The sequence below is a fragment of the Pseudomonas sp. IT-P260 genome, from assembly GCF_949768395.1.
In the GTDB taxonomy this organism is placed as follows: domain Bacteria; phylum Pseudomonadota; class Gammaproteobacteria; order Pseudomonadales; family Pseudomonadaceae; genus Aquipseudomonas; species Aquipseudomonas parakoreensis.
On the sequence record NZ_CATKPO010000033.1, the window covers coordinates 454,880 to 566,679 of the forward strand.

87 protein-coding genes, 1 tRNA gene, 2 pseudogenes and 2 riboswitches are annotated in these 111,800 nt (G+C 60.4%); of the genes and pseudogenes, 41 read left to right on the forward strand and 49 right to left on the reverse strand.

Annotated elements, in window-relative coordinates; genetic code table 11:
• The first annotated feature begins 136 nt into the window (after positions 1 to 136).
• The gene (locus tag ACM6HV_RS16020; protein WP_414904705.1) at positions 137 to 1,204 is read left to right on the forward strand and encodes a 3-deoxy-7-phosphoheptulonate synthase; all 1,068 of its coding nucleotides are present in this window, start codon (positions 137 to 139) and stop codon (positions 1,202 to 1,204) included.
• 69 nt (positions 1,205 to 1,273) lie between these two features.
• Here the strand turns inward: ACM6HV_RS16020 and ACM6HV_RS16025 are convergent, their stop codons facing one another.
• Positions 1,274 to 2,452 carry a hypothetical protein gene (locus tag ACM6HV_RS16025; protein WP_414904706.1) on the reverse strand — a complete coding sequence of 393 codons (1,179 nt, stop codon included), beginning with the start codon at positions 2,450 to 2,452 and terminating at the stop codon, positions 1,274 to 1,276.
• A 338-nt stretch (positions 2,453 to 2,790) separates the two neighbouring features.
• Between ACM6HV_RS16025 and ACM6HV_RS16030 the strand changes: the two genes are divergently transcribed.
• The 10 genes from ACM6HV_RS16030 to ACM6HV_RS16075 all read left to right on the forward strand — a co-directional run bounded on the left by ACM6HV_RS16030 (position 2,791) and on the right by ACM6HV_RS16075 (position 15,873).
• Complete coding sequence (locus ACM6HV_RS16030; RefSeq protein WP_414904707.1) at positions 2,791 to 3,660, forward strand: esterase/lipase family protein; 870 nt, start codon at positions 2,791 to 2,793, stop codon at positions 3,658 to 3,660.
• Between the two features lie 96 nt (positions 3,661 to 3,756).
• Positions 3,757 to 4,038 (forward strand): peptidylprolyl isomerase, encoded by a 282-nt coding sequence (locus ACM6HV_RS16035; protein ID WP_007912303.1) that lies wholly within the window; start codon positions 3,757 to 3,759, stop codon positions 4,036 to 4,038.
• Between the two features lie 135 nt (positions 4,039 to 4,173).
• A complete protein-coding gene (locus ACM6HV_RS16040) occupies positions 4,174 to 6,042 on the forward strand; it encodes an extracellular solute-binding protein (protein WP_414904708.1) in 1,869 nt (622 codons plus the stop codon).
• Positions 6,042 to 7,103, forward strand: coding sequence for a microcin C ABC transporter permease YejB (locus ACM6HV_RS16045; RefSeq protein WP_131671746.1), 1,062 nt, complete (start codon positions 6,042 to 6,044; stop codon positions 7,101 to 7,103). Before ACM6HV_RS16040 ends, ACM6HV_RS16045 begins: the two co-directional genes overlap by 1 nt.
• The gene (locus tag ACM6HV_RS16050; RefSeq protein WP_414904709.1) at positions 7,103 to 8,125 is read left to right on the forward strand and encodes an ABC transporter permease; all 1,023 of its coding nucleotides are present in this window, start codon (positions 7,103 to 7,105) and stop codon (positions 8,123 to 8,125) included. The genes ACM6HV_RS16045 and ACM6HV_RS16050 overlap by 1 nt, the downstream gene beginning before the upstream one ends.
• Positions 8,126 to 8,134: 9 nt before the next feature.
• Positions 8,135 to 9,709 (forward strand): ABC transporter ATP-binding protein, encoded by a 1,575-nt coding sequence (locus ACM6HV_RS16055; RefSeq protein ID WP_414904710.1) that lies wholly within the window; start codon positions 8,135 to 8,137, stop codon positions 9,707 to 9,709.
• A 169-nt stretch (positions 9,710 to 9,878) separates the two neighbouring features.
• The gene (locus tag ACM6HV_RS16060; RefSeq protein WP_414904711.1) at positions 9,879 to 11,294 is read left to right on the forward strand and encodes a sigma-54 interaction domain-containing protein; all 1,416 of its coding nucleotides are present in this window, start codon (positions 9,879 to 9,881) and stop codon (positions 11,292 to 11,294) included.
• 283 nt (positions 11,295 to 11,577) lie between these two features.
• Positions 11,578 to 12,969, forward strand: coding sequence for a GntP family permease (locus ACM6HV_RS16065; protein WP_414904712.1), 1,392 nt, complete (start codon positions 11,578 to 11,580; stop codon positions 12,967 to 12,969).
• 7 nt (positions 12,970 to 12,976) lie between these two features.
• Positions 12,977 to 13,750, forward strand: a complete 774-nt coding sequence (gene hbdH / locus ACM6HV_RS16070) for a 3-hydroxybutyrate dehydrogenase (RefSeq protein WP_047294787.1) — start codon at positions 12,977 to 12,979, stop codon at positions 13,748 to 13,750.
• Positions 13,751 to 13,917: 167 nt separating this feature from the next.
• On the forward strand, positions 13,918 to 15,873 hold the full coding sequence (locus ACM6HV_RS16075; protein ID WP_414904713.1) for an acetoacetate--CoA ligase: 1,956 nt from the start codon (positions 13,918 to 13,920) through the stop codon (positions 15,871 to 15,873).
• Positions 15,874 to 15,895: 22 nt separating this feature from the next.
• Here ACM6HV_RS16075 and ACM6HV_RS16080 read toward each other — a convergent pair whose 3' ends face one another.
• Complete coding sequence (locus ACM6HV_RS16080) at positions 15,896 to 17,008, reverse strand: PilT/PilU family type 4a pilus ATPase (protein WP_145598539.1); 1,113 nt, start codon at positions 17,006 to 17,008, stop codon at positions 15,896 to 15,898.
• 133 nt (positions 17,009 to 17,141) lie between these two features.
• Here ACM6HV_RS16080 and ACM6HV_RS16085 point away from each other — a divergent pair, with 133 nt between their 5' ends.
• A complete protein-coding gene (locus ACM6HV_RS16085; protein ID WP_414904714.1) occupies positions 17,142 to 19,691 on the forward strand; it encodes a PAS domain-containing protein in 2,550 nt (849 codons plus the stop codon).
• Between the two features lie 39 nt (positions 19,692 to 19,730).
• The gene (locus ACM6HV_RS16090; RefSeq protein ID WP_003225447.1) at positions 19,731 to 20,006 is read left to right on the forward strand and encodes a peptidylprolyl isomerase; all 276 of its coding nucleotides are present in this window, start codon (positions 19,731 to 19,733) and stop codon (positions 20,004 to 20,006) included.
• 117 nt (positions 20,007 to 20,123) lie between these two features.
• Here the strand turns inward: ACM6HV_RS16090 and ACM6HV_RS16095 are convergent, their stop codons facing one another.
• From ACM6HV_RS16095 to ACM6HV_RS16140, 10 genes are all read right to left on the reverse strand, one after another.
• Positions 20,124 to 21,059 (reverse strand): sugar kinase, encoded by a 936-nt coding sequence (locus ACM6HV_RS16095; protein ID WP_414904715.1) that lies wholly within the window; start codon positions 21,057 to 21,059, stop codon positions 20,124 to 20,126.
• Between the two features lie 129 nt (positions 21,060 to 21,188).
• A complete protein-coding gene (locus tag ACM6HV_RS16100) occupies positions 21,189 to 22,403 on the reverse strand; it encodes an amino acid deaminase (RefSeq protein WP_414904716.1) in 1,215 nt (404 codons plus the stop codon).
• Between the two features lie 39 nt (positions 22,404 to 22,442).
• Positions 22,443 to 23,207 carry an IclR family transcriptional regulator gene (locus ACM6HV_RS16105; RefSeq protein WP_047294799.1) on the reverse strand — a complete coding sequence of 255 codons (765 nt, stop codon included), beginning with the start codon at positions 23,205 to 23,207 and terminating at the stop codon, positions 22,443 to 22,445.
• Between the two features lie 146 nt (positions 23,208 to 23,353).
• Positions 23,354 to 23,743 (reverse strand): RidA family protein, encoded by a 390-nt coding sequence (locus ACM6HV_RS16110; RefSeq protein WP_003225452.1) that lies wholly within the window; start codon positions 23,741 to 23,743, stop codon positions 23,354 to 23,356.
• Between the two features lie 29 nt (positions 23,744 to 23,772).
• On the reverse strand, positions 23,773 to 24,570 hold the full coding sequence (locus tag ACM6HV_RS16115) for an amino acid ABC transporter ATP-binding protein (protein ID WP_041064592.1): 798 nt from the start codon (positions 24,568 to 24,570) through the stop codon (positions 23,773 to 23,775).
• A complete protein-coding gene (locus ACM6HV_RS16120) occupies positions 24,567 to 25,229 on the reverse strand; it encodes an amino acid ABC transporter permease (protein WP_041064595.1) in 663 nt (220 codons plus the stop codon). The genes ACM6HV_RS16115 and ACM6HV_RS16120 overlap by 4 nt, the downstream gene beginning before the upstream one ends.
• Positions 25,230 to 25,238: 9 nt before the next feature.
• Entirely contained in the window at positions 25,239 to 25,901 is a 663-nt protein-coding gene (locus ACM6HV_RS16125) for an amino acid ABC transporter permease (protein ID WP_003225455.1), read from the reverse strand.
• 51 nt (positions 25,902 to 25,952) lie between these two features.
• Entirely contained in the window at positions 25,953 to 26,801 is an 849-nt protein-coding gene (locus tag ACM6HV_RS16130) for a transporter substrate-binding domain-containing protein (protein WP_041064599.1), read from the reverse strand.
• Positions 26,802 to 27,089: 288 nt separating this feature from the next.
• A complete protein-coding gene (locus ACM6HV_RS16135; protein WP_414904717.1) occupies positions 27,090 to 27,371 on the reverse strand; it encodes a type II toxin-antitoxin system RelE family toxin in 282 nt (93 codons plus the stop codon).
• Positions 27,361 to 27,609: a type II toxin-antitoxin system Phd/YefM family antitoxin gene (locus ACM6HV_RS16140; protein WP_003225462.1), complete on the reverse strand. Its 249-nt coding sequence runs from the start codon at positions 27,607 to 27,609 to the stop codon at positions 27,361 to 27,363. The genes ACM6HV_RS16135 and ACM6HV_RS16140 overlap by 11 nt, the downstream gene beginning before the upstream one ends.
• Positions 27,610 to 27,885: 276 nt before the next feature.
• On the opposite strand from ACM6HV_RS16140, the gene ACM6HV_RS16145 reads away from it, so the two are divergent.
• Positions 27,886 to 28,314: a thioredoxin family protein gene (locus tag ACM6HV_RS16145; RefSeq protein WP_414904718.1), complete on the forward strand. Its 429-nt coding sequence runs from the start codon at positions 27,886 to 27,888 to the stop codon at positions 28,312 to 28,314.
• 166 nt (positions 28,315 to 28,480) lie between these two features.
• Here the strand turns inward: ACM6HV_RS16145 and ACM6HV_RS16150 are convergent, their stop codons facing one another.
• The 6 genes from ACM6HV_RS16150 to cobW all read right to left on the reverse strand — a co-directional run bounded on the left by ACM6HV_RS16150 (position 28,481) and on the right by cobW (position 38,967).
• Positions 28,481 to 30,040 carry a TerC family protein gene (locus ACM6HV_RS16150; protein ID WP_145598447.1) on the reverse strand — a complete coding sequence of 520 codons (1,560 nt, stop codon included), beginning with the start codon at positions 30,038 to 30,040 and terminating at the stop codon, positions 28,481 to 28,483.
• 379 nt (positions 30,041 to 30,419) lie between these two features.
• Complete coding sequence (locus ACM6HV_RS16155) at positions 30,420 to 32,066, reverse strand: phospholipase D-like domain-containing protein (RefSeq protein ID WP_414904719.1); 1,647 nt, start codon at positions 32,064 to 32,066, stop codon at positions 30,420 to 30,422.
• A gap of 156 nt (positions 32,067 to 32,222) precedes the next feature.
• The gene (locus ACM6HV_RS16160) at positions 32,223 to 32,954 is read right to left on the reverse strand and encodes a vWA domain-containing protein (RefSeq protein ID WP_414904720.1); all 732 of its coding nucleotides are present in this window, start codon (positions 32,952 to 32,954) and stop codon (positions 32,223 to 32,225) included.
• Positions 32,882 to 33,880 carry an ATP-binding protein gene (locus tag ACM6HV_RS16165; protein WP_414904721.1) on the reverse strand — a complete coding sequence of 333 codons (999 nt, stop codon included), beginning with the start codon at positions 33,878 to 33,880 and terminating at the stop codon, positions 32,882 to 32,884. The genes ACM6HV_RS16160 and ACM6HV_RS16165 overlap by 73 nt, the downstream gene beginning before the upstream one ends.
• Positions 33,881 to 34,044: 164 nt before the next feature.
• Positions 34,045 to 37,893: a cobaltochelatase subunit CobN gene (gene cobN, locus ACM6HV_RS16170; protein ID WP_414904722.1), complete on the reverse strand. Its 3,849-nt coding sequence runs from the start codon at positions 37,891 to 37,893 to the stop codon at positions 34,045 to 34,047.
• Between the two features lie 3 nt (positions 37,894 to 37,896).
• On the reverse strand, positions 37,897 to 38,967 hold the full coding sequence (gene cobW, locus ACM6HV_RS16175; RefSeq protein WP_414904723.1) for a cobalamin biosynthesis protein CobW: 1,071 nt from the start codon (positions 38,965 to 38,967) through the stop codon (positions 37,897 to 37,899).
• A gap of 97 nt (positions 38,968 to 39,064) precedes the next feature.
• A riboswitch (cobalamin riboswitch) is annotated at positions 39,065 to 39,278 on the reverse strand.
• A gap of 846 nt (positions 39,279 to 40,124) precedes the next feature.
• A riboswitch (cobalamin riboswitch) is annotated at positions 40,125 to 40,346 on the forward strand.
• 122 nt (positions 40,347 to 40,468) lie between these two features.
• Here cobW and ACM6HV_RS16180 point away from each other — a divergent pair.
• The 4 genes from ACM6HV_RS16180 to cobM all read left to right on the forward strand — a co-directional run bounded on the left by ACM6HV_RS16180 (position 40,469) and on the right by cobM (position 42,614).
• The gene (locus tag ACM6HV_RS16180) at positions 40,469 to 40,666 is read left to right on the forward strand and encodes a CbtB domain-containing protein (protein WP_182401431.1); all 198 of its coding nucleotides are present in this window, start codon (positions 40,469 to 40,471) and stop codon (positions 40,664 to 40,666) included.
• Positions 40,667 to 40,677: 11 nt separating this feature from the next.
• Complete coding sequence (locus ACM6HV_RS16185) at positions 40,678 to 41,376, forward strand: CbtA family protein (RefSeq protein ID WP_414904724.1); 699 nt, start codon at positions 40,678 to 40,680, stop codon at positions 41,374 to 41,376.
• On the forward strand, positions 41,373 to 41,786 hold the full coding sequence (locus tag ACM6HV_RS16190; protein ID WP_041072679.1) for a cobalamin biosynthesis protein: 414 nt from the start codon (positions 41,373 to 41,375) through the stop codon (positions 41,784 to 41,786). The genes ACM6HV_RS16185 and ACM6HV_RS16190 overlap by 4 nt, the downstream gene beginning before the upstream one ends.
• Before the next feature lie 81 nt (positions 41,787 to 41,867).
• Positions 41,868 to 42,614 (forward strand): precorrin-4 C(11)-methyltransferase, encoded by a 747-nt coding sequence (cobM, locus tag ACM6HV_RS16195; protein WP_414904725.1) that lies wholly within the window; start codon positions 41,868 to 41,870, stop codon positions 42,612 to 42,614.
• 187 nt (positions 42,615 to 42,801) lie between these two features.
• Here the strand turns inward: cobM and nfuA are convergent, their stop codons facing one another.
• The 3 genes from nfuA to ACM6HV_RS16210 all read right to left on the reverse strand — a co-directional run bounded on the left by nfuA (position 42,802) and on the right by ACM6HV_RS16210 (position 46,945).
• Positions 42,802 to 43,386: a Fe-S biogenesis protein NfuA gene (gene nfuA / locus ACM6HV_RS16200; RefSeq protein WP_003225494.1), complete on the reverse strand. Its 585-nt coding sequence runs from the start codon at positions 43,384 to 43,386 to the stop codon at positions 42,802 to 42,804.
• A gap of 57 nt (positions 43,387 to 43,443) precedes the next feature.
• Positions 43,444 to 44,469, reverse strand: coding sequence for an acyltransferase family protein (locus ACM6HV_RS16205; protein WP_414904726.1), 1,026 nt, complete (start codon positions 44,467 to 44,469; stop codon positions 43,444 to 43,446).
• 181 nt (positions 44,470 to 44,650) lie between these two features.
• Positions 44,651 to 46,945, reverse strand: coding sequence for a fatty acid cis/trans isomerase (locus ACM6HV_RS16210; protein ID WP_414904727.1), 2,295 nt, complete (start codon positions 46,943 to 46,945; stop codon positions 44,651 to 44,653).
• Between ACM6HV_RS16210 and ACM6HV_RS16215 the strand changes: the two genes are divergently transcribed.
• Positions 46,845 to 47,096, forward strand: a complete 252-nt coding sequence (locus tag ACM6HV_RS16215) for a hypothetical protein (RefSeq protein WP_414904769.1) — start codon at positions 46,845 to 46,847, stop codon at positions 47,094 to 47,096. The two genes, ACM6HV_RS16210 and ACM6HV_RS16215, sit on opposite strands and share 101 nt — an antisense overlap.
• Positions 47,097 to 47,101: 5 nt before the next feature.
• Positions 47,102 to 50,812 carry a methionine synthase gene (metH, locus tag ACM6HV_RS16220; protein WP_414904728.1) on the forward strand — a complete coding sequence of 1,237 codons (3,711 nt, stop codon included), beginning with the start codon at positions 47,102 to 47,104 and terminating at the stop codon, positions 50,810 to 50,812.
• Positions 50,813 to 50,863: 51 nt separating this feature from the next.
• Here the strand turns inward: metH and ACM6HV_RS16225 are convergent, their stop codons facing one another.
• A complete protein-coding gene (locus ACM6HV_RS16225) occupies positions 50,864 to 57,880 on the reverse strand; it encodes an NEL-type E3 ubiquitin ligase domain-containing protein (protein WP_414904729.1) in 7,017 nt (2,338 codons plus the stop codon).
• 178 nt (positions 57,881 to 58,058) lie between these two features.
• Here ACM6HV_RS16225 and ACM6HV_RS16230 point away from each other — a divergent pair, with 178 nt between their 5' ends.
• Positions 58,059 to 58,277: a DUF2970 domain-containing protein gene (locus ACM6HV_RS16230; RefSeq protein ID WP_145598435.1), complete on the forward strand. Its 219-nt coding sequence runs from the start codon at positions 58,059 to 58,061 to the stop codon at positions 58,275 to 58,277.
• A gap of 6 nt (positions 58,278 to 58,283) precedes the next feature.
• Here ACM6HV_RS16230 and ACM6HV_RS16235 read toward each other — a convergent pair whose 3' ends face one another.
• A complete protein-coding gene (locus tag ACM6HV_RS16235) occupies positions 58,284 to 59,357 on the reverse strand; it encodes an ABC transporter substrate-binding protein (protein WP_145598434.1) in 1,074 nt (357 codons plus the stop codon).
• A 524-nt stretch (positions 59,358 to 59,881) separates the two neighbouring features.
• Here ACM6HV_RS16235 and ACM6HV_RS16240 point away from each other — a divergent pair.
• Positions 59,882 to 61,540 (forward strand): nitrite/sulfite reductase, encoded by a 1,659-nt coding sequence (locus ACM6HV_RS16240; RefSeq protein ID WP_222019166.1) that lies wholly within the window; start codon positions 59,882 to 59,884, stop codon positions 61,538 to 61,540.
• Entirely contained in the window at positions 61,524 to 62,018 is a 495-nt protein-coding gene (locus tag ACM6HV_RS16245) for a DUF934 domain-containing protein (protein ID WP_041072696.1), read from the forward strand. Before ACM6HV_RS16240 ends, ACM6HV_RS16245 begins: the two co-directional genes overlap by 17 nt.
• Positions 62,019 to 62,106: 88 nt before the next feature.
• On the opposite strand, the gene ACM6HV_RS16250 is transcribed toward ACM6HV_RS16245, so the two are convergent.
• Both ACM6HV_RS16250 and sohB read right to left on the reverse strand, forming a co-directional pair.
• The gene (locus ACM6HV_RS16250; protein ID WP_414904730.1) at positions 62,107 to 66,942 is read right to left on the reverse strand and encodes an NEL-type E3 ubiquitin ligase domain-containing protein; all 4,836 of its coding nucleotides are present in this window, start codon (positions 66,940 to 66,942) and stop codon (positions 62,107 to 62,109) included.
• Between the two features lie 183 nt (positions 66,943 to 67,125).
• Positions 67,126 to 68,157, reverse strand: a complete 1,032-nt coding sequence (gene sohB, locus ACM6HV_RS16255; RefSeq protein ID WP_041072698.1) for a protease SohB — start codon at positions 68,155 to 68,157, stop codon at positions 67,126 to 67,128.
• A 206-nt stretch (positions 68,158 to 68,363) separates the two neighbouring features.
• On the opposite strand from sohB, the gene ACM6HV_RS16260 reads away from it, so the two are divergent.
• Positions 68,364 to 69,074 (forward strand): histidine phosphatase family protein, encoded by a 711-nt coding sequence (locus tag ACM6HV_RS16260; RefSeq protein WP_145598431.1) that lies wholly within the window; start codon positions 68,364 to 68,366, stop codon positions 69,072 to 69,074.
• 49 nt (positions 69,075 to 69,123) lie between these two features.
• Complete coding sequence (locus ACM6HV_RS16265; protein ID WP_414904731.1) at positions 69,124 to 69,441, forward strand: SCP2 sterol-binding domain-containing protein; 318 nt, start codon at positions 69,124 to 69,126, stop codon at positions 69,439 to 69,441.
• Between the two features lie 57 nt (positions 69,442 to 69,498).
• Here the strand turns inward: ACM6HV_RS16265 and ACM6HV_RS16270 are convergent, their stop codons facing one another.
• The 13 genes from ACM6HV_RS16270 to ACM6HV_RS16330 form a co-directional block, all read right to left on the reverse strand.
• Positions 69,499 to 70,089 (reverse strand): hypothetical protein, encoded by a 591-nt coding sequence (locus tag ACM6HV_RS16270; protein ID WP_131671723.1) that lies wholly within the window; start codon positions 70,087 to 70,089, stop codon positions 69,499 to 69,501.
• Positions 70,086 to 71,138 carry a hypothetical protein gene (locus tag ACM6HV_RS16275; protein ID WP_414904732.1) on the reverse strand — a complete coding sequence of 351 codons (1,053 nt, stop codon included), beginning with the start codon at positions 71,136 to 71,138 and terminating at the stop codon, positions 70,086 to 70,088. Before ACM6HV_RS16275 ends, ACM6HV_RS16270 begins: the two co-directional genes overlap by 4 nt.
• Before the next feature lie 12 nt (positions 71,139 to 71,150).
• Positions 71,151 to 71,588 carry a PAAR domain-containing protein gene (locus ACM6HV_RS16280; RefSeq protein ID WP_414904733.1) on the reverse strand — a complete coding sequence of 146 codons (438 nt, stop codon included), beginning with the start codon at positions 71,586 to 71,588 and terminating at the stop codon, positions 71,151 to 71,153.
• 132 nt (positions 71,589 to 71,720) lie between these two features.
• Complete coding sequence (locus ACM6HV_RS16285) at positions 71,721 to 73,340, reverse strand: ABC transporter ATP-binding protein (RefSeq protein ID WP_414904734.1); 1,620 nt, start codon at positions 73,338 to 73,340, stop codon at positions 71,721 to 71,723.
• A 1-nt stretch (position 73,341) separates the two neighbouring features.
• Positions 73,342 to 74,364 carry an ABC transporter permease gene (locus ACM6HV_RS16290; RefSeq protein WP_414904735.1) on the reverse strand — a complete coding sequence of 341 codons (1,023 nt, stop codon included), beginning with the start codon at positions 74,362 to 74,364 and terminating at the stop codon, positions 73,342 to 73,344.
• Complete coding sequence (locus ACM6HV_RS16295) at positions 74,364 to 75,428, reverse strand: microcin C ABC transporter permease YejB (RefSeq protein WP_414904736.1); 1,065 nt, start codon at positions 75,426 to 75,428, stop codon at positions 74,364 to 74,366. Before ACM6HV_RS16295 ends, ACM6HV_RS16290 begins: the two co-directional genes overlap by 1 nt.
• Positions 75,415 to 77,265: an extracellular solute-binding protein gene (locus tag ACM6HV_RS16300; RefSeq protein ID WP_414904737.1), complete on the reverse strand. Its 1,851-nt coding sequence runs from the start codon at positions 77,263 to 77,265 to the stop codon at positions 75,415 to 75,417. Before ACM6HV_RS16300 ends, ACM6HV_RS16295 begins: the two co-directional genes overlap by 14 nt.
• 225 nt (positions 77,266 to 77,490) lie before the next feature.
• On the reverse strand, positions 77,491 to 80,133 hold the full coding sequence (locus ACM6HV_RS16305; protein WP_414904738.1) for a TonB-dependent receptor: 2,643 nt from the start codon (positions 80,131 to 80,133) through the stop codon (positions 77,491 to 77,493).
• 116 nt (positions 80,134 to 80,249) lie between these two features.
• Positions 80,250 to 80,753, reverse strand: coding sequence for an RES family NAD+ phosphorylase (locus tag ACM6HV_RS16310; protein WP_027613695.1), 504 nt, complete (start codon positions 80,751 to 80,753; stop codon positions 80,250 to 80,252).
• On the reverse strand, positions 80,750 to 81,226 hold the full coding sequence (locus tag ACM6HV_RS16315) for an antitoxin Xre/MbcA/ParS toxin-binding domain-containing protein (RefSeq protein WP_414904739.1): 477 nt from the start codon (positions 81,224 to 81,226) through the stop codon (positions 80,750 to 80,752). The genes ACM6HV_RS16310 and ACM6HV_RS16315 overlap by 4 nt, the downstream gene beginning before the upstream one ends.
• 269 nt (positions 81,227 to 81,495) lie before the next feature.
• Positions 81,496 to 84,417, reverse strand: a complete 2,922-nt coding sequence (locus tag ACM6HV_RS16320) for a TonB-dependent receptor domain-containing protein (RefSeq protein ID WP_414904740.1) — start codon at positions 84,415 to 84,417, stop codon at positions 81,496 to 81,498.
• A gap of 189 nt (positions 84,418 to 84,606) precedes the next feature.
• Positions 84,607 to 85,569 (reverse strand): FecR domain-containing protein, encoded by a 963-nt coding sequence (locus ACM6HV_RS16325; protein ID WP_414904741.1) that lies wholly within the window; start codon positions 85,567 to 85,569, stop codon positions 84,607 to 84,609.
• The gene (locus ACM6HV_RS16330) at positions 85,566 to 86,075 is read right to left on the reverse strand and encodes a sigma-70 family RNA polymerase sigma factor (RefSeq protein ID WP_145598421.1); all 510 of its coding nucleotides are present in this window, start codon (positions 86,073 to 86,075) and stop codon (positions 85,566 to 85,568) included. The genes ACM6HV_RS16325 and ACM6HV_RS16330 overlap by 4 nt, the downstream gene beginning before the upstream one ends.
• Before the next feature lie 295 nt (positions 86,076 to 86,370).
• Between ACM6HV_RS16330 and ACM6HV_RS16335 the strand changes: the two genes are divergently transcribed.
• The 4 genes from ACM6HV_RS16335 to ACM6HV_RS16350 all read left to right on the forward strand — a co-directional run bounded on the left by ACM6HV_RS16335 (position 86,371) and on the right by ACM6HV_RS16350 (position 91,545).
• A complete protein-coding gene (locus ACM6HV_RS16335; protein ID WP_414904742.1) occupies positions 86,371 to 88,089 on the forward strand; it encodes a hydrogenase maturation protein in 1,719 nt (572 codons plus the stop codon).
• A 267-nt stretch (positions 88,090 to 88,356) separates the two neighbouring features.
• Positions 88,357 to 89,220: a LysR family transcriptional regulator gene (locus ACM6HV_RS16340; protein WP_041072725.1), complete on the forward strand. Its 864-nt coding sequence runs from the start codon at positions 88,357 to 88,359 to the stop codon at positions 89,218 to 89,220.
• A gap of 112 nt (positions 89,221 to 89,332) precedes the next feature.
• On the forward strand, positions 89,333 to 90,478 hold the full coding sequence (locus ACM6HV_RS16345) for a sterol desaturase/SRPBCC family protein (protein WP_414904743.1): 1,146 nt from the start codon (positions 89,333 to 89,335) through the stop codon (positions 90,476 to 90,478).
• Complete coding sequence (locus tag ACM6HV_RS16350; protein WP_145598418.1) at positions 90,475 to 91,545, forward strand: SMP-30/gluconolactonase/LRE family protein; 1,071 nt, start codon at positions 90,475 to 90,477, stop codon at positions 91,543 to 91,545. Before ACM6HV_RS16345 ends, ACM6HV_RS16350 begins: the two co-directional genes overlap by 4 nt.
• Positions 91,546 to 91,610: 65 nt before the next feature.
• Here ACM6HV_RS16350 and ACM6HV_RS16355 read toward each other — a convergent pair whose 3' ends face one another.
• The 4 genes and pseudogenes from ACM6HV_RS16355 to mug all read right to left on the reverse strand — a co-directional run bounded on the left by ACM6HV_RS16355 (position 91,611) and on the right by mug (position 93,028).
• Entirely contained in the window at positions 91,611 to 91,991 is a 381-nt protein-coding gene (locus ACM6HV_RS16355) for a RidA family protein (RefSeq protein WP_025113298.1), read from the reverse strand.
• Between the two features lie 172 nt (positions 91,992 to 92,163).
• Positions 92,164 to 92,238: transfer RNA gene (locus tag ACM6HV_RS16360), tRNA-Gln, on the reverse strand.
• Between the two features lie 138 nt (positions 92,239 to 92,376).
• Positions 92,377 to 92,523 (reverse strand): annotated as a pseudogene (locus tag ACM6HV_RS16365) (DUF1801 domain-containing protein); the annotation flags it as partial.
• The gene (gene mug / locus ACM6HV_RS16370; RefSeq protein WP_414904744.1) at positions 92,459 to 93,028 is read right to left on the reverse strand and encodes a G/U mismatch-specific DNA glycosylase; all 570 of its coding nucleotides are present in this window, start codon (positions 93,026 to 93,028) and stop codon (positions 92,459 to 92,461) included. The pseudogene ACM6HV_RS16365 and the gene mug, both read right to left, overlap by 65 nt.
• An 87-nt stretch (positions 93,029 to 93,115) precedes the next feature.
• Between mug and ACM6HV_RS16375 the strand changes: the two genes are divergently transcribed.
• A complete protein-coding gene (locus ACM6HV_RS16375; protein WP_414904745.1) occupies positions 93,116 to 94,060 on the forward strand; it encodes a LysR substrate-binding domain-containing protein in 945 nt (314 codons plus the stop codon).
• A gap of 44 nt (positions 94,061 to 94,104) precedes the next feature.
• On the opposite strand, the gene ACM6HV_RS16380 is transcribed toward ACM6HV_RS16375, so the two are convergent.
• A complete protein-coding gene (locus ACM6HV_RS16380; RefSeq protein WP_145598416.1) occupies positions 94,105 to 94,356 on the reverse strand; it encodes a DUF2790 domain-containing protein in 252 nt (83 codons plus the stop codon).
• A 771-nt stretch (positions 94,357 to 95,127) separates the two neighbouring features.
• Between ACM6HV_RS16380 and ACM6HV_RS16385 the strand changes: the two genes are divergently transcribed.
• From ACM6HV_RS16385 to ACM6HV_RS16410, 6 genes are all read left to right on the forward strand, one after another.
• Complete coding sequence (locus ACM6HV_RS16385) at positions 95,128 to 95,490, forward strand: DUF6124 family protein (protein ID WP_414904746.1); 363 nt, start codon at positions 95,128 to 95,130, stop codon at positions 95,488 to 95,490.
• A 45-nt stretch (positions 95,491 to 95,535) separates the two neighbouring features.
• On the forward strand, positions 95,536 to 95,910 hold the full coding sequence (locus tag ACM6HV_RS16390; RefSeq protein WP_414904747.1) for a hypothetical protein: 375 nt from the start codon (positions 95,536 to 95,538) through the stop codon (positions 95,908 to 95,910).
• A gap of 349 nt (positions 95,911 to 96,259) precedes the next feature.
• A complete protein-coding gene (locus tag ACM6HV_RS16395) occupies positions 96,260 to 96,757 on the forward strand; it encodes a PAAR domain-containing protein (RefSeq protein WP_414904748.1) in 498 nt (165 codons plus the stop codon).
• A gap of 3 nt (positions 96,758 to 96,760) precedes the next feature.
• Complete coding sequence (locus ACM6HV_RS16400) at positions 96,761 to 97,495, forward strand: alpha/beta hydrolase (RefSeq protein WP_145598412.1); 735 nt, start codon at positions 96,761 to 96,763, stop codon at positions 97,493 to 97,495.
• Positions 97,492 to 98,013 carry a hypothetical protein gene (locus ACM6HV_RS16405; RefSeq protein WP_414904749.1) on the forward strand — a complete coding sequence of 174 codons (522 nt, stop codon included), beginning with the start codon at positions 97,492 to 97,494 and terminating at the stop codon, positions 98,011 to 98,013. Before ACM6HV_RS16400 ends, ACM6HV_RS16405 begins: the two co-directional genes overlap by 4 nt.
• A gap of 180 nt (positions 98,014 to 98,193) precedes the next feature.
• Positions 98,194 to 99,174 carry an AraC family transcriptional regulator gene (locus ACM6HV_RS16410; protein ID WP_414904750.1) on the forward strand — a complete coding sequence of 327 codons (981 nt, stop codon included), beginning with the start codon at positions 98,194 to 98,196 and terminating at the stop codon, positions 99,172 to 99,174.
• 177 nt (positions 99,175 to 99,351) lie between these two features.
• On the opposite strand, the gene ACM6HV_RS16415 is transcribed toward ACM6HV_RS16410, so the two are convergent.
• The 3 genes from ACM6HV_RS16415 to ACM6HV_RS16425 form a co-directional block, all read right to left on the reverse strand.
• Positions 99,352 to 101,271: a tyrosine-protein phosphatase gene (locus ACM6HV_RS16415; RefSeq protein ID WP_414904751.1), complete on the reverse strand. Its 1,920-nt coding sequence runs from the start codon at positions 101,269 to 101,271 to the stop codon at positions 99,352 to 99,354.
• Positions 101,272 to 101,508: 237 nt separating this feature from the next.
• Positions 101,509 to 102,432, reverse strand: coding sequence for an NADP-dependent oxidoreductase (locus ACM6HV_RS16420; protein WP_414904752.1), 924 nt, complete (start codon positions 102,430 to 102,432; stop codon positions 101,509 to 101,511).
• A gap of 36 nt (positions 102,433 to 102,468) precedes the next feature.
• The gene (locus tag ACM6HV_RS16425) at positions 102,469 to 102,906 is read right to left on the reverse strand and encodes a DoxX family protein (RefSeq protein ID WP_414904753.1); all 438 of its coding nucleotides are present in this window, start codon (positions 102,904 to 102,906) and stop codon (positions 102,469 to 102,471) included.
• A gap of 178 nt (positions 102,907 to 103,084) precedes the next feature.
• On the opposite strand from ACM6HV_RS16425, the gene ACM6HV_RS16430 reads away from it, so the two are divergent.
• Complete coding sequence (locus ACM6HV_RS16430; RefSeq protein WP_414904754.1) at positions 103,085 to 103,993, forward strand: LysR family transcriptional regulator; 909 nt, start codon at positions 103,085 to 103,087, stop codon at positions 103,991 to 103,993.
• 57 nt (positions 103,994 to 104,050) lie between these two features.
• On the opposite strand, the pseudogene ACM6HV_RS16435 reads toward ACM6HV_RS16430, so the two are convergent.
• Positions 104,051 to 104,266: pseudogene (locus tag ACM6HV_RS16435) on the reverse strand (ATP-binding protein); the annotation flags it as partial.
• 157 nt (positions 104,267 to 104,423) lie between these two features.
• Between ACM6HV_RS16435 and ACM6HV_RS16440 the strand changes: the two are divergent.
• On the forward strand, positions 104,424 to 104,705 hold the full coding sequence (locus ACM6HV_RS16440; protein ID WP_239776530.1) for a hypothetical protein: 282 nt from the start codon (positions 104,424 to 104,426) through the stop codon (positions 104,703 to 104,705).
• Positions 104,706 to 104,849: 144 nt separating this feature from the next.
• On the opposite strand, the gene ACM6HV_RS16445 is transcribed toward ACM6HV_RS16440, so the two are convergent.
• Positions 104,850 to 105,290, reverse strand: a complete 441-nt coding sequence (locus ACM6HV_RS16445; RefSeq protein WP_145598404.1) for a hypothetical protein — start codon at positions 105,288 to 105,290, stop codon at positions 104,850 to 104,852.
• A gap of 142 nt (positions 105,291 to 105,432) precedes the next feature.
• Positions 105,433 to 107,637, reverse strand: a complete 2,205-nt coding sequence (locus tag ACM6HV_RS16450; protein WP_414904755.1) for an OsmC domain/YcaO domain-containing protein — start codon at positions 107,635 to 107,637, stop codon at positions 105,433 to 105,435.
• A 230-nt stretch (positions 107,638 to 107,867) separates the two neighbouring features.
• Here ACM6HV_RS16450 and proP point away from each other — a divergent pair, with 230 nt between their 5' ends.
• The 3 genes from proP (at position 107,868) to ACM6HV_RS16465 (ending at position 111,786) form a co-directional block, all read left to right on the forward strand.
• Entirely contained in the window at positions 107,868 to 109,370 is a 1,503-nt protein-coding gene (gene proP / locus ACM6HV_RS16455; protein ID WP_041071723.1) for a glycine betaine/L-proline transporter ProP, read from the forward strand.
• Between the two features lie 136 nt (positions 109,371 to 109,506).
• A complete protein-coding gene (locus ACM6HV_RS16460) occupies positions 109,507 to 110,769 on the forward strand; it encodes an MFS transporter (RefSeq protein ID WP_414904756.1) in 1,263 nt (420 codons plus the stop codon).
• A gap of 90 nt (positions 110,770 to 110,859) precedes the next feature.
• Positions 110,860 to 111,786 (forward strand): alpha/beta hydrolase, encoded by a 927-nt coding sequence (locus ACM6HV_RS16465; protein WP_414904768.1) that lies wholly within the window; start codon positions 110,860 to 110,862, stop codon positions 111,784 to 111,786.
• Positions 111,787 to 111,800 lie beyond the last annotated feature (14 nt).

The following is a 111,800-nucleotide window of genomic DNA, read 5'->3' on the forward strand; positions in this document are numbered from 1 at the left end:
CGGGACAGCCTGCCGCCTCCGATCGGTCACCCACAGGTGGCAAGCACACACACGCAGCCAATACGGCCAATTGTCGAACACCCCAGTAGGGCCGAGTGAGCGGGAAGCACCCGCCGCCAGCCCAGGAATCCTGAATATGAACTCGTCTGTTTCTGCTCTGCCACTGTCCACCCTCGATTCTGCCAACGAAGCGCTGACCCTGCGCCTGCCCAGCGCGTTGCAACTCAAACAGCAATTGCCTCTGAGCAATGCCCTCGCCCAGCAAGTCGCAGCCCACCGCCAGGCGGTCCGCGCGATTCTCAATGGCGAAGACCATCGCCTGCTGGTGGTCGTCGGCCCTTGCTCAATTCATGACCCGCGCTCCGCACTCGAATACGCCGAAAAGCTTTCCCGTCTCGCACATCAAGTCAGCGACGAGATGCTGCTGGTGATGCGCGCCTACGTCGAAAAACCACGCACCACCGTCGGCTGGAAAGGTCTGGCCTACGACCCGCACCTGGATGGCAGCGACGACATGGCTGCCGGCCTGACCCTGTCGCGCGAATTGATGATCGAGATGATCCGCCTGGGCTTGCCTGTCGCTACCGAACTCCTGCAGCCCATGGCTGCCGGTTACTTCGACGACCTGCTCAGCTGGGTTGCCATCGGTGCACGCACCACCGAATCGCAGATCCACCGAGAAATGGCCAGTGGTCTGAACATGCCCGTCGGCTTCAAGAACGGCACTGACGGCGGCGTCGCTGTAGCCGTCGATGCCATGCGCTCAGCAGCTCACCCACATCGACACTTTGGTGTCGACAGCCAGGGGCACCCGGCGATCATTCAGACCCCGGGCAACCCTGACACACACATGGTGCTGCGTGGTGGCCATCACGGCCCGAACTACGATCACGAAAGCATTGCCCGGGTCCGCGCTGACTTGAAACGCCTGAAGATTCCGGGGCGGATCATGGTTGACTGCAGTCACGCCAACAGCGGCAAGGATCCTCTGCGCCAGCCCGAGGTGTTCAATGCGGTGCTCGAACAACGTCTGCAGGGGGATCGTTCCTTGATAGGGATGATGATTGAGTCCCACCTGTTCGAAGGCTGCCAGCCTCTAGGCCCCGCCCTGCGTTACGGCGTGTCGGTGACCGATGGTTGCCTTGGGTTCAGTGCGACAGAGCTGTTGCTGTCGAGCGCAGCCAAACGTCTTCGAGCCTGTTAATCGGAACAGCCTTTGCGGGATTGTCAAAATCCCGCAAAGGCTGAATCATCGTTCAGCGTTCCCCACAGGTTATGCCCGCACACGGATACGGGTTACCTCGGAGGCCTGGCTGACATCGTCCAACCGTTCCACCGAATACGACACCTGCACCACAGTTTCCCGATGCTCTCGCCAGAAACGGTAAGGCACGATGAATATCACGGGCTGGCCTGCGGTTTCCCGGGTGATATCCCGATCATCGCGATGACTGAAATACTCACCATCACATTTCAAGTAAACCAGCTCCCCCTCCTCAGCCTGGGCATTGTCGATCACTACGGTAATGCCATCCTCGGCATCCACTACCTCCAGCTCGCCGTCTTGCGCCTCCAGTACCTGCGGAGCTGCGAGATCACCTCGCATCAATGGTGCGATCAGAACGCGCAGGTTTGCAGACTGCCTTACCTGAGCCGAGCCTGACTCCACCCGGTAGCTGACGCTCACCTCGTGCATGCGATGTGGGGCGATGCAATGCGCGGGTATCCAGAAAGACAGCGCTTCGCCCAAAGCAAACTGTTCCACGAGCAATACATCATTGATGACCGGCAGTCCTTCATCACCTTGCCAGGACAGGATGACCCGGTCCCCGACAGCCATCCTGGCGTAAGGTCGCACGGTCACGCCAGTCCCTTGCGGAACACGGTCCGGATCAAGCGTCCCACCCACCGTCTCTTCAAGGATTGGCGCCAGCAGATCGGGTTCCGGATCGCCCACATCCAGCTGCAAGCGCCTGGATGACAGCGGCTCCGGCAGCGCGACGCTGTACAGCGTCCAGAAAACCTCCAGTGAGCCACGCTCCAGCGCTGCTATGTGCAATCCCTTCACGACAAAGACAAGTTCCTGCCCCACCTGGCCTTCACTGACCGTGCGAGTGATTTCGTGGATGTAGGACAAACCTTCGTCATCCAGCCCTTGCCAGTGCAGCACAAGTTTATCGCCGCACACCATGTTCGGGTAAGGCGCAACCCTGACGAATGCGTGGCTCAGTGAGGGATCAAGCATTCCACCCTCCATAACCTCGAGCTTCGGCGCAGGCAGCCACGAGACTGGAGCGGGTTCCGGTGCAGACGCAGGTCGATAGCAGAACTCGAAGTTCTCGCCGTCCACCTTCAAACTCAGAAGACCGCGTCCACCGGAGTCATCCGCTACGGGAGATGTATTTGACGCGGTCGCCACAGAGGCGTCGCCATTGACTTGGTATATAGACATTCGTAGCTCCATTCCTTGGATAAAACGCCGCCATGAAGGCAACGTCGAACGAACTCCATTGAACACCATCCAGCATTCGCCAGAAGTCAGCACAATGCCTCCCATCAGCGGGGTAAATGCACCGCACGACGTAGGCATACGAAGCAGAATCGAGCGATACCGCTCAAAAGATTGCCAGATGTTCCGACTACCCCCTCAAGCAGAAGCGAATATTCGTACCGATTTTAGTCCAGTTTCCTTTCTAGACCGAGGAGCTTTCAGACATCGCCGACCCGCAGGCCTGTTTTAAAGTGACACGCACCAACCACTGACAAGCATCTGCGGAAAGAGGCAGGAACATGCAACGGAATGCGACAACCCGCTACCCCATCCTTTTGGTCCATGGCCTGTTCGGGTTCGACCGTATCGGCTATTTCGAGCTTTTTTATGATGTCAAGCAAGCGTTGAGGGAAGCAGGCGGCCAAGTGTTTGTGCCGCAGCTGTCTGCGACCCATGACAACGAAGTACGCGGCCAGCAATTGATGTTCCAGATCGAAAGCGTTCTGCGAGGAACCGGAGCCGGCAAGGTCAACCTGATCGGGCATAGCCAGGGCGCGCTGGCGTGCCGTTACGCCGCTGCGCTGGCGCCGGAGAAAGTCGCCTCGGTCACGTCGGTAAGTGGCCCCAATCACGGTTCGGAACTGGCTGACGCCTTACGCCTGGCCCTGATACCGGGTGGCCTGCCAGAGCAGGTGGCAGAGCACGCTGCAACACAGTTTGCCCGCTTCCTCTCGCTGCTCAGCGGGCAACCGGGCCTGCCGCAGAACGCTGTCGCCGCACTCAATGCCCTGACGACCGCAGGTGTTGGGCAATTCAACAGAAAATATCCGCAAGGTCTGCCTTCCAGTTGGGGCGGCCAGGGGGCGGAGCGGGTCAATGACGTTCACTATTATTCCTGGAGCGGCACGCTGCAGGACAACTTATTGCAGGCACTTGATCCGGCGCATACCGTCTGTCGGGGATTATCAGAGCATTTTGTCGCAGAGGCCGAACAAAACGATGGCTTCGTGGGACGCTACAGTTCCCATCTGGGCCGGGTCATCCGATCCGACTATCCTTTCAGCCACCTTGGCAGTCTGCGCTGCCCCGACGGAGTGAAAAAAACCGGCCTGGATCCCGTCGCTCTCTATGTCGAGCACGCTGCACGCTTGCGAGCTGCGCACCTGTAAACGTGCGCCAATGCACCGAGCGGAACTTTGCCGAGAAATCGCTTACTGATTCCGGTAGGCTCCACACTTTACTGAAATAGATTGGAGAATTTCCCCATGGCTAAAGCCACTGCCCGCCACATCCTGGTTTCCAGCGAAGACAAGTGCAACGAACTCAAGGCCCAGATCGAAGGCGGTGCTGATTTCGCCGAAGTCGCCAAGGCCAACTCCACCTGCCCGTCCAGCCGTCAGGGCGGCGACCTGGGTTCGTTCGGTCCTGGCCAGATGGTCAAGGAATTCGACACCGTGGTGTTCAGCGCGCCGATCAACGTCGTGCAAGGCCCGGTGAAGACCCAGTTCGGTTATCACTTGCTCGAAGTCACCAGCCGCCAGGACTGATCCGTCGCCTGATTGCTGCCCCAACGGCCCGCCTTCTGGTGGGCCGTTGTGTTTTGGTTACAGGTTACGGCTGGCGACTGACGCGCCGCTCGCGTACAAATTGCGCTTATCGATCACCCGGCTTTAAGGCTGACAATGCGACTGGCTTTCCCTTCTCTGCTGTTCACTGCCGTGGCCCTGTTGTTGGGCGCCGCCGGTGTGGACGCCACTCCGCAACACGCGTTGACCGTCTATGGCGAACCGGCCAAATACCCGGCCGGTTTCAGCTACTTCGACTACACCAACCCGCAGGCGCCCAAGGGCGGCACCATGCGCCGCTCGGCGATAGAGATCGGGCATTTCGATCACATCCTGCCTTATATCGATAAGGGCATCGGCGTCACCCAGATTGACGGCATGCTCTATTCGCCGCTGGCCCAGCGTTCGATGGACGAGCCTTACACCGTCTATGGCCTGGTGGCACAAAAAATGGAACGCGCGGAGGACGGCCTGTCCCTGCGCTTCTTCATCAACCCCCAGGCGCGTTTCGCCGACGGCAAGCCGATCACAGCCGAAGACGTGCGCTACACCTATGACTTGCTGATGACCCAGGGCAGCCTGCGCTATCGCACGCAGTTCGCCGATGTCAAAGGTGTCGAAGTGGAAGCGCCGCTGACCGTGCGTTTCGACTTCAAGAGCAACGAGAACCGCACTTTGCCGCTGGACATCGCCACCCTGCCGGTGTTTCCCGAGCATTGGTGGAAAACCCGCGACTTCGCCAGTGGCGGCGGCTATGAACCGCCGCTGGGCAGCGGCCCGTATCGAGTCGGCAAGGTCGACTCCGGGCGCAGCATCACATTCGAGCGCAACCCCGACTGGTGGGGCAAGGACCTGCCGGTCAGTCGCGGCCTGTACAACTTCGATCACTTCAGCATCGAGTATTTCGGCGACACCGATGTCGCACGCCAGGTGCTGCGCGGCGGCGCCTATGATTACAACCGCGAGTTTTCCGCCACCGGCTATTCGATCGGTTACGACAGCCCGGCGCTGAGTGACGGCCGATTGCAGAAGGCCCACCTGGCCACCGAGGCCCCGCAATCGGCGCAGGGCTTCGTGTTCAACCTGCAGAAACCGATGTTCCAGGATCGTCGGGTGCGCCAGGCACTGGCGATGCTCTGGGATTTCGAGTGGAGCAACCGGCAGATGATGCGCAACATGTACATCCGCCAGCAGAGCTATTTCTCCAACACCGCCCTGGCCGCCCGCGAGCTGCCAGATGCGGCGGAGCTGAAAATCCTTGAGCCGCTGCGCGGGCAGGTTCCCGACGAAGTCTTCACCCAGGTTTTCGAAGCGCCAAAAACCGATGGTAGCGGCTTGATCCGCGATAAACAGTTGCAGGCTCTGGAGTTGCTCGAACAGTCAGGCTGGAAACCCGATGGCGACCAACTGGTCAACGCCGAGGGCGAACCGCTGAGTTTCACTTTTCTGGTCAGCCAGAACGGCATGGATCGCCTGCTGCTGCCTTACAAACGCACGCTGAAACAGATCGGCATCGACCTGAATATCCGCCGCATCGACTCCTCGCAATACGTCAATCGCCTGATGAGCCGCGACTACGACATGATCGTCACCGGCTACCCGGTCAGCACAGCTCCGGGGGGCGAGTTGCTCAACTACTTCGGCTCGATTTCGGCCAACGACCCCGGCGCCAATAACTACATGGTGCTGAAGAATCCCGCGGTCGACACCTTGATCAACGGCCTGATCCGCGCCTCGACCCAGAGTGACATGCTGCACTACGCCCACGCGCTGGATCGGGTGTTGCAATGGAACTACTACTGGATTCCCAACTATTACCCGCCGGGCACCTCCACCGTCTGGTGGAATCGGTTCGGCATGCCGGCAACACAAGCGAGCAATGACGAAGCCATCGAGAGCTGGTGGGAAATCAGCAGCACGCCGCTGACCAACCAGCAGATGACCGCCGAAAAAATCGGTCGTGGCAGACCCGGAGGACCGCACTGATGTGGGCTTACATTCTGCGGCGCCTGCTGCTGATCATTCCAACCTTGGTGATCATCCTGCTGGTGAATTTCGTGATCATCCAGGCGGCACCCGGCGGCCCGGTCGAACAGGCCATCGCCCATCTGCAAGGGATCGGCGGTGCGAGTGTCGGCGGCAGTGCCAGCGAGACCATGAGCAGCACTTCGCGTGCCAGCCGTGGCCTCGACCCGCAGCTGATCAAGGACATCGAAAAACAGTACGGTTTCGACAAGCCGGCGCATGAACGCCTGTGGCTGATGCTGAAGAACTACGCGCAGCTGGACTTCGGCAAAAGCTTTTTCCGCGGCGCCACCGTCACCGATCTGATTCTGGAAAAAATGCCGGTGACCATTTCCCTCGGCCTGTGGGCGACGCTGATCACCTATCTGGTGTCGATCCCGCTGGGCATTCGCAAGGCCGTGCATCACGGCAGCCACTTCGATATCTGGAGCAGCACCGCGATCATCATCGGCTATGCGATGCCGGCGTTTCTGTTTGCGATGTTTCTGATCGTGGTGTTTGCCGGCGGCACCTCGCTGAACTGGTTTCCGGTGCGCGGGCTGGTTTCGGACAACTTCGAATCGCTGTCGACCCTGGGCAAGATTGCCGATTACTTCTGGCACCTGGTGTTGCCGGTGACGGCGCTGGTGATCGGCGGTTTCGCCACGCTGACGATCCTCACCAAGAATTCGTTCCTCAATGAAATCACCCGCCAGTATGTGGTCACCGCCCGCGCCAAAGGCCTGAGCGAGCGCCGCGTGCTCTACGGTCACGTGTTTCGCAACGCGATGCTGCTGGTGGTCTCGGGGATTCCGCAGGCGTTCATCAGTGTGTTCTTTGCCGGTTCACTGTTGATCGAAGTGATCTTCTCCCTCGACGGCCTCGGCCGCATGAGTTACGAAGCGGCGGTTTCTCGCGACTATCCGGTGGTGTTCGGCTCGCTGTTCATCTTCACCCTGTTCGGCCTCCTGATAAAACTGATCGGCGACTTGTGCTACACCCTGGTCGACCCACGTATCGACTTCGCCGCGAGGAACGCCTGATGTTCAAGTTCTCGCCTCTGGGCCGTCGCCGTTTCGCGCGATTCAAGAAAAACCGCCGTGGCTGGTGGTCGTTGTGGCTGTTTATCGGACTGTTCGTGATGACGCTGGGCGGTGAACTGATCGCCAACGACAAACCACTGGTGGTGAGCTACCAGAACCAGCTCTACTTCCCGGTCTTCAAGCGCTACACCGAACAGGAGTTTGGCGGGCAACTGCCGTTCCAGGCCGATTACCGCAGCGACTATGTGCAGAACCTGATCCGCAAGGACGGTGGCTGGCTGCTGTTTCCGCCGATTCCGTTCAGCGACGACACGCCCAATTACGACCTCAACCAACCGGCACCGAGCCCACCCTCGAAGGTCAACTGGTTGGGCACTGACGATCAGGCGCGCGACGTGTTGGCGCGGGTGATTTTCGGCGCCCGGGTGTCGATCCTGTTTGCCTTGATGCTGACCGCCATCAGTGCACTGATCGGGATTGCCGCCGGCGCCCTGCAAGGCTATTACGGCGGCTGGGTCGATTTGCTCGGGCAACGCCTGCTGGAAGTCTGGACCGGGTTACCGGTGTTGTATCTGCTGATCATCCTGTCGGGTTTCGTCGAGCCGAATTTCTGGTGGCTGCTGGGGATCATGGCGCTGTTTTCCTGGCTGGCGCTGGTGGATGTGGTGCGCGCCGAGTTCCTGCGCGGGCGTAATCTGGAATACGTCAAAGCCGCTCGCGCCTTGGGCCTGAGCGACCGCAAGGTGATTTTCCGGCACATCCTGCCGAATGCGATGAACGCGACGCTGAGTTACCTGCCGTTCATTCTGACCGGAGCGATTTCCACCCTTACCGCCCTCGACTTCCTCGGTTTCGGCATGCCCGCCGGCAGTGCCTCGCTGGGCGAGCTGATTGGCCAGGGCAAACAGAACCTGCAAGCGCCGTGGCTCGGGCTGACGGCGTTTTTCACCCTGGCGCTGATTCTTTCTTTACTGGTGTTCATCGGCGAAGCGTTACGCGACGCGTTCGACCCTCGATCCTGAAGTGTGACCATGACTGATAACCTGATCGAAATCCGTGACCTCAATGTCGCCTTCCATGGCCAGCCGGCGGTGCGCAACCTGTGCCTGGACATCCGTCCAGGTGAATGTCTGGCGCTGGTCGGGGAGTCGGGTTCGGGCAAGTCGGTGACCGCACATTCGATTCTGCAATTGCTCCCCGAAAGTGATGCGCAAACCACAGGCAGCATTCGCTATCGCGGCCAGGAACTGCTCGGTGCCGATCCGAAGGTGCTGCGGGAACTACGCGGCAACCGCATCGCAATGATCTTCCAGGAACCGATGACCTCGCTCAACCCGCTGCACACCATTGAAAAGCAGATCGGCGAAACGCTGCTGGTGCATCGCGGCCTGGGCGGTAAAGCGGCGCAACAACGCATTTTGGAACTGCTGGAACTGGTCGGCATTCAGAAGCCCGAAGAGCGCCTCAAAGCCTATCCGCATCAGCTGTCCGGTGGTCAGCGGCAACGAGTGATGATCGCCATGGCCCTGGCCTGCGAGCCGGAACTGCTGATTGCCGACGAGCCAACCACGGCACTGGATGTGACGGTGCAGCGCAAGATCCTGCTGCTGCTCAAATCCTTGCAACAACGTCTGGGCATGTCGCTGCTGCTGATCAGCCACGACCTGAATCTGGTGCGCAGCATCGCGCAACGGGTGTGCGTGATGAAGGCGGGTGAAATCGTCGAGCAGGCACCGTGCGAAACCCTGTTTACCGAGCCAAAGCATCCTTACAGCTGTGTGTTGCTCAACGCCGAACCGGAAGGCGAAGCCCTGCCCCGGGACGAGCGCGAGAACGTGCTGGAAGTCGATGATCTGCGGGTTGAGTTCGTCGTCGGTGGCGGGCTGTTCCAGCGTAAGCAATACCTGCGTGCAGTGGACGGCATCAGCCTGAATATCCAGCGCGGCAAGACCCTGGGCATTGTCGGCGAATCCGGTTCGGGTAAATCGACCCTGGGCCAGGCGATTCTGCGGCTGCTCGATTCCGAGGGCAGCATTCGCTTTCAGGGCACCGCCCTGGATGGCCTCGATCAGAAGCAATTACGGCCGTGGCGCCGGCAGATGCAGGTGGTGTTTCAGGACCCGTTCGGCAGCCTCAGCCCACGGATGTCGGTGGCGCAAATCATCAGCGAAGGGCTGGAGGTGCATTGTCAGTCCAGCGCCGAAGAGTGCGATGCTCAGGTGATCCGCGTGCTCAAGGAAGTTGGCCTCGACCCGGAAAGCCGTCACCGCTACCCGCACGAGTTTTCCGGCGGTCAGCGCCAGCGCATCGCCATCGCCCGGGCGCTGGTGCTGAAACCGGCGCTGATCCTGCTCGACGAGCCGACCTCGGCCCTCGATCGTACCGTGCAGAAACAAGTGGTCGCCCTGCTCCGCGACCTTCAGGAAAAACACGGCCTGACCTACCTGTTCATCAGCCACGACCTGGCGGTGGTGCGGGCGCTGGCGCATGACATGATCGTGATCAAGGACGGCAAAGTGGTTGAGCGCGGTGCCAGCCATGATGTGTTCGACTCACCGCAGCATCCTTACACCAAAGAGCTGTTGGCGGCGGCGCATCCGGGGTAGGCATAATCGGCGCTTGCCTTGATACCGAGTCGCGGCCTTTGCGAGCAAGCCCGCTCCCAAAGGGATTCGGGTTGTACCCAAATATGGGGTACCCCAGAGAAACCTGTGGGAGCTGGCTTGCCAGCGAAGAGGCCCGAACAGACAACCCAAACTCTGGATCCGCCAACCCATGAACACCACCGAAAGCCTCAAGGACTACCAACGCGTGCGCACGCTGGCGATCCGCTCGCTGTTCGAGATCATCGAGCAGTCCAGCGAGGGCACGGTGATTGTCGATCGCGATGCCAACATCGTCTGGATGAACGAGCGCTATGCCCGGCGTTTTGGGCTGGAGTCGGCAAAAAAAGCCATCGGCAAACCTTGCGAAAGCGTGATCCCCGGCAGCCTGCTGCGTGAAGTGGTGCGTACCGGCCGCCCCATTCTGCTGGACATGCAGGACACGCCAAAAGAGCCGTTGGTGGTCATGCGCCTGCCGATCCACGACGACGTCGGCGCGGTGATTGGCGCTATCGGTTTTGCCCTGTTCGATGAGTTGCGCACGCTGTCGCCGATGCTCAAGCGCTACCTGAGCATGCAGGAAGAGCTGGCCTCGACCCGCTCGCTGCTACGGGCCCGGCAGACCAAATACAACTTCGCCCATTTCATCGGCACCAGCAGCGCCAGCCTCGACGTCAAACGCCGCGCCCGCCGCAGTGCCAGCGCCGAATCCCCAGTGTTGCTGCTCGGTGAGACCGGCACCGGCAAGGAGTTGCTGGCTCAAGCGATTCACAGCGCTTCGCCCCGGGCGCACAAGGCGTTCGTCAGCATCAACAGCGCGGCGATTCCCGAAGCGCTGCTGGAAGCCGAGTTCTTCGGCACTGCGCCCGGTGCGTTTACCGGCGCCGACCGCAAGGGTCGTACCGGCAAATTGCAGATCGCTCAGGGCGGTACGCTGTTTCTCGATGAGATCGGCGACATGCCGTTGCCGCTGCAGAGCAAACTGCTGCGGGTGCTGCAGGAAAAGGAGTTCGAGCCGGTTGGCTCCAACGACGTGATCCAGAGCGATGTGCGAGTGATCGCAGCGACGTCGACCGATCTGCAAGCGGCGATCAAGCGCGGTGAGTTCCGCGCCGACCTGTATTACCGCCTCAACGTGCTGCCCATCCATGTTCCGCCGCTGCGCGAACGTCTCGATGACTTGCCGGCGCTCAGCGAAGCGATCCTTGAAGAGTTGCGCAGCCAGCATGAGCTGAGCCGTACAGCGCTGGAGTTGCTTGGACAACATGCGTGGCCGGGCAACATCCGCGAGTTGCGCAACGTGCTGGAACGCGCAGCGCTGCTCAGCGATGACCTGGTCCTCACCGATGAGGATATCCGCGCGGCCATTGGCACCTTTACCCCGGTGGAGCGCCCATCGGTGCCGACGCTGGAGCCGTTGGCGGAAGAGAGTTTTGCCCAGGCGCGGCAGCGGTTTGACCGGCAACTGATCCAGTCGGCGCTCGCGCAATGTGCGGGCAAGGTGCCGGAGGCGGCGGCTCGGCTGGGGTTGGGGCGGTCGACGTTGTACAAAAAGATGTTGGCTTTGGGCATCGCAGAGTCTCAATAAAGAGATGCAGTCTCGCTAGCGAGACATTCACTTCAAGATCAAAAGATCGCAGCCTTCGGCAGCTCCTACGGGGTTGATACGGAAATCCCATGCAGGAGCTGCCGAAGGCTGCGATCTTTTCGCCTCTAAAAAGTCTCACTATCGAGACATCGCCTCGAATAGCTGATCGAAAAACTCTATAAAAACCTTATATTTCAACAAGTTGAATATCTGGCACAGATCTCGCTAACGCCTCTCCTGCACCCGCAACACCCACAAAAATAACAATCCCTGGAGACACTCCATGAGTGTGATCATTGCCTTGGCAGCCCTTGCGCTGCTGATGCTCGCCGCCTACCGTGGCTACAGCGTCATCCTCTTCGCCCCGATTGCCGCCCTCGGCGCTGTCCTGCTCACCGATCCTTCCGCCGTCGCCCCTGCCTTCACCGGGGTGTTCATGGAGAAAATGGTCGGCTTCATCAAACTGTACTTCCCGGTATTCCTGCTTGGCGCCGTGTTCGGCAAGTTGATCGAGTTGTCGGGGTTCTCCCGTTCGATCGTGGCCGCAGCGATCCGCTTGCTCGGCACCCGTCAGGCGATGCTGGTGATCGTGCTGGTCTGCGCCTTGCTCACTTACGGCGGCGTGTCGTTGTTCGTGGTGGTGTTTGCGGTGTATCCGTTTGCCGCGGAAATGTTCCGCCAGAGCAACATCCCCAAGCGCCTGATCCCGGCGACCATCGCCCTTGGCGCGTTCTCGTTCACCATGGACGCCCTGCCCGGTACGCCGCAGATTCAGAACATCATTCCCAGCACCTTCTTCAACACCACCGCATGGGCCGCGCCGTGGCTGGGAGTGATCGGCACGATTTTCGTGTTCTGCGCCGGCATGCTGTTCCTGCAGCGCCAACGCAACAAGGCCCAGCGCGCCGGTGAAGGCTATGGCACCGAACTGCGTAACGAACCGGAAACCGCCGAAGACCTGAAACTGCCGAACCCATGGATCGCCCTGTCGCCGCTGCTGGCGGTGGGCATCATGAACCTGCTGTTCACCCAGTGGATTCCGCAGTGGTACGGCAAAACCCACAGCCTCGCGCTGCCCGGCATGGCCACGCCGGTAACCACGGAAATCGCCAAGCTCACCGCAATCTGGGCGGTGCAGGCGGCATTGCTGATAGGCATCCTGATGGTACTGGTGTTCGGCTTCAAGGCGATCCGCAGCAAACTCGCCGAAGGCAGCAAAAGTGCGGTCAGCGGCGCATTGCTGGCGGCGATGAACACCGCCTCGGAATACGGTTTCGGTGCGGTAATCGCCTCGTTGCCGGGCTTTCTGGTGCTGGCCGACTGGCTCAAGCAAATCCCCAATCCACTGGTCAACGAAGCCATCACCGTGACCCTGTTGGCGGGTATCACCGGTTCGGCGTCGGGTGGCATGAGCATTGCGCTGGCGGCGATGTCCGAGCAGTTCATCGGCGCGGCGCACGCGGCGAACATTCCGCTGGAAGTGCTGCACCGCGTGGCCGCGATGGCCAGCGGCGGCATGGACACCCTGCCGCATAACGGCGCGGTGATCACCTTGCTGGCAGTCACTGGCCTGACCCACCGCGAAGCCTATAAAGACATTTTCTGTATTACGCTGATCAAGACCCTGGCGGTCTTCGTAGTGATCGGTACTTTCTACGCCACTGGCATTGTGTGAGGTATTCATGACGACTCTTTCGGGCAAGACCGCACTGGTTACCGGTTCCACCAGCGGCATCGGTCTGGGCATCGCCCTGAGCCTGGCCAAGGCCGGCGCCAACCTGATTCTCAACGGCTTCGGTGATGCGTCGAGCGTGATCGCTGAGGTCGGCCAGTTCGGCGGCAAGGTCGGTCACCACCCGGCGGATGTCAGCGATCCGGCGCAGATTGCCGACATGATCGCTTACGCCGAACGCGAATTCGGCGGCGTCGACATTCTGGTCAACAACGCCGGGATTCAGCATGTGGCGGCCGTGGAGGAGTTTCCGGTGGAGCGCTGGGATTCGATCATCGCGATCAACCTGTCCTCGGTGTTTCACAGCACCCGCCTGAGTCTGCCGGGCATGCGCGCCAAGGGTTGGGGGCGGATCGTCAACATTGCCTCGGTACACGGTCAGGTGGGTTCGACCGGTAAGGCTGCGTATGTGGCGGCCAAGCATGGGGTAATCGGTTTGACCAAAGTGGTTGGCCTCGAGACAGCCACCAGCAACGTCACCTGCAACGCGATCTGCCCCGGCTGGGTGTTGACGCCGCTGGTGCAGAAACAGATCGATGATCGCGCCGCCAAAGGCGTTGATCCGCAGCAGGCGCAGCATGATTTACTGGCGGAGAAGCAGCCGTCGCTGGAGTTCGTCACACCGCAGCATCTGGGGGAACTGGTGTTGTTTCTGTGCAGCGAGGCTGGCAGCCAGGTGCGGGGGGCGGCGTGGAATATTGATGGGGGGTGGTTGGCGCAGTAAACGACGCAAGCCGCCTGTGGCGAGGGAGCTTGCTCCCGCTGGGTGGCGAAGCCGCCCCCGAGAATTTACGACTGCTGCGCAGCCGATCGGGAGCAAGCTCCCTCGCCACAGAATTAAGTGCTGCACGCTGACCTGTGTGCTTGAACAATAAAACAAGAGGCAAACCAATGTCCGACCTCCTATGGCAACCCGATGCCAAGCGTATCGCCCAATCGCGCATGGATCAGTTCCGCCGCGATATCAATCAGCGTCATGGCCTGGCGCTGAGCAGCTACACCGACCTGCACCGCTGGAGCGTGGATCAGCGCGAAGCGTTCTGGCAGGCGATCGTCGACTTCTTCGATATCCGCTTTCACACCCAACCCGACGCCGTCCTGCGTGAAGGCGCGCAAATGCCCAGTGCCGAATGGTTTCCCGGCGCGACCCTGAACTTTGCCGAACACCTGTTGCGCCGTCGTGACGATGCAGTTGCGGTGATCGCCGTGGCGGAAAACGGTCAGCGCGAACAACTGACCTGGGCCGAACTGGCCGAGCACGTCGCCGGTTTTCAGGCCAGCCTGCAAGCCGCCGGTGTCGGCCTCGGCGACCGCGTGGCCGCGTGCATGCCCAACACCTGGCAGACCCTGGTGGCGATGCTCGCGACCACCAGCCTCGGGGCGATCTGGTCGTGCTCGTCACCGGACTTCGGCACCCACGGCGTGATCGACCGCTTCGGCCAGATCGAACCCAAAGTGTTGATCACTTGCGCCGGCTACCGTTACGCCGGCAAAGACATTGATCAAACCACCAAGGTCAACGAAATCCTCGCGCAACTGCCATCGCTGCAGCAGTTGATCATCGTGCCCTACGCTCGCGCGCAGGCCCGTGCCGAGGATTTCCACACCCATGCCAACGTGACGTTGTGGGACGATTTCTATCAACCCGGCGGCGAACCGCGGTTTGTCCCGGTGCCGTTCAATCATCCGTTGTACGTGCTGTATTCCAGCGGCACCACCGGCGTCCCCAAATGCATCGTGCACAGCACCGGCGGCGTGCTGTTGCAGCATGCCAAGGAGCATGGCCTGCACGTCGATCTCGGCCCCGGTGACCGCTTGTTCTACTACACCACCTGCGGCTGGATGATGTGGAACTGGCTGGTCTCGGCCCTCGCGGTCGGCAGCGCGGTGGTGTTGTATGACGGCTCGCCGTTTCACCCCGGCCATGAGCGACTGCTGGATCTGATCGACGATGAGCGCATCAGCGTGTTCGGCACCAGCCCCAAGTTTCTCGCGACACTGGAAAGCAGCGGCATCAAGCCTGCACACAGCCATGATCTGAGCAGTCTCAAAACGCTGCTCTGCACCGGCTCCGCGCTGTCGCCGCAAAGCTACGATTTCGTCTACCGCGACTTCAAGCGCGATGTGTGCCTGGCGTCGATGTCCGGCGGCACCGATGTGGTCTCGTGCTTCGTCAACGGCAACCCGCTGTCGGCGGTGCGCCGCGGCGAAATCATGGGCAAGAGCCTGGGCATGGCGGTTGAAGTGTGGAACGACGCCGGCGTTGCCGTGATTGGAGAAAAAGGTGAGCTGGTCTGCACCCGGCACTTCCCGGCCATGCCCGTCGGCCTGTGGCACGACCCTGACGGCGAAAAGCTGCGCAAATCCTATTTCAGCCTGTTCCCCGGCGTCTGGGCCCAGGGCGATTACGCCGAACAATTGCCCCACGGCGGGATGCTGATCCACGGCCGCTCCGACGCCGTGCTCAACCCCGGCGGCGTGCGCATTGGTACGGCGGAAATCTATCGTCAGGTCGAGAAAGTCCCGCAGGTGCTCGACTGCGTGGCGATCGGGCAGCAATGGCAGGACGATGTGCGCGTGGTGCTGTTTGTGCGTGTGCAGGAGGGCGTGACGCTGGATGACGCCCTGCAACAGCAGATCCGCCAGGTGATCCGCGCCAACACCACACCGCGCCATGTGCCGGCGAAGATCGTTGCTGTGAGCGATATTCCGCGCACCATCAGTGGCAAAGTGGTCGAACTTGCGGTGCGCAATGTGGTGCATGGCGAACCGGTGAAGAACACTGATGCGCTGGCCAATCCTGAAGCGCTGGAGCAGTTTCGCAATCGCCCGGAGCTGTCGGACTAAACGCTCCCACAGGGGTGAGGTGTTAATCCATCAAGCCCCAATCGCCTGATGATGAAGGCGCGGGCGCCGGGCCCGCTTCGGCATGCAGTTTCAAACGCAGGCGCAGATTGTTTTGTGAATCGGCATGCTTGAGCGCTTCGTCCTCATTGATCACGCCCTCCACCACCAGCCCGTACAGCGCCGCGTCGAAGGTCTGCATGCCGACCTCGCCGGACTTCTCCATGATGCCCTTGAGTTCGCCCAGCTCGTTGCGGCGGATCAGGTCGGCAATGGTCGGCGTGCCGAGCATCACCTCGACCGCCGCGCGGCGCTGACCGTCCAATGTGCGCACCAGCCGTTGCGAGACGAACGCCTTGAGATTGTTGCCCAGCGCATGCAGCAACTGCGGGCGGCGCTCTTCGGGGAACAGATTGACGATGCGGTCCAGCGCCTGATTGGCGTTGTGCGCATGCAGCGTCGACAGCACCAGGTGCCCGGTATCGGCGAACGTCAGCGCATGTTCCATGGTTTCGCGGTCACGGATTTCACCGATCAGCACCACGTCCGGGGCCTGGCGCAGGGTGTTTTTCAGCGCCGCATGGAAACTGCGGGTATCGACGCCGACTTCGCGTTGATTGATGATCGAGCGCTTGTGTCGATGGATATACTCCACCGGGTCTTCAATGGTGATGATGTGCCCGCTGCTGTGGCGATTGCGATGGTCGATCAGTGCGGCCAGCGAGGTCGACTTGCCGGAGTCGGTGGCGCCAACGAACAGGATCAGCCCTTGTTTGAGCATCACCGTATCCAGCAGCACCGGCGGCAGTTTGAGGTCTTCGAAGCGCGGGATATCGAGTTTGACGTTGCGGATCACGATTGACACATCGTTGCGTTGCTTGAAGATGTTCAGGCGAAAACGTCCGACACCGGTGCGGGAAATTGCCAGGTTCATTTCCAGTTCCCGATCGAACTCACGCCGCTGCTCGGCGTCCATCAGGGAGTTGGCGATGGCCTCGACCTCACCGGGTTTGAATGGCCGCTCGCTGAACGGCGTCAGCACGCCATCGATACGCGCACTGGGTGGCGCTCCCGTGGACAGAAACAGATCCGAGCCGTGCTGGCTCGACAGACGGAGCAACAGTGCATCGATTTCCATGGCAATAAGCACCCGCGAAGCATTCAATGAACAGAAATGACCCGCTGTCGTGACGTAACGGGTCATACAGCGTCTACCGCAAGTGCAAGAATAGTAGATGCCAACGCACTGACCGACGCTCAGGATAGATGTGATGAACGCAGCACCCACCCCCGATGACGCCCAAGCCCTGATCGCCCGTATCGACTGGGCCCGCACTCCGCTGGGCGCCGCCGGCACCTGGCCGCAAAGCCTGCGCACCGCGGTGGATATAGTGATTCACTCGCCGATGCCGATGCTGCTGTTGTGGGGGCCGCAGCTCACGCAGATCTACAACAATGGCTTTGCGATGCTCGCCGGCAGCAAGCATCCGCACGCTTTCGGACAGCCGGCGCACCTTATATGGCCAGAACTTCAGGACTTTACCGACCCGATTTATCGAGCCGTCCTACAAGGCCAGGTGCGCACCTACAGCGAACGGCGATTTACCCTGCAACGCGAAGGCAAGGAGTCCGACTTCTGGCTGGACCTGACTTACAGCCCCATCCGCGATGAAGATGCGCAAGTGGCCGGAATTCTGGTCACGGCCATCGAAACCAACGAGCGCCGGCGCATTGCCCTTGAACTGCAACGTCGTTCCGAAGAAAGCCTCAAGGCCCAGCGCGACACCGAGGAGCGCCTGCAACTGGCGCTGGCCGCTACCGATGCCGTCGGCACCTGGGACTGGGACATCGGTGAAGACCGCTTCATCGCCGATGCCCACTTCGCCCAACTGCACGGCATCGATCCGGCCCACGCCAGTCAGCTGCCGATCAGCGATTACCTGCAAGGGGTGCACCCCGAAGACCGCGCGTTGATCGCCCGCAGCATCAAGCATTGCATCACCCACGGTACCGAATACGCCGAGGAATACAGGCTACTCAAAGCCGATGGCGAACTGCGCTGGGTGTTTGCCCGTGGCCGCTGTTACAAGGATCACCACGGGCGACCCGTGCGTTTCCTCGGCGCCGCGCTGGACCTGACCGAGCGCAAGCACACCGAGCAGGCGCTGCGTCAGAGCCAGACCGAATTGCAGCTGATCATCAACGCGATGCCGATCCTCATCAGTTACGTCGACCACGAAGAGCGCTTCCGCTTGAACAACGCCGCGTATCTGGACTGGTACGGCCTCACGCCTCAGGAATTGTATGGCCGCACCATTCGTGAAGTGATCGGCGAAGAAGCCTACTTCCTGCGCGCGCCGTACATCGCCGAGGCGCTGGCCGGGCGTCCCTGCTCGTTCAGCCTGTACACCCCGCACCGCGACGGCAGCAGCCGTCATGCGCTGATGAATTACCTGCCGCGCCACGGCGCCGATGGCTCAGTCAACGGTTTCTATATTTTCGTGATCGACGAAAGTGAACGGAAAAAGACCGAAGAAGCGCTGCGCAACCTCAATGAAACCCTTGAGGAACGGGTCAGCGCCCGCACCGAACAACTGGCCCAGGCCAATCAGCGCCTGCAGAACGAGATGTTTGAACGCGAGCGCGCCGAAGACGCGTTGCGCCATGCGCAGAAAATGGAAGCGGTCGGCCAGCTCACCGGCGGTATCGCCCACGACTTCAACAACATGCTCACCGGGATCATCGGCAGCCTCGACCTGATGCAACGCTACATCGCCGACGGTCGCGCCGAGGAAATCGGCCGTTTCACCGAAGCGGCGGTGTCGTCGGCCAACCGTGCAGCCGCCCTGACCCATCGCCTGCTGGCGTTCTCCCGTCGGCAGTCGCTGGATCGCAAGACCCTCAACGTCAACGAACTGATTCATTCGCTGGAAGATTTGATCCGCCGCACCAAGGGTGACCCGATCGAACTCACGCTGCGCCTGGCCGACGATGTGTGGCCGATCAGCACCGACGTCAGCCAACTGGAAAACGCCCTGCTCAACCTGGTGATCAATGCCCGCGACGCCATGCCCGACGGTGGCGAGTTACTGATCGAAACCGCCAACGTCTACCTCGACGGCAACGACATCACCACCCTTGAACCGGTCAAGGCCGGCGACTACCTGATGCTGGCGGTCAGCGACAACGGCACCGGCATGACGCCGTCGGTGCGCGCCAAGGCGTTCGATCCGTTCTTCACCACCAAACCGATCGGCCAGGGCACCGGGCTGGGGCTGTCGATGATCTATGGTTTCGCCCAGCAGTCGGGCGGCCATGTCAGCCTCGACAGTCTGCCGAACCAGGGCACCTGTGTGCGCCTGTACTTGCCGCGCCTGAACCTGCTGGAGCCCGAACGGCCAGTCGTGGAAACCCTCAGTGCAGCCCCGACGGCCACTTGCGGCGAAACCGTGGTCGTGGTCGAAGATGACCCGGCGGTGCGCATGCTGGTGCTCGACCTGCTCAAGGAGCTGGGTTACCTCGCCCACGAAGCGGCCGACGCCAGCGCCGCCCTGCCGCTACTGGAATCGGAGTTGCGTGTGGATCTGCTGGTGACCGACGTCGGCCTGCCGGGGATGAACGGCCGGCAACTGGCGGAAATCGCCCGCCAGCACCGCCCGGGACTGAAGGTGCTGTTCATGACCGGTTATGCACAGAAAGCTGCGGAGCGTCAGGGTTTTCTCGAGGACGGCATGGACATGGTGGCCAAGCCGTTTTCGATTGAAGTGCTGGCGAACAAGATCCGCGAGATGATCAACCAAACGCCGTCACTTGAGGCATAATCCCGCGCCCCGCCGTCACCCCGTTACAGGTATCGCACGATGAAAGCCCAAGCCCGCCACATTCTGGTGAAAACCGCCGAAGAGGCCGAACAGCTCAAACAACGCATTGCCAAGGGCGAAGCGTTTGATGTGCTGGCGAAGAAATACTCGACCTGCCCGTCCGGCAAGCGCGGCGGCGATCTGGGTGAAGTGCGGCCGGGCCAGATGGTCGGCGCGATTGATGCGGTGATCTTCAAGAAACCGTTGCGCACGGTGCACGGACCGATCAAGAGCAAGTTCGGCTATCACCTGGTGCAGGTGTTTTTCCGCGATTGACCTGATTGCCCTGTTTCCCTGTTTCCCTGTAGGAGCTGCCGAAGGCTGCGATCTTTTGATCTTAAAAAAGCAAAATCAAAAGATCGCAGCCTTCGGCAGCTCCTACAGGGATAGTTGTCAGTCCTTAGAGATTAACGCTCCCGGGAACTGGATGACCCGACTCGCCAGTAAATGCCCAGCCTGCGCCGCTTCCACCGGACTGCCACCCAGCAAACGCCTGGCCAGATACGCCGCACTGAACGAATCCCCCGCCGCCGTCGTGTCCACCACCTTCTCGACCTTCTGCGCCGGTACTTCAAACACCTCGCCATCACAACGAATCAGACACGCCTCGGCGCCACGTTTGAGCACCACTTCCGGCGTGCCGATCTGTGCGTAAGCCTCGAACACCGCATCGCAGTCGGAAAAATGGAACAGTGCCTGCTCGTCATCGACGGTCAGCAATGCCAGATCGACATGCGGCAACACACTGCGATAGGCCGCCCGCGCCTCTTCCTGTGACGCCCACAAACGTGGCCGATAGTTGTTGTCGAAGACGATCCGCGCATCGCGCTGCCGGGCTTCGATCAGGGTCTGGATCAAACGCTCACGGCCCTTGGCACCAAGCACCGCGAGGGTGATACCGCTGAAATACAGCACGTCGTAATCCGGCAGCGCTGCAAGAATCGGCTCCGCCGCCGGAGTGGTAAAGCAATCGCGCACCGCCGCCTCATTGCGCCAGTAGAGGAAACGTCGCTCGCCGTTGGCGTCGGTCTGAATGCAGTACAGGCCCGGCAAACGACCGGGCAGACGCTGCACCATGTCCAGGCCAATGCCTTCATCGGCCCAGCTCTGGCACATTGCATCGCTGAAGCTGTCGTCGCCCAGCGCGGTGACGTAATCGACCTGGGCGTTGTCGCCGAGGGCGCGGGACAGGTACACCGCCGTGTTCAACGTATCGCCGCCGAAGCTTTGCTGCAGGCTGCCATCGGCGCGGTGCTGGAGTTCGATCATGCATTCGCCGATCAGAGCGATGCGCGGGGTGTTCGGGCCCAGGGGGCTGAGGGTGGTCATTTTGTGCTGTCTCTGGATTCGCGGATGTCTGGACTGGCGCCTTCGCGAGCAGGCTCGCTCCCACAATTTGGAATGCGTTCCCCTGTGGGAGCGAGCCTGCTCGCGAATGGCGCGACTCGGTCTCAAGCCTTAGAAACAAGTCTCCATGTTCTCGACCACCGCCAACTGCTCATCCACCAGCAACCCCACCCGCCACTTGTCGAAGGTCAGACACGGGTGCGAGGTGCCGAAGGAAATGATATCGCCGACCCGCAACTCAACCCCCGGCGCCACGCTCATGAACGCATGCTGGTCCATCACCGCCGTCACCTTGCACGCGCCGACATCGTCGCCGACCGCCGGCACAACGCCGGCCTTGTAACGCAGCAACGGCACCGGCAAACCGGCATCGAATGCCACGTCGCGCTTGCCGAGGGCGATCACCGCAAAACCCGGTTCCGGCAGCGATTGCACGTGGGCCCAGACTTCCAGCGCCGGACGCAGGCCTTCGTGCAGATCGCTGCGACGATCCAGCACGCAGCATTGCGCTTCCTTGTAGATACCGTGGTCATGCGCCACGTAACTGCCCGGGCGCAGCACGCTGAGGAAGCGTCCGCCCGCATTTTGCGTTTCAAACGACTCGGCGATCAGGTCGTACCACGCCGAACCCGAGGCAGTGATGATCGGTTTGGCAATGGCAAACGCGCCGCTGTCCTGCAACTGCACCGCCAGGCGCACCAGTGACGCAGCAAATTCGCGAATGCCGCTGACCGCGTGATCGCCGTGAATCACCCCTTCGTAACCTTCGATGCCGGTCAGGGCCAGCGCCGGTTGCGCGTTGATCGCCTGGGCCAGTTCGATGACTTCCTGCTCGCTGCGGCAACCGCAACGGCCACCGACCACGCCGTACTCGATCATCACGTTCAACTTCACGCCGCGCGAAGCGAAGTAGGCGCCCAGATCGGCGACGTTGTCCGGGTGATCGACCATGCAGTAGAAATCGAAATCCGGGTCTGCCAGCAGATCGGCAATCAGCGCCATGTTCGGCGTGCCGACCAGTTGGTTGGCCATCAACACCCGCCGCACGCCGTGGGCATACGCGGCGCGGGTCTGGGTGGCGCTGGCGAGGGTGATGCCCCACGCGCCGGCGTCGAGCTGACGCTGGAACAGTGCCGGGGTCATGCTGGTTTTGCCGTGGGGCGCGAGTTCGGCGCCGCTGTCGCTGACGAACGTCTGCATCCAGCGAATGTTGTGCTCCAGCGCCTCGCGGTGCAGCACCAGCGCCGGCAGGCTGACGTCACGCACAAGGTGCGCGCCAATGGCAGCGGCGCCCTTTTCCACAGCGGTATTGATGGCAGTCGTCATGCTTGAACTCCTCACTGTCGCGGCCGCAGGCAGCCGCGGTTATTCGTTGATACGCCGGGCGAGGCTGTTGGCGCTCTCGATCAGCACCCGGCGATAGTCGTCGTAATTGTTTTTCGCATCGGCCCGTGGGGCGACGATGCACAGGGTGCAGATGGCCACGCCACTGGGGTCTTTGACCGGCGCAGCGAAGCAATGGGTGAAGGTGTCGGCCACGCTGTCGAAGGAGAAGAAACCGTCGATCCCGGCCTGACGAATTTCCGCCAGAAAGCGCTCCAGCGGCAGTCGTTCGCCGTCGGGCAGGATGTAGTCGTCTTCGTCGATCAGGTCGATGATCTGCTGGTCGCTCAAATGCGCCAGCAGCAGGCGTCCGGATGCAGTCCACGGGATCGGCGCGTTTTCGCCGATGTCGGACGAAATGCGGAAATGCCGCTCGCCCTCCTTCATCAGTGCCACCGTGTATTTGCGCCCGTTGAGCAGGCACATCTGCGCGGTTTCCCGGGTCTGGCTGACGATGTCCTGCAAGGCATGATCGGCCTCGCGACTGAGGTCGAAATGGCGCAGGTGCGCCTGCCCGAGGAAGTACAACTGACGACCGAGATAGACGTGCCCGTCCTTGCCCACCGGCTCCAGAATCCGTCGCTCCAGCAGCGACGCCACCAGTTCGTAAACCGTGGATTTCGGGCTGCCGATACCGTTGGCGATGTCATTCGGACGCAGCGGCTGGCCGATCTCCTTGAGGAAATCGAGGATATCGAACGCCCGGTCCAGACCACGGGCCCGGCGTTTGATGGTGTCTTCGGTCATGTCAGTGGTTCCCAATGAAAGTGCCGGGAGTTTACCGAGAGTACGGCGGCGACCGTTAGGCCGCTTTCGCGAGCGGGCTCGCTCCCACAGGGGATTGCATTTCAAATGTGGGAGCGAGCCTGCTCGCGAAGAATTCAGCACAGATTTCAGGGTTTCTTCTTGTACGCGATGCAATCGATCTCGACCTTGCAATCGACCATCATGCTCGCCTGCACGCAAGCCCGCGCCGGGGCGTGTTCAGGTTTGAAGTACTCGCCGAAAACCTTGTTGAAACTGCTGAAATCCCGGGGATCGTCCAGCCACACCCCGGCCCGCACCACATCCTCCAGGCCATAACCGGCCTCTTCGAGAATCGCGATCAGGTTTTTCATGGTCTGGTGGGTCTGCTCGACGATGCCGCCAACGATGATCTCGCCGTCCACTGCCGGCACCTGGCCGGACACGTGCAGCCAGCCGTCCGCTTCAACGGCGCGCGCGAAGGGACGTGGCTGACCGCCAGCGGCGGTGCTGCCGGTGCCGTATCGAGTAATGCTCATGGGTATTTCTCCTGTTTACTAAGCAAAAATTAGAACCGCGTGCTCTTGAGAAACTCAGCCAGACGCGGCGATTGCGGGCGTTCGAACAGCTCCTTGGGCGGCCCTTGCTCTTCGATCCGCCCCTGATTCATGAAAACGATCTTGTCCGAGACCTCGAAGGCGAAACGCATTTCGTGGGTCACCAGCAGCATGGTCATGCCGTCTTCGGCCAGGCCCTTGATCACGTTCAGCACTTCACCGACCAGCTCCGGGTCAAGGGCCGAGGTGACTTCGTCGAACAGCATCAGGCTCGGGTTCATCGCAATCGCCCGGGCAATCGCCACGCGCTGTTGCTGACCGCCGGACAACTGCCCGGGAAAGTGATTGCGCCGCTCCAGCAGGCCGACCCGCTCCAGCCATTTCTCGGCCAGCGCGACGGCTTGGTCCTTGTGCATCTTCTTCACCTTGAGCAGACCGAGGGTGACGTTCTGCAAGGCTGTCAGATGCGGGAACAGATTGAATTGCTGAAAGGCCATGCCGGTCATGGCGCGATGGCGGGCAATGACTTTTTCGGCGTGACGCACACGTTTACCGCCGACCTCGTCATAGCCGATGGACTCGCCGTCGAGCAGGATCTGCCCGCCCTGGAACTCTTCGAGCATGTTCACGCAGCGCAGCAAGGTGGTCTTGCCCGAACCGCTGGAGCCGATCAGCGTCACGACGTTGCCGCGCTGCATGCTCAGGTCGACGCCTTTGAGCACTTCGACCGCACCGTACTGCTTGTGCAGGCCACGGATATCCAGCAGTGGCTGGCCATTTGAAACGTTGGAAACTTGAGCTTGAGTCATGGCAGGGCCACCCGCTTTTCAATGTGCCGGCCGAGTAATTCGATGCCGTAGTTGATGACGAAGAACAGAAAACCGGCGAACAGGTAGAACTCCAGAGTCATGAAGGTCCGGGCGATGATCTGTTGGGTGCTGAGCAGCAGTTCGGCGACGCCGATCACCGAGAGCAAGGTCGAAGCCTTGACGATTTCGGTGGACGAGTTGACCCAGGTCGGCAGGATCTGCCGCAGCGCTTGTGGCAGCAACACATAACCGAGGGACTGATAGAACGTCAGGCCAATCGCCTTGCTCGCTTCCATCTGCCCACGCGGCAAGGCCTGCAAGGCACCGCGCACGATCTCGGCAACGTGCGAGCCGCAAAACAGCGTGAGGCCCAGCGCACCGGCCTGAAACGCGCTGATCTGCCAACCGAGCGCCGGCGCCATGTAGAAGCAGGCCAGCACCAACACAAACACCGGCGTACCGCGAATCAGGTCAACGTAAAAACGAAACGGCGCGCGCATCCAGAACTTGCCGTAAGTCAGCACCAGACCGGCGACGACGCCGAGCAGCGTGCCAAACAGAATCGCCAGCGCCGACACCTGCACACTGGTCAGAAACCCTTGCAACAAGGTCTCGCGAGCGACCCACAACTCATGCAACCAACTGGGGGATTCGTACATCGCAGCCTCCTATCGGCGGATTGCCAGACGCTGCTCGAGGTAACGCAGCAGCATGGCAATGAGGTAACAGGCCGCGACATACAACGCCGTGGTCACCAGCCAGGTTTCGATCACCCGGTAGCTTTCGACGTTGATCTTGCGCGCGTAATAGGTCAGCTCCGGTACCGCAATTGCGGCGGCCAGCGAGGTGTCCTTGAACAGCGAAATGAAGTTGTTCGACAGCGCCGGCAACACGTTGCGCAGCATGACCGGCACGGTCACGTAAGCCTTGACCTGCCACTCACCGAGACCGATTGCCAGCCCCGCTTCGCGCTGGCCTTTGGGGATGCTCAGCAAACCGCCACGGAACACTTCGGTCAGATAGGCACCGGCATACAGCGACAACGTGATGATGAACGACGGAATCTTGTCCAGACGGATCCCCAGGCTCGGCAAGGCAAAGTAGATCAACAGAATCAACACCAGAATCGGTGTATTACGCACCACCGTGACGTACACCGAGGCCAGCACCCGCAAGGCGCGATGCTTCGAGAGCAAGGCAAACGCCATCAGCAGGCCGATCACGCAGCCGATGGCGATCGACACCAGCGCCAGTTCAAGACCCAGACCGAGCCCCGCCAGCAAGGTGTCGAAATCGCGCCACACGGCAGCAAAGTTCAACTGATAGTTCATGGTCAGCAGTACCTTGAGCGGGGCGATTTGTATCGCCCCACTCTCACGGGATCATTTGAATTCGACAGGGAAACCGATCGCCGGTGACGGCAGGTCGACACCGAACCATTGCTTGAACGAGGCGGCGTAAGTCGGGAACTCAACGCCGGTCATGGCTTCATGCAGGGTGGTGTTGACGAAGTTCAGCCAATCCTGATCGCCGCGCTTGACCGCGCAGGCGTAGGTCTGCGGACTCCAGGCATAAGTCGGGCTGCGGTAGCGGCCAGGGTTCTGCACCATCAGGTATTTGACCGACGACTGATCGGTAGCCGCGGCATCGGCGCGGCCGGAGTTCACCGCCTGATACATCAGATCAACGCTGTCGTACTGATCGACCTTGGCCTTGGGCAGCGCCTGGTGCACCAGTTCTTCGGCATAGACGTTTTGCAGCACGGCCACCGTGACGCTGTCACCGGCAGCCTGCAGGTCTTCGATTTCCTTGTACTTGCTGTTGGCCGGCAGCAGCAGGCCGACGCCTTCGCGGTAGTACGGCAAAGTGAACGCCACTTGCTGCGCACGGCTGGCGGTGACGGTGATGAACTGGCAGCTCATGTCGACCTTGTCGGTCAGCAGATTGGGAATCCGCGCATCGGACGACTGCACGACGAACTCGACCTTGTTCGGGTCATTGAACAAACCCTTGGCCACCATCCTGGCGATGTCGATATCAAAGCCCTGCAACTTGCCGTCCGCACCCTGAAAGTGCCACGGCGCATTGGTGCTGCCGGTGCCGACAATCAGCTTGCCCCGGGCCAGAACACTGTCGAGTTTGCTGTCGGCTGCCTGGGCCATGCCCATGGCAGCGGACGAAGCCGCAAGAACAAAAACACACGCTTTGAACAACGAAGGACGGCGATGCATGGCAAGCACTCCAGGATGATGTTTATTCCGCTATACCGGAACTAGGTTTGTTACTGCGGAATAGACAGCAGAAAGTGTGCCACAGGAATCAAAGGGAATCTGCAGTGAGTTGAAATGTTTTTGGAATCAACAGGATGCGGAAAATGCGAGGAGTGGTGTTACATGAAGGTACTGATGGGCTGCGCTACTTTAGGCTACAAATCGCGAGTAGCTGGTTCCCAGATGGGAGCATCGACGACTATTTCGGTGCAAATGTGTTTGGCGTTTGAACGCGCCCTCTCTCCCTAGCTATCGGCTAGCGGCTTTGTCGTAAACCTCTCCCCGCTCTCTTCTCCCTACCGCAATCACGGTAACAACCAAAACCTCGTTCTTTACGCGATAGACCAGCCTGTATCCAGCACTGCGAAGCTTGATTTTGTAAGCGTTTCCCAACCCTCGAAGTCGATCGGCAGGAACGTGAGGGTTGACCAGACGTGTAGCGAGCTTTCTTTTGAACTGATCCTGAAGTGCTGAATCAAGCTTTTTCCATTCCCTCCACGCTTTCTCGGAAAACTCCAGCTCATAGGTCATCTATAGAGACCTTGATGGTAGGGTCGTTTTCTCGCTCCTTGCATAGTGCGATCAGTTCCAGGTCCTCAAGACGATTCATCATCGCCTCATACTCCTTCGCGGGCACACAATAAAACGCCGGCTCATTTCGATTGAGGATTGCAACAGACTGGCCGCCACCGGCGGCCACGGTACCCATGGGATTTCTTTTCAATTCAGAAATACTCGCAACGATATTGGAAAGAACTACGTGAGTCATGATGGTGCTCCTTGGAGTGCTGTTAATGGTGCTTAAAATAGCACTCCAAGACGGCTTCGACGTCTATCGTTTATTCCCACCTTCTCTTTTATTGAGTGAAAAAAGTATCACGTCCCGACATTCCACATTTCCGGGTTTCGTGTCAGGACGGTCCTCCATAAAAGTGGGAAAAATCTCGCGACTCCACGGGCCACCTGTAATTTCTGACAGTAGACCGGTTCTGCACCCTCCTTTAACGTCATTGAACCTTCGAGGTCGTTGAAAAAGGAGTTTTCAATGAGTTCTGCCAATACCATTTCCAATCTGGCTCCGGTCTACCGCAAAGCCCTGAAAACCTGGCGCCCGGTGATCCTGTATTTCGCCAATGAGCACTGCCCCGCCTGCGAGTTCGCCGGGCCGATTTTTCGTCAGATTGCCGAGCCGTACCGGCATCGCGCCAATATCTACATGCTTAACACCCGTGAGTCGCCGCGCCATCCGTTGGTCACCGGCACGCCGACGGTGCTGTTCTACAAGAACGGCAAGTTGCTGAAGAAGCTCAAGGGGATTGGCACGGAGGAAACTCTGGCGGCAGACTTTGCCCGGCATATTGGCAGGACCAGGGCACCGGTGGTGCAGCAGAAACCACGGCATGACCTGCCGTGGTTGTGCCGCACATTGAGCAGGCTCTGCACAATCACGCGTGCGCATCGGCGGGTGATTTGAGGCAGTGCATTTCCCGTAATCGTTACGGCGTCTGACACATCGCTTTCGCGGGCAAGCCCGCTCCCACAGGGGTCAACGTTGTTCACACATTTCGTGTACGACGCGTGCACTGTGGGAGCGGGCTTGCCCGCGAAGGGGCCGGCACCGTCAGCGCAAGGCTGCTGCCTTACGCAGAATCGCGCACCAGCAACACCTGCGTCACCCGTCGTTCCTCAACGGCTTTGACGGTCATTTGCCAGCCTGCGTACTGCAGCCGATCGCCGATCATCGGCAAGCGATCCAGCAGGCTCATCACCAGTCCGGCCAGGGTCTGATAGTCCTCGGTCGGTTCGGCGCCGAACCCGGTGCGCTGGCGAACACGCGTCAGATTCAATGCGCCGCTGACGACAAACCCGCCCTGCTCTTCGATCACGTCCGGGCCTTCGATTTCGCTGGCATCGGGCAGTTCGCCGGCAATCGATTCGAGGATGTCGGTCATGGTCAGCACGCCGACGAAGTCGCCGAACTCGTTGACCACAAAAGCAATGTGGGTCGACGCTGCGCGCATCTGCTCCAGCGCATTGAGGATCGAATAGCTGTCGAGCAGATTGATGGTCTTGCGTGCCAGATGTTCCAGGTTCGGCTCAATGCCGCTCAGGTACTCCTTGAGCAGTTCCTTCTTGTGCACGAAGCCCAACGGTTCATCCACGGCACCGTTGCGGATCAGCGGCAGACGCGAATAGGACGAGTGCATCAGTTTTGTCCGAATCGTTTCGGCGTCGTCAGCCAGGTCGATGGTGTCGACGTCGGCACGCACGGTCATCAGGTTGCGAATCGGGCGTTCGGCCAGTTGCAGCACACCACTGATCATCACCCGCTCGCGACGGTCGAACAGTTCTGCACTCGGGGTTTCGCCGTCGTCCAGCAGATCGGAGATTTCCTCGCCGACCTCCTCCACTTCCAGCTTGCGCCCACCCAGCAGACGCATCACCGCATGGGCCGTGCGCTCACGTAGGGGGCGCAGGCCTTGCATCGAGCGTTTGCGGCGGGCCCGGGCGATCTGGTTGAACACCTCGATCAGGATCGAGAAGCCGATGGCCGCATACAGATAGCCTTTCGGGATGTGGAAGCCCAGGCCTTCGGCCGTCAGGGCGAAACCGATCATCATCAGAAAGCCCAAACACAGCATGATCACCGTCGGGTGCGCATTGACGAAGCGGGTCAGCGGCTTGCTCGCAACGATCATCAAACCGATGGAAATGATCACCGCGATCATCATCACCGCCAGTTCATCGACCATGCCCACGGCGGTAATGACCGCGTCCAGCGAGAACACCGCATCGAGCACCACGATCTGCGCCACGATCGGCCAGAACAATGCGTAAGCGGCGTTGGTCGAGCGCTGGCCGACATGCCCTTCGAGCCGTTCGTGCAACTCCATCGTCGCCTTGAACAGCAGGAACACACCACCGAACAGCATGATCAGGTCACGGCCGGAGAAGCTCTTGTCGAACACCTCGAACAACGGCTGCGTGAGGGTGACCAGCCAGGAAATGCTCGCCAACAGGCCCAGGCGCATGATCAGCGCCAACGACAGGCCGATGATCCGCGCACGATCACGCTGATGCGGCGGCAGTTTGTCCGCCAGAATCGCGATGAACACCAGGTTGTCGATACCCAGCACCAGCTCCAGCACGATCAAAGTCAACAAGCCTAACCAGGCCGTGGGATCCGCTAACCATTCCATAAAATGTCTCGATCTCTCTTCAGTGAATTCAGGCTGCCGGGCACGGCAAAGTGCAACGCGAAGGCTCTGAGGCCGCGTTGTCAACGATAGTCGGGAGGCGGAAAACCGGATGCTGCGAGTGCGTCAAGACCGCGCCATGGCGCGAGGAGAAGGTACGACTGGGAGGCTCCAAGAGGGTGTTCATGCAAATCCTGAATGAAAAATGGCCTTGGAGCGTACAGGCTCAAGGCACATTTTCTACAGCGGCAAATCATTTCAAAATCTGTATCAACGACCACTGCCCCCCTGTAGGAGCTGCCGCAGGCTGCGATCTTTTGATCTTGACCTTAAAAAACAAAGTCAAAAGATCGCAGCCTTCGGCAGCTCCTACAGTTGGCTGTCATCGTCCTGCAAAGCGCAACCGCGACAACTGCCGCAAATCCCCCTCCACGTAGTAATCGTGGGTCCAGCTGTCATCCACCGCCAACGGACTCACGTGCTTCAGCTCAAGTTTTTTAGCGAAATAGCGAAAGCGGTAATGCTCATAGAACCGCAGCAATTCCAGGCCATAGCGGTCCGCCAGATCGGTATCGCCACGGATGATCAGATAGTTTTCGTCGTTGCCGTTACTGGCCGAAGTGCTGAGGTTGTGGCTGCCGCTGATAATCGTCGGCCTGTCGCTGGTGAAGTCGACGACCACCGCTTTGGTGTGCACCAGCAGGTTGCCCTTCTGACCTTTCATGTTTTCTTTCAGCCAGCCTTCCAGCCCGGTGTTAAGCAACGCTGTGGCGGCGAATTCGGCGCTGCGATCGGCGTGAAATCCGGTGATGCGGCTGGCGGTGTTCTGCAGACCGTAACGCAGAATGTCGTCATGGGGCTGACCAAGCAGCGCGTTGAGAATCGCGTCCGGCAAGGTGAATGCCGTGACAAACAGCACATCCTTTTTCGCCGCTTCGATGATCTCGACGAACTCGCGTAAGTCGGCACCACCGCTGCGTGGTGAGAACCCGGCGAACAGCGTTTGCGCAGGATCCATCGGGTTGTGTTCGGTGATCCAGTTGCGTGTGGCTGCGACATCAGCAGGGTTGGCCCAGACCTCATCGAACGTTTGCAGATAGGCAGTGGCAATCGTCACATCGTCGAGCGTATGCACCACATTGGCCTGGCGATACACGCCATTGGCGGTGAAATTGGTGCTGCCGCACAGCACCGCCTGCGGTTGACGCTGACCGACGCCATCGACTCGGCTGAGGACGATGAATTTGTCGTGGAAAATGTTGTGAGTGACCCGGCCACGCTTGTTCGACGCTGGTAATTGGGCAAGGTTCGCTTCATTCAGGGTCGTATCGGGATCATCAGGCTGGGCGTGGTACAGCACGCGCACTTGCACCCCTCGCGCGAACGCCGCGTTTACGGCATCGATGATCGCCTGCAACTGATACTCGTAGATCGCAATGTCCAACGCCCACTGCGCGTCCACAGCCCGCTCGATGAAGCTCAGCAATCGCTCCAGCAGCCCGTTCTCCAGCCACAGGCGCGCCGCGTCGGGCCAGGCTTCGATGGGCAGGTTCTTGTTGGCGCTGATCTGTGCGTCGAGGTCGGGAAATTTGCGCTGAAACGCCTGACTGGCAGCCACGGCGCGATTGAAGATCACGCTCTGATTGGCCGGGTGGCCGTCGTCACTGGTGATGCTCAGCTCCAGCGATTCGCCCAGTAGCGGCGCGTCCGCCGTGCCGTAGGCCAGATGCACGCGATAGTGCAGGGTCGTGCCCGGGTTGATGGCGTAATCGGCCCAGCGGAATTTTTGCAGCGGTGCCTTATCGCTGGGCGTGGCGTGATACTGGGGAAAAGTGTGAGCCTTGCCGGGAAACGTCAGGCTGTTGAACAGGAACAACCACGGTTTGTCGCCCTGTTGCTTTTCGATGGCAAACCCGAGCAAGCCTTTGCGTCGGGGTTCGGACAGGTCCATGGCGAGCAGCACGCCGTTGGTGCCGGCGTAGGCTTTGACGCGAAAATCGTCCTGAGGATTGGCGACCAGTACCCGCATGATTCACTCCTTGTGATTGGGCTGGGTGGAGCATAGAGCAGCGCTGCGGTTTTTGGTGATCCCGCATGGTCCGAGGCGATACCTTCGCGAGCAGGCTCGCTCCCACAGAGCAAGCGGTGTTCACCAACCTTGCTCGCGAAGAGGCCCGCTCAGACTTCACACATCATCGATATGCCGATATTCCGCATTCAGCACCGCCGCCAATTCCCGCGCCCGCGCCAGACGGATCGGCCCCCGCTCGATGTCGATCAGCAACCCCGGACACTCCAGCGGCAGCAGCGGCGGCAAGGTTTTCAAACGTCCGTCCGTGACCAGCAACAAGCGTTGCTGCTCGGCCGGAAAACGCTTTTGTCGCTGCATCAGCCATTGCTGCGCCTGCGTCAACGCCGCCACCAATGGCGTGCCGCCGCCCGCGCCCAGTGTCTCCAGCCAGGTGCGCAAGCCACTTGAAGCCTTCAATCCTTGCACCTGCCATTGCGGCGCGCTGCCACTGGCGGTCAGCAGTGCCAGTCGTGCCCGTTGTCTGTAAGCGTCATCAAACAATTGCGCGAGCAAACCCTTGGCATCGCTCAGTGCCTGATGCCGACGCGTCGAAGCCGACGCATCGACGATCACCAGCCATAACTCATGGGGAGCACGCGTGCGCAGCTGGAACTGCAAGTCCTCACGGGTTTGCGGCCGGCCGTTGAGCAGCGTCCCCGGCCAGTTCACCAGACCGCTACGCGCAGCGTGGCGCTTACCCTGGCGTCCGTGGTCGAGTCGTCCGGCGCGGGGTCTGGCATTCGCCCCCGCGTCGGATCGGGGACGAATGCCGGCTACTTTTTTGGCCAGCTCGGCACTTCGCGGCGTGCGCCAGTCGTCAGCGCCGGAGCAGGCATGTCGCCCCACTGCCCCTGCCCCTCGCTTGGTTCGGCCTGGGTGCTGGTCTGGTTCTGCGCAGGTGGTTGAAGGCTGGGCGAAGTGGACTCACGACGGCGATGACGCAGGGCGAATTCCGCTACCGCATCGATGTCTTGCTCGGCAATGGCTTCGGCACCGCGCCATGCCGCGTGGGCTCGGGCCGCACGCAGCCAGACCAGATCGGCCCGCAAGCCATCGACACCCGCCGCAAAGCAGCGCTCGGTGATGCTTGCCAAAGACTCGTCATCCAGCGCAATGCTCGCCAACAGGCTGCGCGCCTGTTCGCAGCGTTCGCGAAGCGCCTGTTGCTGTGCTTCCCACTGCGCGCAGAACGCCTGCGGGTCGTTGTCGAAATCCAGTCGGCGGCGGATAATCTGCCCGCGTTCGGTCGGCGCGGTGTGGCCGCTGAGGGCGACGTTCAGGCCAAAACGGTCCAACAACTGCGGGCGCAATTCGCCCTCTTCCGGGTTCATTGTGCCGATCAACACAAACCGTGCCGAATGCCGATGCGAGATGCCATCACGCTCGACCAGGTTGGTGCCGCTGGCCGCCACATCCAGCAGCAGATCCACCAGATGATCGGGCAACAGATTCACTTCATCGACGTACAGCACACCGCCGTCGGCCTTGGCCAGCACGCCGGGAGAAAACTGCGCCCGCCCTTCAGTCAGTGCCGCGTCGAGATCAAGGGTGCCAACCAGACGCTCTTCAGTGGCGCCCAGTGGCAAGGTGACGAACTGACCGCTGGCCAGCAGATCGGCGAGGCCACGGGCCAGAGTCGACTTGGCCATTCCGCGTGGGCCTTCGATCAGCACGCCACCGATTTTCGGGTCGATGGCCGTGAGGTACAGCGCAAGTTTCAAGTCATCGGCGCCGACCACGGCGGAGAGCGGGAAATGCGGGATGTCGGTCATCTTCAATACTCGGTCATGGTCGGTGATCTTTCGAAAATCGTTGGGAGCCACGTTGATCCCTGTGGGAGCGAGCCTGCTCGCGAAAGCGGTGTGCCAGCTACAAAAATACTGTCTGACACGACGCCTTCGCGAGCAGGCTTGCTCCCACAGAGTGAGGCGGTTTGTCAGGTGTCTTCTTCTATATCCAGCAGCAGGTTTTCCAGTGCTTCTTTATACACGCCCGGTTCCTGCCACATCCCACGTTGTTGCGCTTCCAGCATGCGTTCAGTCATGTCGCGCAGGGCATGCGGATTGTGTTCACGAACAAAATCGCGGGTTGCCGGGTCGAGCAAATAGGCATCGGCCAGCAACGCATACTGATGATCGTCGATCAGTTGCGTGGTGGCGTCGAAGGCGAACAGGTTATCGACCGTCGCCGCCAGTTCAAACGCGCCTTTATAGCCGTGACGTTTGACCCCGTCGATCCACTTCGGATTGGCCGCCCGCGAGCGGATCACCCGATTGAGCTCTTCTTTCAGGGTGCGGATTTTCGGTAGATCCGGCTGGCTGTGATCGCCGTGATAACTCGCCGCCGCTTCCCCGCGCAGGGTTTCCACCGCCGCGAGCATGCCGCCCTGAAACTGGTAATAGTCGTTGGAATCGAGCAAGTCGTGCTCGCGATTGTCCTGGTTCTGCAACACCGCCTGCACCTGGCTCAGGCGCTGGACGAACTGTTCGCGCGCAGCGGTGCCCTCATCCGCCCCACCATAAGCGTAAGCGCCCCAGTTCAGGTAGACCTCGGCCAGATCCTCGCGACTCTGCCACAGGCGACCGTCGATGGCTCCCTGCACGCCTGCGCCATAGGCACCGGGTTTGGCGCCGAAGATCCGCCAGCCGGCCTGACGCCGCGCCGCGTCGGCATCCAGCCCCGATTGCAACAGCGCCTCGCGCTCGGCACGCACCTTCGCCGCCAGCGGGTTGAGGTCATCCGGTTCGTCCAGCGCCGCCACCGCTTGCACGGCAGCGTCGAACAGACGAATCAGGTTGGCAAAAGCATCGCGGAAAAAACCCGAGACCCGCAGCGTGACGTCGACCCGTGGCCGGTCGAGCAGGCTCAGCGGCAGGATCTCGAAATCATCGACGCGCTGACTGCCGGTGGCCCACACCGGGCGCACGCCCATCAGCGCCATGGCCTGGGCGATGTCGTCGCCGCCAGTGCGCATGGTCGCGGTGCCCCACACGGACAGGCCGAGCTGACGCAAGTGATCGCCGTGATCCTGCAAATGCCGCTCGAGAATCAACGTGGCGGACTGGAAGCCGATGCGCCACGCGGTGGTGGTCGGCAGGTTGCGCACGTCCACCGAGTAGAAGTTGCGCCCGGTGGGCAGCACGTCGAGACGGCCACGGCTGGGCGCGCCACTTGGGCCGGCGGGGACGAAGCGGCCGTAGAGGGCGTCGAGCAGACCGCGCATTTCGGCGGGGCCGCAGGCGTCGAGGCGTGGGGCGATGACTTCGTGCAGGTTTTCAATGATCGCGCTCACTTCAGCCCATCCTGTCCCTTGTGGGAGCGATCCTGCTCGCGAAGGCGGTGTATCAGTGAACGATGCGTTGGTTGACGCGCCGCCTTCGCGAGCAGGATCGCTCCCACAGGGACTGCCCAGTGCTTGGGCGATCAGGTGGGTGGCGAACAGTTCGAGGCGTTCGCGGGTGTCACCGGCGGTGCGCCAGATTTCGTCGCTGACGCTTTGCAGCTCCGCCGGGCGCGGGCCGTTCCACGGGTCGGCAAGTGCGCAATCCAGCGGATCAAACCCCAGCTCGAAGGCCTTGGCCAACGCCCGCAGCAGACTCGACTGTGCGCCTTTGCCGTCGCCACGCGGAATGCGCAGCAAAGCCAGCAAGGTATCGATGCGCAAACGTCCGGTCGGCGATTCGCCAAAGATGTGCAGGCCATCGCGAATCTGCGACTCCTTCAGATCACACAGGTAGGTGTCCAGCCGCGGCAGCCAGATCGCGGCGTCGGCATCACTGTCCAGGCCCACGTCAAGTTGCAGTTCGCGGTCGATCTGCGTCTCGCGCACCAGTTGCAGAATGTCGCGTTGCAGCTCTCGCGCACGACGCGGATCGAGCAGTTGCGCCTCGTAATATTCGTCGGCCAACAGTTCCAGATTGCGCAACGGACCGTAGGTTTCGGCACGGGTCAGCGGTGGCATCAGGTGGTCGATGATCACCGCTTGCGTGCGCCGTTTGGCCTGGGCACCCTCGCCTGGGTCGTTGACGATAAACGGATAAATGTTCGGCAGTGGCCCGAGCAGCGCGTCCGGCCAGCAATTTTCCGAAAGGCCGACGCCCTTGCCCGGCAGCCATTCGAGGTTGCCGTGCTTGCCGACGTGAATCACCGCGTGCGCACCGTAGGTGTTGCGCAGCCAGAAATAGAACGCCAGATAGCCGTGCGGCGGCACCAGATCCGGGTCGTGATACACCGCACTCGGATCGACCTGATAACCGCGCGCCGGCTGAATGCCGACGAAGGTCAGGCCAAAACGTAGCCCGGCGATCATCATCCGTCCGTCGCGGCACATCGGGTCGTTTTGCGGCGCGCCCCAGCGTTCCATCACTGCCGCGCGGTTGGCCTCGGGCAGCGCATTGAACATCGCCAGGTAGGCGTCCATCGCCAGACTTTGCTGACACGGACGCAGGTCGATGCTGTCGAGGTCGTTGCTGACGCCGCCGAGCAATTGTTGGATTAACGCGGTGCCGCTGTCCGGCAACTCCGCCGTCAACGGGAAGCCTTCGGCCTGCAACGCGCGCAGGATATTCAATGCCGCCGCCGGCGTGTCGAGGCCGACGCCATTGCCGATGCGACCGTCGCGGGTCGGGTAGTTGGCGAGGATCAGCGCGATGCGTTTTTCCGCGTTCGGCAGCCGCGCCAGATCGCTCCAGCGCCGCGCCAGTTCAGCGACGAAATCCATGCGTTCGGGTTGCGCCCGGTAGCAGACCACGTCGGACTGACTGCGCTCGCTGCGCCAGGCCAGATCCTTGAAGCTGATCGGCCGGCTGATGATGCGCCCGTCGAGTTCCGGCAAGGCAATGTGCATCGCCAGATCCCGTGGCCCCAACCCCTGTTCGCTGTCACGCCAGCCCGGTTCGTTGTCCTGGGCGCAGATCGCCTGAATCACCGGAATATTGCGCCGGAACGGCCGCAGGTGCGGCGCTTCCGGGCTGGATTGCGCGAAGCCGGTGGTGTTGAGGATCACCGCAGCTTCGACCTCGTCCAGCCAGTCCTCGACCACCGACAGGCAGCCGGGTTCTTTCAGGCTGGCGACGGCGATCGGCAAGGGATTGAGTCCTGCCGCCTGCAAGCGCTGGCAGAACACATCAATGAACGCGGTGTTCGCCGCTTGCAAATGCGAGCGATAAAACAACACCGCCGTCACGGGTTGACCGGGCAGCCAATCGGCTTGCCAGTCGCTCAGTGCGGCGGTGTTTTTCTGTGGGTGGTAAATCGCCGTACGCGGCAGCGCTTGCGGCTCGCCCCAGGCGTAATCCCGCGCCAGCCAGCGGTTGGCCAGGCAATGGAAGAAGCCCAGCGCATTGCCCATGCCGCCCTGACGCAAGAACTGCCAGAGACGGTCGCGATCTTCGGCGGGCACGGTGCTCAGGTCGCTGAGTTCCGGGTCGGGACGATCATCCCCCGGTACCAGAATCACCTGCACCCCGCGCGCGGACAGCTCCACAAGACGCTCGACGCCATAACGCCAATAGGCGATGCCGCCGTGCAACGAAATCAGAATGACCTTGGCGTGCCGCAGCACCTCATCGACATACAGATCGACCGAGGCGTGATTCTGCACCTGCATCGGATTGGCCAGGCGCAGGCTCGGGTAATCCTCGGGCAGTTGCTGCGCGGCTTCGGCGAGCAGCGCCAGGCTGGAGTCGCCGCTGCACAGGATCACCAGCTCGGCGGGGGTTTGTCCAAGGTCGGCAATGTTGTCATCCGACACGAAACCGCCGGGCTGGGTCCTGAGCAGGTGCATGGCTTAAACGCTGAGCGCGGCGCGCAGTTGCGCTTCGAGTTGCGCGGCGTCGAGTGCCTGACCGATCAGCACCAGACGGGTGACGCGCACCTCATCAGCGCCCCACTGGCGGTCGAAGTGTTTGTCGAAACGCGTGCCCACGCCTTGAATCAACAGGCGCATCGGCTTGTTCGGAATCGCCGCGAAGCCCTTCACGCGCAGAATGCCGTGCTGAACCACCAATTGCGTCAGCGCGTCGAGCAACAGGCTTTCGTCGGCTTGCGGCAGTTCAATGGAGATCGAATCGAAGGCGTCGTGATCGTGGTCATCGTGGTCGTCATCACCGTCGTGGTGGTGATCGTGATGACTGTGGCGGCTGTCGATATGTTCTTCGGAACCGGCACCGAGACCGATCAGCACGTCCAGCGGCAGGCGACCGTTGCTGGCTTCGATGATTTTCACCGCTGGCGGCAGTTCTTCAGCGACTTCAGCGCGAACGCGAGCCAGATCTTCGGCGCTGGTCTGATCGGCCTTGTTGAGGATCACCAGATCGGCGCTGGCCAGTTGGTCGGCGAACAGTTCGTGCAGCGGCGATTCATGATCGAGGTTCGGATCGAGTTTGCGCTGGGCATCGACCTGATCCGGGAACGCAGCAAAGGTACCGGCGGCCACGGCCGGGCTGTCGACCACGGTGATCACCGCGTCCACGGTGCAGGCGTTGCGAATTTCCGGCCACTGGAAGGCTTGCACCAATGGTTTTGGCAGGGCCAGACCGGACGTTTCGATCAGGACGTGATCGAGGTCACCGCGACGCGCAACCAGTTCGCGCATCACCGGGAAGAACTCTTCCTGCACCGTGCAGCACAGGCAGCCGTTGGCCAATTCGTAGACGCGACCGGTGGCTTCTTCTTCGGTGCAGCCGATGGTGCATTGCTTGAGGATCTCACCGTCGATACCCAGCTCGCCGAACTCGTTGACGATCACCGCGATACGGCGGCCCTGAGCGTTGTCGAGCATATGGCGCAGCAAGGTGGTTTTGCCCGAGCCGAGGAAACCGGTGACGATGGTGACAGGGAGTTTGGCCAGTGTTTTCATCGGATGCCCTTTGGCAAGGTGGCGGGCATACGGGACGAGATCCGCTGCGAGCGTGCGCGCGGAAGAATTCGCCACCGGATCACCCCGCCCGGTTGTAGTGAGAAATCTGTCACGAGGCAGGTCTCCTGGCTGACGGTGTTCAGGCCTTGGGCCTGGCGTTCGTTGCGCCTTCCCGCGGGCTCAGTGGATTGAGCTGGCAGTGGCGTGGCAACGAACTTCACCGTTCACAGTTGCGGGGGCAGCCGCGGCTTTGACCGCGTTCCCTTCTTAGCTTCGGCGTGGGCCGAAGAACCTCGAAGGTGCAAGGCTACGCATGGTGTGGGGATGGGTCAATGGCTGGTGGATTTTAGGATTGGGGGGATATCCGTTGCTGCGGGTGTTGCCGCTGGCGGTTTCGCTCTTACAGCGAGTCACCTTTTCCAAACGCCGAAAAGGTAACCCAAAAGGCTTTGCCCCGGCGTACGGCACTTCGCTGAGGCTCAGTGTTCCCTCGCTACGGTGTCCATCCGGGGGCATCGCCTACGGTTTGCTTCGCTGCACCTCCTCTCGATGTATGCGGCTTCGCCGCACGGCGCTGCGCGCCTACCCCCTGATGGACACCTCCGCTCGGCCTGCCGAAGGGGCTGAAGATCAAAAGCCACATCAAGAGCCAAAGCCAAAGCCAAAGCCAGATCAAAAGATCACAGCCTTCGGCAGTTCCTACAGGGGATTGGGTGTATTCAGTTAGAAATTTGGTCGGCTGTCAGGCCGCCATCGCTGGCAAGCCAGCTCCCACAATTTAATTCGTGCACACCCCATGCGGCGAAGCCGCCCCACTCAACACAATGAGCGTTAGCTCGAGTAAAGCTTTTGATCTCAGGGCCCGTCGGCAGGCTGAGTGGAGGGATTTATCCGGGGGTGGGAGCGCAGCGACCGTTTGGCGCAGCCAAACACAGCGAGAGGAGGTGCAGCGAAGCAAACCGTAGGCGCTGCCCCCCGGATGAATCCCGCAGCGAAGGAACCCGAGCCTAAGCGAGGGCCGAACGTCAGGGTAAAGCCCTTTGGTTACTTTGGGGCTTTTGCCAAAGTGACCCGCCGTAAGGGCGGAACCCTAAGCGGCCGTTACCGCAGCAACGGATCCACCCACAAAATTGACTAGTTTCCCCAACCCATGCTCTCCTACACAACTTGTTACGGGTGCCCTTCACAGGGTGAAACGGGAAACCGGTGAATCATGTGCTTTACTCAAAGCCATGTCAGTCCGGTGCTGCCCCCGCAACGGTAAGCGAGCGAAGCGTCAGATCCACTGTGTCGTACGGCATGGGAAGGTGACGCTTGCAGGTCGGCCAGACGCCAACCCCTCGTGAGCCCGGAGACCGGCCCGCAACACACAGCGCGCATTTTGCGTCGCTGAACATAACAAACCCGCGGTGGGCGGGCGCTGTTCGAACCTCTGCGTGCCCGACTCGCAGGGGTTTTCATGCGCTCTATATCACCCGCTGACACTCCAGAGGGAAGCGCCATGTCGATCATCAGCAGCACCGCCAGCAACACCGACAAAATTTCCAGTACCGCCACCTTGAGCCAACGCCTGACCGCCGCCATTTTTGCGTCGATCCTGGGTGCCAGCCTCGTTTACTTCGCCGGTTTCTCGCACATCGAAGCGGTGCACAACGCCGCTCACGATACCCGCCACAGCGCCGCGTTCCCGTGCCACTGAGACCTGCCGACATGATCAAGCGTATCGCGCAAACCGCAGGGTTCACCGGCCTGCTGGCCGCCCTGCTGCTGACGTTGCTGCAAAGCTTCTGGGTCTCGCCACTGATTCTGCAGGCTGAAACATTCGAAAAATCCGAACCGGTGGCCGTTCACGAACACGCCGCCGGTACAGCCGCACACACTCACGACGCTGAAGCCTGGGAGCCGGAAGACGGCTGGCAACGCGTGGTCTCGACCACCGGCGGCAATCTGGTAGTGGCGGTCGGTTTCGCGCTGATGCTCGCCGGCCTGTACACCCTGCGCGCACCAACCAAAACCTCGCAAGGCCTGCTCTGGGGCCTGGCCGGTTACGCGACCTTCGTCCTCGCGCCGACCCTGGGCCTGCCACCTGAACTGCCGGGCACCGCTGCCGCCGATCTGGCGTCGCGACAGACCTGGTGGATCGGCACCGCCGCTTCCACCGCAGTCGGCCTGGCTCTCATCGTGTTCAGCCGTCACTGGCTGATGAAGCTGCTGGGCGTGGCGATCCTCGCCGTGCCGCACGTGATCGGCGCGCCGCAACCGGAAGTGCATTCGATGCTCGCTCCGCAAGCGCTGGAAACCCAGTTCAAAATCGCTTCGCAGCTGACCAACGTGGCGTTCTGGCTGGCCCTGGGCCTGATCAGCGCCTGGTTGTTCCGCCGCAAAAGCGCTGGTCAGTACCACGCATGACCGATGACCGCGCAGCGCCGACCTTCGTGGTCGGCCTGGGCTGCCAGCGCGGCTGCCCGGTCAGCACGCTACGCGCGTTACTCGATCAGGCGTTGCAGGCGCATCGTATAGAACTCGAGGCGGTCAAGGCCTTGGCCAGCATCGACCTGAAACGCGATGAACCCGGCCTGCAGGAACTGGCCAGCCAACTGGCGTTGCCGCTGTTGTATTTCAGCAGCGACGAACTGGCCAGTTATCAGCAACGTCTGAGCCACCATTCGCAGATCGCCTACGAGCGCACCGGTTGCTACGGCGTGGCGGAAAGTGCCGCCCTGGCCCTCGCCGAGCAGTTGATTCAGGCACCGGCAAAACTGCTGATTTCCCGGCAAAAATACGCTCAGGCAACCTTGGCATTGGCCGGCGCTGCGTAAATTCCCGATAATCCCCCTGTTTGATCATGAGCAATCTTCATCTGAAGCGTTGCCCTGCCCCGTTTTTCACAGGATGTCTTCATGACCGTCTACTTCATCGGCGCCGGCCCCGGCGACCCGGAACTGATCACCGTCAAAGGCCAGCGGCTGATCCGCAGTTGCCCGGTGATCATCTACGCAGGCTCGCTGGTGCCGGCCGCCGTGCTCGAGGGACATCAGGCGGAAACGGTGGTCAACAGCGCCGAATTGCATCTGGAGCAGATCATTGAACTGATTACAACCGCCCACGGCAATGGCCAGGACGTGGCGCGGGTGCACTCGGGTGATCCGAGCCTGTACGGCGCGATTGGCGAGCAGATTCGTTATCTGCGCGAGTTGAATATTCCGTTCGAAATCATCCCCGGCGTCACCGCCACCTCCGCCTGTGCAGCCTTGCTCGGCGCCGAGCTGACGCTGCCGGATGTGTCACAAAGCGTGATTCTGACCCGCTATGCGGACAAGACCGCGATGCCGGCGGGTGAGGAGTTGAGCAGTCTGGCGCAGCATGGCGCGACCATGGCGATTCACCTGGGGGTCAACCATCTGCAGAAAATCATCACTGAATTGCTGCCGCATTACGGCGCGGATTGCCCGATTGCGGTGATTCACCGGGCAACATGGCCGGATCAGGATTGGGTGGTGGGGACGCTGGAGGACATTGCGGCGAAGGTTGAGGCCAAGGGGTTTCGGCGTACGGCGTTGATTCTGGTGGGTCGGGTGCTGGGCAGTGAGGTGTTCAGCGAATCATCGCTGTATCGCGCGGGGCATGCACATCTCTACAGACCCTGAGTCAGATGAGTTTTGTGGCTGGATAAAAAACCTGTGGTGAGGGGATTTATCCCCGATGAACTGCGCAGCAGTTCCATTTCTTGGGCTGCTTCGCAACCCATCGGGGATAAATCCCCTCGCTACAAAAGGACATAAAAAAACGGCGCTCACGGGGCGCCGTTTTTCATGTTCGCAGTGAACACCTTACTCAGTAGTAGGCGTTTTCTTTCTGCGTGTGGTCGGTCACGTCGCGCACACCTTTGAGCTCTGGAATACGCTCGAGCAAGGTGCGCTCGATACCTTCCTTCAGGGTCACGTCGGCCTGGCCGCAGCCCTGGCAGCCGCCACCGAACTGCAGCACGGCAATGCCGTCCTCGACCACATCGATCAGGCTGACCTGACCGCCGTGGCTGGCCAGCCCCGGGTTGATTTCGGTTTGCAGGTAGTAGTTGATGCGCTCGTTGACCGGGCTGTCGGCGTTGACCATCGGGACTTTGGCGTTTGGCGCCTTGATGGTCAGCTGGCCACCCATGCGGTCGGTGGCGTAGTCGACGACGGCGTCGTCAAGAAACGCTTCACTGAACGAGTCGATATAGGCGGTGAAGCTTTTCAGCCCCAGCGCGGTATCCTCAGGTTTTTCTTCGCCCGGCTTGCAGTAGGCAATGCAGGTTTCGGCGTACTGGGTGCCAGGCTGGGTGATGAAGACGCGGATGCCGATGCCCGGGGTGTTCTGCTTGGAGAGCAGATCGGCCAGGTAATCGTGGGCGGCGTCGGTAATGGTAATAGCGGTCATGGAAACTCCTCGCAGGCTTGGGCGCAGTTTACGCCAATCATTGCGCCGGACAAAGTCCTAGTATTTTTGTCGGGAAAGATTCTCGACCGGTACGCGCAGCGGTTCGCCATCGATCCGCGCTTTAAGCCACCGATAGCTGCGTTTTTCCACCCATTCGTAGCTTAACCATGACCCCAAAGCGATGGCCACAGCGCAGACGATGAACATCAGATAAGGGTTGACCCCGTAACGCCGCGCGATAAAACCGCCAACCGACAGCACCAGCACGTGCATCAGGTACACCGAATAGGAACAGTCACCGAGCCATTTCATCACCCGATTGCGCTCGACGTAGCGCTCAAGCGCCATGCAAGCCATCACCAGCAACGCGCTCGGCACGCCCCAGTTCAATAACCTTGGCGCCGGTGCCAGGTGATAGATCGCCATCATCGCAGCGCCCATCGCCAACAGCGGCAGCCACAGGCCGGCGCCAATCCAGCCCCGGCGATACAGCACGCCGATACCGATCCCCAGCAAAAACTCGTAGGCGATGTCGGAACGGTAAAACTCGTTGAGCCAGCCGAACGCCTGACACACCGAAAACAGCAACGCGGCGACCACCAGCAAGCGCACCTGCCAGCGGAACACCAGCGCGCATGCAAACAACACATAGAAGAGCATTTCGTAGTTGAGCGTCCAGCCGACATTCAGCGTCGGATAAATCCCGTAGCCGCCGGGGTTTTGCGCAGGAATGAATAACAGCGACGCGAGGAAATGCGCCCAGTCCACCGTCTGATCCGGCAACATTGGCCGGGCGAACAGCACCAGCAACGCCATCAACAGCGTGTACAGCCAGTACGCCGGGACGATGCGAAACAGCCGGTACAGCAGAAAGCGCGCGGGCGGCAGTGCTTTGCTTTCGGTGGAGAGGAAAATCACCAGACCACTGATGACGAAGAAAACATCGACGCCGACTGCGCCTTTGTCGATGAAGAACTGCCCGACCGGGCCGCGCGCCTTGAAGTCGAAGAAAATCTGCATGAAGTGGTGACAGACCACCGTCCACGCGGCAAGCGCCCGCAGGGCCTGCACTGAAATCAACATCGGCCGCTCCCAATCACCATTGCAAAAAAATCCACTTCACCCTGTGGGAGCGAGCCTGCTCGCGAAAGCGGCGGCACATTCAAAGTATGGGTGCCTGACACTCCGCCTTCGCGAGCAGGCTCGCTCCCACAGGAGATTTGTGTGTTACCTGGAGTTCGGACAGCGGGCCAGTCTCAAAAGATCAAAGATTCTGGTAGCGATTCATGTCCAGCACGCCCTCTTCCACCGGTTCGGTTTCGTGGATGTACTGACTCAAGTCGTGAAAATAGAACCAGAATTGCGGATGACTGCGGCGAATCCCCCAACGTTCGACGATTTTCTCGAAGCGATCGGCATCCTTGGCGTTTTCCATGGCATCGACAAACTCCGGTACTTGCCCGGCCGGAATGTTGAACATGAAATTCGGGTAACTGCTGAGCACGCCTGGATAAATGGTCAAGGTGTCGAGTCCCGGCTGATAGCGCAGCGACTCGCCCAACAGAAACGCCACGTTACTATGCGCACGGTTGCGCAGCAGGCTGTACATCTCGCGTTTGCCGCTGCGAGTTTCGATGCGCAGCATGGTTGCTTCCGGCAATTGGTCGATGACCTTCAAACCGGCGGCCGGACGTGACGTCAGGCGACTCAGCGCCTGCTCGGCATTCTGCAGCGCCGGGTCGATATTCGGCCGCGAGCAGTAGGCGCCGTCACAGCGGTTGATCGGATCCGGCCGCGCATTGAGGTCGCCGTAACGCGCCAGCAACTGCATGGCGAAATCGTATTTAGGGTCCTTCGGATCGAGTTTCAGCGCGGTCGGTTTGTCGTCGTCGATCGCCTCATAGTCGAGCCACATCTTGAACTGGCCGCTGCTTTGGTACCAATCGTCGAGGTAGTCCTCGCGGGAATCGGCCGGCATCAGACGCAGGAAGTTCTGTTCGGCGCCGTTGCGGATCAGGTCGAAATACAGACGGGTCTGCGCCTGATGGGAGACGTTGCCGAACACATCGAAGTTGACCGCCAACTGGTAATAGGTGCGTTCCAGCAGCGGATAGTCGAACAGCCACATCGTTTGCGGCACTTCGCCGATCAGGCCTTTGGTCACCGACGCACTGTCGAAGTGGCGGAAAATGCTCAGCAGCGCGTTGTCGTTGCCGGCCCACAGCGTCGACCAGCTCGGCGGCGGTTGGTCAGCGTAGCTGTCGCGGCGCAGGGCTTCGTATTCATTGCGTTTGTTGCGGTAGTTGTGCCACAGGCTCAGCACACTGCCGACGTCGTCGTTCTGCCCGGGCATTGCCAGCAACGGCGTGGCCTGGCCGCGATAGTTCGGGTCGGTGATATACAAATCGTGTTCCGGAGCCTGGAACAGCGCCCAGAAGTTATCGCGGATCACGTCCGTCGCAATCTGCCCACGGCACACCGGCCCGCGAATAAAAGTGCGCACGAAATATTCAGCGTTGTCGAGCATGAACTGATAACGCGCCTGCGCCGGAATCGCCTCGAAGGTGGCGAACGGGTTGGCCCGGCTCTGCGGCCCGTACCCCGGTAGCGCGTTGACTTGCCAGTTGCCGCTGTAGAACAGGCTCTTGACCCGCGCCATCTTCGCCGCACTCAGCGGATAAGTGATGTGGGTCTTGTGCACGATCACCCCTTGCACCGGCCACAGGCGGTAATACACCTGGGTGCCCGGGTCGTCATTCGGGCGACGGGTGGCGATCAGGTCGATTGGCTGCCCGGTCGGCGTGCGCGAACGCACCCACTGGAAGTAGTGCCCCGGCTCGCCGTCCTTGAAATAGATATGCGCGAGGAACCAGTGTTCGAACAGCCAGCGTCCGACCAGACTCTGCCGCGCCCCCGGCGCATTGAGCAGGTTTTCCCACTGGACGATTTGCAGCGCTTCCCTGGCGCTCGGCGCCAGCCCCTGCTCGTCGATCGGCGCACCGGACGCCAGCCAGCGTTGCAGGGTCTGGTATTGCTGATCGGTCAGCCCGGTCACCGCCAGCGGCATGCCCTCTTTCGGGTGGGCGCCGGCATAGCCGTCAAACTCGGCGGGCATCGCGCACATGTTTTCCCGTTGCAGGCCGAGCACGATGTCTTCCGGCAGCTTGGCATTCGGGGTCAGCGGGGTTTTGTGCCCCAGTTCCAGCATGCGCGCCATCAGCGCCGCCTGGCTGCCCTGGGCATCGAGTACCGAATAAAAGCCCTTCTGCTGCCAGGCACGTTTGCCGAAGGCGTCGTAGAACAGCCGCGTGGTCGGCGCCGCCTGAGTGCGTTCGCCGTCGTAGACCGGCATCTTGCTTGCGCCCCGCCCTGCGCCTTCGCCGCTGCCCAGATTGAGCTGGCACGCCGAGTCGTAGCAGGCATGGCAGGCCACACACTTCTCGGTGAAGATTGGCTGGATGTCACGCGTATATGAAATAGAAGGTGAGATCGCGGGTTCCTGCGCAACGGCGCCCCAGCTTAAGAACAGCAAGAAAATGCTGATGACGCGGTACGACATGCCCATGATCCCGATCGTGAAAAAAACGCCCGCGATTCTACAGTATGACGCTCGTACCAACATGAACGATATTCATGCAAAAGCAGCACGTGCTCCAAAAGCGCACAGGTTTGTTATGATCCCGGCCCTTCGTCATGGTCTTTTCGAGTAGTCCCAATGTCCGATCGCAGCGTCCGCCTTCAAGCTCTCAAGCAAGCCCTCAAAGAGCGCATCCTGATTCTCGACGGCGGCATGGGCACGATGATCCAGAGCTACAAGCTCGAGGAGCAGGATTATCGCGGCAAACGCTTCGCTGACTGGCCGAGCGACGTCAAGGGCAACAACGACCTGTTGGTGATCACCCGTCCGGACGTGATCGGCGGCATCGAAAAGGCTTATCTGGATGCCGGCGCCGACATTCTGGAAACCAACACCTTCAACGCCACGCGCATTTCCATGGCTGACTACGGCATGGAAGAACTGGCGTACGAATTAAACGTAGAAGGCGCGCGCCTGGCGCGCAAGGTGGCCGACGCCAAGACCGCCGAGAACCCGGACAAGCCACGCTTCGTCGCCGGCGTACTCGGCCCGACCAGCCGCACCTGCTCGCTGTCGCCTGACGTGAACAATCCCGGCTACCGTAACGTCACCTTCGATGAATTGGTGGAAAACTACACCGAAGCTACCAAAGGCCTGATCGAGGGCGGCGTCGACCTGATCCTGATCGAAACCATCTTCGACACGCTCAACGCCAAAGCCGCGATCTTCGCCGTGCAAGGCGTGTTCGAAGAACTGCACATCGAACTGCCGATCATGATTTCCGGGACCATCACCGACGCGTCCGGCCGCACCCTGTCGGGCCAGACCACCGAAGCGTTCTGGAACTCGGTGGCCCACGCCAAGCCGATCTCGGTCGGCCTCAACTGCGCCCTCGGCGCCCGTGAGCTGCGTCCGTACCTGGAAGAGCTGTCGAACAAGGCCAGCACCCACGTGTCGGCGCACCCGAACGCCGGTTTGCCGAACGAATTCGGCGAGTACGACGAATTGCCGGTGGACACCGCCAAGGTCATCGAAGAATTCGCCCAAAGCGGTTTCCTCAACATCGTCGGCGGTTGCTGCGGCACCACTCCGGGCCACATCGAAGCCATCGCCAAAGCCGTCGCCGGTTACGCGCCGCGGCAGATTCCGGATATTCCCAAGGCCTGCCGCCTGTCGGGTCTGGAGCCGTTCACCATCGATCGCAGTTCGCTGTTCGTCAACGTTGGCGAGCGCACCAACATCACCGGCTCCGCGAAGTTCGCCCGTCTGATCCGTGAAGACAACTACACCGAAGCCCTGGAAGTCGCCCTGCAGCAGGTCGAGGCCGGCGCTCAGGTGATCGACATCAACATGGACGAAGGCATGCTCGATTCGAAGAAGGCCATGGTGACCTTCCTCAATCTGATCGCCGGTGAACCGGACATCTCCCGCGTGCCGATCATGATCGACTCGTCGAAATGGGAAGTGATCGAAGCCGGCCTGAAGTGCATCCAGGGCAAGGGCATCGTCAACTCGATCAGCATGAAAGAAGGCGTCGAGCAATTCATCCATCACGCCAAACTGTGCAAACGCTACGGCGCGGCGGTGGTGGTGATGGCGTTCGACGAAGCCGGCCAGGCCGACACCGAAGCGCGCAAGAAAGAGATCTGCAAACGCTCCTATGACATTCTGGTCAACGAAGTCGGCTTCCCGCCGGAAGACATCATCTTCGACCCGAACATCTTCGCCGTGGCCACCGGTATCGAAGAACACAACAATTACGCTGTGGACTTCATCAATGCCTGCGCCTACATCCGCGATGAGCTGCCCTATGCGCTGAGCTCCGGCGGCGTGTCCAACGTGTCGTTCTCGTTCCGGGGCAACAACCCGGTGCGTGAGGCGATCCACTCGGTGTTTCTGCTGTACGCGATCCGCGCCGGCCTGACCATGGGTATCGTCAACGCCGGTCAGCTGGAAATCTACGACCAGATCCCGCAGGAACTGCGCGACGCCGTCGAAGACGTGATCCTCAACCGCACGCCGGAAGGCACCGACGCCCTCCTCGCCATCGCCGACAAGTACAAGGGCGACGGCAGCGTCAAGGAAGCCGAGACCGAAGAGTGGCGCAACTGGGACGTCAACAAGCGTCTGGAGCATGCGCTGGTCAAGGGCATTACCACGCATATCGTCGAAGACACCGAGGAATCGCGCCAGTCATTTGCCAGACCGATCGAAGTCATCGAAGGCCCGCTGATGTCCGGCATGAACATCGTCGGCGACCTGTTCGGCGCCGGCAAAATGTTCCTGCCGCAGGTGGTGAAATCCGCCCGTGTGATGAAGCAAGCCGTGGCGCATTTGATCCCGTTCATCGAACTGGAAAAAGGCGACAAGCCGGAAGCCAAGGGCAAGATCCTGATGGCCACGGTAAAAGGCGACGTGCACGACATCGGCAAGAACATCGTCGGCGTGGTGCTGGGTTGCAACGGCTACGACATCGTCGACCTCGGCGTGATGGTCCCGGCGGAGAAAATCCTCCAGGTCGCCAAGGAAGAAAAGTGCGACATCATCGGTCTGTCCGGTCTGATCACGCCGTCGTTGGACGAGATGGTTCACGTTGCCCGGGAAATGCAGCGTCAGGATTTCCATCTGCCGCTGATGATCGGTGGCGCGACCACCTCCAAGGCGCACACCGCCGTGAAGATCGAGCCGAAGTACAGCAACGATGCGGTGGTCTACGTGACCGACGCATCGCGCGCGGTCGGTGTGGCGACGCAGTTGCTGTCCAAGGAACTCAAGGCCGGGTTCGTCGAGAAGACCCGCGCCGATTACGTCGATGTGCGTGAGCGCACCGCCAACCGCAGCGCCCGTACCGAGCGCCTGAGCTACGCGGCGGCGATCGCCAAAAAGCCACAGTTCGACTGGGCCAACTACACGCCGGTCAAACCGACCTTCACCGGCACCCGCGTGCTGGACAACATCGACCTCAACGTGCTCGCCGAATACATCGACTGGACGCCGTTCTTCATCTCCTGGGACCTGGCCGGCAAGTTTCCACGCATCCTCGAAGACGAAGTGGTCGGTGAAGCCGCCACCGCGCTGTACAAGGATGCGCGTGAAATGCTCACCAAGCTGATCGACGAGAAGCTGATCAGCGCCCGTGCGGTGTTCGGTTTCTGGCCGGCCAATCAGGTGCATGATGACGACATCGAGCTGTACGGCGATGACGGCAAGCCCATGGCGCGCCTGCATCACTTGCGTCAACAGATCATCAAGACCGACGGCAAACCGAACTTCTCGCTGGCCGACTTCGTCGCGCCGAAAGACAGCGAAGTGACCGACTACGTCGGGGGGTTCATCACCACCGCCGGCATCGGCGCCGAAGAAGTGGCCAAGGCTTATCAGGACGCCGGCGACGACTACAACTCGATCATGGTCAAAGCCCTCGCCGACCGTCTGGCGGAAGCTTGCGCCGAATGGCTGCACCAGCAAGTGCGTAAAGAACACTGGGGTTATGCCAAGGACGAAGTGCTGGACAACGAAGCACTGATCAAAGAGCAGTACTCCGGTATCCGTCCGGCACCGGGCTACCCGGCCTGCCCGGATCACACCGAGAAGGCCACGCTGTTCACCCTGCTCGATCCTGAGGCCAGCGAAATGCGCGCGGGCCGCAGCGGCGTGTTCCTCACCGAGCATTACGCGATGTTCCCGGCAGCCGCGGTCAGCGGCTGGTACTTCGCGCACCCGCAGGCGCAATACTTTGCCGTGGGCAAGGTCGACAAGGATCAGGTGCAGAGCTACACCTCGCGCAAAGGTCAGGAGCTGAGCGTGACCGAGCGCTGGCTGGCGCCGAACCTCGGTTACGACGAATAAGCGCAACGTTCACTCCCCGGATCGGTCCGGGGAGTGAACGTTCACCAGATTTTACGCGCCTGACGATTGCCCGGAGGAGCCGGGCATTGGTGCCTTGTCGGCAGACAAACCGATCCGTTCAATCTCCTGTCGCGTCAATTCGATGAGCCTGGCATTTCGCGCCGCCGCCTGATCAAACAACCGGCTCAGATAAAGCGGGTCGTCAGCACTCAGACCGTCGTCCTCGCCCTCCTCCATCAACTGCCCTTCATCCATTTGCCTGAACGCTTCGGGCTGCTGCTCCTTGAGGTAATCCAGCCAGAAATCGCGCTGGATCAGGTCCTCCAGAAACCGGTCGGAGTGCTCCGCGCTAACCACCTCGGCCCGCGCATCGAACAACTGCTGAGGCGTTACACCGGAGGCAAATTTCATGTTTTTCGGCTGCCCGGGCAATTCCAGTCCATCCTCCCAGCCACCGGTCAGACCGATCCGGTAACCGAGGCGGACTTCGGCTTCGTCAAAACCACTGCGCGCAGCCGCCGCTTTTGCCAGTTCATCGACCTTGTCCAGCCGGAACAGCTGCCGCGACAACGACAACAAGGCCTCGCCGCGAATTCCCGGGCGACCGGCCGGCAAATCGAGCAAGGCGTTATAGGTAAAGACCTTGCTCTCCAGGCCACTGAACGTGAGGATTCGCCCGTCCACGCACGTTCCATGGGTGGCCGAGCCGGCGAAAATCACCTCACGCAGTTCACTGTCGGCGGCGGCAGCCTCCATGACCCTCCAGACACGTCGGGTCAGGTCGGCATTGGCCACGCGAAACTCCTGGGTGTCCTGCAATCGGTCAAGCAAATGGAAGAATGCCCCGCTGTCCGGTTCCGCAGCCAGTTGATCCCAGAGCCGGTCTCGGGCGGACGCCTGCTCCGGCAGCAAATTCGCCAGCCACGGCGCCTTCTGCTGCGCATGGGACTGTTCGTCCGGGAGGGATTCGTCCGACTCGATGCTGTCCGTGGTTTCGCTGAGCCCGCCGGCAACGTCGTCAGCCATTTCCTCCAGTTCGGAACTCGAGAAACCGAGCACTCGCTGGCGGTTACCCGCCGTCTGATAGGCCCTGAGCCTTTCGAGGGACTCCTGCGACAGGTTGTAGTTGTCAGTCAGGTCGGTGCCGTCCATCAGCTCATCGTGCTGACCGTCCAGCGCCTCTTCGGGGATGGCGGCGATGTCATTGCGGCTGAGGTTCAGTGTCAGCAGGTGCTGCGCATCCAGCGCACCGGCCGGCCATTCCGCCAGGTTGTTGTTGCGCAGATCCAGACGTTGCAAATGCTCGAAATAGCTGACATCGAACGCATCGAGGTTGTTGTAGCTCAGGTCCAGAGCTTGCAGATGCTCCAGACCGGACAGCGCGGCATACAGGTGCTCGGTGTCGCCGAAGTGGTTGCTGGAAAGCTCGAGCCGCTCCAGCTGCGGCATTTGCCGGACGCCATCCGGCAGCGCTGTCAGCGCATTGCCATTAAGGGTCAGATGACGCAGGTGGGTGAACGACTTGAGAAACCCGTCGCTGCCCTCGGTCGTCACCCGAGTGCCTGTCAGGTCCAGGCTGCCGACATGCCCGAAATCCTCGGGCAGCGCCGGTAGATCGCCCAATTGCAGGCCGTTGAGATCCAGAACCGCATCGCCCCCGGCAACCGCTAACCTGGCGCGCCAGCAGGTGAGGATGCGCCACGCCGCGAGGCTGCGCGACTGCGAGGAGATGACCCAGTCGGCTCCACGGCTTTCGCGGGTATACAGCCAGCCGTTGAGTCGGCGAACGAGGGTTTCGAATGTCTGACTCCAGCCCGTGATCCGCTCCTCGATCTGCACATCGGTCGCGCCATCGCTACGCAGCGCCTCAATCACTTGCATGGCTTGTTCATCGCTAAAGGCCGGCTGCAACCGCTGCAGGTTCTGGCGCATGCGTGCCAGCCCGGTACTGACAGGTGCTGGCGTCAACGGCAGCAACTGACGGGCCACGGTCAAACCGTTCTCCACTGGGGGAAACGTCGCTGGCACGGGCTCCCGGGCAAATGCCTCCAGCGCGCCGGCAGGAAGGCCCAATTCGTGTTCGAGCCGCAGTTGCGCCGAACGCAGCTGCGCCGACGCCGCTGCGGTCAGAGGCGCCCCGGTCAGATTGGTGTTGAGCAGTGAGGTGCTCTCGAGCACGGCAGGTGGCAGCGTGCTGATACGGGTATCGCGCAGGTCCAGCCATGACAGTTGCGGCAAGCCTTCTGCGCCTGCCGGCCAATGTTGCAGGTGCGTACGCTGCAGGTCGAGGGCCTTCAAGCGCCGCAGACTGCCGACGTTCAACTCGCTCAGCGGATTGTTGCGCAGATTCAGTTGTTCGAGCGCAGGCAATTCACTCAATCCGCTCTGCAGGCGTGAACTGTCGGTCAACAGGTTGTCGGCGAGGTCCAGGTGCATCAGGCGCGAAAGGCGCTGCGACTCGATTGGCCATTCGTGCAAGGCATTGTTACTCAGATCAAGGGTGCGGACTTCGCTGAAAGCGCTGATGAAACCGCGCATCTGCGCACCGGCAACCCGCTGGCCATTGAGCAGCAGCGTGCGTACATGCGCAAAGGCGTCTGCCGGCAACACCGGAAGTTCGCTGAGCCTCAACCCCGACAAATCCACGGTCGAGGCGCTGATCGTTGCGCCATAGCGCTTGAACAGTCCGTTGCGCCAACTGGCTTTGAGAACATGGGCCAGGTTTGATCGCGCGATCAGTTCGGACAGCGATTCTGCCGACACCACCAGGCGCTGCTGCCACTGACTCAGTTCACGTTCCAGCGCAGCATATTGATCGCTCAAGGCATTGATGGCGGTGAAACGCTGTTGCTCATCCGGCCATTGCTCGAAGAAACGTTGGAATATGCCCTCGGTGGATTGATGCACACCCTCGCCCAGGCGCCGCAACTCGCCGCGACAATAATCCCTGACCATCGTCTCTCGATCGATCAGGTGTTCCGGCAGGGTTTTGACGTATTCGTACACGCCCGCGAAGTTTTCCCGGGAGAATCTTGACCAGTCCAGCGACAGCCCCGACCAGAGTTTTTCGTGCCCCTGCAGCAGCTCGGCGGGCACGGTGCTGATGCTCGTGTCCCGGAGGTTCAGACGCTCCAGGGCCGGTAACTCCAGCGCACCCGCAGGCCAGTCGAACAATGAATAGGCGACGATATCCAGGCTGCGCAAATTGCGCATGCCGCTGACGTCGAACGCCAGTGACTGGTAACTCGAGGTACTGACACTCAATGCTTCAAGTCGGGTCAATTGAGCCAGGCGTGCCGGCATGTCGGCGGCATAGGGCATCGCGCCGTAGAGCGTCAGGTCAGTCAGTTCCGGCATGTTCTGCAGCACCGTCGGCACATTGGTAAACGTTTCTGCGGTGCCATTGATGCGCAGCGCCTTGAGCCTGGGGAAACGGCCCAACAGTTCATCGCCATTGGCATCGGTGATGCAACGCCCTCTGATGCGCAGGTCGCGCACATGCGAGAAATCTGCCGTCAGCTCCGGCAACGGGTCGTCGCACGTCAGATCGAGGCGTGCGGCACTCGCCTGACTGTCGGCCAGCGGCGCATGGCGCCAGCTCTGCTTGAGGCTGCGCACGACGCTGGATTTGCCGCCAATCATCGATTGCAGCGTCGGCTCCGGGGAAGGCACACCTTCCCATTGCGCCAGTGTCGATTCGAGCGCCTGCCATTCACGCAAGCGCCGTTGCAACATCTCGTAGATCTGCGCGTCAGTCCGCCCGGCGGCCAATTGCTTGAGGATGAACCCGCCCGCCTGCTGATCAGTGAGCGCTGGATACACATCCTGCACGCGCGTCACCAGCAGCGGGTTCACGCCTTCGCCGCGACCGCTGGCGTAATAACCCAGGCCATGCTGGCGTACCCGCACCGGCGCCTTGAAGCGCTGCTTGTGGCCATGGCGCCTGCTCGCCAGCCGAGCCAGTTCGGTGCGGTGGCGGGTCACATACTTGATCAGTGCACGGCGCAATCCGGCACTCCGCGAAACCTCGGCAAAACCCAGAGCCTGTCGCGTCTGATCGGGCAACGCATGGAGGATCGAGGCAAAAAAGTTGTCCCCGCGCCGCGGGACGCCGTTGAGCGCTTCCCCGTTCGCGTCGTACGCCTGATAGACCGGCCCGCGCTTGACCAGATACTGGGTCTGACCGGCGCTTTCGCTGCCGATGCTGTCAATCAACGGCCCGTCGACACTGCCTTCGCGTACTTCCAGACGCACTTCGTCCGACCAGCCCGGCAGCCGCTCCAGGGCGCGCAAGGCCAGCCATTGGCTGTCGCCACCGGCCGAATTTTCCATGTGCAGACCGGCAATCGCATGGTTGAAGCGCCGCTGCCGGGCATATTCACGGGAGATCTCCAGCAGCCGCAACGGTACCCGCCCACCGTTCTGCAGACGCGTCAGTTCCTCGGCGTTCGCCTCGAGCAGTACACGGATTGCAGCCGAACTGCCCAGCCCCGGCGTGGCGGCTTGTAGCCTGGCGATTCGCGGGTCGTTCAACGCGGGCTCGTCATACAGCCGGTCGAACATCGCCGGCTGCCGGGTTCGCAGGTAATCGGCGATCTGTTTGCGCAACTCCAGCGGCCGGGATTCCATGACCCGCGCTGGCTCCGCGCCCAGCAGCCAAACAGTTTGCGGCTCATCCAGCGTTGCCAGAATGCGCTCAGGCAGTTGGCCGTCGAGCACGTCGGCGCGGGTGATCCGGATCGGCGCACGCGTCGGGTCCTCGATTGCAGCTGACTGCGCGCCGAACAGACGGCTGGGGCCGGACAACTGCGGTCCGTCGAAGACTTCCAGCATCTGCCCGCTCGGCCAGCGCGGCATTTGCGTGAGCATGGGCAGCGTCAGCAGGTACGAATCGTCAAGCCTGGTTCCTCGTTCGACTTGGTCGATCAAGCGCCCGACCTGCTGATTCGCCTCATACAAGCGCAGCGTGTCGGCCAGGGCCAGTGGCGCCGGCTGGTGATCAAGGTGCATCTGGCGCAGGGCATCATCACTGACACCACTGAGGTCGGCGATTTCGAGCAATTGCTCATCCGAAAATGCGTCAGTCGAGTGACCGATGCGCCGCAGCAAGGTCAGTCGATCCCAGTGCAGCGGCCGCTCTAGGGTGTGGCGCCAGGCGCCCAGTCGATTGTGCTCGAGGATCGGTTGATACGCCGCCGGATCCTGCGGGTGGAGGATGCGCCAGTTATTCAGGTTCTCGTCGTATTGCGTCTGATAGAGCTTGCCCTGCTGGCGAATGAACGTCTTGCCGTCGAATCGATACACGCCTTGCGCGTCGGGCCCGGCAGTCGCAGGCAGGACAATATCGCTGGCGTAGGCATCAAGGTCGGGTTTCCACAGGCGAACCGAGCCATCGGGCCGCTCGACCGGTTGCAGGTGCTCGATCACGGGTTCGGCGGAGGCCGCGCGCAGTCGGCTTACGCCCTTGCCCACTGCGCCCATTACGCCAATCAGTGCCAGGTTCTGCGCCACATCGACCAGATGCGCCTTGGCAGCCTGGCGATCGCCTTCCGACCATTCGATGGCGCCTTCGAAGGACTCGTAGAGCAGTTGCCCCGCCATCACGGTCATCATGATTTCGCCCAGCACCGGGACGAACATCGACACCATGTTCAACCCCAGCATGCCGAGTTCGAGCAAATGACTGAGTTTGGCTGCGCGGACCCGGGCGTCGACGTCCGCCGTGGGGACAGCATGGGCGCGCGCGTCGGCGATGAATTTGGCCCGGTGCTGTTCGTAAAGGTATTGCCACAAATCGGTGTTGGCGCCCCAGATCCCGGCAACGTCCTGGCGCGTGATGGCAAACGGGTCGAGATACGGGTCAGGGTGCGGCTCGCGCTTGCCGGGGACTTCGGGTGGCAACTCCTTGATCTGCACGATAGTGGACAGTGGCGGTATCAGCTGTGCGACCTTGACCCAGATCGAATGCAACGGGTCACTCGGGGCGTCCGCGGCCTTCTGGGTGAACTGACTGAAATAGTAAGGGCGGTCGGCGTAGGCCACGAACTGACTGAAAAACCGCTGGTAAGCCGTCGGTCCTTGCCCGGTCACCGTAGTGTCGGTCGCCGTGAACTTGCGTTTGAACACCTCACGCATCTGCGCGCCGCTGTAACGCTTGAGCGGGTGTTGCGGGTCATGGGGAATGTAGACGATGAATTCGTTGGTGTAGCGGTAGCGCTCGCTGATGCTGAACACGACGCAACCGGTCATCCGCCGTTTCATCAGGCTCAGATCGCGAAACCAAACGGCCTTGCCGCCAAGTTGTGGGTGGATCTGACCGTCCACCACCGACAGAATCATCCGGTAGTCGGCAGGCTCAATGTCTTTTTTCAGCAACGCCCATTGCGCGGCGGCACGCAGCGCGGCTTTCTGACTGGCAATGAACTGCCCACGCAAGGTATCGTTGTTCTCGAAAAACGCTTTGATCCGTGTCTGATAAAGCGAACCGACGTCGAGTGAACGACACAGCGTCAGAAACTGACTGACCGAGATGCCGATTTCTGCGGCCTGAAACTCGCCGGGGGTCGCTGTCTCGACCACGAAACCGGATTGGGCGTGATAGGCCCCTGCTTCACATTCCCAGGCCTCGAAGTTGTGCAGTGCCGCTTGCAACAATGGCAGTTTCAACACTTCGAAGGTGGACACTTCCACCTCCAGCACTCCGAGTTCGAGGGGCCGTCTGAGACACAGCAAGGTCTTGGCGAGATCGACCGTGACGTTGAACTGATCCTTGAGTGCCTCGCCAAGCAACGTTTGGGCAAATGCCTCGACGCTTTCGAGGCCGGCCATGGTCTTGTCGAGTCGGGTCTGGGCGACAAAGGCAGCCGTGACCTGGTCTTTCAAGACTTGTTGCTGTTCCTGCGGGAATTCGTGATAGCCGGGCGGTGGACGGGTACTGGCCGCTTTCATTGCGGCTCGCCGGGCTGGCGAGGCGGCAATCAGCCAATCGGGGATCACCTGCTCAAGCAACCTGCCGTGGACGCTGGCGCTGACGGGCGCACGGGGCAACGTCGGGGAATGATGGGACATCCTGTCTCTCCTGAATAATGGGAGCACAGGACACCATGTCCGCCGCAGTGACTTGCGGTACATAGTTATCGCATCGCCGTGGACGTATGACCGGACACGTCAGGATCCCCCGTGCGCCCACGGGCACAACCCACAGGATTGACTATGCTGTCGGGACAGCCTTTCGGACGGGGGATTTATGGACGATCCAGTCGACAACAAACCACCGAGCTTCTGGCAGATGCTGCACAGCGTGATGGCGGCGGCATTTGGCGTGCAAAGCGGGAAGAATCGGGCAAGGGACTTCACCCATGGCAAGCCCGGCCATTTCGTGATCCTGGGGATCGGCTTCACCGCCGTGTTCGCCCTGACACTGTTTGCCATCGTCAAACTGGTGCTGCATTTCGCCGGGGTCTGAGGGCTGTCAGTGCATCAGGGTCTGCAGGTCGAACGGGTAACGATACGAGGCCGGACGCCCCTTGGCGGACAGCTTGCGAAAGCTCACCCCGTAACCCGGTGCCGAGCCCATGGCCAGAATCTGCCGGGCCTGATGCTTGTCGATCAGTTGCAGCAACGGCACCTGGCGATCACGCCCGCCATAGCGGGCCAGGTCGACGCCCTGGTCGTAGTCATGCAATTCCACCAGCGCCCAGCCACCGAGGGTGAAATGACCGCCCACCAGTGCGCTCAGGCGTCCATCGATCACCGCCTGCAACGCCTCGGATGAGGTATTGACCGCACTGAACAGCACGTCCTTGCCCGGCACCTTGCCCGCTTCGGCAAACGCGCGCATGGCGCCGAACGCCATCTCGTCATTCGCCGACCACACCAGTGACACCTTCGGATACCGGCTGACCAGTTGCCGCGCCTGCTCGTAGGCGCGCTGCCGTGTCCAGCCGCTGTACACCAGTTGTCGCAGGCGCACCTGAGGATGTTCGGCCAAGGCGCGCTGCATGCCGCGCTCGCGCAATTGCGCCGACGGCGTGATCTTCAGGCCGGAAAACGCCAGCACTTCGATCGGCTCGTCTCGCGCCACTGGCGGATGCAAGCGAATCAACTCTTTCATCATCAGGTAGCCGCCCTCCTCGTCATTGGGCACCAGGCTGCCAATGCGATCGGCACGCTCGCCGACCAGCGCCTGCTGATCGGCGGTCAGCACCGCGTTGACCATGAACAGCTTGACCCCGCTGCCTTCCGCCAGGCGCAGGATCTGTGGTGCAACGTACTGCTCGTTGACGAACATCAGGTAGTCGGGACGGTTCGGTCCCTGCAGGGCAATCCTGGCCTGGGCTACGGTGAGTTCGGGCTGGCGTCGGGAATAGAGGATCTGCAAATCGACGCCAAGGTCGTGGGCCGCCGCTTGCATGAATTGCGAATAGCTGACCCAGAACGCTTCCTGAGTCGTACCCGGGTTGAGGAACAGCACCGACTCGGCCCGGGCTGCGGATCCGAAAACCGCACCGAACAGCAGGAGGCTGAGGCAGAAAAACTTCAACATGAAAGACCCGGGCCCAAGGAAAAATGGCCGCGCATTATAGCCCCCGAATCAGCGGCTATTGACGCCTGATCCCGTTTTTTGTCCGACAATCGTCGGAAGCGGACCCGGATCGGTCGTTTACTGATGGCTGACCCAGAATACCGCTGTCCCTACGACCAGAATAATCAGGAACAGAATGGCCCATGCATCGACACTGCTATCGCTTTTCTTTGCCTTGGTCGGATTGCTCATTGCATCGCCTCTTGTCGGTTTTATCGGTGATTGCAGAAAGACTCGATCACAGTTAAGACGATGATTGTCCCCGCGACAAATGTGGGTTAATCAACAACTATTCTCGTTAGGCGATTTGGTTCTTTACATATACTCAAACATCACTTTTGCGCATAACTGCAAACGGGTATATTGCCCCGGCTCCGTTAGGGAGTGCGCGGCCGTGCGCGCGTAATTGCAGAGGCACCATCGGACTCCAGCAAGCGAAAACGCAGCGTTTTCCGAGTAGCCCAAAGCCTGAGAACAGGACTTATATGTACGTATACGACGAGTACGATCAGCGGATCATCGAGGACCGCGTCAAGCAGTTCCGTGATCAGACCCGACGCTATCTGGCAGGTGAGCTGAGCGAAGAAGAATTCCGCCCCCTGCGCCTGCAAAATGGCCTGTACATCCAGCGTTTTGCGCCGATGTTGCGTGTGGCGGTGCCTTACGGCCAACTGACTTCCCGTCAGGTGCGCATGATGGCGAAGATTGCCCGCGACTACGACAAGGGCTACGCCCACATCAGTACCCGGCAGAACGTGCAGTTCAACTGGCCGGCGGTGGAAGACATCCCGGACATCCTCGCGGAACTGGCCACCGTGCAGATGCACGCGATCCAGACCAGCGGCAACTGCCTGCGCAACGTCACCACCGACCAGTTCGCCGGTGTCGCCGCCGATGAAGTGATCGACCCGCGCCCATGGTGCGAAATCGTCCGTCAGTGGACTACATTCCACCCGGAATTCGCCTACCTGCCACGCAAATTCAAGATTGCCGTCAACGGATCGACCGCTGACCGTGCCGCCATCGAAGTTCACGACATCGGCCTCGAGCCGGTCCACAACGCCGCCGGCGAACTGGGTTTCCGTGTACTGGTCGGCGGTGGCCTGGGCCGTACCCCGGTGGTCGGCGCATTCATCAACGAGTTCCTGCCGTGGCAGGACCTGTTGAGCTACCTCGACGCCATCCTGCGTGTGTACAACCGCTATGGCCGTCGCGACAACAAATACAAGGCGCGGATCAAGATCCTCGTCAAGGCGCTGACCCCCGAAGTCTTCGCGCAAAAAGTCGATGCCGAGATGGAGCACCTGCGCGGCGGCCAGACCACACTGACCGAAGCCGAACTGCATCGCGTTGCCAAGCACTTCGTCGATCCGGACTACAAGGCGCTGGAGAACCAGACCACCGCCCTGGCCGAACTCGACAAAGAGCATCCGGGTTTCGCCCGCTGGCGCTCGCGCAACACCCTGGCGCACAAGAAGCCGGGGTATGTCGCGGTGACCCTGTCGCTGAAACCCACCGGCGTTGCCCCGGGCGACATCACCGACAAACAGCTGGACGCCGTCGCCGACCTGGCCGAGCGCTACAGTTTCGGTCAACTGCGCACGTCCCACGAGCAGAACATCATTCTGGCCGACGTCGAGCAGAGCCAGTTGTTTACCCTGTGGGGCGAACTGCGTGAAAGCGGTTTCGCCACGCCAAACATTGGCCTGCTGACCGACATTATCTGCTGCCCGGGCGGTGATTTCTGCTCGCTGGCCAACGCCAAGTCGATCCCGATCGCCGAATCGATCCAGCGCCGCTTCGACGACCTGGACTACCTGTTCGACATCGGTGAGCTGGACCTGAACATCTCCGGCTGCATGAACGCCTGTGGTCACCACCACGTCGGACACATCGGCATTCTCGGAGTGGACAAGAAAGGTGAAGAGTTCTACCAGGTGTCCCTCGGTGGCAGCGCCAGCCGTGACGCGAGCCTGGGCAAGATCCTCGGCCCGTCCTTTGCTCAGGACGACATGCCGGACGTGATCTCGAAGCTGATCGACGTGTACGTTGAACAACGTACCGAAGACGAGCGCTTCATCGACACCTACCAGCGTATTGGCATCGACCTCTTCAAGGAACGCGTCTATGCAGCGAATCATTAAGAACAACGAAGTCGTCGACGAAACCTGGCACCTGCTGCCGAAAGATTTCAACATCGACGACATCAGCAATTGCGACGATCTGATCGTTCCGTTGCAGCTTTGGCGTGAACACAGCCGCATGCTCAAGGCCCGCGACGGCGGACTGGGTGTGTGGCTGGACGCCGATGAAGAAGCCGAGGAAATCGGTGACGACGTCGCGCAGTTCCAGGTGATTGCCCTGAACTTCCCGGCCTTCACCGACGGCCGCAACTACTCCAACGCCCGCCTGCTGCGCGACCGTTACGGTTTCAAAGGCGAACTGCGGGCGATTGGCGATGTGCTGCGTGACCAGTTGTTCTACATGCACCGCTGCGGTTTCGACGCGTTCGCCTTGCGCGCCGACAAAGACCCGTACGAAGCACTGGAAAGCCTGAAGGACTTCTCGGTCACTTATCAGGCCGCCACCGACGAACCGCTGCCGCTGTTCCGTCGTCGCTGATCGAAAAACGCCTTGAGCCTGCAATCGGGCTCAAGGCGTTGTTCATTCCGGGCGTTAACGCCAAGCGTTGCGTGCAAGCGACGCCTCATCAAGCCTCCATCATTTCAGCCGTCGCGGCCTTTGACGCGTCAGGTTCGGCGTGGCGTGCCAATGCCTGATCCGTCAGTTGCCCGATCAATTCCCGGCGCTGATTACCGAAGTTGTCGAGGATGGCATTCATCTGCGTCGAGGCCGCCTCGCGCGTCAGTTCGATCTGCCCTTCCAATTGCGCCATCGCCCGCGACGTCTGTTCGTTCACCGCGGAAAACCGATCACCGTGAGCCGACTCCAGATACTCGACCCAGAACGTCTGCGCCATGCTCCAGTCGCGTAAGGCGCCGCTGCTCTCGGTCTTGAGCACCTGTTGAAAGGCCTGATCCAGAACGCTCGGCGACACCTCGACAGTCAAGGGGCTGCTCAGCGTTCGTGGCTGCGCCGGCAGGTTCAGGCGTTGCGCCAGCCCCACCCGATAGGCCAGGCTGACTTGCAACGCCTGATCGTAGTCCATCGGCGCGGTGTGGAAACGTGCGCTGATGTCCGCCAGCGCCAGGCTTTCCACTTCGTGCAAACGGAACAGGCCCTTGAGCAGACTCACCAGTTGCTCTTCCAGCGCCTGCACACCGGCGGTAGCTGCCGCCCTCGCCCGGAAACACAAGACCAGCACTTCCATTTCGCTGAACAACGCGCTGTACCCGTCGACACTGACCCTGGCACTGCGCGCCGCACTGAACAATGACCGGCGCAGGCGCTGATCGCCGGCCGCCGCGTCCACCACATCCCAGACACGCTGACGCAAATGCGGATACACGCGGGTGAATTCCGCGGTGTGCACCAGTTGCAACAGCACTTGGAAAAAATCCGTGGAATCGGGTGACGCGCGCAGCGCCTCCCAGACCTCGCGCCGGGACGACGCCACGCTAGCACTTTCCCCAGCCAGCCACTCCACGCTTTGATCTTCCCGCGCCACGGTTTGCAGTGGAGATTTGCGCCCCTCCATGGCCGTCACACCAAAACGACCACTGAAGGTCTGCTGATAAGTCGCGATCTTTTTCAGCGTGTCGGAGGACAACGGATTACCGTGCAAGCGAATCAGCTGCGGCAATTGGGTAGTGTCGAACGCCTGTGCTGGCAAGGTTTCAATCCGGTTGTCGCGCAGATCCAGCAACTGCAATCGACGCAGCCCGGACAGGCGCGGTGGCCAGTGTGTCATCCGGCTTGCGCGCACGGTCAACTGCTCAAGATGCGCCAGCCCACCGAGATCGGGCAGCTGCGCCAGGTTCGGGTTGAAATCAAGGTGCAGCACCCGCAGGTCTTTCATCCGCCCCAATTGAGCAAGCGATGCTTCAGAGGACTGCAGGCGATTGCTGCTCAGGTCCAGATGCGTCAGCCAGCGTATTCGCTCCAGCGACTCGGGCAACTGGCTGAGCTGATTGTCGCTCAGTGACAGGCTGCGCAACTGGCTGAAGTTGCGCAGAAATTCGTTTAGTCCGGCATGGGGCATTACACCGTCCATGATGACCCGCCCGACATGACTGAAATCGGCCACCACCGGCGGCAGCTCCCCCAAAGGCTCCGGCGCGAACCGCAAGGTGCCATATAAACTTTGGTCTGCAGCCACATTCCCCGGCTCCTTGCGCCAACTGCGAATGATCGCGCGCATGGCGCGCAGCTTGCTGCCACGGGAAGTCGGCTGCCGTGTGCCATCGGCGCTCAGGTGCCAAGTCTGACGGCTGACCCAGCGACTCAAGGTTTCTCTGAGCGCGAAAAACTCCAGCCGCAGCGCTTCGAGCTTCATCAGTACCTTGATTTCGTTGGTGCCCAGAGCGTTGAGCAGACGATGAATCTGCGCAGGGGTGTACATCGGATACAGCTCCAGGGCCCGGCGCACCATGACATTGGTCACCTCGCCGGAGGTCGCACCGGACACGACAGCGGTACGCTCGGCCAGTCCCATGGGTGACAGCTCTCCGAGACGCGCGCCGACGCTCTGCGCGAAGATCGTCCGTCGCTCCTGCGCCACGCGGGTAATCTTTTCCTGCAGCGCGGCGGCACCATTTTCCGCCTGTACGCCCAGCGCCGTCCTGCGCTGTGCCGAAAGCCCCATCCAGAGTGCCCGGAAATAGTGTTCGCGGGTGCGCCTGGTGAATGTGACAAGCGGTGCGTCGGTGCCCTGGATAACGTTGATTCGATCCTCGAACACACTGACCACCGTGCGCTCGCTGGCTGTCGCCGGTCCAATCGCGGCTGCCGAATCATGGGTCGCGGTCCATTCGAGTATTTGCACGAACGCGGCGTCTGACCAGCCCGGGAGGTGTTTGAGTGCATCGAGCACCAGTCGATTGGTGTACTGCCCTCCTGCCCCATCGAGATACAGACCTTCGTAGGCGCGACAGACACGGATCATCTGCTGATAACGCCGGGCCTCCTCCGCCAGCCGCAAGGGCACGCGTTTCGCGTCCAGCTCGTGCCACTCACCACTGAACGCATTGTTCACCAGCTCTTCGGCGGCACTGGCGGGCAGCTCGGTAAAGTGTTGCATCAGTACCGCGACCCGGGGATGGCTTGGGACTTGGCTACGCTGGTATACCCGCCGGAACAAATCGGGGCGCGCGGTTTGAGCCTGTTCGGCAATGATCCGCGCCAGTTCCTGTGCTTGCACTTCAGTGTTCGTCGACACGTTGCCGAGCAGGCTTTCTCGCTGATTGCGCGAGAGCTTCGACAGCAGCGAATGGTGTAACTGACCTTTTTGCAACGCGTCCTCAGTCAGCCGGATAACGCTCTTGGCGGTTTGCGAACCGTAACGGTTGACTGGGTAATCCAACGCGTTGACCACGCTGATTGCGTTATCGGAGGGCCATTTCACGGCGGCGGTGAGCACATGCAACTGCAGATCAGGGTCGGCCAGCGCTGCAGCACTCGGCGCCTGCAACTGTTCGATAAACGCCCTGACTGCAGCGTCCGCCATGAAACGTTGCACGGTATCGACCAGCAGTGCCGGGGTCTGCACCTGATCGATATGCACCTGCCGCAACACGCTGTCATCAAGTCCACTGACCGCCAGAACACGCGTCGCCACGGCGTCCGGGATCGCTTCTCTGGCGTAGCCGAAACGACGAAACAACGTCAGCCGCCCCCACTCCTGCACCCGCTCCGAGTCATGGCGCCAGGCACCGCGGTCATTGGTTTCGAGCAACGGACGGTAGCCTTCTGCTGCGCCCGGTGGAGGCAGCACTTCCCACAATTCGGTTTCAGGTTGCTGATGCACCGCGTACCGAACGGTGTCGAGGGTGACGTAAGCCTGTCCCTCGAACCAACGCAGTCCGCGCTCATCGACGGGCAATCCTTTGGGCAACCGTCGAAGCTGACGATAAGCCCTGAGATCCGGCTTCCACAGACGCAAGCGTCCACCGCCCGGATTGACCGCAATCAAACGTTCGATGAAGGCCGATGACCTGACGGTTTTATAGGCTGCCCCGATGGCTTTCGTCCCGGCAGCGAAAGCAGCCATCAGAATGATGTTTTCGATGACATCGAACAGGTGATCCGTGGCCTGCTCCTGCTCGCCACGGGTCCAGCTCGCAATGCCTTCATACACATGCGACAGTAGCTGCAGAGTGCCCAGCGTCAACAGCACTTCACCCACTCCGGGCAAAAACGAGGCCGCGACCAGCAGTAGATTGATACCGATTTCCTTGAAAGTCTCCAGGCGTGCGAGGCGGGTTTTCTCGTCTTCATCATCCGTGGGAACCACCAGAAGCCGGGCGTCGGCCAAAGTCCGCGCAACCTGCTGACGGTGTATCCAGGTAAAGGGATCGCCCTCAATATCGACACCCGTCAACGTCACGTAGGTGCCGGTGCCCGTCAGTAGTGAACTGCCACCGGGGTACAAGCGAATGTTCAGTTCCTGTTGAAAGGCCGCGCGCTCGCCCAGCTTCAGGAAGCCCATGAAAAACGTCTTGAACGCCGGATTTTTCAGGCGTCTGCTCAACTCGACCTCAAAGTCGGTGAACGAGGCATATTCTTTCAGCGGATGCAGCGGATCGCCCGGCAGGTAAACGACACAGCGATAATCATCGTCGGCGTGCTCACTGACAGGTCCGATGAACAGTGGGCCATGCAGGGTCATGTTGAACATTTCCAGACTCTGATACCCCAGGGTGTTTTTCCCCAGTTTGATCGTGCTGTCGCCGTCCTTCACGGACTTCAACATTTGGTGAACCGACGTGCTGATATGTTTTTTCATCAGCGCAATATGCCGTTCAACATCAAAACAACTTCGCACATGGGCAGCGCACTGGGTAAGCACATTGTTCGATTCGACGTTAAGTTCAAATACCGATTCAAGATGAGTCTGATATTGCTTGCCCAGATCCAGTGTCCGGCACAATTGTGCAAACTCATGGGGTTGTATTGGCAATATCGAAGCCACGCCACCGTTCAGTTCCTGCGGTATATAGATCAGTGAAGTGTCGCCGTAGTTATTCGCTTCGGTTTCGCGGGATTCGAAGTTCTCGCACGCGGCGACCAGCAGATCGCGATTGATCGGCAGCACCAGTTTTTTGCGCAGTCCCAGCAGGCTCGACGTTGAACGCACGTGTTGAAACACCACGCCGGACACATCCAGTGGCATGGACAGCTTGTCGGACATGGCCTTGGCCAGCAAGGGGGAGCAAAACTGCTCAGGTGACTGCAGTTTGTTCAGGAGCGCGCCTGCGGTACTGCGCGTGCGATGACTGTCAATGAGGCTGTCGTAGAGTTCGCGGCGCAACGCCTCGGGAGCCGCCAATAGCCAGGACGGTGCATTCTTTTTGATCAAATCAAAAAAGAGGCCTTTCTGTTCTGAAGTTGGCGTGGCTGGCGTAGTTGTATCGGTTAACGAGGACATGATGATCTCAAGCACTTAAAGGAGTCATCAGCTTAACGAGCCGACCTCTTTATAAAAGCGCGAATAACAGATCAAACTAAAGGTCGCACAATCAACATTTCAAACTTAAAAAATACATATATACCACCTCAATAAAAAAGGCCCTTCATTGCAGAACAATGAAGGGCCTTTTATGCAAGTGGCTTACCAGAAGCGTTGCTGGGTCAGGCGACTCCAGCCGTTCACCAACACGCGCTCCACCGAACCACTGGCGGCCATGCCGATGCGTTCCGGCAGGCTTTTGCGCTCGGCGTAATGCAGGTGGTAGACCTCGGCTTTCTTCGCCTTGTCGGCCAGGTATTCGTCGCTGGTCTTGAGTTCATCGACCAATTGTTTGTCCAGCGCCGCGACGCCCAGCCAGACTTCTCCGGTAGCCACTTCATCGATGGCCAGTTGTGGCCGATAACGGGCCACGAAGTTCTTGAACAACTGGTGGGTGATGTCCAGGTCTTCCTGAAACTTCTCCCGGCCCTTCTCGGTGTTTTCGCCAAATACGGTGAGGGTGCGCTTGTACTCACCCGCGGTCAGTACTTCGAAATCGATGTCGTGCTTTTTCAGCAGACGATTGACGTTGGGCAGCTGCGCGACCACCCCGATCGAGCCAAGAATCGCGAATGGCGCACTGATGATCTTCTCGCCAATGCACGCCATCATGTAACCGCCGCTGGCAGCGACCTTGTCGATGCACACGGTCAACGGCACGCCGGCCTCACGGATCCGCGCCAGTTGCGATGAGGCCAGACCGTAGCTGTGCACCATGCCGCCGCCACTTTCCAGGCGCAGCACCACTTCGTCCTTCGGCGTGGCGAGGGTCAGCAATGCAGTGATTTCGTGACGCAGGCTCTCGGTGGCCGAGGCCTTGATATCACCGTCGAAATCCAGCACGAACACCCGGGATTTGGCCTCGGGTTTGTTCTTTTGCTTCTTCTCGGACTTCTCCGATTTGGCCTGGCCCTTGCGCAGGGCCTTGAGCTGATCCTTGTCGAGCAGGGTCTGCTCCAGGCGCTCACGCAAGCCTTTATAGAAATCGTTGAGCTTGCTGACCTGCAACTGCCCGGACGACTTGCGCCGGCCCTTGCTGCGCAATGCAGCAAAACTGGCGAGCACCACCAGAATGGCGACCACCAGCGTTACGGTCTTGGCCAGGAAGCTGGCGTATTCGGTGAAAAACTCCACAGAGACTCCTTAAAACAATGCGCGGATGCACAAACACGCGCGGGATGGTTCCAGCATACCCATGCGCCGCCTCCTCGGCCAGCCGTGAAACCTCTGGCAACAGGCCTGTAACGGGCATTTCAAACAAGCGTATGTTTTTTCATTGACAGCACTCCGTCATCCTCATAACCTCGCCACAACCTTCAACGTACCGGGATGACGCGGACGTGGGCAGCATCTATCTGATTCGACATGGCCAGGCCTCCTTTGGTGCAGACGACTATGACGTCCTGTCGCCCATCGGTGTGCGCCAGGCAGAAATCCTCGGCCAGCACCTGGCCGAGTTGGGAATCCGTTTCGATCGCTGCCTGGCGGGCGACCTGCGCCGCCAGCAACACACGGCCAGCAGCGCGCTGGAGCAATTCAGCGCCAAGGGCCTGTCGGTACCGACGCTGGAGACCGACTCTGCGTTCAACGAGTTCGACGCCGACGCAGTGATTCGTGCCCTGATCCCCGCCATGCTGGAGGACGAGCCGGAAGCCATCGACATCCTGCGCAACGCCGCGCAGAACCGCGCCGAGTTCCAGCGCATCTTCGCGCTGGTCATCGAGCGCTGGCTGGCCGGCACCCATGACACCCCGGGGCTGGAAAGCTGGCTGGGTTTCGTCGAACGGGTTCAGGGGGGGCTCCAGCGCATCCTCGAGCAAGCCGACAGCAATCAGAAAGTCGCCGTGTTCACCTCCGGCGGCACCATTACCGCCCTGCTCCACCTGATTACCCAAATACCGGCCAGGCAGGCCTTTGAACTGAATTGGCAAATCGTCAACACCTCGCTCAACCAGCTGAAATTCCGCGGTCGCGAGGTGACTCTGGCTTCCTTCAACAGTCATGCGCACCTGCAACTGCTGAAGGCCCCGGAACTCATCACTTACCGTTGAGTCCGGATAACTGTGACCCTGCTGCAATCAACCCATAAAGGATCGAACCATGACCTCCGTAGCTGATGCCGTAAAAGCGATGCAAGCCAAGTTCAACCCAGCCGCCGCTGCCGGTCTGGATCTGGTCTTCGGTTTCAACATCACCGACGAAGACAAGCACTACGCGCTGATCGTCAAAGACGGTACTTGCGACATTCAGGAAGGCGAAATCGCCGACGCCAACTGCACGCTGGTACTGGACAGTGCAACGCTGAAAGACATCGTCAGCGGTGAAACCGACGGCATGCAAGCGTTCATGGGCGGCAAGCTGCGCGTTGAAGGCGACATGATGCTGTCGATGAAGCTGTCCGAGCTGTTCCCGTCGTAAGACTACGCCGCAGTACAAACAAATCCCGCCTTGATGGCGGGATTTGTCATTTCCGGGTCATTGGATGCCGGCGGCGTCCAGCTCCTTGAAGACCTGCCGATCGGCGATCTGGGTCTCACTCTCGGGGTACATCAACTGCACACTACCCCCTGGAATGATTTCACCGGTTTGCGCATCCCGGGCGAAAGTGATGACATACCGCTCACCCTGGTACTTCAGATAAATGTTGTAATAATCCTGCGGCTGATCCGGCGCTTCGAAAGCGCTGTAACGGTAGCGGATACGTGGAATCAGCATCGGCCATTCCTTGCCAAGCAAGTCACCATTGACCGGCGGATACGCCGCCTCGAGGGCCACAATGGCGCCAGCTACCAACTCATCGTTGTCGCTTGGCTTAAAAGGTAATGGTCTGTTACGCAGCATGGTTACAGCGCTTTTTTTTCCATCGACAACATCACTGCGGTACATATCGGTACGAAACCATTTTGTTGCATCAAAACGGTTTTCTTCCGGACTCCAGTCGCCGTAGTACATCATCACTTTCTCGCTCATTGCATCTTCCCTTGTGTGCAGATAGAGACCCATCGCACTAAAAACCAGCAAAAAGGCCGCTATGAGACCCACGCGCTTGTGAAAATTAACAGTCATGGTTGTGCCGGAAGCCCTTTTTTAAACTTCAGTTGCTGCTTTGGTGGCCCCAACGGCGTATTGCCTGAGCGCACCTTTCCGACAGCTCCATAATCGTCCAGCGGATAGCTCATGTTCTTTTCGTTTTTCGCGCGACTCTGGGCATGCATCAAAAGCTTTTTATCGTTTTCGTTAGCCAGCTCCGGTGGCTGAACCGGGGCTGTTTCGCCCGGCAGCTCCGCTGTGTCGTCCTTTTTTGACAATCTGTATTCAGCAAGACGCCGTTCGTAGCCAGCCTTCTTGATCATGAAAGCGGATTTGGCTCGATTATCCGACGCTACACGCGCCTTCGCCCCCTCCAGACCATCGCGCTCTGCATCACTGCCATATGTTTGGTCGTAAAGGCTGCGACGCGGGTAAGCATGAATGGTCGCCCCGGTTGCATCGGCAAGCTTCTGTGCAAGGCTGAGCTCGTAATGTTCCTGCCCCTCACTGACAAGCGCCGTCTCATCAACCCCCAACCCGGTTCGGCAAGCGTACGAAAAGATATTAGCGCCGAAGGCAAAGGCATCAGGCTGCAACTGGCTCGCTTGGGCAGGTCCAAAGCGATAGCTGGCATCCTTACCTTCGATTTCGTAACCGAACTCGATATTGAACACCACGCCGTGGGCAAAGATATCGAGCTGTTTGATCTCGCGCTTTTCCTCTACTCGCTTGTTTATGAAAGCAACCAGTTCAGCGGCGGAATCAATCTCAAGGTATTCGGCTCTGTATGTGTTGACGACCAGCTCTTTTAGCCTGGCGCGCATTTTGGGATCGTACTCCGCGACAAACAGCAGAAAAAAGGTTTTGTCCGCGGCCCCCTTTTTAAGATTCGAGTAGTCTCTCAACTGGCCAATACCTTGGTTGATGAAACTCATCTTGTTGCCGTAATTCCCGCGAAATTCCGTCCAGCGACTAATGTGGTAAGAGCCCACCACAGTTACATAATCGTATTTGAGTGTCCCCTTGACCTGCGTCGTGCCGTGCTGATCGCTTGTCTGAGCCTGTTTTTTCTTCGGTGGCGCCACGTCTGACCTTCCTTAGTAAGCAATGCCCAACGCATCCAGGTGAGCGGCGGCTTCCTTGCCCCATTGCACGACAACGGAAGTCGGATCGGCGGTGAACACTCGGGCGGCGTTGCCGTGGTTGTCGGTGTGCCCGACGAGGCGTTGGCCGTCGCCGGTTTCGATGCAATAGAGGATATCGGGAATGGCTTCGCCGGTGGTTTCGTCGACCAGCTGGAAGCGCTCGCTATGCTTGGGCACGGTAACGATCGGGGTGAACGGCGCGCCGCCGACTGCGGTGCCGACGAAAACGTCACCGGAGCCGGTGATGATCATGCCGCCATGAGCGGTGGCGCTGCCAAGAAAGGCAATGGGTTTGCCATTGATCAGGATGTTGCCGATGCCTTCGGTGACCGAGTCGCCGCAAGCCGTAGTATCGCCGACACGCAGCACCGGCATCCCGTTGATGTTCACGTTGGGCGAACCGCTGGTGCTTGGGTTGGTACCGTGACCGGCTACCGGCAGGCATTGAGATCGCTGAGTCGAGCGGCAGGTTTTGCCATCATCTACTTCCTTGTATTGGCCAGGGCGCGGAATGTACCGGAACTACACCACGGATAAAAGTCTGTCCGTATATGTCACAGGTAAAACCGACGTGACAAACGATGCCGCCAATAGCTCCTGCGTATAAGGATGCCGCGCCGCCGTAAACAGCTCATCCGTCCGACCACGCTCCACCACCTCCCCCTCCTTCATCACAATCAAGTCATGGGCCAACGCCCGTACCACCGCCAGGTCATGACTGATGAACAGGTAAGTCAGCCCATGCTCTTCCTGCAGTCGCCGCAATAAAGCAACGATCTGCTTCTGCACCGTGCGATCCAGCGCCGAGGTCGGCTCATCGAGCAAGATCAGATCCGGTTTGAGCACCAGCGCCCGGGCGATTGCAATCCGCTGCCGCTGGCCACCGGAGAACTCGTGCGGATAGCGATGTCGGTTGGCCGGATCCAGGCCAACCTCGCGCAGCACATCAATCACCGCCTGCTCACGCTCGGCAGCATTCAAATCGCTGTGCACCTGCAGCCCCTCGGCAATGATCTGCTCCACACACAGGCGCGGGCTGAGGCTGCCGAACGGATCCTGAAACACCACTTGCAGGCGCTTGCGCAGGGGGCGCAGCTGCTTGCCGCTCAACTGTTGCAGCGCCTCACCGGCAAAGCAAATGCTGCCCTCGGCGTCAATCAGGCGCAAAATCGCCTGACCCAAGGTCGACTTGCCCGAGCCCGACTCGCCGACAATCCCCAGCGTCTTGCCGCGCTGCAGGCTCAGATCAATGCCCTTCACCGCGTCCAGCCAGGTTTTGCGCCGCAGCCAACCGCCGCTCAGACGAAAACGCACCTTCAGACCGCGCACCTGCAACAAGTCCTCTGTCGCGTCGAGACACAAGGCATGCCCGCCCGGCTCGGCATTCAGCAATTCAATGCTGTAAGGATGCTGCGGCGCACTGAATAACTGCTCGCACGGCGCCTGTTCGACGATCCGTCCACCGCGCATCACCGCCACCCGCTGCGCGAGGGTGCGCACCAGATTGAGGTCGTGGCTGATGATCAGCAGCGCCATGCCCAGGCGCTGCTGCAATTTCTTGAGCAGCAACAGAATCCTGCGCTGCACCGTCACGTCCAGCGCAGTGGTGGGTTCGTCGGCGATCAACAATTGCGGCTCACAGCCCAGCGCCATGGCGATCATCACCCGTTGGCGCTGGCCGCCGGAGAGTTGATACGGATAGGCCTTGAGCCGTTCGCGCGGCTTCTGAATGCCGACCAGTTCGAGCAGTTCAAGCATCCGTTCACGGGCCTGCGCGCCCGCCAGGCCTTTGTGCAGCGCCAGGCTCTCGCCGAGCTGTCGTTCAATCGTGTGCAGCGGATTCAGCGAACTCATCGGTTCCTGAAAAATCATCGCGATACGGTTGCCGCGTAACTGGCGCAGATAACGCTCATGCACGCCGAGCAGCTCTTCGCCGGCATAACGAATGCTGCCGTCGATCCGCGTGATGTTCGGGTCGAGCAATTGCAGGATGCTGTGAGCGGTCACCGACTTGCCCGAGCCGGACTCGCCGACCAGTGCCAGGCATTCGCCCGGACGAATATCGAGGTCGATGCCATGCACCACAGGCTGGCCGTTGAATGCCACACGCAGGTTGCGGATTTCGATCAGGTTTTCGCTCATCTCAAGTCCTTGGATCATAAGCATCTCGGCAAGCCTCACCGATGAATACCAACAGAGAAAGAATCAGCGCCAGGGCAAAAAACGCCGTCAGCCCCAACCACGGCGCTTGCAGATTGCTCTTGCCCTGACCGATCAATTCGCCCAGCGAGGCGCTGCCGGCGGGCATGCCGAAACCGAGAAAATCCAGTGCCGACAGCGTGGCAATCGCTCCGGTGAGAATGAACGGCAGATACGTCAGGGTCGCGCTCATCGCATTGGGCAGGATGTGCCGACAGATCACCTGCACATCGCCAACGCCCAACGCCCGCGCGGCTTTCACGTATTCCAGACCGCGGCTGCGCAGGAACTCGGCGCGCACTACATCGACCAGACTCAGCCAGGAAAACAGCGCCATGATTCCCAGCAACCACCAGAAATTCGGCTCGACGAACCCGGACAGGATGATCAGCAGATACAACACCGGCAGCCCCGACCACACTTCCAGCAACCGCTGCCCGAGCAGATCGACCCAGCCACCGTAATAACCTTGCAAGGCACCGGCCGCAATGCCGATCAGCGCACTGGCGGCAGTCAGCGCCAAGGCAAACAGCAGCGACACCCGCGTACCGAAGATCACCCGCGCCAGCACATCCCGCGCCTGATCGTCGGTGCCCAGCCAGTTCTCGCAGCTCGGCGCACTCGGCGCCGGTTCAGTCAGGTCATAGTTGACCGTATCGAAACCGAACGGGATCGGCGCAAACCACATCCGCCCGCCCTGCCCCTCGATCAGTTGCCGCACCTGCGCGCTGCGATAGTCCGGCTGGAACGGCAGTTCGCCGGCGAAATCCTGCTCGGTGTAGCGCTTGAACGCCGGGAAATACCACTGGCCCTGATACTCGACCAGCAGCGGCTTGTCGTTGGCGATCAGCTCGCCGCCCAGGCTCAGACCGAACAACAGCAAAAACAGCCACAACGACCACCAGCCACGTCGATGCGCCTTGAACCGCGCCCAGCGCCGCTGTCCGATGGGAGATAGAGTCAGCATCAGGCAGTCCTCGCGGTGAAGTCGATGCGCGGGTCGACCAGCGTGTAGCACAGGTCGCCGAGCAGTTTTATCAGCAGGCCAAACAGGGTGAAGATGAACAGCGAACCGAACACCACCGGGTAGTCACGCGACACCGCCGCCTCGTAACTGAGACGGCCGAGGCCATCGAGGGAGAAGATCACTTCGATCAGCAACGAGCCGCCGAAAAATACCGTTACCAGCGCTTGGGGCAGCCCGGCGACCACCAGCAACATCGCGTTGCGGAACACATGACCGTACAACACCTGACGCTGGCTCAGGCCCTTGGCCCGCGCCGTCACCACGTACAGGCGTGAGATCTCGTTGAGAAAGCTGTTTTTGGTCAGAATCGTCAGCGTGGCGAATCCGCCGATCACCAGCGCGGTGACCGGCAGCACCAGATGCCAGAAGTAATCGGCAACCTTGCCCCACGGCGACAGCTCGGCGAAGTTGTCCGAGACCAGTCCGCGCACCGGAAACCAGTCCAGCGCGCTGCCACCGGCAAACACGATGATCAGCAGCAGCGCGAACAGAAAGCCCGGCATTGCGTAGCCGATGATGATCGCCACGCTGCTCCAGACATCGAACGCCGAACCTTTGTGCACGGCCTTGCGGATGCCCAGCGGAATCGACACCAGATAGGTGATCAACGTCGCCCACAGGCCCAGCGACAAGGTCACCGGGAGCTTTTGCCAGATCAGTTCGGTGACGCTGGCACCACGGAAAAAGCTCTGACCGAAATCCAGCTGCGCGTAGCTTTTGAGCATCAGCCACAGGCGTTCACCGGCGGGTTTGTCGAAGCCGTACTGACGCTCGATGTCGGCCACCAGTTTCGGGTCCAGGCCTCGGGTCGCGCGGGATTCGCCGCCAATGGTTTCGACATGACCGCCGCCCACCGCTGCGCTGACTCCGATGCCCTGCAAGCGCGCGATGGCCTGCTCCACCGGGCCACCCGGCGCGGCCTGCACGATCACGAAATTGACCAGCAGAATGGCGAGCAAAGTCGGCACGATCAGCAGCAGACGCCGCAGGCTATAACCCCACATGCGCATACTCCTTTTGCTGTTGCTGCATCTGCGTGGCGGTCAGCGCGGTCGGGCTGATTTCCCACCAGGTATCGAGCCCGGCGTCATACAGCGGCGCTGTCGCCGGGCGGCCAAAACGGTTCCACCACACCGTGGAAATTCCCGGCGGGTAGTAATTGGGAATCCAGTAGTAACCCCACTGCAACACCCGATCCAGGGCATGGGCATGGCGCAGCAGGCTTTCGCGGTTGTCGGCCTGCACCAGCCCTTCGAGCAAGGCATCTACCGCGGGATCACGCAGCACCATGTAGTTATTCGAGCCGGGATCGTCGGCGCCGTCGGAGCCGAAGTAATTGAACATCTCGCGCCCCGGCGCCTGGCTCACCGGGTAGCCGACCACGATCATGTCGTAGTCGCGATTGCGCACGCGATTGGTGTATTGCGCGGTGTCGACCTGGCGAATATCGAAGCCGACACCGATCTGCGCCAGGTTGCGCTTGAACGGCAGCAGCAGCCGTTCAAAACCCTTCTGACCGTTGAGAAAGGTGAACTGCAGCGGCTCGCCTTTGGCATTCACCAACTGATCGCCACAGGGTGTCCAGCCGGCGGCTTCGAGCAGTTTCAGGGCCTGTAACTGCTCGGCGCGAATGTTGCCGCTGCCGTCGGTTTTCGGCGCTTCGAAGACTTGCGTGAACACCTCGTCGGGGATTTTGCCGCGCCACGGTTCGAGGATTTTCAGTTCCTCGGCGTCCGGCAACTCGGTGGCCGCCAACGCGCTGTGCGAGAAGTAACTGCGCTGGCGCAAGTACATGCTGCGCATCATCTGCCGGTTGCTCCATTCGAAATCCCAGAGCATGGCGATCGCCTGCCGCACCCGGCGATCCTGAAACAGCGGTTTTTGCAGATTGAACACGAACCCCTGCGAACCTTGCGCGGCACCTGGCGCCAGATGTTCGCGGAGCAGTTTGCCCTGATCCAGCGCCGCGCCGGCATAGCCGATGGTGTAACTGGTTGCGGAAAATTCGCGGTTGTAGTCGAAGCCGCCAGCCTTGAGCACTTGCCGTGAAACATCGGTGTCGGCGAAGAACTCCACACTAAGGTGATCGAAGTTATACAGGCCGCGCGTGATCGGCAGGTCCTTGGCCCACCAGTCGGCAACGCGCTGAAATTTCACGCTGCGCCCGGCATCCACCGCGCTGATGCGGTACGGGCCGCTGCCCGGCGGGACCTCGAAACCGGCGCCCTCGGCGAAGTCGCGCGTGCGCCACCAGTGTTCGGGCAACACCGGCAGTGTCGCCAGATCCAGTGGCAAGGTGCGGCTGTCGTTGTTCTTGAAGTTGAAGCGCACTTGCGTCGGAGACTCCACCACCACCTCGGCGACATCACGAAACTGCTGGCGGTATTTGAGGCTGCCCTGGCTGATGAACAGTTCGAAGGTGTAACGCACGTCTTCGGCAGTGATTGGCGTGCCGTCGTCGAACCGGGCCTTGGGATTGAGGTAGAAGCGCAACCAGCGGCGATCTGCATCCAGTTCCATCTGCTGCGCCACCAGGCCGTAGACGCTGTAGGGTTCGTCCTTGCTGCGATAGGCCAGCGGCGCGTAGAGCCAGCCGTCGATGTCAGCGACGCCAGTGCCTTTGTCGATGTACGGAATCAGGTGATCGAACGGGCCGCTTTCCAGCGAGGAGCGGCGCAGTGTCCCGCCCTTGGGAGCGTCGGGATTGGTGTAAGCCAGGTGCTGGAAGTCCGGGGCGTATTTGGGGGCTTCGCCGTAGACCGTCAACGCGGGTTGTGGAGCGGCCCAATTGAATGGGCTTAGCAGCGCAAAAGCGCTGAACAGAATGAGCCTGGAGAACATTGGCAGATCCTTTTTTGCACGGCGCTGTTTATGGCCTCATCGCTGGCAAGCCAGCTCCCACAGGTTTTGCGGTGTTCACAAATCCCTGTGGGCGCTGGCTTGCCAGTGATGACGCCCTAACAATCACCAAACATCCTGCCTACCTGTGATGAGCAACAGGCCGGCGATTTTTATAGGGCAGGCTTAGATCAATAAGTGACTAAAACCTGCCACCCCTGGGCATTCTCAGAACTTGTAATTGACCCGCGTATACAACGTCCGCCCGAACGGGTCGCCGTACTTCGGGTCGTAGCCGCTCTGGAAGGTGTAGGTCTGGTTGCTGAACGGCGGCTCGCGGTCGAACAGGTTCTTCGCACCGAGGGTCACGCTCAGGGTTTTGCGCCAGGTGTAGGTGCCGGCCAGATCCCAGACGTTGTACGAGCCGACGTAATCGTGGGTCTCACGGTCGGAGTCGTGGTAACCGCTGGTGTAGCGGTTGGTCAGGGCGACGCCATAAGGGCCGTAGTTCCAGCTGCCGGTCAGGCTGTGGCGCCAGCGAGCCACAGCGCCGGCCGAGGAAAAGTCGCCGCCACGAAAATCGCCAAGCTTGTCGATGTAGTCGCCCTTGAGCTGCTGCTGGTACTCGTAGCGGCTGACATAGGTGCCTTGCAGGCCGATACCGAAGTTGCCGTACGGGGTGCTCGGCAAGCGGTAGTCGAAGCTGACGTCGACACCATTGGTCTTGATCTTGCCGAGGTTGGCCAGCCCCGTGACGATGTGATCAATGGAGCCGTCAGGCTTGCGCACCAGGCGATCCGGGTACAACTCCGGGTTTTCGAATACCGCTGACTCGGGGAATTCGGCGATCTGGTTGGCAATGTTGATCCACCAGAAGTCCAGCCCGGTGCTCAGGCGCTCGAACGGCTGATAGACGAAACCGAGGGTGACGTTGCGCGCGGTTTCCGGGCTCAGGTCCGTGTTGCCACCGGTGCGGCTGTAAAACTGCTGGGCGCAGTCGCGGTTGGCGATCCCGCCGTTACTCGGGTTGCCACCGGCACACAGTCGCGGGTCGTTGTAGTTGGCGACGGTGAACGTGGTGAAGTTCGGGTTGTACAACTCGTACAGCGACGGCGCGCGGAAGCCCTCGCTGTAAGCGCCACGCACCACCAACTCCTTGAACGGCTGGAAGCGGAACGAGTATTTCGGGTTGGTGGTGCTGCCGAAGTCACTGTACTTGTCGTGGCGCACGGCGGCGGACAACTCCAGGCTGTCGAGCACCGGCACGTTGACCTCGGCGTATTGCGCCGAGACGCTGCGATCCCCGGCGACGCTGGCATTGGGGTCGACACCCAGGCTTTGCACATCAGCGGCGAACTGGGCGAAGTCCTGGTGGAAATCTTCCTTGCGGTATTCGCCACCCAGCGCCAGCGCCGACGGGCCGGCGCCGAACCAATCGCCAATTTCGCGGCTGACACGCCCGTCAATCGCCTTCACCCGACCGACCGCCGTCGAGTAATCGCCGTCTACCGTGCTGGCCGCCAGCAACGCCTGTCCGGCAGCGGTCTGCGCGCCAAACGGGTTGATGATGCCATTGGCGATACCGGCACTGACGGCGCGGTCGTTGACGTAACCGGCCTCAATGGCATTCACCACTTTGTTCTGGTTGTACGACGCACCGACGTTATAGTCCCAACCCACCACGCTGCCATCGAAGTTCAACAGCAAACGCTGGCCAGTGTTGTCGTCTTCATGCTGGCGCGCGCCGACGGCGGTTTCTCGCCAGTTCACATCCACCGGTTGCGTCGGGTCGAGGGCGAAGCCGTTGGGGCCGGGGGTAATGCCGTTGCCGGGATAGAACGTCGTGCCGGGATTGACCTGATTGCCCATCAGCGTACCGGGGCCGATCTGTGTACGGTTTTCGTTGCGTGCCCAGAAGTATTCGAGGCTGACGTTGTGATCATCCGCGAGCTTGCCGGTGGCTTTGGCGAACGCCGAAGTCTTCTCGGTTTCCGGTACCAGATCGAGGTAGTTCCACAGGCTCTGGCGGCAGATACCGTTGCGCGCCAGCAAGCCCGGCGCGTTGCAACCGGCACCGGCCAACGGGTTGGTGGCGTTGCTGCCCTGACTCCAGTTCGCCGGCGAAGCGGTGCCGGAGGTGTAATCGAGACCGCGTCCGGGCTGATAGTTGTAGGTGTAGCCTCGGTCCTCGGCAGCCAGGCGTTGCTGCTTGTCGTAACTGACCACACCGAACACGTTGAAGCGGTCATTCTGCAAATCGCCAACGCCCCAACTGCCACTGAAGTTGCGGCTCTCACCGCCGCCGGCATGGGTCGGCGTGTCGTAATTGGTGCTGAGCTGACCTTCGGTGAGGCTGGTCTTGGTGATGAAGTTGATCACCCCTCCGATCGCATCGGTGCCGTACAACGCCGAAGCGCCGTCACGTAGCACTTCGACGCGATCAATGGCGGCGAACGGAATGGTGTTCAGGTCAACCCCGGACCCATTGATCGCGTTGGTCGCGTTGTTGCTCAGCCGCCGGCCATTGAGCAGCACCAGCGTCTTGTTCGGGCCGATGCCACGCAAATCGGCATACGACGCCCCGCCGCTGCTTGAACCCACTGAGCGGCCGGAACCGACCGAGGACTGGTTGGCAGAAATCCGGCTCACCAGTTCTTCCGTGGTGCTCACGCCCTGCTCGCGCAATTCTTCAACTCGCAGGATTGTGACCGGCACCGCGGTTTCTGCATCGACCCGGCGAATCGCGGTGCCGGTGACTTCAACCCGTTGCAGCTGGGTCGTGGGTTCGTCGGCAGCAACTGCCGGCAAGGTGTTGATCGCCAGCAGCAAGGCCAGGCTCAAACGGGATCTAACGGGTAAAAAATGGATCATGAACAGCCATCCCTGCGTTTTGGTTTATGCAGGGATGTGCAATGGACAGCAGGGTTTTATAGGGCCCGATTTAGACCGTTGGGTGATGAGGTTATGCAAAAAATGGCACGTGCGGATCAAGCCAGCTCCATCTCTCTCAGCAACCTTGTATCCAGCCCAAACCGTTCCTGGGAAACCATCCTGAACTGGCCCTCCGCCAATTCGCAGCTCACCAGCAAATTCCACGAGTGGCGGGTTGCCGCCGAGGGGATCAGTACAAATGGATGTTCTGCCAATAACGCATCGGCAAACAGTTGTTGATTGGGGGAAGGCTTGGCGGGGCTCAACCAATAAGGATTCGGCACATCCTCCGGCTGGACGATTTTCACTTTTGCTTCGCTGACGACCTCAAAACACGTGAGCACATAAGGTTCACTGTCCAGCGCATCAAAGCTGTGATTGGCTGCCACCTCCAGAATGGCCGACGACGGATCGACTGATGCATAAACGACTCGCCGCCCGGGTATGTTCCATCGGCCACCATTGAGATTCGAACCCATCCCGCTGTCCCACGTCCCGCCATAAACCTCGGGGTCCAGCCGCCAGGCATACCAGTGCTCGTCCCAGGGCAAGGGATTCATGTGTAAACCCCGTATATCAGTTGCCCCAGATACTGCTCCACCATCTGAAACCCCAGTGAATGCCGAATAAACTCCACCGGTACGCGACCGTTCAGGTAGGTGCTGGGCTTGCGCAGCCACTCCTCGGCCCGTGACTGCCTCCCGAAGGCGCGAGTGGCCTTTTCCAGCACCAAGGCATATTGGTAGGCGACGACGCTCTGCTGCGGGTCAAGCCGTACCGTTTTACCTTCCTTCAGTAATCGGCGTACGGTGCTGACCGACTTGCCGGTGATGCGTTTGACCATGTCGCCTCGCAGATAAAGCTCAGAGGTTGAAAGCATGTTGACGACATCGTTCAGCTCAAAACCTTCGTCGGTCAGGTCGACGATCAGAAAGGCATCGTCACCTATGTTCCGGCCATTCACGAGCACGTCGACAGGTCTGCCCTCGGCCCTCTTTACCCCCGTCAGCCGGGGCACCTTGACGCTGGGCATCGCGACATCCTCCATGGGGCATCTGGCACGATCGGTGCGCCAGTGAAGGCGATGGGAATAAGCAGGCGTTTCGTATTCGAGGTGGGGAGTTCGCATAATCCATCCGTTATCAGAGGCCTGAGCGTCCAAGCCGTTTACGACTTCAATGTCATATCCGATGCTATAGATCACGCTTCCGACGACCAACCTGAGATTGTCGTCGGAAATATCCCCGTTTCTGCAAAAAACTCCCCCGTTTCCGTAGGACGTTACTCACATATTCCACGTGCTCAACTGCCGAAGTGATAACTCACATCCAGCCACCACTGCCGCCCGTACGGGTCGTAGTTGCCGGTCGGGTAATACGGCCAGCCGGCGGAGTCGTCGTGCTTGATCTGGTTGAGCACATTGTTCACGGTCAGGCCGACACTGGCGCGGTCGTTGAGTTTGTAGCGGGCGCTGGCGTTGAACACCGTCCATGGCGACAAACGCCCGTCGCCCGCGCCATTGGTCACCGAGCCGTAACGAATGCCCATCAGCGTCGCCGTGGCCTTCTGGTAATCCCAGGTCAGGCTGGCGTTGACCTTGCTGCGCCAGTCGTAGTTGGTGCGCGAGGTGCGCCAGTCCTGAGTCGGTGCTTCGTCCGACTCCTTGTAGTAATGCGACAGCACCAGGGTGTAGCCCAGCGCCGAACTGAACGCCCCGTACTGACCGGCGCCCCAGCGGATGTTGCTCTTGAAGTCCAGACCGCTGACCCGCTCGCTGGCGGCGTTGATCGCGTTGACCCGCACCCGTTGCAACTGATTCGGATCGATGGCGGCATTCCCCGGGTTGCGGTCGATGCGCGCCAGGGTCGACTGGCAGTTGGCCGAGTTGATGTCCTGGGTGCCGTTGCGGCATTCGTTCTCTTGCTGCAACAGACGGTTTTCGTCGACGGTGGTCAGCAGGTCATCGATCTCGACCCGCCAGAAATCCGTGGAGAAATCGAAATTGCGCGACGGCGACCAGACAAAACCGTAGGTCCAGGATTTGCCGCGTTCGGACTCAAGGTCTGGCGTGCCGCTCTGGGTGTAATCGACCCGACCGCGATCACACGCGCCCTGCACGCCCTGGCTGCAACCGTAGTAGTCGATCTGCGCCGGGTAGTAACCGTTGCTGTCGGACTGGTAGATGTAGTTCAGATCCGGCGCGCGGAAACTGGTGCCGTAACTGCCACGCAGCAACAGACTGGTGATCGGGCGCCATTCCAGGCCGAGGTTGTAGGTTTTCTGCTGCTCGCTGCGGCCGCTGAATTTGTACTGGTCCCAACGTCCGGCGGCAGTGGCCAGCACGGTGTCAGTGACCGGAATGCTGAACTCGCCACCGGCGGCGTAACGCTTGCGCGAACCACCGGAGCTTTGTGCCGGGCTCACACCATAGAAAGTGCCGTCATTCAGACCGTCGTCCGGGTCGACGCGATATTCCTGCTTGCCCGCTTCCAGCACCCCGGCAAATCCGACCGGGCCGGCCGGCAGATCAAAAAGATCGCCATTGATCGAGGCGTTGTAGCTGGTGGAAACCGACTTGCTGCGCTGGGTCAGGTTGCTGCGAAACTGCTCCCACTCTTGTGGCGTCAGCGGACGATCAAGCCGCGAGGCGTCCGGGGCGAACACCGGGTAACCGTCACGCGTGCCCAGTTGCGGGCCGAGGTAGAAATCCTGAATCGAGGACAGCGGCGTGTAGCGCGTGGTTCTGACGCTGCGATATTCCGAGCGGTTGGCCGCCAGGTCATAACGCCAGCCGGAGTCGGCAATCTTGTCCGAGAGGCCGAGGGTGCCGGTCCACGACGTGTCGGTCCACTTGCTGTTGTTGCTGGTGCGGCCACCGATTTCCTCTTCGCCGTAACGGCGATACCAGCGCTCGAGATTGCCGCTGTTCTGGTTGATGAAGTCCGGCGAAGTAAACGTCGGGCCACGGGTGTTGTTCTGAATGTGATCGAGGCCATACATCAAATCGGCAAACACCTGACCGCTGTCGCTGAAATGCCAAGTGCCACGGGTGTAGCCGTCGTAGTTTTCCTTTTGCGTCTGAATGGTCCAGTAATCGTTGTACATCTGATCGGTGCGGCAGCGTCCGCCGTTGTTCAGCAGCTTGTTGTCGAAGGTGCCTTGATAGGCGCCGCAACCAGGGCCGAGGTAGCGGTTGTTGCTCAGGTCGCGACGGTAACCGACGTCCGCCAGCGGACCGCTCTGCATGAAGCCGCGATCGTCGGCCCAGATCGGATCGCGGTTGGTCAGCTCCAGGCCGAACAAGCCGTCGAAGTCGCCCCAACTGCCGCCGCCGCTGATTTGCAGGCGCTGATTGTCGCCACCGCCACGCTCGCTGGTGCCGCCCTTGAGATTGACGTCGATGCCATTGATCTGCTTCTTGAGGATGATGTTGACCACCCCGGCAATTGCGTCCGAACCGTAGATTGCCGAGGCGCCGCTGCTGAGAATTTCGATGCGTTCGATGACTGCTGAGGGAATGTTTGCCAGGTTGGTGAAGTTGACTTTGCCGTCGTACGGCGTCGGGTAATCGGCGACGCGCCGGCCGTTGATCAGCACCAACGTGTGATTGGGGCCGAGGCCCCGCAGGTTGATCGCGCTGGCCGCCGGTTGCCAGGTGTTGCCGTAGTCCTCGCCCTGGGTCATGCCGGTGTTTTGCGTCTGCGTCGCCAAGGCGTCATAGACGTTCTTGTAGCCGCGCGCTTCCATCTCTTCGTGGGTGATGACGTTGACCGGGGTCGCGCCATCGCTCTGTGCACGAGCGATTCGCGAGCCGGTGACGGTGACTTTTTCCATGCGGTAATCGGCGCTGGTGGCCGGGGCCACGGCGCTGACTTTGGCCGCTACCGGCGTACTCGCCGCGCCTTCGCGCACGCTCAGGCCCTGGGCACTCTGCTCGACATGCAGGCCACTGCCGAGCAACGCTTTCTCGACCGCCTGACGCCCGCCCAACGCACCGCGCACGGCACTGCTGCGTTTGCCCTCCACCAGATTCTGACTGAAGGAAATCGGTACGCCGGTCTGGCGCGAGATATCCAGCAAGACCTCATCCAGCGGGCCGCTGGCGATGTCGAAGGTGTAGACCTGGGCCGCAGAATCCTGCGCATACACCGCGATCGGCCCCAGCCCCATCGCCAGTGCGGCGGCGAGGGTCAGGCGAGGTAATTGTTGTTTGAATGAAATCATCAAGGGCTCCCTGTTGAAGGCGTCTGCAGGGAATGAGCAGCGGGCCGGCGCTTTTTATAGGGCGGCGATTAGGCCAAGAAGTCATAAACCTATAACCGGACTCCACACACATCATGTAGGAGCTGCCGAAGGCTGCGATCTTTTGATTTTCGCTTTTAAAGATCAAAAGATCGCAGCCTGCGGCAGCTCCTACAGGGTGTTAGGTGGAATTGAGGGTTCGATGCTGACCCAGTAGGGGTTGTGCCATGTGACGCGAATCGGCAGCGAGCGCTCCAGCAGTTGCAGGGTGCGGTCACTGTCATCAAGCGGATAGAGACCGCTCAGGCGCAGATCGGCCACCTCGGGACTCAGGTGCAGAATGCCCCGGCGATAGCGGCGCAGGCTGTCGATCACCTCGCTCAGTGGTCGGTCGCGCACTTCCAGGCGACCTTGCACCCAGGCGCTTTCCTGTCCGTTGCTGTGCTCAAGCGCCAGAATGTCCTGAGCATTGAACAGCAGACTCTCCCCCGCCTCCACCACTTGCCGCGCACCGCCGGCGGTGACCACTTCGACCTGCGAATGCAGCATCACCAGCCGCGTAAAATCGTCGCCCTGTTGCACGAGAAATTTGGTGCCCAGCGCCCGCATCCGCCCATGTTCGGTCTCGACCACGAACGGCCGCGCGGGATCCTTGGCGACGTTCACCAGCAACTCACCCGAGCGTAACGCCAACAAGCGTTGAGTCGCATCGAATTGCGCTACCACCCGCGTGCGGGCATTCAGACTCAGTGCACTGCCATCCTCCAGGGTAAAGTCGCGCCGCTCGCCGGTGTCGGTCGCCAACTCCCCCGCTTCCGGCAGCCAGCCGTAGCGGCGCCCGAGCAATCCGGCCAGCACGGCAATCCCGAGCACACTCAGGCTACCGCTGAGAAAACGCCGCCGACTCGACGGCGCATTCAGGCTGTGCAACAGACTGTTGCGTGGCAGCCCGCGCAAGTCCGGATGGCGCAGCAGGTTCAAACCGCCGTCCATTTGTTCGATGATCCGCTGATGTCGCGGGTCGGCTGCCCGCCACGCGTCGAACGCCGCACGCTCGCCAGCGCTGGCTTCACCGGACTGCAACAGCGCCATCCACTGCGCCGCCTCATCGATCACCGCGTCGTCCGGCCTCATGCCTGCATCGCCTGATAGCAGCGTTTGAACGCCTCGACCATGTATTGCTGCACCCGACTGGTGGAAACCCCAAGCCGTTCGCCGATTTCGCTGTAGGTCAAACCGTCGAGCTGATGGTAGAGAAACGCCGCTTTGGCCTTGGCCGACAAGCCATTGAGCAGGCGATCGACCGCCAACAGCGCTTCGATCACCAGCGCGCGTTCCTCCGGCGATGGATGCACCGGTTCCGGCGCCAGGGCCAGGCTTTCCAGATAGGCGCGTTCCAGGTCCTGGCGACGCCAGCCTTCATACATCAGCCGTCGGGCGATGGTGGTCAACAGCGCCCTGGGTTCACGGATCGCGGTCGGGTCCGGCAGGGTCAATACCCGCAGAAAAGTTTCCGAGGCGATGTCCTGCGCACTGTGCGGGCAACCCAGCGTGCGGCCAACGGCAGCGCACAGCCAGCGATAGTCCTTTTGGAACATTTGCCCAATCATCCGGTCATGCGGGTTTTGAACATCACCCATGTCTTGCTCCCTGAAACGGGTCCCACCCGCTGCGAAAAACTATCGTTCTGCCGGGATCGTCCGACTCCTGATCTGGCGCGACTGTGCAATAGCGCTGCTTACATTTGAAGTAATAAAAAATCAGGACAGTCAAACCTTTGAGAATAAGGAACTTGCTCGCCGGGGAAATATTGACTCACACAACGTTGACCCGGATCAGTTGCCAGCGCTGCAGCACTGACTAATCTGCGCGCTCCATCGAATGCCAGGGACGGCTCATCAGGAGCCCACGGCAGCCCTTTCAAGGAAGAAAAACATGCGATCACTGAAGATTATTCTGCTGTCCTCGGCCTTCAACGGCCTGACTCAACGCGCCTGGCTGGAACTGCGCCAGGCCGGGCACTCGCCCAGCGTTGTGGTGTTCACCGACGAGGCTTCGGTGTGCGAACAGATCGAACACAGCGGCGCCGATCTGGTGATCTGCCCGTTCCTCAAGGACCGCGTGCCGCAAGCGCTGTGGAGCAATCTCCGGCGGCCGGTGGTGATCATTCATCCGGGCATCGTCGGCGATCGTGGCGCCAGCGCGCTGGACTGGGCGATCACCAACGAACTCACAAGTTGGGGCGTGACCGCCCTGCAAGCGGTGGAGGAAATGGATGCCGGCCCGGTCTGGGCCACCTGCGAATTCAATCTGCCGCCGGGCTTGCGCAAATCCGAGCTGTACAACGGTCGGGTCAGCGATGCGGCGATTCGCTGTATTCGCGAAGTGGTCGAAAAATTCATCGACGGCTTTGTCCCTGCCGCACTGGATTACAGCGACCCCAAAGTCCGTGGCCGCCTGCAAACGAACATGAAGCAGGCCGACCGCACCTTCAGCTGGCACGATTGCTCGCGGTTCATCAAACGCTGCATCGACGCCGCCGACGGCCAGCCCGGTGTACTGGCGAGCCTGGCGGGCGGGCAATATTACGTGTACGACGCGCACCTCGATCAACGCACCGGCATCCCCGGCAAGATCCTCGCGGTGCATGACGATGCGGTGCTGGTTGCCACCGGTGATCACAGCCTGTGGATCGGTTCGTTGCGGCGCAAACCACTGCCCGGCGAAGAAACCTTCAAGCAACCGGCGCGGCACGTGCTGGCCGGGCAACTGGCTGACGTGCCGACGCTCGACTGGTCAATCGCCCGCGAGCCGTTCAATGAGGAGGCGTATCAGCCGATCCGCTACCGTGAATCCGGGCATGTCGGGGAGCTGACCTTCGAGTTCTACAACGGCGCGATGAGCACCGAACAGTGTCAGCGTATGGTCGAGGCGCTGCGCTGGGCCAAATCGCGGGACACCCGCGTGCTGTTGATCAAGGGCGGGCGCGGCAGTTTTTCCAACGGTGTGCACCTGAACGTGATCCAGGCCGCGCAGGATCCGGGCGCCGAGGCCTGGGCCAATATTCAGGCGATCGACGATGTCTGCGCCGAGCTGCTCAGCGCGCAGCAACTGGTGGTCAGCGGCGTGACCGGCAATGCCGGTGCCGGCGGCGTGATGCTCGCACTGGCCGCCGACATCGTGTTTGCCCGGGCCGACATCGTGCTCAATCCGCATTACAAAAGCATGGGCCTGTATGGTTCGGAATACTGGACCTACAGCCTGCCCCGCGCCGTCGGCCCGACGGTGGCCGAACAACTGACCCAGGCCTGCCTGCCAATCAGCGCCACGCAGGCGCTGCAACTGGGCATGGTCCAGGAGATCGGTCCGCGCTGCCCGGACGAGTTTTCGTTATGGTTGCTGCAACGGGCCAACGCGGCATTGACCGACCCGACCTATGCCGCCGTGCGTGAGCGCAAATTGCGGGTTGATCAGGTGCTGATCGAGCAATGCCGGGAAAACGAACTGCAGGAAATGCAGGAAGACATGCTCTACAACCGCAACCAGTTTGCCGAGAAGTGCAGCCACTTCGTCTACAAGCGCAAGGCCTGCGGTACGCCGGCGCGGCTGGTGGAAGACTGGGCGCGGGTGCGCAAGGTTGAGTTGGCGGGTTGAGCTTCAGCGCCCACTGAGGCCTCATCGCTGGCAAGCCAGACTCCCACCGGGTTCTGCGTCCGACACAGTAGCTGTGGGAGCTGGCTTGCCAGCGATGGCGGTGTGTCGGGCGACACTGGTTTGGCAGACATTCCGCCTTCGCGAGCAGGCTCACTCCTGCAGGGGTTTGCATCACTCACGAAATCCATGGAAACCGCAGCGCAATGAACGATGACGCGGTGGCGAGCCGACACTTACAATGCCCGCACCTCAGATACCGGCCCGCCCATGGACATCGACCTCGCCCGCACCTTTCTGGAAATCGTCCGCCACGGCAGCCTCGCCGCGGCGGCGCAGAAGTTGTTCGTCACACAAACGGCGATCACCGCCCGGGTGCAGAAGCTCGAAAGTCAGCTGGGCAGCACGCTGTTCGTGCGCAACCGCGCCGGGGCGAAACTGACCGCCAATGGCGAGGCCTTCGTGGTCTACGCCAATCAACTGGTGCAGACCTGGGAAGCCGCGCGGCGCGACCTGCCGCTGCTGGACGGCTATCACAACGTGCTGCACATAGGCGGCGAAGTCAGCCTGTGCAACCCGTTGATGCTCAGCTGGGCCGCCGAACTGCGCGAAAAAATCCCCGGGCATGCCCTGCGCATGGAAATCCGCGACGGCGAAAACCTGCTGCGCCAACTCGAACTCGGTGTGCTCGATGCCGCGCTGGTCTATCAGCCGGAATATTGGCCCGGCCTGCAAGTCGAGCAGGTACTGGAAGAAAAACTGATTCTGGTGCGTGCGCCAAACCGCCCGGATCCTTACGTCTACATCGACTGGGGGCCGGACTTCCGTCGCCAGCATGACGCAGCACTGCCAGACAAGGCCAAAGCCGCGCTGAGTTTCAACCTCGGCCCGCTGGCCCTGCAATACATCCTCGAACACGGCGGCAGCGGCTACTTTCGCACCCGTGTGGTGCGCAGCTATCTGGAAACCGGCGCGCTGGAAGCGGTGACCAAAGCCCCGGAATTCGGCTATCCAACCTATCTGGTGTACGCCCGCGAGCGAGACTCGGCGACCCTGCAACAGGCCTTCGATCTGTTGCGCCAGGTGATCGAGACCGATGACGACTGGTCGCAGCGCTGGAACCCGTTGAGCTGAATCGGCCGCTTTACACCGGAGCATGGCGCAACTGACCTCAAGGTCCGCCCTGCACAAACGGCCCGATCGGCTAATCTGCCGGGTATAACAACAATACCCGCAGGTGAACGCATTGAGGCAGACCACCGAGGCATTCCGCAGCCGCTACCGTGCGGCCATTCATCCGTTGTACAACCCGTGGCTGCACGGCGCCTTCGTGCTGCTGTTCGGCGTGGTGGCGATCGGCGCCTTCTGGAGCAGCGCACGTCAGGTACAGCCACTGGAATGGCTGAGCGTGCCACTGACCCTGCTGTTGTTCAACGTTGGCGTGTACATGGTCCATCGCCATCTCGGCCACCACAAAAAGACGTTCGCCAAGCTGTTCTATGCGCGGCATGCCGGAGACCACCACAGCTTTTTCACTCCCGGCCACATGACCTACGAAGGCGCTCGCGACTGGCGGGTGATTCTGTTTCCGGCTTGGCTCATCGTCGTGCATACGCTGCTTTTCACCCTGCCGCTCTGGTGGCTGCTCGCACAGTTCAACGCCAATGTCGCCGGGCTGTTCGGCGGCTGCATGGTGCTGGGCTACCTGACCTACGAGGTGTTTCACGCCTGCGAACATCTGCCGCCCGATAATCCGCTGACCCGCCTGCCGTGGATCCGCCAGATGCGTCATCTGCATGAACTGCATCACCGTCGCGAGTGCATGCAGGAACGCAATTTCAATATCGTTCTGCCGTTGATGGATTACCTGTTCGGCACCCTGTACTGGGAGCCGCAACCCGCCCCGTTGCGCCATTCGAGACCCGCCATGACCCGCATGCAGCACCAGATCGATATCGCCGGCGAACCCATCGCCGTGCTTCGCTACGCTGCCAGCGTCAACCACTGGCCGCAGTGGCATCCCTCGTCGCTGAAGATCGACGGCCCGCCAGGCCCGCTGCACGCCGGCGCACGTTTCGAAGAAGACATTCATGCCGGCGGGCGTGCCGGTCATTTGCGCTGGGAGGTCACCGAGTATCTGCCCGGCCGGCGCTGGTGCGCGCGGGCGCGCGGTGACCACGGTCTGTCGTTGCGACTGACCTACGAATGCACAGCCGAAGGCGACGGCACACGGTTCGTGCGCACCCTGGATTATCGCTTCGACGGCCTGGGCATGCGCGTTGCCAACCTGTTGCTGTTGAAGCGCCGCATCGAACGTGAATCGGCCACATCGATGCACGCTCTGCGCGACATGGCACTCAAGCACCTGACGCTGACGGGGCAACATTCATGAAGCGCCTGCTGTTACTGCTGGTCGTCCTCGTCATCGCGTTCTTGCTGTTGATGCCAACCAGGGTTCAACCGGTGGCGTGGAAACCGCCAGCGGCACCGTCACTGAGCGAAGGGATATATGCCGAAAACCAGCGACTCAAAGCCGTCGAACAGATTGGCCCGGGCGACATCGACGGCCCGGAAGCGCTGCTGCTGGAAGGCGACTTCCTGATCACGGGCCTGCATGACGGGCGGCTGATTCGCACCAGCCTTGATGGCAAGACACGCCAAGTCCTGAGCGACACGGGCGGCCGCCCTCTTGGGCTGGCGCGGCATCCCAACGGTCTGCTGGTGATTGCCGACGCGGTCAAAGGCCTGCTCTCGCTCGACGCGCAGGGTCGACTGATTCCTCTGACGACCGAGGCCAATGGCCTGCCCTTCGGTTTTACCGACGACGTGGCGATCGACAAGTCCGGGCACTACGCCTATTTCAGCGACGCCAGCAGCCGCTGGGGCTATGGGCACGACGGTGAGGCGATCATCGAACATGGCGGTGACGGGCGTTTGCTGCGCTACGACTTTCAGACCGGCAAGACCAGCGTGCTGCTGGACAAATTGCAGTTTGCCAACGGCGTGACACTCGGCCCGGACGACGCTTATGTGCTGGTCAACGAAACCGGCGCCTACCGCATCAGTCGTTACTGGCTGACGGGCCCCAAGGCTGGCACCCATGACCTGTTCATCGACAACCTGCCCGGTTTGCCGGACAACCTCGCGTTCAATGGCAGCAACCGCTTCTGGGTCGCCCTCTACGCACCGCGCAGTGCCTTGCTCGACGGCACCGCCGGGCATCCGTGGGTGCGCACGATGATCGTCCGGGCACTGACTGTGCTGCCCAAACCGGTGGAGAAACGCGGGTTTGTGCTGGGGCTGGATCTGCAGGGCAAGGTGATCGCCAATCTGCAGGATGCCAGCAGCGGCAATTACTCGCCGATCACCACGGCGCGCGAGTATGGGGACTGGCTGTACCTGGGTTCACTGAAAGCCAGGCACATGGCGCGGTTGCCGCTGGCTGATGCGCTGAAGTAAGTGCAAGACGAGTGCTGGATGGCCGGGCGTCATCGCTGGCCAACCAGCACGATTTTGCAGGTTGATCAGGCCTTGGCGGCCATCGCGGTGACTTCCACGCGCATGCCTTCCACCGCCAGCGACGCCACGCCCACCGCCGCGCGCACCGGCCATGGCTTGGCGAAGAAGCGCTTGTAGACTTCATTGAACGCAGCGCGGTCGGCCATGTCGGTGAGGTAAATGGTCAGGTGCATCACCCGATCCATCGAACTGCCCGCCCGCTCCAGCGCCACTTTCAGCGCCTGCAGGGTGCATTCGCTTTGCAGGGTGATATCCCCCAGTTCCAGGCTGCCATCGGCGCGGGTCGGGATCTGGGTCGAGACCAGAATGCCGTTGAAACCGACAACATCCGAGGAAATCGAATCCGCATCCGGATCAGGGGTGAAGCTGAGGTCGTGATTAGCCATGTAAGTCTCTTGTCTGGAGAGAGTGAGGGTCGCCGGCCAACAACCCGCCGGGACTTTTCGCGGGGCAGTTTACAACAGTCTTCCGGTACGGCTCAGGCAACCCTCGCTGCCGAACAAAAATCGCGAGCATAAAAAAACGCCAGCCCTTTCGGACTGGCGTTTTTTCTGAATATGGCAGGGGCGGCTGGATTCGAACCAACGCATGGCAGGATCAAAACCTGCTGCCTTACCGCTTGGCGACGCCCCTGTATCTCAAGCTCTGTAACAAGCTCTGCGAGAATGGGCCGCAATTTACCAACCTTTTTTTGATCTGGGAAGCCCCGAGTGCAAAAAAAATTGTTTTAAAACAGCCAGTTATTTTCTGAATCAAGGCAACCGCCACGATTCACTTCGACACCTTCAGCGCAATCGCCTTGCGTATCAGCGCTTTCAAGGCCTGCGCATCGACCGGATCGCCCTCGTGAAAATCAATCGCCCGGCGGGTGTTGCCCTCCAGGCTGGCGTTGAACAACCCCGCTGGATCGGCCAGCGATCAATGCCTGATGCAATTCCTGATAGGCCGCGACCAATTGCTCAAGAGAGAAGGCCCGATTGCGCCCACTGGGATTAGGCAATACCCACACGTGCGCGCCACCCAAAGTCTTCGCCTGCGCTCCCCACGCCACCACTTTCTGCCCCGACAACGCGGCATACGCAGCCTTGCCGAGAAACGCCACATAACGCGGCGCATAGCGGCTGATCTTCTGTTCAAAGCCCAGAGCCGCCGCGGCGAATTCCTGCGCCGCCAACTGATCTGCCCGCGCCGTCGGCCGCTCGACCACCGCCGTCAAGCCGCAGCCAAATTGCAGGATGCTTTGATCGTCCTCCGCCTGCACCTCATGCGGCGTAAACCCGGCGAGATGCAAGGTGCGCCAGAAGCGATTCCCGCGTCCGGCAAAATGATGCCCCTGCGCCGCCGCGAGTAACCCCGGATTGATCCCGCAGAACACCACCGAAAGCCCCGACGCCAGAATGTCTTCCAGCCTTTCACCCGCCATGCGCCCGCCCCTCGCTCGCAAACAATTGCAACACCAGCCACGGCAAACTCTAGAATGGCCATCCCATCCACAGAGCCAACAACAACGATGGACGTTATTCAGACCCTGCGCTGCTTCGTCGCCGTGGCCCAAAGCGGCAGTTTCACCGCCGCGGCCGACTTGCTCGACACCACCACAACCAACGTATCGAAAGCCGTCTCCAGTCTCGAAACCCGGCTGCACACGCGCCTGATCAACCGCACCACCCGCCGCCTCGCGTTGACCGAAGCCGGCGTACGTTATTTGCAGCGCGCCGAAAAAATTCTTGATGACTTGCGCGACGCCGATGAAGAAGCCGGCACCGCCCAGACCTTGCCGGTCGGGCGTCTGAAGATCCACGCCATGGCCGCCATCGGCAATCACTACGTGATCAACGCCATTGCCCGCTACCGCGAGATTCACCCCACGGTGATGTTCGACCTGACCCTGAGCAACCGCCTGCCCGACCTGCTCGAAGAAAGCTACGACATGTCGATCGTCCTCGCCCGCGACCTGCCGGATTCCGGTTTCGTCGCGCAACGCCTGGGCACCACTTACAGCATTCTCTGTGCATCGCCGTCATACCTGGCCAAACGCGGCCACCCCGCTACACCTGCCGACCTCGCCGCGCACGATTGCCTGCGCATCGTCAACACGGTGATGCCCGCAGAAAACTGGGTGTTCGAAGGGCCACAGGGCATGGAAACCCAGAATATCCCCGACTCGCCCTTCCACATCAACACCGCCGACGGCATGGCCACGGCGATCAGAAATGGCATGGGCATCGGCATTCAGCCGCTGGCATCAGCCGTCGAAGGATTGGTTGGAGGCTCGCTGGTGCGAGTCCTGCCGCAGTACCGCCTGGAGGAATACAACCTGTTTGCGATTTACCCGTCGCGCAAATTCGTCGACGCCAAAATCAAGACCTGGGTGGAGTTCCTGAAAACCGCCATTCCGCAACTGCTGGCGTCCGATGAAGACATCGCCGGGGCCAAAGAACTCGCCAAGGCTTAATGCCGCAGACCTGGAGTGTCGACCCTCCAGCGCCTGCACTGACATCAACCGTTGGAACAACCGCTGCCCATCACCTGGTATTGCACAACATGTTGCGCGCCGTTCGAGTCTTCATAAGTCATCTGCACCGGCACCGCGCCGCACTGATTGGCCGCGTCGGAGATCGACACCACGTGGGCGATGTCTAGGTGAGCGGCGGCGTTGTACGCCTCGACTGGCGCGGTTTCATCCGCCGCAAACGCCTGCGCGCCGATACCGCCAAAGGCCAGAAGAAGAGCGATTTTTGCAAGTTTCATGATGTTCACCGTCTCGTGGGAAACCGTGTTGTGTCACGGGTTGCAGACGATGTTAGGGATTGAAGCGCACGACAAAAATCGGTCGGCTGGACAAACACTGTGTCCAGAATGGTGATGAATAAGACCTGAGAACCTTGGACAGGCCATTCGCGAGAAGCCTCGCTCCCACAGGTTTCGTATCGACCACACCATGGGTGTACACCGCCAACCTCATGTGGGAGCGAGCCTGCTCGCGAAGGCATCAGTCCAGTCAGCGATGAGCCTGAGTCAGCTCCATCCTCTGAAGCCTCTGATTCCCACACAAACACTATCCCCGTCGCGAGGGGATTTAGCGAAACGTCGCACTGCCCCGCTTTCCTCTTTGCCAAACCATCCGTTCACGAAAAGCGCAGCCCCGAAAACCCTCACGTTTAACCGTTCCCCCGCACACGTTTAAAAACACTCGCCGTTACGTCATCCCAGGCTACAACGCCTTGCGCCATTGCCTACGACTACGCCAGAATCCGCCGGCTTGTGCGCCCAGGGTGCGGGTTTTATCGTGGTTCGGTCGCTGAAAAGCAGCGATCGGGTTTGGTAGCCCGGCACTTCCAGGTCGCATAGTTCCCCTTTTGCAGAGGTCGATTTTCCGTCCCTGTTTTATGGTGGTCATGCGTAGGGCGTCTTCGGGCGCGCCGGGCTCCTGGGCCGGTCTACCAACCTGTGCATGGCCGCCACCCTTCGTTTGGTAGCGAAGCGTGATGGCTCCTTAATCGTTTTCCCAGGAGCTACATCATGTTCAAAGTCACACCAAACCCGCCCGAAACCGAAACTGTCTCCCCCTACGAATCCTCCGACTCCCGAAAACTCAGCGAAGCCGCCGAACGCGCTCTCGACCACTACCTGAACCCCGCCAGCCCAATCATGGCCACGCCCTACACACCCAACGCCATGTTTCTAGCCAACCCAAAAATCGCCACCGAGGAATTGCTGGCGAACGCCAGTGAGTCGCTGGGTTCGGCGACGGTGATGTTGGGGGATGTGGCCGCGCTGGTTGAGGGGCCGATTCGCAAGACGCTGCAGGGCATTGCGCAAGTGGTGATGCTGGGGGAATTGGCGGTGAATCAGGCGTTGGATAATGTTGTGCCGACGCAATAACTCGTAAGGCCTCTGTGGCCGCTAGTTAGCCTGGTGCCACGGAGGATGTTGCTTAAGGAACACCAACACGAACGGTTCCAAAAACTGCCCACCGCTAACCAAACCGAACGGAATCTACTTTTGAAAATAGCAACCGCTACCCGTTTCGATGATGTCGACCATGACACTGGATATGAATCTCGTGGTTTCAACTACGTCATCCAGAACGGCGAAGACACTTACATGATCCGAACCTACGACGATGAGCCCGGCGAGGCTACGGTGATGTATCCAAAAAGCATGTCCAAACACTCAAGTCTCAGGGTACTCGTTGGTTTTCTACAATGTGAGCTGGGAATATCCAGAGTATCCCTTTACAAGGGCGAACTCGGGATCTATGCCGAAATCGACCTCGACAGCCTGAAGTTTCTATCGGCTTGAATTCAGTGATGTCTGCGGACTATGCGTCTTGCAAACAAGTTTCGGGGGCGACATCAAAAAGTACGAGAGCGCTTGAAAATCTCGTTGAACGAGACCTTCACCTCGGGCATCCTTCATCACGATTTTTCAAGGACGATTCACTTTTATGCCTGCCCCGCGTACGGAAGCGCCCCCGCGCCCCCACTCCTCAGATACGCCCCCGCATTTCAGAACTGAAAGCTATCCCTACTTGAGCGACGGCTACGTCGAGCTGATGCTTGTAAAAACACCAATCGTCTAACCAAATTGCGTCCCCATGCTCGCTCGGAATCACGAGCTCGCCTACTGACATTTCGAAACGGAACTTCCCATGAGTGGAAAACCAGCTGCTCGCGTCTCAGATCCCACCAGTTGCCCACTTCCAGGACACGGTACCAATCCTATTACAAGCGGCTCGCCGGACGTATTCTTCGACGGTCTCGCTGCTGCTCGCATGACTGATAAATCCGCCTGTGGCAGCCCGATCACCGGGGGTATCAGTTCGACCGTATTCATCAACGGCCTGAACGCCGCGACAAAAGACAGCACCGGGGGACACGGCAACATTGTCATTGGCGGCTCCGGCACCGTCATCATCGGCGACACCTTTGTATCAGCGCCCTTCAGCGGTTTACTGCCAATGCCGGTGCACTTCAGCGACAAGATCAAACTGGTCGACGGCACGACTGGCGAGCCAATGCCTAACCACGGTTACGCCATCCAACGTGAGGATGGAAGCCTGGAACATGGCGTTAGCGACTCGATGGGCTTCACCCATATGGTGAGCTCGCACTTGGCAGAAACCATCAAAATCTTTCTGGAAGACTAAGTAATGGCCGCAGAGCAAATTGTTCTTCCAAACGGCAACACCGCAAGCCTTGCAGCAACAAAAACATTGACTGCTGCAAATGACTCAACCGTCAAAGCAGTACCAGTTCCGGAAAAGAAAGCCATCGTCTTCTTTATCGGTGGCGCCGCAGACCAAGAAAAGTATTACTTCCAAGGTGCCTATCACAACATCGATGCCGCAAAAAATCTGCTCGATAACAGAATAAGCCCAAACGCAAAACTGAAAACCAGGTACACCAGCTGGGCCAGAGGCTACAACGACGCCAAAGGTTCCGGAGACATCAAAACCAACTTCATCGACAAAATACCCAGCAAATCAAGCCCGGTTTATATCGTGGGTCACAGCTTGGGCGGATGGAACGGAGCACATCTTTCCAAAATTTTATCTGAAGCGGGTTACACCATTAAATTTCTGGTTACACTCGACCCTGTCGGCGAAGGTTTTTGGGTATGGCTGGGCTCGGATATCTACGTGTCAGAGCCGCAACCTGTCGCAGAGACCTGGATTAACATTCGAGCCAACTCAAGCAAACCCGACTCCTCTGACAGCGTCGCTGATTTCGGCGAGCGCTGGAATATAAAATCCGGTCCGACCATGAACAAAACCATCGACATTCACCACGCCTCCGCAGACTGGATGTTCATTCAACCTGTTCAGGAAACAAAATCAGCGCTCGATCTGATTTTTGATTCCATCAATGGTATTTTCGGTCAATGAATCTTTATCGCGGCTTTATTTACCTAGCACTACTTCTCTGCGCTGGCTGTGTAAAAACAGCCAACATTCCTCCCGCAGACCTCGCTTTGTCATCTTTTGAATTAGGTCCGAATAATCTTTTTACTGTGAAATTTTCTTCAACAGTAGATTTGGCTAGCGCATTCAATAATTTCGAAAACTCTAATCAGCTCACGCCAACGCTGACCTGCTCGTTAGATGGCGATATGGATTTTTCGTCCGAGCATTCAATCAATATAAAGGCTGAAGGCCTGGTGAGCGCGAGCAGCCAAACCAGACCAAATTACACCTTCACTTCAGAACTTGTTTTTTACAATACAAGACCCGATGGGACGCAACTCGATCTGAATGATTACGAAGCCGTCCGACCGCTACTAGCCAATAAAGCTTTTATACCCTGCAAGGTACGCATTACCGCGTATGGATATAAAACCTATTACACAAAGTCATTGATCATTCCAACCACAAAAATGACAGAACAGATATTTAAAAACCCTTAATCTTTTTAGATAACACCGAAGCAAGGAATGACCTGAAGTATCTGCCCGCTGCTGCCGGATATACCTGGGGGTTATTGGCCGTCTCCAGTGACTCAATCTCCCGTCACAAACCTGTCACCCCCAACCTGCTAACCTCCCCTGCGCCACTTACCCAAGAGCCCCAAAAAAAGGTGCCCCAAGGTGTACTCCGTCGCCCCACCCCGCCAAACAATCATCCTCCGCTCTGAAAACCTCCACGCCGAAGACTTCGGCGCCCTCTTCTCCCGGTTCTTCGGCAATCGCTACGCCGACTCCCCGCCAATCCCTTCCAGCATCATCATTGGCGGTGTCTACGGCAGGCACTACGGCGTGAGTTTCCGGCGCATGCATTACCACGGTGATTTCACTGTCACCTTCCCCGACCCGCAGGACGAGATCACTTTCGTGATTCCCACAGCGGGCAAGATTGTGTTCAACCACCGTACCGAGTCCGTCGGTGTGGCGCAGGTGGGGTTGGCGATTGATAAGGCGGATATCCGTTCGATGCGGTTTCTCGACAACCATGCGCAGCACGGGATTTCCGTGAGTCGGGCGCAGCTCACGGAGCGGTTGGCGGCGTTGTTGGGGCGGCCGGTTGTGCAGAAGATTGTGTTTGAGCCGGTGGTGGATCTGCACACGGCGGCGTTTCGGGGGATCAAGGCGTTGATTGATCTGGCGACGGGCACGGAGTTTGATCTGTTGCTCAACAGCGGCACGCTGATGCCGTCGCGGTTGCGTGAGATGTTGATTGATGCGGTGCTGGAGGCGTGGCCGCACAATTTTACCGAGGCGTTGCGCCAGCCTGCGCCGAGGGTGGCGCCGCGGCATGTGAAGTTGGCGATGGCGTTTATTCAGGCGCATCCGGAGCAATTGGTCAGTGGCGTAGAGCTGGCGCGGTTGAGCAATGTCAGTCAGCGCGCTTTGCAGGAAGGGTTTCGACGGTTTGTCGGGATGTCGATTGTGGGGTATCAGCGGCAGGTGCGGCTGGAGCGGGCTTTCGAGGCGCTGCGGCATTCGGCGTCGGTGACGGAGGTGGCGTTGCGCTTTGGCTTCAGCAATGTCGGGCGGTTTTGTCAGTATTTTCAGCAGGCGTATGGGGTGAGTCCGGCGCAACTGAGGGGGTCGGGTTTGATTGGTTTATAGGCAAGGAAGCTTGTGGGTCAGTTGACGGTGATGTTGGCTGACATGACGCCTTCGCGAGCAGGCTCGCTCCCACAGGGTTAGTCGGTGAATCAGGGTCGCCAATTCCCTGCTTCTACCGGGTTCTGATGGTGCTTTGTCAATGGTGGTCGTCCTTGACCTTGCGCGGTTGTCCCTGCTTCAGAACGCGTAACTGGCCTTCAGACTGCCGCTGAAACCGTGGCTGTCACCACCGCCACTGGCACCGACTTCTGCGCCGACGCTGACCGCGCCGAGGCTGGCCATCAGGTTGACGCCGCCGCTGAACTGGTCGCGGTTGTCGAAGGCAGCGCGTTGTTCGATGTCGAGGCCCAGCAGGTGGCCCTGGCTGTTGACGTCGTTGTTGCCCAGCGTGCGTTCGTAGCCGACTTGTACGCCTGGCACCAGTTGCCACGCGCCCATCGCCACCGGAGCGAACGCCACGTTGAGGTTGGCGACGGCGCTGCGGCGGGTGGCGGTGTTGTCGTCGACGTCGAGTGCCAGTTCGCTGCCCTTCTCTTGGAAGCCTTTGAGGTCGAGGTGGCTGATGCGCACGCCGAGACTCGGTTCGAGGATCATGCCGTTGACCGGTGCGCGGTAACCCAGCGCCAATGTTGCGCCGGTGAGGTTGCCGTGGGTGTCGCCCTTGGCCGTGCCGAGGCCGCCGCCGAGTTCGCGTTTGCTGGCGTAATCGACGTCGCCGGCGCTGGCATTGGCGTCGACGAACAGCCCGCGTTCCAGGCTGGTGAAGCCGTAGCGCGCACCGAGGTCAAAGAAGGTGAAGTCGGTATCGGCCTCGCCGCCCGCACCGCCGACGGTGCCTTTGCTGTAGCCGAAACCGCCGCGAGCGCTGAGTTGTTCGGAGAAGCGCTGGGTGATGCCGACCATCAGGCCTTGGCTGTGTTCGTTGCTGCTCTCGGCGTGGGACGAGCCGTCGGTGCCGAGGTAACCGGCGAGCGCGGTGGTCCACAACCGGTATTGCCCGACGTTCAGATCGGAGCCGCTGGCGTAGGGGGCGGCGGCTTGTTCGATCAGCGCGTTCTGCCGCAGCAGATAGCTGGCGGCGTCGGCGTGAACCTGGCCGCCGACCTGAGCTTCAACACCGCCGAGGGTGCCGGCGTCGATGGCCGATTGCAGGTAATAGTTGTAGGCGCTGTAGGTGCCAGACAGGTTGGTGTTCTGCAATTGACGCAGTAACTCGGCACCGGCAGCGGCGTTGCCGATCAATCCGGCCTGCCCCGGCAGGCTGTTGTATTCGACCAGTTTGCCGCGCAGCACGTAGATGGTTTCCTGCGACAGGCCAAGACCTTGCTTGAGGTAGTTGTCCATGCTGCCGTATTCGGCGGTGACTTCATCAAGACCGGCCTGCAGGTAGCTGGCCTGCACGCCAAGCAGCGGCGCATAGATCGAGGCCATGCTCGGCGGCAACGCATTGAGGGTCGCGGCGACGCGCGCGGCGGTGTAATCGTTGGTCGCCAGGTAGTTGGCCATGATGGTCGCGTTGTCGACGCCGGCGATGCTCTGCAACACGGCGGCCGTCCAGCCGGTACGGTCCTTGCCGGCGGTGCAATGGAACAGTTGCGCGCCGTCGGTACTGGCCAGTTCGTTGAACAACTTGCCGAACTGCCCGCGCATCCCCGCGTCGCTGACGAAAGCGCGGTTGGTCTGTTCCATCATGGCGATGGCATCGGCGGCGCTTTTGAACGACACGGTGGTGATGTTCGCGCCCGAGGTGGTGCTGCCGATGATGTCGATGTTCTGGTAGGTCGCGCCGCTCAGCATTGTGTCCGGCGTACCAGCGATTTCGCTCGGCGTGCGCAGGTCGTAGACGGCTTTGATGCCGAGGCTGTTGAGGGTCGCCAGATCCGCTGCCGACGGCGTGATCGCGTTGGAGCGATAGAACACGCCACCGCGCATCGTGCCATCGTGGGCCGTGGAATACGCGGTGGTCAGCCCGGCGACATCACGGAAGTTGTCGATGCTTTGCAGGCGCGGCGTGTCGAGCACGACGGTCTCGGCAGCGTGGGCAGCAGCGATGGACAGGCTCAGAACGGACAGCGAACACACAAGACGTTGAAACACAGTGCAGCCTCATTGGAATTAGCGTTGGGCTGGCTACTATCTGCAATCAACTGATACCGAATATGACAGAACGACTGCGCAAGAAAATGGCGGCGCGATCGGGCCGTGGGCTGCGTTTTTTGTCTGCGGGGGGGGGGGTTAAGAAAAAAACCTGTAGGAGCTGCCGCAGGCTGCGATCTTTTGCCTTCGAAGATCAATAGATCGCAGCCTGCGGTAGCTCCTACAAGGGTTCGGCGGTTACTTCGTGGCATCGAGGACCAGCCGGCCATGACCACGGCGGCTCAGGCTTTTTTCGAGTGCACGTTGCGCCTCGCTCAGCGGGAACACTTCGACGTCGACGGTGAGGTGGCCGCGATCAAACAGTTCGGCAATCAGCGACAACTGCGCACCATCGGAACGAGTGGCGAAGTTGATCGGCGTCACGCCATGGTCGTTGGCCAGAGTCATGCTCGGCGCACTGACCGGCGAGACCAGCAGCCCGCCGCGTTTCAACACGCGAAACGAACGGTTCTGGGTGTCGCCGCCCACCAGATCGAGCACCACGTCGACCTCGGATACCCGCTCTTCAAACGCCTCGGTGGTGTAGTCGATCACCTGATCAGCACCGAGCTTTGTGAGATAGGCATGGTTACTGGCCGAAGCGGTCGCGATGACTTCGGCGCCCAGGTACTTGGCGATCTGCACCGCCATGCTGCCCACGCCACCGGCGGCTGCGTGGATCAGCACTTTCTGCCGCCGCTGAACGCCAGCGTGCTCGGTCAACGCTTGCCACGCGGTGAGCGCGGTGGCCGGAACGGCGCCAGCCTGCAAGGCGCTGAGCGATTGCGGTTTCAGTGCCAGTTTGGCCACCGGGGCCACGGCTTTGCTCGCATAGCCACCGACGATGTTGATGAAGCCAAACACTTCATCGCCGAGCTTGAATTCGCTCACGCCGGGGCCGGTGGCGATCACCTTGCCAGACACTTCAACGCCCGGGGTGAATGGCAGCGGCAGCGGGATGAACGCTTTCAACGCCCCGGAAAGCACCTTCCAGTCGATCGGGTTGACCCCTGCCCCGGCGACTTCGATCAACACTTCACCTTCACCGGCCACAGGGTCGGCGACTTCTTCCAGTTGCAGCACTTCGGGGTTGCCGTATTCGTACACGCGGATGGCTTTCATGGGAGACCTCGATCGGTTGAAGGAATTAGCGCGTGATCAGCGACGACGGGCATCAAGGCTGAAACGACCGGCACCGAACGCGACCACTTGCAACAGGCCACCGGCCATGGCGATGTTCTTGAAGAAATGGATGAACTGGTTCTGATCGCCCAGCGCATAGTGGAATGCCAGCGCCGTGACCACGCTGAACACCGCCAACACAGCGGCAACGGTACGGGTGCGGTAACCGGCGATCAGCGCCAGGCCGCCACCGATTTCAACGATGATTGCCAGCGCCAGCGCCACTTGTGGCAATGGCAGACCGACAGAACTGATGTAACCGATCATCATCGCCGGGGCGGCCAGTTTGGAAAAACCGGAGAGGATGAAGATCGCGCTGAGCAGGACGCGGCCGATCAACGAGGCCGAGGCCTGAGTGATGTCATTGCGGCTTTGTTCAGTAGCGGTTTTAGCGATGTTTGCAGTGGTGGTCATGACGGTATTTCCTTCAAAGGTGGGGCGATCCGAGATGAATCGTCCGAGTGAGGAAATGGTGCGCCCGGCCAGCTAATCTGAATAGCCGACTAATTTCGATCATTACGTTCTAAAAAATAGACAAGCTGACGCCGCTCAGCGACGATGCCGGTTCGCTGATGATGAGGAGATAGCAGCCATGATTTCGGACCCGGGCACACCGACGCTGGATCAATTGCGGGTGTTTCTGACGGTGGTGGAACTGGGCAGTTTCGCCGCCGCCGCGAGGAAGCTGCACCGTGCGACGTCGGTGATCAGCTATTCGATGGCCAACCTGGAGTCACAGCTGGGGGTGACGCTGTTTGATCGCCAGACCACGCGCAAACCGCAACTTACCGAGGCCGGCCGCACCGTACTGGCAGAGGCGCGCACCATCGCCAACGGCGTGCATGGCTTACGCGCCAAGGTCAAAGGCCTGTTGCAGGGGCTGGAGGCTGAGGTGCACGTGGTGCTGGACGTGATGCTACCGCCGCAGCGGGTAGTGGATGCGTTGAAGTCCTTTCGCGAGGCGTTTCCCACGGTCGCCCTGCACTTGCACATGGAGGCGTTGGGGGCGGTGACGGAGCGAGTGATCAATCGCGGGGCGATCATTGGCGTCAGTGGGCCAATGAACGAAGGCATCGATGCGGTCGAGCGGATTGGCGCAGGCAATGTCGAGCTGATTCCGGTTGCGGCACCGAATCATCCGTTGGCTTCGGGTGAAGCGAACACACCGGGGGCCGGGCGTGAATTGACGCAACTGGTTCTTTCCGACCGTTCACAACTGACCAAGGATCGCGACTTCGCCGTCCTCAGCAACCGCACCTGGCGCTTGGCGGATCTGGGTGCCAAGCACATGTTGCTGCGCGAAGGAATTGGCTGGGGGAATATGCCGTTGCCGATGGTCGAAGAGGATTTGCAGTCTGGCCGCCTGGTGCGCTTGAACCTGCCGGAGTACCAGAGCGGCATCTACCCGTTCGATGTCATCTACCGCACCGACCTGCCACCGGGGCCGGCGGCGCGGTGGTTGATCGAGCGGTTTGTGCAGCAAAGTCTGCAGGGTGCCTGACAGGGCCCCATCGCGAGCAGGCTCACTCTTGCAGGGTCATGCGGTGGGTCACTGAGATCATTGTGAGAGCCAGCCCTGCTGGCGATTGCGGTGCATGAGAATCTCCAGCCCCTCGCCCACCTCCGGCACCTTAAAGTGTCGAGTGATTAAATCAAACTCCGCACCCGAAGCGGCGAATTCATGCTCGGCCAGTGCGTTGCGTGCAGGCAACCGAGCACGGCAGGTGGCGTCATCCACTTCGAGATAATGCAGGCAGTGCGACACTCGCTCAGCCAGTGATTGGTCCAGCGGATCTGCCCGAGGCGATCTTGCCGCACATCAGGTGTAGTGTGGGTGCACGCATTGGGGACGCTTCCTTATGTCGATTGCAGGATAATGCCCAACGCCTGTCAGCGAGGCCATTGAGGCGCTTGCCCCACGAGGAACCCAGATGACCACAATCACTGCACGCCAATGCTCGTCCTGGGTGCTACTGACCCTGCTTGGCACAGCCATGGCGCTGACGGCCGGCTGTTCGAGCAAACGCTACGCCACCAACGGCTCGAACTGCTACGCCAAAGCCGTGCCTACTTCCGGCGAAGGTGGTCTGGCCTGGGGCGACACCTTGAGCATGGCGCGCAAGAAATCGATGAATAACTGCATGCGCTATGCGAGCCGCTCTGGAGGGACGCCGAACACTTGCCAGGTGGTGCAGGCGCAGTGCAAACGCTGAGAGCGCCGAAAGTGATGTTGGCTGACACGGCCCAATCGCTGGCAAGCCAGTTCCCACAGGATTATTGGGTGGACTCAGGATTGGCAGCTGGCTCGCACAGGTTTTTCGCTGCAGGTGAGATTGGCGAACGGCCTGACGATCGAATCAGGCTCCGCGCTTGAGCACCGCCGTCGAAACCCGTGGCTGGATCGACTTTTCGATCAGTGCAACGATGTCCTTCGCCCCATAACAACGGAACAGAATGCTGCCAGCATCCGTATCCAGACAGACGATTTTCGTGATGAAGCCACCTTCAAGCGTGACCTTGCGGATCATTCCGAGCGGCACCCTGATGTCCAGTGTGCCGTCTTGAACCATGCGATTCATGGCGTTGGCATTCAGGTACACAGCAGTATTCGTGAGGGTCATTTTGCCGCCGACCCACAGCCCGCCGTAAACCTCCTTGAAACCTTCCAGCACGCCGGCCAATGCACCGACGTTGCCACTGCAGGCAACATCGTAGAAATCGCCGACACCTTCGTAATCCACCTCGACGTCAGCCACCAGAAAGTTGACCAGCTTCGACTTTACGACCCTCTCTTCCATCCTTGAATCTCCATGTCCCCACGATACTTATTTGTGGTGAGGGGATTTATCCCCGATGGACTGCGTACCGGGCCCGCTTTGCGCGCCATCGGGGATGAATCCCCTCACTACAGGTTTACTCAGCAGAAGTGACCGTCTGCTATCAGCGCTTCAACGCCGCCGCATTCGCCCTTGCTGCGTGCAGCTTCTTGTAACTGTCGATCAGGCGCAGATGCCGATCCAGCCCCTCAAGCTTCATGCTGGTCGGTGTCAGACCGTAAAAACGCACACTGCCGTTGACCGAGCCAATCGCCGCGTCCATGCGCTCGTCGCCGAACATGCGACGGAAGTTGGCTTCGTAATCGGCCAGTTCCAGGTCTTCATCGAGTTCCATTTCCAGACACACATTCACCGCCTGATAGAACAAGCCGCGTTCGACAGTGTTGTCGTTGTATTGCAGGAAGGCTTCGACCAGGTCCTTGGCCTGCTCGAATTTCTGCAGGGCGAGGTAGATCAGCAGGCGCAGTTCCAGAATGGTCAGCTTGCCCCACGGCGTGTTGTCGTCGAACTCGATACCGATCAGCGTGGTGATGTCGGTGTAATCATCGAGCTCGCTGTTTTCCAGGCCTTGGGCCAGGTTGCGCAGACCGACTTTGCTCAAGCTGTGCAGGTTGAGGATGTCGGCGCGGAATTGCAGGGCCTTGTTGGTGTTGTCCCAGATCAGATCGTCGACCGGATAGATCTCCGAGTAGTCCGGCACCAGGATCCGGCAAGCGTTGGCGCCGAGATCGTCGTAGACCGCCATGTAGGCTTCTTTGCCCAGGTCTTCGAGAATGCCGAACAGCGTCGCGGCTTCTTCGGCGTTGGAGTTTTCGCCCTGCCCCGAGAAGTCCCACTCGACGAATTCGAAGTCAGACTTGGCACTGAAGAAGCGCCACGACACCACACCGCTGGAGTCGATGAAGTGCTCGACGAAGTTGTTCGGTTCGGTCACGGCCTGGCCGGAGAACGTCGGTTGCGGCAAATCGTTCAAGCCTTCGAAGCTGCGGCCTTGCAGCAGCTCGGTCAGGCTGCGCTCCAGCGCCACTTCCAGGCTCGGGTGCGCGCCGAACGAGGCGAACACACCACCGGTGCGCGGGTTCATCAGGGTCACGCACATCACCGGGAATTCACCGCCCAGCGACGCATCCTTCACCAGCACCGGGAAGCCCTGCTCTTCCAGGCCTTTGATCCCGGCGAGAATACTCGGGTACTTTTCCAGTACTTCCTGCGGCACGTCCGGCAGGGCCATTTCGCCTTCGAGGATTTCGCGTTTGACCGCGCGCTCGAAGATCTCCGACAGGCATTGCACCTGGGCTTCAGCCAAAGTGTTGCCGGCGCTCATGCCATTACTCAGGAACAGGTTTTCGATCAGATTCGACGGGAAGTACACCACCTCACCATCCGACTGGCGCACGAACGGCAGCGAGCAGATGCCACGCTGGGTGTTGCCGGAGTTGGTGTCGTACAGGTGCGAGCCTTTGAGTTCGCCGTCGCGGTTGTAAATGTCCAGGCAGTAGTCGTCGAGAATCTCTGGCGGCAACTCGTCTTTCGGGCCGGGTTTGAACCAGCGCTCGTTCGGGTAATGCACGAACTCGGCGGTGGCGATGTCTTCGCCCCAGAATTGATCGTTGTAGAAGAAGTTGCAGTTCAGGCGCTCGATGAACTCGCCCAGCGCCGAGGCCAGTGCGCCCTCTTTGGTCGCGCCTTTGCCGTTGGTGAAGCACATCGGCGAGTGCGCGTCACGGATGTGCAGCGACCAGACGTTAGGCACGATATTGCGCCACGAGGCGATCTCGATCTTCATCCCCAGATCCGCGAGGATTCCCGACATATTGGCGATAGTCTGCTCGAGCGGCAGGTCTTTACCGACGATGTAAGTGCCCGCCTCCGACGTCGAATGCGGCATCAGCAGCGCCTGCGCATCGGCATCGAGGTTCTCGACTTCCTCGATCACAAACTCGGGACCGGTCTGCACGACCTTCTTCACCGTGCAGCGATCAATCGAACGCAGAATGCCCAGGCGATCCTTTTCAGAGATGTCCGCCGGCAATTCGACCTGAATCTTGAAGATCTGGTTGTAGCGGTTTTCCGGGTCGACGATGTTGTTCTGCGACAGCCGGATATTGTCGGTCGGGATGTTGCGCGTTTCGCAATACAGCTTCACAAAGTAAGCCGCGCACAAGGCCGACGACGCCAGGAAGTAGTCGAACGGCCCCGGTGCCGAGCCATCGCCTTTGTAGCGAATGGGCTGATCGGCGATCACCGTAAAGTCGTCGAACTTGGCTTCAAGTCGAAGGTTGTCGAGAAAGTTGACCTTGATTTCCATGCGGGTTTACCAGAGAGCAAAAACGAATTGGCGGCCATTATCCGGGTTTTCAGCCTGACGTCTTGTGCTTTTGCGTAATCGCCGCCGGGTGGGCTCTGCTGCGTCTTGGCGGGTGCGCACGACAAAAATGCCCTGAGCAGTGAATTTTTTCGTGTCTTCTTGTATCTGACGGAAAGAACCCATGCCAGCAAAACAATGGCATCGAATCCGTTCAGCTATGAGTGACCCGCATGAAATCAAGGAAAAACAAGGTCAATCCCATCGGATTGAAAGACATCACGATTGTCGACGACGCCAAGATGCGCAAGGCGATCACCGCCGCCGCACTGGGCAACGCCATGGAATGGTTCGACTTCGGGGTGTACGGCTTCGTCGCCTATGCACTGGGCAAGATCTTCTTCCCCGGCGCCGATCCTGGCGTGCAGATGATTGCAGCGCTGGCGACCTTCTCGGTGCCGTTCCTGATCCGTCCGTTGGGCGGCCTGTTCTTCGGTGCGCTGGGCGACAAATACGGGCGGCAGAAAGTGCTGGCCGCGACCATCGTGATCATGTCGCTGAGTACCTTCGCCATCGGCCTGATACCGTCGTATGAGTCGATCGGCATCTGGGCGCCGATACTGCTGTTGCTGGCGAAAATGGCTCAGGGCTTCTCGGTCGGCGGTGAGTACACCGGCGCCTCGATCTTCGTCGCCGAATATGCGCCCGACCGCAAGCGCGGTTTCCTTGGCAGTTGGCTGGACTTCGGCTCGATTGCCGGTTTCGTCCTCGGCGCCGGTGTGGTGGTGCTGATCTCGACGATCATCGGCGAAGAGAAATTCCTCGAATGGGGCTGGCGTCTGCCGTTCTTCCTCGCCCTGCCGCTGGGCATGATCGGCCTTTATCTGCGGCATGCGCTGGAAGAAACGCCGGCGTTTCAACAGCACGTCGAGAAACTCGAAGAAGGCGACCGTGAAGGTCTGGCGGGCGGGCCGAAGGTCTCGTTCAAGGAAGTCGCGACCAAACACTGGCGCAGTCTGATGACCTGCATTGGCGTGGTAGCGGTGACCAACGTCACCTATTACATGCTGCTGACCTACATGCCGAGCTACCTGTCGCACAACCTGCACTACAGCGAAAACCGTGGCGTGCTGATCATCATCGCGATCATGGTCGGCATGCTGTTCGTGCAACCTGCGATTGGTTTTATCAGCGATAAGATCGGCCGCAAGCCCTTCATTGTGGTTGGTAGCATCGGTCTGTTCCTGCTGGCGATCCCCGCGTTCATGCTGATCAACAGCGGCAAGATCGGCCTGATCTTCTCCGGCTTGCTGATCCTCGCGGTGTTGCTGAACTTCTTCATCGGCGTCATGGCCTCGACCCTGCCGGCAATGTTCCCCACGCACATCCGCTACAGCGCATTGGCCGCCGCGTTCAACGTCTCGGTGTTGATCGCCGGTCTGACCCCGACGGCCGTGGCCTGGCTGGTGGAAAGCACCAACAACCTGTACATGCCGGCCTACTACCTGATGGTGATTGCCGTGGTCGGCCTGATCACCGGCGTGACCATGAAAGAGACCGCCAACAAACCGCTGCGCGGTGCCGCGCCGGCGGCGTCGGATCTTGAGGAAGCCAAGGAACTGCTCAAGGAACATCACGACCACATCGAGCAGAAAATCGAAGACATCGACGCCGAAATCGCCGAACTGGAAGCTAAACGCAAGGAGTTGGTGCAGCAGCATCCGCGCATTAACTGAGCCGTTCGCAGCGTGGCCACTCAAAACGGAGTCGAGTGGCCACATAAGGGCCGTGCAACTCAATCCGCAAACGACCACTCACTGAATTGACGAAGGTTGCGCCATTCTAAGCAACCTCGATATCGAAGGTGCCAGCGTGGACACTCACTCCGATCGTCGCAACAACCTCTCGCTGGACAGCCTGAATTTCTTCCTCGCCGATGTGCGCGACGGACTCGGGCCGTATCTGGCGATTTACCTGTTGGCCGTGCATCACTGGGAACCGGCCAGTATCGGGCTGGTGATGACCCTCGCTGGCGTCGCCGCCCTTGTCACCCAGACACCCGCCGGTGCGCTGGTCGACAACACGCGCAGTAAACGCGCGGTCATCGCGATTGCCGCGTTGCTGGTGACCGGCAGTTGCGTGATATTGCCCTTCATGACGTCCTTCAGTCTGGTGGCGATCACTCAAGCGCTGAGCGCCGCAGCGGCATCGGTATTCGCACCGGCCATCTCGGCGATCACCCTGGGCATCACCGGTCCGCGCGCGTTCACCCGGCGCACCGGACGCAACGAGACTTTCAACCATGCTGGCAACGCCTGTGCGGCGCTGCTGGCTGGTGGGTTTGCTTACTTGTTCGGGCCGGTGGCGGTGTTCTATCTGATGGCGGTCATGGCGCTGTGCAGCGTGATCGCCGTGAGCTTCGTCGACAGCAACGCCATCAACCATGATCTCGCCCGTGGGCTCGATCCAAGCGACGCCGCCCACGGCAAGACGCCATCGGGATTGACGGTATTGCTGACCAACAAAGCGCTGCTGATGTTCGCCATCTGTTGTGCCCTCTTCCATTTGGCCAACGCGGCGATGCTGCCACTGGTGAGCCAGAAGCTGGCACAGGTCAATTTGCAAATGGCGACGCCACTGACTTCGGCCTGTATCGTCGCCGCGCAACTGGTCATGGTGCCGGTCGCCCTGCTGGTTGGGGTCAAAGCCGATGTGTGGGGACGCAAGCCGCTGCTGCTCGCGGGCTTCCTGATTCTGCCGCTGCGCGGTGTGCTCTATACCTTGTCCGCCGACCCTTACTGGCTAGTGGCGGTACAGATGCTCGACGGCGTCGGCGCAGGGATCTTTGGCGCGCTGTTCCCTGTGGTAGTGAAAGATCTGACCTTGGGCACCGGCCACTTCAACGTCAGCCTGGGCGCGCTCTCGACCGTTTTCGGCCTGGGCGCAGCATTAAGTGCCAGCGTCGCGGGTGTTGTATTGCAGGAAGCCGGTTACAACGCGGCATTTCTGACCCTGGCGGTGATTGCCGGGGTGGCATTCATGCTGTTGTGGCTGGCGGTACCGGAAACCTTGCAGCGGGTGGGGAATGATGTGAATGTTCTTGACGGTGAGGCGCCCTTCACTGCTCCGCCGTAACACCCTATATCGTTAAGTGGGAATTGCTGACGAGGGAGGAAGGATTTGGCTGATAACAAGCTTGTGTTCAGCGAGAGTGATTTGGCGCAAATGCAGCGCTTCAACCGCAAACTCGCCTGGCTGCCGCGGTTTCGCGTTCGCAATCGGCTGACGCCGCGTTTGATCCAGACATTGCTGCGCGTCAGTCAGATGCTTGGCGCGGACAAACCGGTCAAACACGGCCTTCAAGTGCAAAGCACTGTGGTTCATTCGCACGCTGCTTCAGTGCCCGTCCGAATCATCCGCCCACAAGGAAAGCCCAAGGGTGTGGTACTTGATTACCACGGTGGCGGCTGGGTGATCGGTAATGCACAGATGAACGATGACCTTAACATCGCAACGGTCAAGGCTTGCAACGTGGCAGTGGTGTCAGTTGACTATCGGTTGGCAGTGAATACACCGGTTGAGGCGTTGATGGCGGATTGTCTTTGCGCCGCACGCTGGCTGCTGAGCGACAATTGCACGGAATTCGTTGGCCTGCCGGTGATCGTTGTCGGCGAATCGGCGGGCGCACACTTGGCAACCGCAACGTTATTGGCACTCAAACCTGCACCCGGTTTGTTGCAACGCGTCTGCGGCGCTTTGCTGTATTACGGCGTCTACGATCTCGCGGGCACCCCAAGCGTACACGCCGCACCTGCAGAAACGCTGGTGCTCGACGGCCCGGGCATGGTTAAGGCGCTGCGCCTGCTGACTCCAGGATTGAGTGATGATGAACGCCGGCAGGCGCCATTGTCTCCGCTGTACGGCGATTTGAGCGGATTGCCACCGGCGTTGATGTTCACCGGTGAACTGGATCCGCTGCGCGATGACACGCTGGAACTCGCTGAGCGCTGGCAACAATCAGCACCAGTTGAAGTACATCTACTGCCCTCGTCCGCCCACGGCTTTATTCATTTTCCTACCACCATGGCTAGTCGTGTTCTGGACTACAGCCGGGCGTGGCTTTCACGTCAGATCGGAGCAGTTAGAAGCTAATTGGCAAGCGAAGC

Bases quoted from the DNA above. Each gene is read 5' to 3' on its own strand.
- ACM6HV_RS16315 (WP_414904739.1), bottom strand. From the start codon at position 81,226: ATGCCCAGCGTCAAGGTGCCCCGGCTGACGGGGGTAAAGAGGGCCGAG.
- ACM6HV_RS16185 (WP_414904724.1), top strand. From the start codon at position 40,678: ATGATCAAGCGTATCGCGCAAACCGCAGGGTTCACCGGCCTGCTGGCC.
- ACM6HV_RS16135 (WP_414904717.1), bottom strand. From the start codon at position 27,371: ATGACCTATGAGCTGGAGTTTTCCGAGAAAGCGTGGAGGGAATGGAAA.
- ACM6HV_RS16310 (WP_027613695.1), bottom strand. From the start codon at position 80,753: ATGAATCCCTTGCCCTGGGACGAGCACTGGTATGCCTGGCGGCTGGAC.
- ACM6HV_RS16075 (WP_414904713.1), top strand. From the start codon at position 13,918: ATGTCCGACCTCCTATGGCAACCCGATGCCAAGCGTATCGCCCAATCG.
- nfuA (WP_003225494.1), bottom strand. From the start codon at position 43,386: ATGACCGCTATTACCATTACCGACGCCGCCCACGATTACCTGGCCGAT.
- ACM6HV_RS16270 (WP_131671723.1), bottom strand. From the start codon at position 70,089: ATGACTGTTAATTTTCACAAGCGCGTGGGTCTCATAGCGGCCTTTTTG.
- ACM6HV_RS16440 (WP_239776530.1), top strand. From the start codon at position 104,424: ATGACCACAATCACTGCACGCCAATGCTCGTCCTGGGTGCTACTGACC.
- metH (WP_414904728.1), top strand. From the start codon at position 47,102: ATGTCCGATCGCAGCGTCCGCCTTCAAGCTCTCAAGCAAGCCCTCAAA.
- ACM6HV_RS16105 (WP_047294799.1), bottom strand. From the start codon at position 23,207: ATGACCGAAGACACCATCAAACGCCGGGCCCGTGGTCTGGACCGGGCG.
- ACM6HV_RS16130 (WP_041064599.1), bottom strand. From the start codon at position 26,801: ATGCATCGCCGTCCTTCGTTGTTCAAAGCGTGTGTTTTTGTTCTTGCG.
- ACM6HV_RS16145 (WP_414904718.1), top strand. From the start codon at position 27,886: ATGAGTTCTGCCAATACCATTTCCAATCTGGCTCCGGTCTACCGCAAA.
- ACM6HV_RS16050 (WP_414904709.1), top strand. From the start codon at position 7,103: ATGTTCAAGTTCTCGCCTCTGGGCCGTCGCCGTTTCGCGCGATTCAAG.
- ACM6HV_RS16080 (WP_145598539.1), bottom strand. From the start codon at position 17,008: ATGGAAATCGATGCACTGTTGCTCCGTCTGTCGAGCCAGCACGGCTCG.
- ACM6HV_RS16325 (WP_414904741.1), bottom strand. From the start codon at position 85,569: ATGAGGCCGGACGACGCGGTGATCGATGAGGCGGCGCAGTGGATGGCG.
- ACM6HV_RS16385 (WP_414904746.1), top strand. From the start codon at position 95,128: ATGTTCAAAGTCACACCAAACCCGCCCGAAACCGAAACTGTCTCCCCC.
- ACM6HV_RS16115 (WP_041064592.1), bottom strand. From the start codon at position 24,570: ATGACTCAAGCTCAAGTTTCCAACGTTTCAAATGGCCAGCCACTGCTG.
- proP (WP_041071723.1), top strand. From the start codon at position 107,868: ATGAAATCAAGGAAAAACAAGGTCAATCCCATCGGATTGAAAGACATC.
- ACM6HV_RS16450 (WP_414904755.1), bottom strand. From the start codon at position 107,637: ATGGAAATCAAGGTCAACTTTCTCGACAACCTTCGACTTGAAGCCAAG.
- ACM6HV_RS16240 (WP_222019166.1), top strand. From the start codon at position 59,882: ATGTACGTATACGACGAGTACGATCAGCGGATCATCGAGGACCGCGTC.
- cobW (WP_414904723.1), bottom strand. From the start codon at position 38,967: ATGAAAACACTGGCCAAACTCCCTGTCACCATCGTCACCGGTTTCCTC.
- ACM6HV_RS16420 (WP_414904752.1), bottom strand. From the start codon at position 102,432: ATGAAAGCCATCCGCGTGTACGAATACGGCAACCCCGAAGTGCTGCAA.
- ACM6HV_RS16085 (WP_414904714.1), top strand. From the start codon at position 17,142: ATGAACGCAGCACCCACCCCCGATGACGCCCAAGCCCTGATCGCCCGT.
- ACM6HV_RS16375 (WP_414904745.1), top strand. From the start codon at position 93,116: ATGGACGTTATTCAGACCCTGCGCTGCTTCGTCGCCGTGGCCCAAAGC.
- ACM6HV_RS16425 (WP_414904753.1), bottom strand. From the start codon at position 102,906: ATGACCACCACTGCAAACATCGCTAAAACCGCTACTGAACAAAGCCGC.
- ACM6HV_RS16100 (WP_414904716.1), bottom strand. From the start codon at position 22,403: ATGACGACTGCCATCAATACCGCTGTGGAAAAGGGCGCCGCTGCCATT.
- ACM6HV_RS16335 (WP_414904742.1), top strand. From the start codon at position 86,371: ATGCGATCACTGAAGATTATTCTGCTGTCCTCGGCCTTCAACGGCCTG.
- ACM6HV_RS16235 (WP_145598434.1), bottom strand. From the start codon at position 59,357: ATGTTGAAGTTTTTCTGCCTCAGCCTCCTGCTGTTCGGTGCGGTTTTC.
- ACM6HV_RS16190 (WP_041072679.1), top strand. From the start codon at position 41,373: ATGACCGATGACCGCGCAGCGCCGACCTTCGTGGTCGGCCTGGGCTGC.
- ACM6HV_RS16165 (WP_414904721.1), bottom strand. From the start codon at position 33,880: ATGACCGACATCCCGCATTTCCCGCTCTCCGCCGTGGTCGGCGCCGAT.
- ACM6HV_RS16055 (WP_414904710.1), top strand. From the start codon at position 8,135: ATGACTGATAACCTGATCGAAATCCGTGACCTCAATGTCGCCTTCCAT.
- ACM6HV_RS16225 (WP_414904729.1), bottom strand. From the start codon at position 57,880: ATGTCCCATCATTCCCCGACGTTGCCCCGTGCGCCCGTCAGCGCCAGC.
- ACM6HV_RS16295 (WP_414904736.1), bottom strand. From the start codon at position 75,428: ATGTGGGGTTATAGCCTGCGGCGTCTGCTGCTGATCGTGCCGACTTTG.
- ACM6HV_RS16265 (WP_414904731.1), top strand. From the start codon at position 69,124: ATGACCTCCGTAGCTGATGCCGTAAAAGCGATGCAAGCCAAGTTCAAC.
- ACM6HV_RS16305 (WP_414904738.1), bottom strand. From the start codon at position 80,133: ATGATCCATTTTTTACCCGTTAGATCCCGTTTGAGCCTGGCCTTGCTG.
- ACM6HV_RS16445 (WP_145598404.1), bottom strand. From the start codon at position 105,290: ATGGAAGAGAGGGTCGTAAAGTCGAAGCTGGTCAACTTTCTGGTGGCT.
- ACM6HV_RS16290 (WP_414904735.1), bottom strand. From the start codon at position 74,364: ATGCTGACTCTATCTCCCATCGGACAGCGGCGCTGGGCGCGGTTCAAG.
- ACM6HV_RS16330 (WP_145598421.1), bottom strand. From the start codon at position 86,075: ATGGGTGATGTTCAAAACCCGCATGACCGGATGATTGGGCAAATGTTC.
- ACM6HV_RS16030 (WP_414904707.1), top strand. From the start codon at position 2,791: ATGCAACGGAATGCGACAACCCGCTACCCCATCCTTTTGGTCCATGGC.
- ACM6HV_RS16400 (WP_145598412.1), top strand. From the start codon at position 96,761: ATGGCCGCAGAGCAAATTGTTCTTCCAAACGGCAACACCGCAAGCCTT.
- ACM6HV_RS16120 (WP_041064595.1), bottom strand. From the start codon at position 25,229: ATGTACGAATCCCCCAGTTGGTTGCATGAGTTGTGGGTCGCTCGCGAG.
- ACM6HV_RS16065 (WP_414904712.1), top strand. From the start codon at position 11,578: ATGAGTGTGATCATTGCCTTGGCAGCCCTTGCGCTGCTGATGCTCGCC.
- hbdH (WP_047294787.1), top strand. From the start codon at position 12,977: ATGACGACTCTTTCGGGCAAGACCGCACTGGTTACCGGTTCCACCAGC.
- ACM6HV_RS16285 (WP_414904734.1), bottom strand. From the start codon at position 73,340: ATGAGCGAAAACCTGATCGAAATCCGCAACCTGCGTGTGGCATTCAAC.
- ACM6HV_RS16090 (WP_003225447.1), top strand. From the start codon at position 19,731: ATGAAAGCCCAAGCCCGCCACATTCTGGTGAAAACCGCCGAAGAGGCC.
- ACM6HV_RS16210 (WP_414904727.1), bottom strand. From the start codon at position 46,945: ATGTCGTACCGCGTCATCAGCATTTTCTTGCTGTTCTTAAGCTGGGGC.
- ACM6HV_RS16395 (WP_414904748.1), top strand. From the start codon at position 96,260: ATGAGTGGAAAACCAGCTGCTCGCGTCTCAGATCCCACCAGTTGCCCA.
- ACM6HV_RS16380 (WP_145598416.1), bottom strand. From the start codon at position 94,356: ATGAAACTTGCAAAAATCGCTCTTCTTCTGGCCTTTGGCGGTATCGGC.
- ACM6HV_RS16020 (WP_414904705.1), top strand. From the start codon at position 137: ATGAACTCGTCTGTTTCTGCTCTGCCACTGTCCACCCTCGATTCTGCC.
- ACM6HV_RS16245 (WP_041072696.1), top strand. From the start codon at position 61,524: ATGCAGCGAATCATTAAGAACAACGAAGTCGTCGACGAAACCTGGCAC.
- cobN (WP_414904722.1), bottom strand. From the start codon at position 37,893: ATGCACCTGCTCAGGACCCAGCCCGGCGGTTTCGTGTCGGATGACAAC.
- ACM6HV_RS16180 (WP_182401431.1), top strand. From the start codon at position 40,469: ATGTCGATCATCAGCAGCACCGCCAGCAACACCGACAAAATTTCCAGT.
- ACM6HV_RS16465 (WP_414904768.1), top strand. From the start codon at position 110,860: ATGCAGCGCTTCAACCGCAAACTCGCCTGGCTGCCGCGGTTTCGCGTT.
- ACM6HV_RS16045 (WP_131671746.1), top strand. From the start codon at position 6,042: ATGTGGGCTTACATTCTGCGGCGCCTGCTGCTGATCATTCCAACCTTG.
- ACM6HV_RS16110 (WP_003225452.1), bottom strand. From the start codon at position 23,743: ATGAGCATTACTCGATACGGCACCGGCAGCACCGCCGCTGGCGGTCAG.
- mug (WP_414904744.1), bottom strand. From the start codon at position 93,028: ATGGCGGGTGAAAGGCTGGAAGACATTCTGGCGTCGGGGCTTTCGGTG.
- cobM (WP_414904725.1), top strand. From the start codon at position 41,868: ATGACCGTCTACTTCATCGGCGCCGGCCCCGGCGACCCGGAACTGATC.
- ACM6HV_RS16040 (WP_414904708.1), top strand. From the start codon at position 4,174: ATGCGACTGGCTTTCCCTTCTCTGCTGTTCACTGCCGTGGCCCTGTTG.
- ACM6HV_RS16350 (WP_145598418.1), top strand. From the start codon at position 90,475: ATGAAGCGCCTGCTGTTACTGCTGGTCGTCCTCGTCATCGCGTTCTTG.
- ACM6HV_RS16060 (WP_414904711.1), top strand. From the start codon at position 9,879: ATGAACACCACCGAAAGCCTCAAGGACTACCAACGCGTGCGCACGCTG.
- ACM6HV_RS16300 (WP_414904737.1), bottom strand. From the start codon at position 77,265: ATGTTCTCCAGGCTCATTCTGTTCAGCGCTTTTGCGCTGCTAAGCCCA.
- ACM6HV_RS16205 (WP_414904726.1), bottom strand. From the start codon at position 44,469: ATGTTGATTTCAGTGCAGGCCCTGCGGGCGCTTGCCGCGTGGACGGTG.
- ACM6HV_RS16025 (WP_414904706.1), bottom strand. From the start codon at position 2,452: ATGTCTATATACCAAGTCAATGGCGACGCCTCTGTGGCGACCGCGTCA.
- ACM6HV_RS16405 (WP_414904749.1), top strand. From the start codon at position 97,492: ATGAATCTTTATCGCGGCTTTATTTACCTAGCACTACTTCTCTGCGCT.
- ACM6HV_RS16355 (WP_025113298.1), bottom strand. From the start codon at position 91,991: ATGGCTAATCACGACCTCAGCTTCACCCCTGATCCGGATGCGGATTCG.
- ACM6HV_RS16095 (WP_414904715.1), bottom strand. From the start codon at position 21,059: ATGACCACCCTCAGCCCCCTGGGCCCGAACACCCCGCGCATCGCTCTG.
- ACM6HV_RS16230 (WP_145598435.1), top strand. From the start codon at position 58,059: ATGGACGATCCAGTCGACAACAAACCACCGAGCTTCTGGCAGATGCTG.
- ACM6HV_RS16140 (WP_003225462.1), bottom strand. From the start codon at position 27,609: ATGACTCACGTAGTTCTTTCCAATATCGTTGCGAGTATTTCTGAATTG.
- ACM6HV_RS16250 (WP_414904730.1), bottom strand. From the start codon at position 66,942: ATGTCCTCGTTAACCGATACAACTACGCCAGCCACGCCAACTTCAGAA.
- ACM6HV_RS16430 (WP_414904754.1), top strand. From the start codon at position 103,085: ATGATTTCGGACCCGGGCACACCGACGCTGGATCAATTGCGGGTGTTT.
- ACM6HV_RS16390 (WP_414904747.1), top strand. From the start codon at position 95,536: ATGTTGCTTAAGGAACACCAACACGAACGGTTCCAAAAACTGCCCACC.
- ACM6HV_RS16155 (WP_414904719.1), bottom strand. From the start codon at position 32,066: ATGCGGGTACTGGTCGCCAATCCTCAGGACGATTTTCGCGTCAAAGCC.
- ACM6HV_RS16035 (WP_007912303.1), top strand. From the start codon at position 3,757: ATGGCTAAAGCCACTGCCCGCCACATCCTGGTTTCCAGCGAAGACAAG.
- ACM6HV_RS16320 (WP_414904740.1), bottom strand. From the start codon at position 84,417: ATGATTTCATTCAAACAACAATTACCTCGCCTGACCCTCGCCGCCGCA.
- ACM6HV_RS16150 (WP_145598447.1), bottom strand. From the start codon at position 30,040: ATGGAATGGTTAGCGGATCCCACGGCCTGGTTAGGCTTGTTGACTTTG.
- ACM6HV_RS16215 (WP_414904769.1), top strand. From the start codon at position 46,845: ATGTCACGCGTATATGAAATAGAAGGTGAGATCGCGGGTTCCTGCGCA.
- ACM6HV_RS16125 (WP_003225455.1), bottom strand. From the start codon at position 25,901: ATGAACTATCAGTTGAACTTTGCTGCCGTGTGGCGCGATTTCGACACC.
- ACM6HV_RS16340 (WP_041072725.1), top strand. From the start codon at position 88,357: ATGGACATCGACCTCGCCCGCACCTTTCTGGAAATCGTCCGCCACGGC.